The following is a 115,343-nucleotide window of genomic DNA, read 5'->3' as shown; positions in this document are numbered from 1 at the left end:
CTGGAAACCGCCCGGCCATTCGCCGACGACGCGGTAGCCGACGGCGCAGCTCGCGCCGGGGACGGAGGTGCCCTCGTCGGTGGTGACATCGACGGAGGCCGAGCGAGCGGAACGGTTGCCCGCCGCGTCGCGCGCGTAGACGGCGAAGGTGTACGTGGTGTCGGCGGCAAGACCCGTGACGGTGACCCCGGGGGTGGTGGTGGCCGCGACCGGCGTCTCGGTGGCGCCGCTCACCCGGACGACGTCGTAGCCCGTGACCCCGGTGTCGTCGGTGGCCGCCGCCCAGGTCAGGGAGGCGGAGTCGGCGGTGACGTCGGTGGCGGCGAGTGCGCCGGGGGCGGTCGGGGCCTGAGTGTCCTGGGAGCCGCCGCCGAAGACCGTGGCCTCCCGCGAGGTCTGGGCTATGCCGTTCGCGCCGTGGAAGATCCGCTCGCCCCAGCCGCTGAGGCGGCTCGGGTCGAAGTCGACGGCGAGGTCGAGGACGGGATCGGTGTTGCCGCTCCAGGACCAGGCGAGGTAGCCGAGGCGGAGCTCCTCGGCAGCGGCCATCATGGTGTCCTCGTCGGGGTCGCCCCACTGGTCGGCGGGGCCTCCGAACTCCCCGATGAGGATCGGGAGCCGGGCGGCGGTGAACGCCCCCAGGTAGTCCCGGATCTCCTGCGCGGTGTCGAAGACGCTGTACATGTGGATGGAGAAGACCAGGTTGCCGGTGGTGTCGGCGGCGTACACGGACCGCGCTTCGGCCTTCATGACGCCCTGCCAGTCCTGGCCCCAGTTGGGAGCGTCCACCATGAGGGTGTGCGCGAAGCCGGCGGCGCGGAGCTTCTTCACGGCGGCGATGGTGGGGGCGGTCCAGCCGGCCGGGTCGGCGTTGCCCCACGGCTCGTTGCCGATGTTGACGATGACGTAGTCCTCCTGGCCCGCGAGGACGCTCTTCAGGCCGATCCAGTAGTCGGCCGCCTGGTCGAGGGTGCCCGCGGCCGCCTCCTCGCCGTATCCGGTGGTGTCGTGGACCTCCAGGACACAGATGAGGCGGTTGGCCTTGCAGTCGGCCACGACCGCCTGGACGTCGGCGGGGCTGTTCGCGGACCAGCGGTGGCCGTTGGAGAGCACGACCCGGACCGTGTTGGCGCCGAGGGCCTTGATGTCGGCGAGCGACTGCGTCTCGCCCGGGTACCAGGTGTGGGCGTGGTTGACGCCCCGCATCACGAAGTCGTTGCCGTTGGCCTCCAGCAGCCGTCCGTCGCTGACGTGGAGTCCTGTCGCCACGGCGTCGGCGGTCCTGGCCTGCGCGTCGGCCGCCCCGAGGAGGACGTACGCGAGGAGGGTCGCGATTCCGGTCACGAGGGCGAGGACGGCATGAGGCAGGGGCGCTGCTCGGGTGTTCACGGGGCCTCCGGTCGATGGGGGTCGGCAGGGACGTGGGAGCGCTCCCATAAAGGCATCGCGACGTCGGCCAGTCAAGACCCTGGACAGGTAAGTTCTTTGACTTAGAATCTATTTGATGATGCGTCAGGCATTTCTGACGCATGCGCCTCCGGAACGTCCGACGGGCATCCGGCGCACGAGCCGGGCCGTCGCCCCGGGGCCGGGGGCCCGGGGCCCCGGGGGCGAACACTGCGCCCCCTTCCCTCATAGCGGAGCTTGCCCGCCGCCTCCCGTGGTCCGGGGGGAAGGCTCAGCGGAGCAGCAGGCCGCGGATCGCCCCGGTGATCTCGCCGGGTGCCTCCTCGGCCATGAAGTGGCCCGCGCCGGTCAGCCGGTGGCCCAGGTCCGGCGCCCACGCGTGCCAGACCTCGGCGGCGTCGTGGCCCAGTCGCGCGCCCCAGTCCTGCTGGACGACCGTCACGGGCGTGGCCGGCTGAGAACCGGCGTCCTGGTCCGCCCGGTCGTGTGTGACATCGATGCCCGCCGAGGCCCGGTAGTCCGCGACGATCGACGCCACGGCCGCGGCGCTCGCCCGCAGGTACGCGGATCGGACCGGTTCCGGCATGGCGGCCGGGTCCCCGGCCCGGGCTCGCGGCGGCACGGGACGCGATCGGGTCCGAGGTCCTCGACCTGGCCGCCCGGCACGAGCTGCCGAGCTTCACCGTGCTCGGCCGGCTCGTCCGCCTGCAATCCGCCTCCGCCCTCGGCGACCTCGACGCCGCGACCGCGCATGCCGAGCCGCCGAGCAGCTCGCCCTCAGCACCGAGGCCTCTCTCGTCCCCGTGCTCACCGGCTGGTTCCGGGCCCGGGCCACGGCCGCCCGCAGTACCGGACCGGGCGGGCCGACCGCCGCCACGGCCGCGGCGCGCCACCGAGCCGCCGAGGACGCCCTCGCCGCGACAGGGGGCATGCCGGGGCCGCCGTCCCGGACGGTCAGGGCCGGCCCGGTCCGGCGGGGAGCCCCCGGGCCTGGACCGATCCGTCGTCACGTGGGGGTCCGGGCCCCGTCCGTACGGGGCCGTCCTGAGCGGAGTGCCGACCCGGGCGAGTCGCCTCCGATCCGGGCCGGGGAGAGGCCGGACGTGGGAGGGTGGGGGCATGCCGGTTCCCGTGATTCTCGACTGCGATCCCGGTCACGACGACGCGTTCAACATCCTCCTCGCCGCGGCCCACCCCGCGGTCGAGCTGCTCGCCATCACCACCGTCGCGGGCAACCAGACGGTGGAGAAGACCACGCTCAACGCCCGGCGGGTGTGCGCGGCGGCCGGGATCCGGGGCGTGCCGATCGCCGCGGGTCGCGCCCGGCCGCTGCGCGGACCGGGCCGGGTCGCCGAGGACATCCACGGCGCCTCGGGGCTCGACGGCCCCGATTTCGGCACGGCCGAGCCGGACGTGCCGCAGGACCCGCGCGACGCGCTCACCCTGCTGCGGGACGTCCTTCTGGCCCACCCGGAGCCGGTGACGCTCGTGCCGACCGGGCCGCTCACCAACATCGCGGTGCTCCTGCTCGCGCATCCCGAACTCGCCGCCCGCATCGGGGGGATCGTGCTCATGGGCGGATCGACGGAACGGGGGAACACCACGCCCGCGGCCGAGTTCAACGTCCTGTGCGACCCGGAGGCGGCCGACATCGTCTTCCGCAGCGGGCTGCCGGTGACGATGTTCGGCCTCAACGCGACCCACCAGGTGCGGGCCACCCCCGAGGTGATCGCCCGGATCGCCGCCCTCGGCACCCCGCTGAGCCGGCTCTGCGTCGAACTGCTCACCTCCTTCGCCTCCGCCTACCGCGAGGTGTTCGGCTTCGACGCGCCCCCGCTGCACGATCCGCTCACGGTCGCCCACCTGATCGACCCGGCGCTGGCCGGTGTCGTCCGGGCGGCGGTGACGGTGGAGCTGAACGGGACGTACACCCGGGGCGCGACGGTGGTGGACCTGCACGGGGTGACGGGCCTGCCGGCCGGCGTCGACGTCGCGACCGACATCGACGCGGACCGGTTCTGGGACCTGATCGTGGAGGCCGTGCGCACGCTCGGCGGGCCCGCCGGACCCTGAACCCGGCCTACGGCTGGGCGTCGAGCCGGCTCAGCTGGTGCCCGTAGAGCACCCGCTGGCAGTAGTCGGTGCCCACCGGATCGGCGGCGTCCCGGTTCGCGGTGCAGTCGGACGCCGACCCCGGGCGGTGTTCGGAGAGGGACCACAGGCGGCCGGTGCCGCGCTCCAGGTAGAGGTCCTCGGCGCCCCGGGCGGTTTTGACGGCCTGGCCGTCCTGGACCAGCCGACCGTCGTTCCACCGGTACCGCCAGAGGTTGCCGGGCTCGTCCGTGCCCTTGGACTCGTTGACGTACAGCGTGCCGCCGTTCGCCGCCGCTCCCTGCGCGCCGCCGCCGGCCAGGGGCAGGTAGTTGGCCCAGCCCTCCGCGAGCACGTCGGCGGAGCGTCCCTCCAGGGCCGCGACGGGGTACGAGGCGATGCGGCCGGTGGACGGGTAGCCGGTCTGCGGACGGCAGTACTCGCCCATCAGCAGCCGGTCCGGGGTGGTGCTGCGGTCGAGCGAGATGTACGACGCCTTCGGGGCGCCGGTCGAGACGCAGGCGTAGGAGCCCTTGGGGTTGCTCTGGGTCGCCTTGAACTTCCAGGCGGCGACCTGCGGCATCACATAGCGGTAGCCGAAGCTGTACCAGACGTTGTCGTGCCGGCCGACCTTCGTCTTGTCCTGGACGTCGGCGGTCGTCCGCACGCCGTCGGTGTCGGCGCCCATCGCGTCGTGCGTGGCGGGGTCGCCGTCCGGGTCCAGGTCCATGATGGTGCGCATGTCGAAGACGCGCAGGCCGTTGCGGGTGTCGGCGACGTAGAGGTAGTTGCCGTACCAGACGATCCCGCCGGCGTGGACGCCCTTCTGGATCGGGTACTCGGCGGCGTGCAGCCCGTCGAAGGAGACGTGCCCGGCGGAGTTCACGTAGGTCCAGCCCAGCAGGACGTGCCGGTACTTGGTCTCGACGCCGCCGGTGGCGGGATTGGTCCGGGTCTGGACGAAGGTGATCCGGACGCCCTTCTGGTTGCAGGCGTCGTCGGCGGCCAGTTCGGCGGCGGTGCAGTCGCCCGTCGCCGGGTCCGGGTCGGTCTCGCGGCCCGGGTCCCAGCCGTCGTACGAGGCGAAGAGCCGGATGTTCCCGGCCTCCCCCCACAGTTCGTTGTCCTTGGCGTCGGAGACGCCGGTGATGCCCTGGGGCACCCATTCGCGCGAGACGGAGTCGTCGTTCTGGAGGCAGTACTTGACGTCGGGGTCGGGCGCGGTGCCGAACGGGTCGCGGGAGCACCACGGTTCGGCCGTGCGGTTGGCCCCGGCGAGGAGGTTCTGCACGCCCGACTTGGGCAGGACGGCGTCCAGCCGGGCGACCCGGGCGGTGGTCTCGGCGTTGAGCGCGCCGGGCGACAGCGTGAAGTCCCCGGGCGAGGCCGCGCCGCCGGGCGAGGTCCAGGCGGTGGTCGAGAACGGCGCGGGCGCGGCCTCGGCCGTGCGGGGCTCCTGGACCGTGGGATCCGTGCCGGGCGCGTCCTCGGCCTGGGCCGGGGCCACCAGGCCGGTGAACGCGAGCGAGGCCGCGACGGCGGCGGTGAACCAGGCGCGGTGTACTCGCCTTGAGGGCATGTGAGGGTGCCTCCGTACTCATGTGCGGGATAAGTGAGACGGAGGCTTCCAGAACGCCGGAGCAGCTCGCAAGCCTGACCGACACGGCGTCAGGGGCGTTGTGGGGAGGTGGACTTGACGGGGCTTCGGGCGACTTCACGGCCCCGGGCCCAGGGCACGGGCGATCACGGGAGGCCCGGGCCCCCGCGAACCGGCGCAGGACCTTCCCCTGATCCGCACATGATCCACACAGTGGGTGTGCGCCGTCGGCCGCGACGGGAGTGGCAGCCGACGGCCACGGCGGCTGGCTCGCTCCGGTGATCACGAACCGGGCGGCGTGGCCGCCGTCCATGGCGCGCGGACCGTGTCACGGGGCACACCGGCGGAAAGTCCACCGCCCCGCACACCGCGGCCCACCACGGCCTGCGGGCCCAGCACGGCGACGGCGCCGCCCGACAGGCATGCGGCCTCCCGGAGCACCGCGCCGCGGGGTGGCCGGCCAGGCCTGGGCGGGAGGGCGCTCAGCAGCAGTGGCAGTCCTCGACAGCGGGTCGACGGCTTGGAACCGCTTTCGGGCGGGAACGCGGTCGTCGACCGCGAGGGCCGTGACCGGGGACGGTCGGTCCGGAGGACGTGCGGGAGCCGTCCCCGGGCGGAAAGCGGCCGTCACCCGTTTCTCCGGTCGTCCCGCCGGCCGTGCTCGGGCCGGCTGGTCGTCCCGGGAGGGCGACGGCGCGCCTGCCGCCTTTCCTCACCGGTCCGGCGCCTGCGCCTCCCCCAGACTGATCGCCTGGACGGGACAGGCGCGGGCCGCCTCGCGGACCAGGGTCCCGCCCGCTCCGTCCTCGCGGCCGGGCAGGACGGTGCCGAAGCCGTCGTCGTCCTGGGTGAAGACATCGGGAGAGACCAGGGCGCACTGGCCCGCCCCCATGCAGACGTCCGGGTCGATGGAGATGCGCACCGGTGGGCTTTCCTTTCTCGTGGAGCCGGATCCGGGCCCGGCGGGGGCGCTCACCAGGCGACGGGGAGTTCCAGCATCCCCTGGATCGTGTCGCCCGGCTTGAAGGGGATCTCCTCGGCGGGCGCCGCCAGTCGCAGGCCCGGCAGGCGCCGCAGCAGCGTGCCGAGGGCGATCTCCAGTTCCGCGCGCGCCAGGTTCTGGCCCAGGCACTGGTGGATGCCGAAGCCGAAGGCGACGTGATGCCGGGCCGTGCGCTCCCAGTCCAGTGCGTCCGGGTCGGCGTAGACCGCGTCGTCACGGTTGATGAGGGAGGTGGAGAACACCACCCCCTCACCGGCGCGGATGACCGTCCCGTCGATCTCCAGGTCCTCACGGGCCACGCGCAGCATGCCGTCCGCGATCGACAGGAACCGCAGGAGCTCCTCCACGGCCGTCGGCAGCAGGCTCGGATCCGCTCGGAGCTGCGCCGTCCTCTCGGGGTGGCGCAGCAGCGTGTACGTCCCCAGGGAGATCATGTTGGCAGTGGTCTCGTGCCCCGCGACAAGCAGGATGGTCGCCAGCTGCACCAGCTCCTCGCGGTCGGGACCGCCCTCGCGCGCCTGCCGTGCGACCAGGTCGTCCAGGACGCCCTCGCCGGGCTTGGCGCGCTTGCCGTCGATGAGGTCGCCGAGGTAGCCCTCCAGCCGGGCCAGCGCGTCCTCGATGTCCTCTCCCGTCGGGCCGCGGAGCAGCCGTCGGGACTGTTCCTCGAAGAAGTCGTGGTCCTCGTACGGCACGCCCAGCAGGTCACAGATGACGATCGAGGGCACCGGCAGCGCGAACGCGCTCACCAGCTCGGCCGGCGGACCCGCCGCCTCCATGGCGTCGAGCAGCCGGTCCACGGTCGCCTGGATCCGGGGACGCATGCCGTCCGTGCGCTTGAGCGAGAAGCTCGGGATCAGCATCCTGCGCTGGGCGTTGTGCTCGGGGTCGTCCCACCCGAGGAGCGCGGCGCGCCGACGGCTGCGGAGGGCCTGGGCCCGTTCCGTGGGGATCGGGAAGTCCGGGTGGGTGGAATCGGTGGACAGGCGCTGATCGGCCAACAGGGCCCGCGCGGTCCGGTGTCCGGTCACGAACCACACTTCCCGGCCGTCCCACAGGGTGACCCGGGACAGGGGACGGTCCTGGCGCAGGGGGTCGTAGGCGACCGGGGGGTGGTAGGGGCAGGATCGGCTCTGGGGAAAGGCGACGGTTTCTTCCGTTGTCGTCATCGGGAACCTCGCAGACGGCAGATCGTTGGCTCCGGCGTTGGCGCCACCTCCACTACATGCCTCAGGCATCTACTTGGTCTACGCGGAGTTCGGCCAATCCCCCGGAACGGGTGGCACCGTTCCGGCGGGCGGGCGACAGGGCGATGCGCGGCGCCCGGGGACCGTCCCCGTGGGGGCGGGGGCAGGTTTCGAGCCGGGGCGGGCAGCGGTCGGCACCAGCGGCGCGATCGCGCCGATGCCGACCGTCTGCGTCCGGCAGTGACGTCGGGTACTCCGTGGGGTCGTGGAGCGGCAGCGTGCGCGCGAGGCGCGCGGCCTCACGCCCTCTCGTCGGTGGCCGACCGGCAGCGGCCGCGGTCGGCCTGGCGCGGGGGCTCGATCTCCCGCTTGAGGATCTTTCCGGTGGCGCCCTTGGGGAGTTCGTCCAGGAGCCAGACCACGCGCGGGTACTTGTACGCGGCGACCTGGCCGCGTACGAACTCGCGGAGCTCGTCGGGGGTGGCGGTGGCGCCTTCGTGGAGGGCGACGGCCGCGCCGACCTCCTCGCCGAGTTCGTCGTGGGGCAGGCCGATGACGGCCGCCTCGGCGACGTCGGGGTGCTCGTAGAGGACCTCTTCGATCTCGCGCGGGTAGACGTTGTAGCCGCCGCGGATGACGAGGTCCTTCTTGCGGTCGACGACGGAGAGGTAGCCGTCCTCGTCGACGCGGCCGAGGTCGCCGGTGCGGAGCCAGCCGTCCACGAGGGCTTCGGCGGTGGCGCCGGGGTGGTTCCAGTAGCCCTTCATCACGTTGTGGCCGCGTACGCAGATCTCGCCGATGCCGTCCTTCACGGCGTCCAGGCGGATCTCGACGCCCTGGAGCGGGGTGCCGACGGTGCCGGCCTTCCGGGGGCGGTCCGGGTGGTTGAAGGTGGCGACCGGCGAGGTCTCCGACATGCCGTAGCCTTCGAGGACGGGGCTGCCGAAGGCCTTCTCGAAGCCGTGCAGGACCTCTACGGGCAGCGACGATCCGCCGGAGGCGCACAGGCGCAGGGCGGAGACGTCGTGGGCGTCGGGGGCGCGGTGGCGGGCGGCGAGGAGCGCGGCGAACATCGTGGGGACGCCCAGGAACACGGTGACCTCACGGGACGCGAGGGCGTCGAGCGCGGCCTGCGGCTCGAAGCGGGGCAGCAGGGTGAGGCGGGCACCGGCGGAGACGGCCGTGTTCATCCCGCAGGTCTGGCCGAAGGTGTGGAAGAGCGGGAGGCAGCCGAGGACGACGTCCTCCGGTCGCAGGTCGAAGAGGTCGCGGGCGCACAGCTCGGTGTTGCGGGCGATGTTGTCGTGGGAGAGTTCGGCGCCCTTGGGCTTGCCGGTGGTGCCGGAGGTGTAGAGGATCACGGCGGTGTCCTGGCCTCCGCCGGCCGAGACCGTGACCGGGTCGGGGTGGTCGGCGAGCAGACCGGTGAGGGCGCCGGGCGCCACGGGGACGACCACGGTGCCGGAGTGCTCGGCGCCCTTCTCGGCCTCGGCGGCGACCGCGTCGAAGACGAAGAGCAGTTCGGCACCGGAGTCCTGGAGGTGGTGGGCGATCTCGCGGGCCTTCAGGAGCGGGTTCATCGGCACGACGACGGCGCCGGCCCGCAGCGTTCCGTAGTACAGGGCGGGGAACTCGATCAGGTTGGGCAGCATCACGCCGACCCGGTCGCCGGGGCGCACGCCGCGGGCGCCGAGCATGGCGGCGACGCGGCCGACGGTCGCGTCGAGCTCGGTGTAGGAGATCCGGGTGGTACCCAGTTCGACGGCGGTGCGGTGGCCGTGCTCGGCCGCGCCGCGGCTGACGAGGTCGGCGAGGTTCATCGGAGGTCCTCTCGGGAGGGGATGAGGGGTGGTGGGGGCGCCGGCGGGTCAGCCGCGCAGTGCGGACGCGAAGACGCCCGGGAGTTTGGCGAGGGAGGGCGCCGCGGTGAAGGCGGTGACGCGGCGGATCGTGGTGAGGGCCGTCTTGTTGGTGACGTAGAACGGCGGTCGCGGTGAGAGCGAGGGCGATCCGGTGAACAGGCCGCGGGGCGCGGGGGCGAACGGGGCCCGCAGCACGGTCTTCTCCACGTCCCGCAGCATGAAGGCGTTGTGGACGAAGCCGATGCCCGAGCCGATGTCCTGGCGGGTGTGACCGGGGTGGGCGCCCCAGGGGGTGTAGCCGAGCAGGAAGCCGATCGCCGACCAGCAGTTGACGCCGAGGGTCCCGTAACGGAGGGCGTCGATGGCCTGGATCACCTGCTGGGGGTGGCTCTTCTCGGTCCGGGGATGGACGAGGAGGGTGGCGCCCAGGGTGCCGGGGAGGACGTCGTTGGCGAAGGCGACGGCTTCCTTCAGGAAGGCGGCCGGGTCGGCGCCCGGAAGACGGACGACGGCGAGCGCGCTGGCGAAGACCTCTCCGGTGAGCAGCGGGTCGTTCCGGTCGGTGACGTCGGGGACCAGGAGGCGGCAGCCGTCGGCGCCGAGCACTTCGGTCCGCGGGTGCGCGGCGCGGACGGCGGCGAGGCGCTCCGTGGCGCCGGGGTAGTAGTCGGTGCGGGGCGGGAGGGCCCGCAGGACGGCGCGTATCTCGGTGAGGAGCGTGTCCGTGCCGTCCCAGTCGGCGGGCACGACGAGGACCTGGCTGGCGATGCAGTTGTGCCCGGAGTTGTTCATCTTGCTGGTGACGATGTGCTCGGCCTGGTGGCGGAAGTCGGCGGGGGTCCAGGGGCCGGGGGTGACGATGCAGGGGCTGACGCCTCCCAGTTCGCTGGTGAACTCCTTGTCGAGGAGGGGCGTGTCGTCGCGGCGGCGCTCCTCGGCCCGCTCGTCGGTGCCCCACACGAGGGCGTCGTGGGTGCGTTCGCTGCCGGTGACGTGGAGGGTGTCGATCCCGTCGTGGGCCGCGAGGTAGGCGCCCTCGGCGGCGCCGCCGGCGACGAAGCGGACCCAGCCGCGGGCGGTGAACTCGGCGAAGATCTCGGCGAAGTGGGGGCGGAGGTAGTCGTTGACCGGGTTCATCTTGGCGATGACGACCTGGTTCTCCGCGTACAGCTTGTGAAGGATGTCCAGGGCGGTGATCGCGGCGACGTTGCCCGCGCCGAGGACGAGGGAGACCCGGGGCCGGGGCGCCCGGCCCCGGTAGGGGCCGGCCGCGCGGTCGCGTGTCTGGCGCGGGGTGATGCCCGGGCGGATGTGCACCTCGGCGGTGAAGCCGTTGAGCAGGAGGCGGTCCCAGCCGGTGGCGGGGAAGACGTCGACGACCGTACGGCCCCGGCGTTCTCGGACGGCGTGGGCGGGCAGGGGTTCCTGGCCGGCGGCTGTCCGGCGCAGCACGTGCAGCAGCGCGCCGACATTCTGGGTCATGGCCCAGGGGGCGCCGATCCAGTCCTCGGCGGCGACGGGGGAATCGGGGCCGTACCCCTTCGCGCGGGCGCTCGCCTCGACCATGTCGGCGGCCCGGGCGGTGATGCGCGGCAGCATCCGTTCCAGCAGGGCGACGCGTTCGGCGAGCGGGGTGGCGGCCCAGCCGTCCCGGCCGGCGCGCAGGTCGGCGACGGCTCGGTCGAGGGCTTCGGTGTCGACGAGGGGGGTGGTCACAGGGGCTCCAGGGAAGCGGCTCGGGTCACTTGCGGAGGTGGAGACTGTTCGGGTCACGTGCGGAGGTGGAGGCGGGCGGCGTCGCGGGCCGGGTCGACGAGCGTGAGCGAGGCGACGGCGCCGACGGAGAGCAGGGCGCCGGAGAGGAGGACGGCGCTTTGGTAGCCGGCGTTGCCTTGGGTGTCGACGAGTCCGCCGACGACGACCGGTGCGATCAGGCCGGCGGTGGTGACCAGGGCGTTCATCGTGCCGAGGGCGCCCCCGCGACGGCGGGGCGGGGCGAGTTCGGCGATGGTGGTCGCCGCGATGGTGGCGTAGGAGCCGCCGGCACCGAGGCCGAGGGCGAGCAGCGCCGTCTTCGCGGTGGTGGTGTCGACGAGCGGGACGCAGAACAGGCCGACGGCGCCGATCAGGAGCATCACCCCGCCGATTCGGCCCCGGGCCGTACGGCTGCTGACGCCGCGCCGCATCAACCGGCCGGTGAGCACCGCCTGGCCGAGCAGGACGACCGCGCCGACGGCCCAGGGGGCGGCCACGAGGGTGCCGGCGGTGTCGGCCGCGTAGCCGAGCCCGTTGCGCAGGTAGGACGGGAGCCAGGCGACCATCAGGCCGACGATCCAGTAGCTGGTGAAGTAGGCCAGGGTGACGCCGGCCCAGGTTCGGGTGGCGAGGACGCGGCGGTATCCGGGATCGTGTCCGTCGGCGTCGGCCGGGGCCGGTGACGTGCGCGGCGGGGAATCGGGACGGGAAACGGGACGGGAATCCGTAGGAGAGGCGGTCGCGGCGGCGAGGGAGACGTCGGGGGCATCGGAGACGCCGGGGGCGTCGTCGGTCCGGAAGGGGCCGTCGCCGCCGGACAGCAGCCACAGCACCGACCAGGCGGCACCCACGGCGGCGACCGCCCAGAGGGCGGCGCGCCAGCCGTGTTCCTGGATGACCCAGCTCAGGCCCGGTGCGGCGGTGATGACGCCGAGGGTGACGCCGAGGGTGACCAGTGCGCCGGGCAGGTTGCGGCGGCGGTCGGGGAACCAGGACAGGGCGGCCTGCTGGGCGACGGGGAAGGCGGGGCCCTCGGCCGCGCCGAGGACGAGGCGGGAGCCGATCAGGACGGCGAGTCCGCCGCCGATCGCCGGCGGGATCTGGGCCAGCGACCACAGGACCGCCATGGCCAGCAGGAGCCAACGGGCGGTGACGCGGTCGGCGAGCAGCAGGCCGACGAGGGCTCCCGACAGGGAGAACAGCAGGAAGAAGGCGCTGTTGGCCAGGCCGAACTGGGTTGCGGTGAGGCCGAGATCGGCGCGGATCTCGTCGGCGGCGAGGCCCAGTACGGACTTGTCCGCGAAGTTGACCATCATGAAGACGACGAGCAGGCCGGTGACGGTCCAGGCGCGGCGTCCGGGGTTCTTCGTCGTGGAAACGGTACCGCTCGACGGTCGGGGTTCGGTCTCTGCGGCGGTCACGGGGTCCTCCGGGGGTGCCGGGCTGCGGGTGCGCGGGAGGGCTCTCGGCGGCGGGCGCCGCCGAGAACCGCGGGTTCGGCGATGGGGCGTCGTACGGGTCAGGACAGAGGGACGCCGGCGATGGCGATGCGTTCCATGACGCGGCGCTGCGGGTAGTAGTCGTTGACCGCGTAGTGCTGGACCGCGATGTTGTCCCAGATCGCGATCGAGCCGGGCTCCCAGTGGAAGCGGATCTGGAACTCGGGGATGCGCGCCTGGAGGACGAGGACGTCGAGAAGGTCGCGGTTCTCGGCCTCCGACAGGCCCTTGATGTACCGGGTGAAGGGCTCGTTGACGTACAGGGTCTTGCGGCCGCTGCGGGGGTGGCGGACCACTACGGGGTGTTCGACCTGCGGCCAGCTCTCGCGGAAGGCGGCCTTCTGCCCGTCGTTCATCAGCGCGCCCCAGCTGGCCTCCCAGTCGTGGACGGCGGTGAGGTCCTCGATGCGCGCCTTCAGGTCCTCGGGGAGGTTGTCGTAGGCGGCGGCCATGTCGGCCCACAGGGTGTCGCCGCCGGCTTCGGGCACCTCGACGGCGCGCAGCACGGCGCCGAGGGACGGGTTGGCCATGAAGGAGTGGTCGCTGTGCCAGATGTTCTTGTTGCCGGCGGCCTTGGCGTCCTTGGCGAGGCGGGAGATGCCCGCGTCACCGGACTTGGGGAAGAAGGGGTTGGGCTCGGTGGGGCCCCAGACGGCGGCGAGCGCCTGGTGGTGGTCGGCGGTGAAGCCGTGCTGGTCCCGGAAGAAGATCACCTTCCATTCGAGGAGGGCCTGGCGGAGCTCCTCGGCGAGGTCGTCGGTGAGGGGGCGGGTCAGGTCGACATCGGTCAGGACGGCGCCGAAGTGCGGGGTCATCGGCTTGACGCCGAAGAGGGTGTAGGCGGCGGGGGCGGTTCCGGGCGCGGTGCGGTGCAGCTCGCGCCGCCCGTAGTGCATCAGGGGCTTGTCGAGGAGGGGCTTGGGGTCGCTGACGGCGTCGGTGATCATGCGGTTCCTCTTCGGGGGAGGTGGTGGGTGGTGGGCCGGCATGGCGCACGGCGGGACGTTCCCTGGGGACGGCCGGGGTGACGGTTCGCGTGAACAGCGGTTCACCAAATTCGTTACTCGGAGTATCGATATTCGGGTGCGGCTCGGCAAGGGGGTGTCACCGAAAATTTGCCGGACGCGCACGGCGGGGGCTTCACACGCGGGACCGCCGGAGCGATCGCCGGGCCGCCGGGCCGCCGTCAGGCCCGCGCGGCGCGCTCGGCCCGCCCTCGCCGCCGGAACCCCTCACGCCCGGCGGCCGCTCGCCCTTCCCCCTTCGGACTCCCGCCACTGAGGCAGTGGCCGTCAGCCCTCGGCGCCGACGGCCCGGGCCACCATCCAGTCCCCCACCACGGAGACAGCCGCCGTCAGCCCTCGGCTCCGACGGCCCGGGCCACCATGTCGACCACCGCGTCCACCAGCCCCGTGTCCGGCGCGTCCTGCTCGGCCAGCATGCGGAAGAGCAGCGAGCCGGCGACGAGGGTCGCGGCCGCCGCCACGTCGGTGTCGGGGCGTACGTCACCGCGGGCGATGCCCCGCTCCAGAATGCGCCGGGTCTCGCCGGTGACCCGGCTGGTGTAGGCGCCGTAGGCCCTCCGCGCGACGCCGGCCTCGGCCGCGGCGCCGATCACGCCCGCGAGGAGCCGGTCGATGCCCGGCGCGCGGTACTGCCGCAGCCGTGCGGTGAGCAGCTCCCGCAGTTCGTCGCGGAAGTTCCCCAGGTCCGGTACGGCGAGGGCCCCTACCCGGGACTCGGCCGCCGCGATGACCAGGTCCTGCTTGGTGGGCCACCGCCGGTAGATGGCGGGCTTGCTGACCTGGGCCCGGGCGGCGACGGCCGTCATGGTGAGCTCCGCCATGCCGCGCTCCGCGACGAGTTCGACCACCGCGTTCAGCACGGCACCGGCCATCCCCTCGTCCCGTGGCCTGCCCGGCCCCTTGCTCTCCATGTCCGCGCCCGACTGCCTGTTGGTCATGGCCCAACCCTATGAGCCGGGCGGCCGAGCCCGTGACCCGACGCCGGATGTCGGGGGCGACGCGTCCGCCTCCCCCGCCACGGATCCGCGCCTGGGACGTGCTTGTTCGGAACCCCGGAACGGTGACTCGCTCCGTCCCGCAGTCCGCCGCGAGAGCCATGCGGGGCGGCGACGACTCGACGCCGCCCACGCTCCGGCCCGCCACCGCCACCGCCACCGAGCTCGGCCACACGGTCCGAACCGCCCTCGCCATCAGCTTCGTCACGGAGCATGACGTCACTGCTCAAACGGCCGAACGGACATGCGATCACACGGTCACGCGGTCGCATTTCGACGGAACCAGCCGCTGAACGCCTGCTCTCCCGCCTCGGCCGAGCGCCGCTCGGCCCGCTCCAGGACCTTCTCGGCCTGCGCCCGCCACGTTGCCGCGTCCGCGCGCGGCGGCGGCAGGAACGGGCCTCGTTCCGGCGCTTCCGCGGCGGCCCCGAAGAAGTCGCCGCCCTTGCGCTTGAAGTCGTCCGTTCCCCACGCGCGGCCGGAGCCGTGGCGAGGCACCTTCTGCAGGTGCGGAATGTGCTTGGCGCAGTGGATGTACGCCTCCTCCACCGCGACCACCACCCACACCTGTGCCCGGCGGCCGGGCACGGGGTCGAACGCGAGTCCGGCGTACGCGCCGCGCATCTCCTCGTCGGCCACGACCCGGGCCGTGCCGTTGACGTGGAGCCCGATGCGGTCCTGGAGGAAGTCCATCATCAGGAGGCCGACATGGGGGTTCTCCTCGATGTTGCCGAGGCTGGCCTGGACTCCGTTGCCGCGGTACTCGGGGTAGGTCAGCGTCCGGTCGTCGAGGACGTGGAGGAAGCCGGGCGGGCCGGCGCGGAAGGTGTTGTCGCACTCGCCGTGCCTGTCGGCGGTCGCCAGGAAGAACATCTCCTGGCGCGCCACGAACTCCCGCATCCGGATGTTGAGCCGGTCGAGGACCTGCTCGGCGTAGAACTTGTCGGCGCGCTCGGTGGTGCCCGTGCGCTGCTGGACCAGATGCTCCCCGTCGCTCCCCGGGCGGGTGGTGCGCAGGGGCGCCGCCTGCCGGTGCTCGGTCTGTTCGAACGTGCTCAATTCCTTGCCCCGACCAGTTCTTCGATGGAGTCGTGCCGTATGCGGTGGGTGGGGATGCCGATGCCCACCAGGGTGTCGACGCCGCGACGGATCATGCCGGGCGGGCCGGACAGGTACGCGTCGTAGGCGTGCCAGGGGCCGTACTCGCAGACGGCTTCCGGGAGCCGGTCGCCGAGGGCGCCGAGGCGGCCGTCGTCGACGACCGGCCGGACCGAGAGCCACGGGTGCGACTGCTGCATGCGGAGCATGGCCTCGATGTCGTACAGGTCGTGGTCGCGGCGCGCTCCGTAGAACACGTGGACGGAACGGCGGTGGCCGTTCTGGGCCACGTCCTCGACGAGGGCCTTGATGGGCGCGATGCCGGTGCCGCCGCCGAGGCAGAGCAGTCCGTTGTCGGTGTTGTGGTCCACGGTCATGGATCCGACGGGGGCGCCGAGACGGATCACGTCTCCCGGACGGGCGCGGTGCACGAGGGCGTTGGAGACCCAGCCCGCCGGCACGGCCTTGACGTGGAACGAGAGCAGCCCGTCGGCGCGGGGCGCGGAGGCGAAGGAGTAGTGCCGCCAGACGCGCGGCCACCAGGGCGTCTCGAGGGCGGCGTACTGGCCGGCGAGGAAGGGATAGGGCTGGTCGGGACGGACGGTCACGACCGCGATGTCCGGCGTCCGCATCTCGTGCGCCACGACCTCCGCCTGCCACCAGGCGGGGGCGCGCAGCTCGTCCTGGGCCGCCGCGTCGATCATGATCTGGGAGATCGTGGTGTAGGCGCCGACCCAGGCGGCCTCGGTTCGCGGCCCCCAGCTCTGGGGGGCATGGCGGGAGAGCGCGCCGATGAGGCACTCGCCGACGGCGGGGTAGTGCTCGGGGAGGGTGCCGTACTTCCGGTGCCCGCGGCCGAGGTGGGACAGGTACGTCGTCAGGGTCTCGGTGTCCTCCGCATGGGTCGCGGCGGTGAGCAGCGCCCTGAAGAGGCGATCGCGCTGGGCGTCCATCGCCGCGGGGAAGAGGGCCCGCAGGTCGGGGTGGCGGAGGAAGAGCAGGGCGTAGAAGTGCGAGGTGACCTTGTCGGCGATCGGCTCGATCTCGGCCATGGTGCGGCGCAGGAGAGCCGTGGGGGACATGTCCTCGGGGGCGGGCGCCGGGGTCGGGGCGGGCGCGGGTGCCGGCTCGGAAGCCAGGCCCTGGGTCCGGTGCGGCGCGAACCTCTGAGCCTGGGGCGGGACCCGTTCCGACGTCAGGGTCCGGGCCTGTGCCGGTACTTCGCGGTGCGCTGCGGCCTGGGCCGGTGACTCGTGTGCCGTACGCGTCCGGTCGGTACCACCGCCCACCGGACGTATCGGCGTGACGGGGCGGCTGGGTATCCGGCCTTCCGCGTCCCGGGGCGCCTCCCCCTGGTGCTGCCGGGGGCTTCGGCCGAACCAGCCCGCGTCCCGACTGCCGCCGGTGCTGTCGCCGGACCTGTCTTCGCCGGCCGACGTGGTGGTCGGAGCATCCATCGGTTTGCCTCGCCTCGAACATCTTTCGGTTGGTCTTCGTACCGGGTCCGCGTGCGCCCCGTTTTCTTCCCCATCGGAATTCCCGGCGTTTTGCCCCATCTCTTCAAAACCAGTGGCATACACCGCACTTGATGCGCGACGGATGTCCAGGTGTTCGAACGAGATCGACCATACCCCGCTTCCACGCATCCATGAGCGAGACCTTCGATCAAAGCACCGGTATGGAGTTCTGGCTGGTCAGCGCCGTGTATGGACTCAGGATCTCGACCTCCGTCACGAGTTACCGACGAGTTCGAGCGATACGACAAGACGTCCGCCAGCCGATGGCGAGGAATTCATCGACGAAAAAAGGGAGACGCGATCAGAACTCCTCACAGAGGGCGCGCAGATCCTTCACGATTCTCTCACTGGGCCTTTTCAGGCCCCGGCTCGCCGTCGTCAGGCAATGAGCTGAAACACGGTGGTCGACGCGTCGGCAGTCTTGTCGCCACCGGTGAAGCAGTGGGCCGCTGCGGTGCCGGACCGCTCCGGACGCCGCGCACGCCGCTGGTCCGTCGTCAGCGGGCCCCGTAGCGGCGGGCGGGGGCGGGGAAGCCGTCGTGACGGGCGACGGTGGCCACGTGGAGGGCAACGAGGAGGACGAGCGTTCTCCGGATGAGCGCGGCCGAGAACGGCGCCGGCGGCGACGGCCTGCAGGAGCGCTCCCGCACCGCCGCACGGCCCGTCCTCGCGACGCAGCGTGTCGTGGAGCGCCTCGACGCCGGGGCGCGGGAGAAGGATTCGGTCGCCGCACCGGGGTCCGATGGTCCGGGCAGTCGGTGAGTCGACTGTCCGGTGCTCCGCCAGGCGGCGTGGACGCCGGGTGCCACGGCGGTGTCATCGCGCATGCATGACCTTGGCCGGCCTCGGCTTCCCCAGCCGCGTCCCGCCCGCCCGGAGGGCCGACCCGGCTGCCTCCGGACGGGCCGCACCACCGCCCTGCCGCTCCGGAACGCCGAGAGCCGACAACGTCCCGCTACCGGCCACCACGCCCTCGGAACCGACGGCCCCGGCGCACGGGAGGGACGGCGACACGAACATGGGGACGGCGGCGGGCGGCTCGCGCACGGTCCGCATGCCGTGGCAGCGGGCGCCGTCGGGGTCGGTGAGTTCCCTGTCCTCGTTGTCCAGTCCTTCTTGTCGGTCGGTGTCGGCGCCGTCCCATGGTGTTCGTCCTCGTCGGCATCCCACCCCGGAAAGGCTGCCACGGACGAGCGGTCCACGGCCGTGGAGAAGCCGTCGGCCGGTGAGCCGTGTGCGCTGCCCGCCTCCTGCGACGGTGCGACGGTGGAGACGTACGCGAGCCGTTGCTCCTCGTAGGCGGCCGCGGCGCGTGTCCGGCCGAGGGTCCGGCTGCGCGGCGGTCCCGGCCGGGCACCGCCCCTCCACCTCGTCCTCCCGGCGGTCGAGGATGACGTACGCTCGCTCGACCGCCGCCTCCCCCGCGCCGGAGTCGGGTCCGGCCGACGCCGCCGGTGAGCAGCCTCCGGGTGCCGCCGCCGTGCCGTGCGGCGGCCGAACGCTCCCCAGGGCAGTCTCTTGTCCCGTCGTCAGGTCGCGATGGCTCACCCGCTCGGACAACGGCGCGCGGAACACGCGCCGTTCCGCAGGACGCACCGGGGAGGAACCGCTTCACGCCCGAAGCCGGCTTCCTCGTATCCCGTCGGCGGACAGCGGTCGGCGGTCGGCGCACAACGGGATCGGCCCGTCGCAGACCGCCTCGGCTCGCGGTCGACGAGAGCGCCTCGCCGTGCTCATGCCGGCCTGGGCGCCTCCCCGTTCCGGCCCCGTCGAAGCCGTGGCGCCTCTGCGCCGGTACCACGCGGCGGGGTGCCGGACCCTCGGAAGGTCCAGTAATGCCCCAGTAACGCGCTCCTCCTAGCGTGTGGCACCGCCCGGTGCGTGCCGGTGAGAACCACCTGGCCGGCCGGGGTCCCCCCGTTGCGAAGAAGCGAGTTCCCTTTGATGAATGTCTCCCGCACACCCCGGCGCCGGGGCAGCGCGTGGGCGGCGGTCGCCCTCGTGGCCGTGCTCGGCGGCTCGGCCGGCGTGCTCCCCCCGTCCGCCGCCGCCTCCTCCCCCGGTCGGGCGCAGGTCGACGCCGCCGTGCTCGACGCCGTCTCCGCCGGTGAGCGGTCACGGTTCTTCGTCGTCCTGAAGGACCAGGCCGACCTGTCCGCCGCGAAGAAGGCGAAGGGTCACGGCGCCCGCGCGAAGGCCGCCTTCGAGGCGCTCAGGACCGAGGCCGCGGACAGCCAGAGGCCGCTGCGCTCGTTCCTGGACCGCAAGAAGGTCGGGTACGAGCCCTACTGGATCGCGAACGCCCTGCTGGTGACCACCGACGACAAGAACGTCGTCGAGGCGCTCGCCGCCCGCGCGGACGTGGCGCGCCTCGTGAAGGAGCGGACGTACCGGCTCGACGCGGTCGAGGCCGCCACCGCCACCGCGTCCGCCTCCGCCTCCGCCTCCGCCTCCGGGAACACCGTCGCCGCCGACGCGCCCGGTGCCGTCACGCCGGAGTGGGGAATCGCGGACGTCAAGGCCGACCAGGTGTGGGACCAGTACGGCGACCGCGGCGAGGGCGTCGTCATCGCCAACATCGACTCGGGCGTGCAGTACGACCATCCGGCGCTCGTCGGCAACTACCGCGGCAACCTGGGCAACGGCGCCTTCGCCCACGACTACAACTGGTACGACCCGACGGGGCAGTGCGGCGCCTCCGGGACGCCGTGCGACAACAACGGCCACGGCACCCACACCATGGGCACCATGGTCGCCTCCGGCGGCGTCGGCGTCGCGCCCGGCGCGACCTGGATCGCGGCCAAGGGCTGCGAGTCCAGGTCCTGCTCGGACGCGTCGCTGCTCGCCGCCGGGCAGTGGATCCTCGCGCCGACGGACCGCAACGGGCAGAACCCGCGCCCGGACCTCGCCCCCGACATCGTCAACAACTCCTGGGGCGGCGGCAACACCACCTTCTACCAGGACATCGTCGAGGCGTGGAACTCCGCCGGCATCTTCGAGGCCTTCGCGGCCGGCAACGACGGCGACGGCGTGACCTGCTCCACCGCCCACGCCCCCGGCGCGCAGGCTCCGGCCTACGGCGTCGGCGCCTACGACTCCACCGGAAAGATCGCCTCCTTCTCCGGCTTCGGCCCCTCCTCGGTCGACGGCTCGGCGAAGCCGAACATCTCCGCCCCGGGCGTCGACATCCGCTCCACCTGGCCCGGCTCGACGTACAACACCATCAACGGCACGTCGATGGCCACCCCGCACGTCGCGGGCGCCGTCGCGCTGCTCTGGTCCGAGGCTCCCTCGCTGGTCGGGAACATCGACGCCACCCGCGAGCTGCTGAACGACGCCGCCCATGACGTGGACGACACCCACTGCGGCGGCACCGCCGACATGAACAACGTCTGGGGCGAGGGCAGGCTCGACGTCCTGGGCGCCGTCGACGCCGCCCCGCACACCGCGGCCGTCGTCACCGGCCGCGTCACCGACAGGGCCACCGGCACGGGGATCGGCACCATCACCGTCAAGGCGGCCGGCGACGCCGTCACCCGCTCCGTGACGACCACCGCCGACGGTTCGTACCGGCTGACCCTGCCCGCCGGCACCTACTCCCTGACGCTGAGCGGCTACGGCTACGCCACCGCCGGCGAGTCGGGGTACGAGGTCTCCGCGGGGGGCGACACGACGAAGGACTTCGCTCTCGGCGTCGTCCCGCACCACGCCGTCACCGGCACCGTCCTCGACGTCACCGGCAAACCGCTTCCCGGCGCCACCGTGAAGGTCGCGGGCACCCCCGTCCCCTCCGTCACCACCGACGCCACCGGCCGCTTCACCGTCCCGGACGTCGCCGAGGGCTCCTTCACCCTCACCGCCGCCCCCGCCGCCCCGGTGAAGTGCAACGGCTCCTACGCCCGGCCCCTGACGATCGACGGGGACGAGACCGCCACCGTGCGGCTGCCGAACCGCACCGACACGGCCGGCACCTACAGCTGCGCTCCGGTCGCCTCCTCCTGGATCGCGGGCAGCACCAAGATCCCGCTCACCGGTGACGAGGACGCGGCCACCGTGACGCTGCCCTTCCCGGTGCGCTTCCACGACACCACGTACACCAGCGCGTCGGTCACCACCAACGGCCTGGTCAACTTCCTGGCCCCGCGCCTGGGCGACTACAAGAACACCGCTCTGCCCGGCGCCGCGCAGCCCGACGGCGTCGTCGCCGCCTTCTGGGACGACCTGGTCCTGGACCGGAAGTCCAGCGTCCGGACCGCCACCACCGGCTCCCCCGGCGCCCGTCGCTTCGCGATCGTCTGGAACGACGCGGCCTTCGTCGCCGCCCCCACGGTCCGGATCTCCTTCGAGGCCGTCTTCGACGAGGCGAGCGGCGCCGTCACCCTCCAGTACAAGGGGATCGGCTCGAACCCGCTCCAGCGAGGCGCGTCGGCCACCACCGGCATCGAGAACCAGGCCGGCACCGACGGCCTCGGCCACTCCTTCGACTCCGCCGTCCTCAGCGACGCCACCGCAATCCGCTTCACCCCGAAGGGCGCGTGATGAGCAGCATCAACCGACGGGGCCTGCGCCTCGCCTCCGTCCTGGTCGCCGCCGGACTGGCCCTCAGCGCCGCCCCGGTCGCCGCCCAGGCCGACGACTCCGGGCTCCTGACCCTGACCGACACCCAGGCGGAGAAGCTGGCCGGACGCTTCCAGCCCGACGTGTACGGCGACGGGGCCAACGGCCTCGACGCGCTGGACACCGCCCGGGGCGCGCAGGAGACCGCCGAGCAGGAGGCCGCCGAGAGCTCCGACACGGACACGGCCGCCGGCACGGGTACGGGGACGGGGACGGCCGCCGGCACGGGCACGGCCGCCGCATCCGGCGCCCTCAAGATGACCCGCCGCTCGGCCGTCGAGGGCGTCCAGGGCGCCGCCCGCACGATCGCGGTCGGCGGGACCGACGGCGACTACTTCACCGTCCACGCGCTGGGCGTCCTCCAGCGCATGAGCGCCGACGGCAAGCGGCTGTGGAAGCGGGACTCCGCCTCGCTGCACACGGACTGGCAGGTCACCCCGACCCCCCGGGCGGCGAAGGAGCCGTACCCCGCGGCGGTCGTCATGGGCTTCAACGCCGTCAGCCCCTTCGACGCGTCCTCCGACGACGGCTACGCGACCGGGGACCTGACCGGCGACGGCGTCGACGACATCGTCTTCACCGCCAAGGTCGGCGTGCTCCCCTACCGGCCGTTCACCTCGCCGGGATCGACCCTGCCCAACGGCACCTTCGTCACGGTGCTCGACGGCTCCACCGGCAGGACCCTGTGGTCGAAGCTGTACGCCGGCGCGTACAACGTCAAGCTCGTCGGCGAGACCCTCGTGGTCGCGGACTCGCCGTTCTACAACGTCAACTCCCCGGCCGGCTCGAAGACCACGCTCCACGGCATCCGCTTCTCCTACGCCGACGGCCGGCTCACCCCGGCCGACACGTGGACGTACGACGCGGGCACCTACACCGGCGTCGCCTGGGGCTCCCTGGAACCGATCGGCGACGGCCTGCTGGCGGCCTCCTGGAACCAGTCCCGCCGCTACGCCCCCGGCCTCACCCCCAGCGGCCACACCCTGCTGATCGACACGGCGGACGGCAGCGTCCGCTGGGAGAAGTCGGGCCGGAACTACGTCCGCCAGCTGCGCCTCGACGACTCCCGCGGCCGGATCGTCGCCCTGGAACAGTCGGACTACAGCGAGGGCATGACGTACGAGATCGCCGGGTACGCCCTCGCCGACGGCGGCCGCACCGGCCTCGGCACCCGCGTCAACGCCGTGGCCACGGCGATGGAGATCGCCGACGTCCAGGGGGACGACAAGCCGGAGTACACCGTCGCCGAGGCCACGCTCTCCAGCTCGGGACCGTTCCTCGACTCCAGCAGCGTGCGCGCGCTGAACGGCGACGACGCGTCCCCGCTGTGGGCCCGCACGGTCAAGCCGTCCGAGAACAGCGGCGCCGACGCCGGCATCCCGTGGGACCTCCGGGCCGTCGACGGCAGGATCGTCGCCTCGTACCTCGACGACCGGAACTCCACCGTCGCCGCCAACCGCGGCGGCGCCCACCACGCCCGCCTCGCGGTCCTCGCCGGCAACAACGGTGCCGTGAAGTGGGAGAAGCGCGGGATCGTCGGCGCGCAGATCGGCGCGCAGGCGTACGCGAAGGACGGCGGCCGGCGCCTGCGGACCGTCGACACCCACCAGAACATCCACGTCTACAACCTCGCCAACGGCAAGGAGGAGAGCCTCACGCCCCTGCAGGGCCCGGTCTCCTCGGCCGTGGCGCTCGACGTCACCGGCGACCGGAAGCAGGACGTCGTCGTCGGCGGCGTCTCCCGGGGCCTGTTCGCCTACGACGGCCCCTCGACGGTCTCGGGCACGCCGAAGCCGCTGTGGACCGCCACCCTGCCCGGGCAGGTCAACCAGATCGTCAAGGCCGACACCGACGGTGACGGCGACCACGAACTCGTCGTCGCCGCCGACACTGCGGCCGCGATCGTGGACGCCACCACGGGCAAGGTGCTCACCACCATCGACGGCGGTGGCGAGTACGTCCGCAACGTCGTCGCCTCCGACCTCGACGGCGACGGCGCCGCCGAGGTGGCCGTGGCCACCGACAAGGTCCGCGCGTACGAGGGCACCGGCGCCCTGAAGTGGGAGTGGTCCGTCCCGGCGGAGATCGGCACCCCGGCCTTCGCCGACCTGTCGGCCTCCGAGGGCAAGGTCTACGCCCAGTACCAGACCCGCGGCATGGACCCGGCGAGCGCCGGCGTCCCCGTGGGAGGGGTCGGTCTGAACGGCGCGGACGGTTCGGTCGCCTGGTCGTTCGCCCAGAAGGCACCCGCCACCGGCACCACCGGCGCCGTGCTGGGCATCCCGCTGCGCGCCGGCACCTTCGCCGGCCCCGGCATCCCCTACGCCGACGGTCACGCGGTGGTCTTCACCTACGTGGTCCGCGGCGACTCCGCGCAGACCCCGCCGAACCAGCTGGCCATCATGGTCCAGATCCGCGACAGCCGCACCGGCGAGGTGCTGCACGAGTCCAGGGCGGGCGGCTACGCCACCCTCGCCAACTGGTACACGGCCCCCGAGGGCCTGATCGGCAGCAGCCTCGTCTCCCTGCGGACCTACGCGGGCGACCCGACGGCCTGTCAGCAGGTCCTCACGCTCTCCGAGATCCGCAGCAGCGCCCTGGTCACGGGCCCGGAGGGCCGGCGCCTCGTCGTGGCGGGCGGCGAGACCTTCGCCTCGGTCTACGACGCGTCGATCCTCACGTCCGGCGTCCACTACCCGGCCTCCGCCGCCTCCTACGGCGCCCTGGGGGCACGCGAGTTCCTCGCCGCCGACCTCGACGGCGACGGGCGCGAGGAGGTCGTCCTGCTGAACTGGGACGGCTACGGGGCGGACCGCAGCGCCGCCCTCGTCGGCAACGCGGTGATCGGCTCGTACACCGCGCTCCGCTCGATGATCACGCTGACCATCGACAACGCCTGATCCGGCGGGCCGCAGATCCTCTGCGGCCCGCCCGTCCGCCGGCCTCCGCCCACCTGCCCGGGCCTGCCTGCGGCAAGGCCGTGGCCCGCACCTCACCCCTCTCCCCCGCGCCCCGCCCCTCGCCCCTCACCCGTCCGGATCGATGTCGGGCATGCGAGGACGGGCGCCCGGCCCCTCGGACGGCCGCGGCGCGCGCGGATGCCCCGCGGCGCCGCAGCCGCCCCGCCGCCGCCGCGGGCGCCGCGTCGCCGCGGGAACGACGCGTACGCACCCGCGCGCACGGCGGACCGGCTCGCGGCCCGGAGGCCCGCGCACGTCCGCACAGGAGCGGGCGTTAGTCTGTTGCGCCTCATGCACACGGCACACCCATCCAGCACCACCGGCCCGTCCGCCCCGCCCCCGCTGCTCCGTCTGCACCTGCTCGGCGGCTTCCGGGCGACCCGTGACGGCGGTCCGCCGCTCGCCGACCGCTGGCCCCGGCCCAGTGCCCAGGCCCTGGTCAAACTGCTCGCCGTCGCTCCCGACCACCGGCTCCACCGCGACCAGGCGATGGAGGCGTGCTGGCCCGGCGCGGACCGGAAGGCGGCCCTCGGGAGCCTGCGCGTGGCCCTGCACGCCGCCCGCCGCGCGCTGGAGCCGGAGTTGGCGCCGCGCGCCGCCTCCTCGTACCTCACCGGCGACGGCGCCATGCTCCGGCTGGAGCCGTCCACCGTATGGGTCGACGTCGACCACGCCGAGCGGCTCGCCGCCGAGGCCCTGGAGCGGGGGCACGCCGACGGATTCGCCGAGGCCCTCGCCGCGTTCACCGGCGAGCTGCTGCCCGAGGACCGGTACGCCGACTGGGCCGGGGAGCGCCGGCGGCGGATCGGCGAGCTCCGCGACCGGCTGCGGCTGGCGCACGGGACCGCGCTGCTGGAAAGGGGCGCCGCCCAGGAGGCGGCCGACGTGGCCCGGGAGGTCCTCCTCGCCGGCCCCGCCGAGGAACGCGCCCATCAGCTGCTGATCGGCGCCTATCTGCGGCAGGGACTGCGGCGCCAGGCGATCGCGCAGTTCCACGCCTGCCGCGAGGCCCTCGACGCCGAGCTGGGCATCCGGCCCGGCCCGCGGACCGAGCAGCTGCATCTCCTCGCCCTCGACGGGCCGGGCGGCGGGGCACGGCCCGCCGCCCGGCCGTCCGGGACCGCCCTGCCCCCCGCGCTCCGCACGCCTCCGCCCGGTCCGCTGCACGGCCGCGCGAACGCCCTCGCGGAACTCCTCTCCCCCCACGCGCGTCCCGTCCAGCTCCTCGGCGGGGAGGCGGGCCTCGGCAAGACCCGGCTGGTCACGGAGGCCGCGCGGCGCGCCGCGGAGGACGGCGCCGTGGTGCTGTGGGGCGCCGGTCACGACGCCGAGGGGCACACCCCCTACGGGGCGTTCGTCGAGGCGCTCGACGGCTGGCTCGCCGACCGGCCGGTCGCCGAACGCGCCCGTGCCGGGGCCGACTACCCGGAGCTCGCCGCGCTCCTGCCGTCCCTCGGCCACGCCGGCTCGGACGCCGCCCGCAGTCCCGAGGAGGAACGCGACCGCCTCTTCGCCGCCACCGCCGCCCTGCTGCGCGACCTCGCCGCGACGGCGCCGGTGCTCGTCGTCCTGGACGACCTGCACGCCGCCGACACGGGCTCCTTCCAGTTGCTCGGCCACCTGGCCCGCCGCTCGGCCGGCGCGTGGCGCTTCGCGGTGACCTACCGCCCGGAGGAACTTCCCGAGGACGATCCCCGCCGGGCCGTGCTCGCTTCCCTGCGGCGCGCGGGGCTGGCCCGGCACGTCGGCCTCGACCGTCTCGTACGGGACGACTGCCTGGCCCTCGCGGCCGACGTGCTCGGTCTGCCGCCGGGAGCGCCGGTGCCGGAACGGGTCTGGGACCTGTCGCTGGGCAATCCGCTCTTCACGCTGGAGCTGGCCCGCGAGCTGAGGGACGGCGGGGGGAGCGAGGCGCCCCGGGGCGTGCGGGAGCTGGTCGCGGGACGCCTGTCCCGGCTCGCGCCCGTCGCGCGCGGCGTCGTCGAGGTGGTCGCCATCGCCGGGGGGCACGCGGCGATGTCCGAGGTCCTGGACGTCGTCTCCTCCCTCCCCGTCTCCCCCGGGGCCCCCTCCCCCGGCGTCCTCTCCCCCGGGGACGGGCTCACCGCCGCCGCGGCGGCCGCGGGAGCGGAGGCGGCCGTCTCCGCGGCGGTCCTCGCCGAGCGCGACATCGTTGTCGACGGCCGTACCGTCGACGGTCTCGCCTTCCGTCACCCCCTCATCCGGCTGACCTGCTACGAACGGCTCTCCGCCGCCCGCCGCCGGGTGCTGCACGCCGCCTACGCCGAAGCCGTGCGCCGACGCCGCCCCGACGCCGTCGACACGCTCGCCGCGCACCTCTCCCGGGCCGACGACCCGCGCGCCACCGCGTATCTGCGGCGGGCCGCCGAGCGCGCCGCGGCGCTGTACGCCAACGACACCGCGGACCGGTACTACGCGGAGCTGACCGGCCGTCTGGACTCGCTGGCCGCCGAGGCCTCCTGGGCGCGCATCGACCGCGGAGCGGTGCTGCGGCGGATGGGCCGCTTCGAGGAGGCGGCGACCGTGCTGCGCGAGGCCGAGGCGGACCTGCGCCGGCGCGGTGACGAGGACGGCCTGGTGCTGGCCACCGGGCGCCTCGCGGAAGTGCTCGTCGGCATGCGCAAGGCCCGGGAGGGCCTCGACCTGCTCGACGCCCGGCCGCCGGCCGCCGGCGTCAGGGCCGAGTCCGCCGCCGCCCACCACGGCAGCCGCGCCCTGGCCTTTCTGGTGCTGGGCCACTACGAGGAGGCGAGAAGCGCGGCCGAAGCGGCGACCGCGTGCGCGCAGCGGGTCGTGGGGTCAGAGCGCCGGGCCCTGCTGGCCCGCAGCCTCTCCCTGCGGGCGACGGCGCTGGCGCTGGCCGGGCGGTTCGCCGAGGCGGGGCCGGTGGCCGAGGAGGCGCTCCCGCACGCCGAGGCGTACGGCGAACCCTGGCTGCTGGGCTCGGTGCTGTCCGTGCTGCGCGAGCAGGCCCGCCGGTCCGGACGGCTGCGCGAGGCCATCGCCACCGGCCGGCGCGCCCTGGCCCTCTCCGAGCGGATCGGCGACCGGTCGGGCGTCGCCTTCGAGCAGGCCAACCTCGCCGAACTGCACCTCATGCTGGAGGAGACGACCCAGGCCGCCGAGCTGGCCCGGGCCGCCGTGCGCGCTCCGTTCGGCCGGTCGACCCCGTACGCGCGGGTGGCCCTGGCACGCGTCCTGTTGCGCGGCGGGGACGGCGACGCCGGGGAGCTGTGCCGGTCCGCCGTCTCCGCGGCACGGGACAACGCCGACCGGCAGGCCGAGAACGAGGCGCGCACCGCGCAGGCCGAGTGGTTGGTCCGCTCCGGCCGGCCCGACGAGGCGCTGGTGCTGCTCGGTCAGGTCACGGGCCACACGCACGTCACCGCGTGGGCGCATCTGACGGCCGGCCGGCCGGACCGGGCGGTCGCGCTGGCCGCGGCGGAGGCCGAGCGCGCGGCGCGGACGGGAGAGCGGATCGCGGAGACCGAGGCCCGTACCGTCCATGCCGCCGCGCTCGCCGAGCGCGGTGACGCCGGGGAGGCGGAGGAGGCGTTCGCGAAGGCCGCGCACCTGGCCGAGCTGCTTCCCTACCCGGCGGCCGTACGCAGGATCCAGGAGGTCCGCGCTCCCGGCGGGTGATCCCGGCCGCCGGGGGTCCGGGCTCCGCGCGGGAGCCTCCCGCCGCGCCGCGCCGTGGCGCGGTCGCGGCCTCGCGGCGGCACGGGGTCCATGAGCGTGCTCCTGCGGGATCGGGGGCTGCCGGACGGCGCCCTTCGCTCCGGGCGGCCGGCCCGACCGGAGGCTACGGCCCTGGCGTCACCCGCCCGTCACCGGGCTCCGGCGCTCCGGAGTCCTCCGCCGCCCACGGCGGTCGGTGCGCCTCGTGGTCAGAGCGTCAGCCACCCCTTGCGCAGCGCCTGTACGCCCGCGAGGAGGCTGACGCGCCCGTCGACGGCGATCAGCTCGGTCGGCAGCGCCGGCGCCACCCGGATGTCCCTGCGCGGGCGGGAAGCAGGAGGCGGTGACAGTCGTGCCGGTCCGACGGTGCCTCAGCGGGTTTCAGTGGCCTACGGCATGATGCGGAGCACGTGACGGCCGGTCCGGCGGGGACGCCGGGCTTGTGAAGCCGTCCGGACAAGGAGGTGCTCTGTGCACGGGCCGGTCACGGACGACGAACGGGCCGCCGACGAACGGGCCGCCGAGGAACGGCGCCTGCGTGACGAGAGGTGGCAGTGGGGCGGCAGGCTGCCGAGCGAGAGGCTCCGCGCCGTCCGCGGAAGCAACGTCCTCGGCCTGGTCGCCTTCGACAGCGACCTCGTGCACGCCCTCGACGCCGCGGGGGCCGACGTCCAGCGTTCCGTGGCGCTGCCGGCCGCGTGCCGGGCGTGCGAGACGGCCGGCCTGACCACCGTGCCGTGGGTCGCCAGGGCGCTCACCGCACTGGCGGAGGGGCAACCGCTTCCGCCGCCCTTCGACGACACGGCCCGGATGTGGGAGACGCTGCGCTCCACGCCGCTCGCGCCGGGACCGCCGGTGCGAGGGGCGACACCCCCCGGACGGCCGCCCTGCTTCCCCCCGGCGCCCGCCGGGTGGGCATGGGTCCCGGCCTCGGAACCGGGAGACGACGGGGCGAAGCACCACGAACTCGGCCGACTGCCGGAAAGCCGTCCACCGGCGGTGTCCGACGACAAGTTGTCGGCAGTACGCGCGGACGTCGGACACGTCCCCGCCTTCGCCGCCCCCGCGGCGCTGACGCGTCCCGCCCCCGCACCGCAGGTCCGCGGACTGATCTCGCAACCGCACTTCGCCCTGCCCGCCGTACTCGCTGCCGCCGAGCCCTCCCCGCTCGAAGCGGCTCCGGACGCGGTGTCGCATGCGCTGGAGACGTACGGGGAGCACTACCCGGAGCTGCTAAAGGAGATCCGGTCGTTCTGCGCCGACCGGTCGGGCGGGGAGGCGGCCCCCTCGTCCCGGCGCCCCTGATCTCCGGCGGCGGACATCCGTCCCGTGGAGGGACGCACTCACCGGCCCCCGCTCCGCGGACACGGCCCCCGCCGGCGACGAGAAGTCCGCGGGCGCGGCCCGGGATCGTCCTCGCGCGGGCGGGGAGCAGGTCCGCGGCCGTCCGCAGGGGCCTCCCGTACGGGACCGTCCCGCGTACGGGAGGAGCAGACGCCCGTCCTCACCTCGCCGCTCCCTACGCCGAGGTCTTCCGGGGCACCACCTTGATGTTGAAGGTGTGGGCGCCCAGGGCGCCCGCGATGCCCATGAAGAGGAAGGCGAAGTGCTCCTGGCCCCGGGCGGTGGTGATGTCGCCGATGTCCAGCTGGGACGAGGCCGGCCAGCCGAGGTCGGCGAGCAGGCGCCCGGTGGTCCGCTTGGCCCCGGCATCGTCTCCGGAGAGGAAGACGGTGCTCGGGCCGTCGAGCTCGCCCGGCGCGACCATCGCGGTGGCGTCCATGGTGCACAGCGTCTTGACGACGGGGGTTCGGGGGAAGGCCGCCTGGATCTGTTCTCCCAGGCTGCTGTTGGGATGGGCGAGCTGGGTGTAGTCCTCGGAGAGGCCCACCCCGACGTCGACGAGAAGAGTGCCGGCCAGGGCCTCCGCGCCGATGGAACGCAGCAGTTCCACGGAGACGTCGCCAGGGGTCGCGTTGACGAGCACCTCCGCGTGAGCGGCCGTCTCCTCCAAACCCGCCACGGGAAGACCGAGGTCCGCCCGCTCCCCGGGCCGCCGCGACCCGAGAAGGACGTCGTGCCCCGCCCCCTTCCAGCCGTGGGCCAGTGCGCGGGCGACGTTTCCAGTGCCAAGCAGTCCGATACGCATACGGCGAAGTTATCGACGCACGCGTCCCCACGGGATCAGGCCATGGTCCCGTCCGGTCCCCCACCAAAGACTTAGTCCCCTAAGGGCCCCGCGCGAGCGGGGAGTTGACGACGCGGCCCATACCGGGCCGATGCCGGGGCGGTACGCGCGGCGCAGGCCCGGCGGGCCGGTCCTGGGCCCCCGCCCCGGCCGACTCCGGCGGGTGGGGGCGGGAGGGCGGGGGCCGCGGCCGGTCAGACGTCGGCGACCGGGGAGGTTCCCAGCCTGATGTTGTCCACGGCCCAGAACCAGTTGTTGCCCGCGTGGTGGACCCGGAAGCCCACCTTCACCGAGCGCGCGTCGGCCGGCACCGGGAAGGAACAGGTCACGAGTCGGTTCTGCTGGTCACGGCCGTTGTTGGTGTTCCCCGACGGCGCGCTGGAGTAGTGCAGCACCCGAGAGGTGGCGCCGGTGTCGAACACCACGGTCACCTCCGCCTCCTGCGGGCTCTCCTGCCGGTAGTGGGAGTCGAAGCCCAGGTACAGCGTCGGGGTTCCCGCCGGGATCGCGACGGCGGGCGTCGTCAGCGTCGAGTCGAAGGTGCCACGGCTGGACGGGCTGCCCGTGTCGTCCCAGTCGTCCGGGTCGGCGACGGCGACGACGCCCAGGGACCGGCCGAACGCGGCGCGTTCCTGGCCGGCCGGGAACCAGAACTGCCGGGACAGGAACGACCAGCCGTGGAGCTCCTCCGTTCCCTGCGGCATCCCGGCCGCGTTGGTGACCGTCCACCCCTCGGGCGCGGTCCGCGTCCAGCCCCGCAGACCCGGACGGCTCAGGTCGGTGGCCGGGGCGAGCCGGTCGGCGAGGGACTCGAAGTCCTCGGCGAGCAGGTAGCCGGTCATCACCGGCCCCACCCGAGCGGCCAGCGACCCCGTCTGCTCCACCGCCGCGCCGCCCGCGGTGCGCGCGCCGACGGTCGCCTTCAGCGTCGCCGAGGTGCGGGCCGCCGACGCGGGCGCCGTGACCTCCCAGACCACCTTCACCGACGTACGGGCGGGGACCGAGGCCGGGGTGTCGGCGGCCGCCTCGGCACGCCACCCGTCCGGTACCGCCAGCGCCGCCGACAGGTCGGTGAGCGGGGCGTTGCCCGCGTTGGTGACGGTCGCGGTCACGGCCAGCGGCCGCTCCGGGTACAGGGCGCAGCCGTCGGTGCCGGGGGAGCTCGCCGGCGCGGTCAGGGTCAGGGTCACCGCGCGGGCGACCTCGGCCCGGATCCGGGCGTCCGCGACGCGCAGCAGGCCGTCGCCTTCGGCGCGGGCGACGACGGTGAGGGTGGCGGCGGTGGCGTCGGCCCCGGGGGTGACCGTGAAGCGCAGGTCCGCCGAGCCGCCGCCGGGCAGGCTCCGCGGGACCGGCCCGGAGGACTCGACCGTCCAGCCGGCCGGTGCCGGCAGCGCCACCGCGAGGTCCCTCAGCCGGCCCGTCTCCTCGTTGCGTATGCGGACCGTCACCTCGGCGGGGCTGCCCTGGACGAGCGGGGCGGTCAGCGGGGGCAGCGGCTCCGGCAGGACGAGCGCCGCGGTCAGCGCCGGCCCGGTCCCGATCGCCGGGTCGGTGGCGCCCGGTCCGCTGTCCGCGGGCCGGCCGGACATCCGCCGCAGGAAGCGCGGGTCGTCCTCGTCGAGCACCACGATGTCGTACCAGCCGTGGCGGGCGAGCGGTACGGACACGGTCCTCTTCCGGCCGGGCGCCAGCCGGACGGTCCGCACGCGGTCGCCGTGCCGCGGATGGGTGGACTCCCCCACCAGGAGCGTGCGGGTCCGTCCCGACGGGTTGCTGCACTCCACGTCCACGCTGCGGGCGTGGGCGCGCTCGACGGCGTGGGCCTCGGCGCCGATGCCCGCGCCCCGCAGTTCCCACAAGGCCCAGCCGGGGCCGTGCACCTGGAGGTCGTAGCCCTCGGGGCCGTACGGCAGGCTGCCGGTGGTGCTGTCCCGGCCGGCGACGGTCCAGGTCCGCGGAGCGGTCCCGTCCCCCGGGTACGCGGTGATCGCGGCGGCCCGTCGCCCCTCGTTGCCGAGCCCCAGCCGCACCTCGGTGTCGGTGACGGTGGCGCGCAGCGAGAGCCGGTACGGGGAGGGCCGGGTGGGGCGGACGCCGGGCTCCTGGACGGGCCGCTCCTGCGTCGCCGGCGGCACCGGGTTCCAGCGGCCGATCGGCGCCGGGACCGCGGCGGGCTGCTCCACCTCGGGCTGCCGGTAGGCGCGGTCGAAGTCGAACACGGAGGTCAGGTCGCCGAAGACGCTGCGCCGCCAGGCGCTGATGTTGGGTTCCCGGACCCCGGTCCACTTCTCCAGGAACCGGATCACCGAGGTGTGGTCGAAGAGCTCGGAGTTCACGAACCCGCCGACCGTCCAGGGGGACACGACGGTCATCGGGACGCGCGGTCCGGGTCCGACGGGGCGGCCGCCCACCCAGTCGTCGCCGTCGCCGGTCTCCGGCCTGGGCGCGGTGGGGGCGGGTACGTGGTCGAAGTAGCCGTCGTTCTCGTCGAAGTTGATGAACAGCGCGGTCTTCGACCAGGTCGTGGGGTCCGAGGCGATGGCGTCCAGCAGGTCGTAGACGAGGCCGGCGCTGCCGACGGGCGTGGAGGAGCCGGGGTGTTCGGACAGTGCGGCCGTGGGCACCACCCAGCTGACCCTGGGGAGGGTCCCGGCCTTGATGTCGGCCTTGATCCGGGTGAGCAGGGTGCCCGGTTCGGAGCGGTAGGCGCCGCGGAGGAACAGCCGGCGCTCGTCCTCGGGGAGGGCGTCGACCGCGGTGCGGAACCGGGCCAGATCGGCCCGCCGCTCGCTGTCGCTCTTCGCCCACAGCTTGTCGTAGAACTCCTCGGTGGTGGCGTGGGCGAATCCGGCGGCGGTGAGGATCTTCCGGCCGATCCGCTTCCACGGCTTGAAGTACTCCACCGCGTTGTCGGTGAAGTTGTCCCATTCCTGGTAGATCTGCCAGGACACCCCGGCGGCTTCCAGACGCTCCGGGTAGGTGGTCCAGTCGTAGCCGGCGTGGCCGTAGGAGTACGCGGCGTTGGTGATGGCCCGGCCCCCGCCACCGGGTTCGAACCCGGTGGTGCCGGTCCACAGGTAGTTGCGGTTGGGGTTCGTGGAGCCGAAGACGGAGCAGTGGTAGGCGTCGCAGATGGTGAAGCGGTCCGCGAGTTCGTACTGGAGGGGGATGTCGTGGCGGTCGTAGTGGGCCATGGTGCTCTGGCCCTTGGCCGCGATCCAGTCGTTCCACCATCCGTTCGCGCGGGCCTGTACCCCGTCGGTGAAGCCGTGCGGCAGCGAGCCGAGGTACTGGATGTCGCTCTCGGGCCGCCCGGCGTCGACGGCCGCCCGCCGCGCGGAGAACGGCAGGACGGCGGGCCCTCCGGAGCGGGGCTGCTCGAACACGCTCGTGCCGTCGGGCAGTCGCAGCGCCCTGCTGTCGCCGAAGCCGCGGACGCCCCTGAGGGTGCCGAAGTAGTTGTCGAAGGAGCGGTTCTCCTGCATCAGCACGATGACGTGCTCGACGGCCCGGAGGCCGCCGCGCGGCAGGGGGGCGGCCATGGCCGTCAGGAGGGAGGGCGGCAGGACGGAGAGCGCGGATCCCGCGGCGAGGGTGCCGAGGACCTTACGGCGTGAGAAGTCGGACATGGCGGGGAGGCTAGGACGTGGCACGGCACCTCCAAAACCCGTCACGCCAGGGATTCGCCCACTGTTCACACCGGGGACTCATACGAAATCCGCAGGTCAAAGCCATGATCGCGAGGTACTGGTGGATGCGGTGGGAGCGCGGGGACCACGCCGCGGACCGATCACCCGCGGTACGCGGGCGGCAAGACGGGCCCGGAACACTCAGCCGCCGGGAAGCAGCCGGTCAAGGCCGGCGCCGCCACGGCCGCGCCGAGGTGGGCATCCCGCGAGTCGAGCGGCGCGGCCTTGCGTGTCGCTCCAGATGCGGCCGAGGCCGCCCGCGCGCAGAACCTCGCCCTGGTCGACGTCGTCGAGCGCGGCCGGCTCGTCCCCAAGGGCCCCGACGCCGACATGCGGACCTTCAAGGTCCGCACTCTCGCCGTCTACAAGGGCACCTTGCCCACCGAGGCGCAGGTCGGTCTCCCGGAGGCCTCGGCTGCCAAGCTGCAGCCCGGCAGCCGCTACGAGGTGTCCGTCCTCGGGCCCGAAGACGGTACGTGGATCGCCCGCTTCACCCGCCCGGTCCCGGCCGGAAAGACGACCGACGCGCTCGCCGCGCACTGGAGGACGGAGATCGGCAAACAGTTCGTGGAGCCGCCGTGCTCCGACACGTCCACGGCGCCGTGAGCACGATCGACCGGGAAGACAGGTGGTCTCCGGCGCGCGTCAAAGACAACCTCGGGCTTGTCCCGCAAACCTTCTCCGAGTCGGCATGTACGAGCTGGTCGCTGTTCGGGACGACCGCTTAGGGGCCGGAGCGCAGAAAGAGGCCCGAGGTGGTCGACGATGCGGCCGGCCGTGGGCCTCGAGACGCCGAAGAGCGGGGCGAGCCGGCGCGGGGTCAGGTGGGTACGCCAGTACGCGGCCACCAGGAGCACCGGTCTTCCAGCGGAATTCCCGCGGCCGGCCTCGTCGCGCGGTGTCGGCGCCTTCGCGCCGCAGCGCACGTACCACCCGGTCGAACCGGCGTGGGGCCACTCCGGTGGACGGGGCCGTCCAGGACGGCTCTGAAGCCGTGTTCGCACCGGGCCCAGCAGAGTTCATCGACGAACGGCACCAGCCGGGGCGATCTCAGCCGAGGAAGTCCTTCCAGAACGGCACGGAAGCCCGCGGATCCCAGGGCGCGTTCTCGTCGACCTCGCCGAACTCGCGGTCGATGCAGTCGGCCAGGTCGTGGCCGTAGGAGATGATGTCGGTTCCCCACACCGACAGGACCGGGTGTCCCGGAGTGCCGTGACCTGCGGGTATGAAGCGGTGCGCGTAGACGGGAACGAGTCGCGGCGCTCGTGCGAGTACCGCTCGGGCCACCTCCACGGCCTCTTCACCGGAGGTCGGACGTGCCCCCAGGGCCGGATGCCAGCTGCCGTGGGCGACGTCGCCCAACACTTCTCGTACCGGCCACTCCAGCCGATGGCGCAGGTCGTCTTCATCGGCGTGACGCCAGTCGGGCCAGGGCTGCTGCCACGTCGCACCTTCCTCGGGAGGCGAGGCGACCGGCAGCCCGGCCGCCAGGAAAGCGCGATGCTCCAGGGAGAACTCGAACCCGTAGGTCGCCTCGATCCGGCTGAACTCTTCCTCCATGAGCCCAGGAGCCATCTCGCAGCAGTCCGCCTCCGCCAACCGTCGCGCTGCCTCCTCACCCAACCGAGCGCCATCAGTGTCGATCACTCCGGCACCGTACACACACCGCTCGCACGGCATCACAAGTTCTCGAGTCCTGGCGTGGGCCTCCAGACCATTGCGGAACGGCCCTTGGCTTGATCTTCGACCCGTGCGGCGAGGTCGTGGGGCGGCCGACTCCTGTTCCGGGGCGCCGCACACGGCGACGACGGCACGGGGCCGCGCGCCGGCTCACCGACGGGGGCCGCCGCCCGGGCCATCTCCCGGTCGAACGGGCCGCACCCTGTCGGCACTCGGCCACGCCGAACGCCGCGGACGCCGGCGCGCGAGCGGCTGTGGGGCGGCACAGAGCGCCGCCGACCTCTCCACCGCCCACGAGGCACCCCCCTGGGCCGAGGCCACCGCGGAAAACCTCGGCCGGTTGGAGCTCCCCCACCTCGCCACCACGCCGACGACGGCGGCCACCAGGGAGTCCTCCGGCGGCAAGACGCAAGCGCACCGCCGTGGTCGCCGTCCCGATGCCGGCGACACGGCGCCGGGATGTGCCGGCGGGTCAGGACGGCGCAACCGGCCGCGCCGGGAGGCTTTCGGCACACTGGCGGGCAAGACCGATCGCGGAGCCCGATCCGCCCGTCTGCCGCTGCCCGCTCCGGCTCCCCGGGCGGGACGGCCCCGGACGGCGCGCCGCCGGCTGCCGGCCCCCACGTGAGGGAAGGGACCATCGCCCCGTCACCCCTCACCACGCGGGACGCCCCCATCGGCGAGGCACGCCCTCGCGAGCACGCCCGACCTCGGCGACCGCCCGGGCACGTCGTCAGCGGACCCGCCCGGGGGGCGCCGAGGTCGGGCCGGAGCGGGGCCACGCCCCACGGGCGCGGAAGGGGCCGAGCCGCGGGGTGGGCACCACGGACGTGTCGGAGCCGGGACCCGCCCCGGCCGGCCGGTCGTCGTAGCGCCGTCAACCGATCGGTTGACCCCGGGTCGAGCGGAACGGCCGATACCGGGCGGGGCCCGCCGGGGCGATCGTGGGGGACATGCCGATGATCGAAGTGCGGGACCTGCACAAGGCGTACGGGAAGCGGAAGGCCGTCGACGGCGTCTCCTTCTCCGTGGACGAGGGAGAGATCTTCGGGATCCTCGGACCCAATGGCGCCGGCAAGACCACCACCGTCGAATGCGTGGCCGGACTCCGGACCGCCGACTCCGGCGCGGTACGGGTGGCGGGCCTCGACCCCGTCGCCGACCACGACCGGATCACCCGGCTGCTCGGCGTCCAGCTCCAGCAGAGCGAGCTCCAGGCCAAACTCGTCGTCCGGGAGGCGCTGGAGCTGTACGCCTCCTTCTACGAGCGGCCCGCCGACTGGCGCGCGCTCGCCGAGCGGCTCGGGCTCGACGCCCATCTGGACGTGCGGTTCGCGAAGTTGTCCGGCGGCCAGAAGCAGCGGCTGTTCATCGCCCTCGCGCTCGTCGGCGGCCCCCGTGCCGTCGTCCTCGACGAACTCACCACCGGGCTCGACCCCCGTGCCCGCCGCGACACCTGGGCGCTCGTCGAGTCCCTCCGCGCGGACGGCGTCACCGTCCTCCTCGTCACCCACGTCATGGAGGAGGCCCAGCGGCTCTGCGACCGGATCGCGGTGATCGACCGCGGCCGGGTCACGGCCCTCGACACCCCCGCAGGCCTCGTCGGCCGCTCCGCCACCGCCCGGATGATCTCCTTCGCCGCCGACAGCCCTCTGGAGACGGCCGAACTCGCCGCCCTGCCCGGCGCCGCCGGCGTGACCATCCGCGACGGCCGCACCGTGGTGACCGGTACGGACGCCACCGTCGACGCCTTCGTGTCGCTGCTCGCCCGCCGCGCGGTCACCGCCCGCGGACTGCGCATCACCGACACCACCCTCGACGACGCCTACCTCGACCTCACCTCCTGAACGCCCCCACCGACCGCCGTCAGCCGTCCCGCCGTCACCGACCACCGACCCCGACCCCGACCACCGTCCCGTTGAAGGCCGATGGCAGTCCTCCACAGCCGCCCCTGTCGCCCTCGACCGCCGCCCCTCCACCGAGCGCCGTCCTCGCCCCGCCGCCATGTCCGCCCGCCCCGTTCCCGACCGCCCGACCGCCCCACAGGAGCAGCTCCATGGCCAGTACCACCGCACCGGTCTCCGCCACCCGCGCGGTCCTCAGGACCGAGGCCCGCCTCTTCGCCCGCGAACCCGCCTCCCTGTTCTGGGTGATGGTCTCCCCCACCGTCCTCCTGGTGGTCCTCGGGCTCATCCCGTCCTTCCGGGAAGCCTCCCCGGACCTCGACGGCCGCCGCGTGATCGACCTCTACGTGCCCGTCTCCCTCCTCTTCGCCCTGATCATGGCCGGTCTCCAGGCCATGCCACCGGTCCTCGCCGGCTACCGGGAGCGCGGCATCCTGCGCCGCATGTCCGCCACCCCGGTCCGGCCGGCCGCGCTGCTCACCGCCCAGCTCGTGCTGCACGCCGCCGCCGCGCTGGTCTCCGCGCTGCTGGTGATCGCGGTCGGCAGGGCCGCCTTCGGCGTCGCCCTCCCACGGAACCCCACCGGATACCTCGCCGCGCTGCTCCTCGCCGTCGCGGGCGCCCTGGCCCTCGGCGCGGCGGTCTGCGCGCTCTGCCGCACCCAGAAGATCGCCACCGCGGTCGGCACGGCCGTCTTCTTCCCGACCATGTTCACGGCGGGCGTCTGGGTGCCCGTCCAGGCCATGCCGGATACGCTGCGCCGGATCGTGGAGTTCGCGCCGTACGGCGCCGCCTCGCGGGCCCTCGACGAGGCGGCGCGCGGCGGTTGGCCGAGCCTGCTCGCGGTCGGCGTGATGGCCTTCTGGGCGGTCGTGCTGACGGCGGCGGCGATCCGCCGCTTCCGCTGGGAGTGACGGACGGGCGGGACGGGGCAGCGGAGGGGGTACGGCGCATGGCGGCGACGGTCGAGGAACGGTGGCTGCAGTTCTACCGCTGGGGGCCCTACGTGCTCCTCGGCGTCGCCACGGCGCTCTCCGGGGCCACCGCGGGCGAGCTGATGACCGGCGCCGAGACGGCCGCCGCCGGGTGCCTGGTCGTCGCCGTCCTCGTCCTCCAGGTGTGCCGGCAGACGCGGCGGACGCCCGTACCGCCTCCCGTGAACGAGGACGGCCCCGACGCGCCCGGGCTCGCTCCGGGCGTCCCCGGGCCCGCCTCCGTCGGCTACTTCGCGCTGCGCACGGCGCTCGCCTTCGCGCTCACCTGGCTCAACCCGTTCTTCGCCGTCTTCGCGTGCGTCGGCTACTTCGACGCCGTCCACCTGCTGCCGGCCCGCCCGCTCCACGTCCGGTCCGGACTGCTCGTCGTCGCCCTCACCATGGCCGGCTCCCAGGCCGGCGGCCTCCCCCCGTCCTCCGCCCTCCAATGGGTCGCGTTCGTCGGGCTGTTCCTCCTCAACGCCGGCCTCGCCACCGGCCTCGCGCACCTCGGCGCCAAGGAGACCGAGAAGGCAGCCGAACGCGCCGCGACCATCGCCCAGCTCGCCCGGGCCAACGCCCGTCTGGAGCAGGCGCTCGCCGAGAACGCCGTCCTCCAGGCCCAACTCGTCCTCCAGGCCCGGGAGGCCGGCGTCGCCGACGAACGACGCAGGCTCGCCGCCGAGATCCACGACACCCTCGCGCAGGGACTCATCGGCATCATCGCCCAGCTCCAGGCCGCCGACACCGCCGACGCGGGGCAGGCCCGCGTCCACCACCAGCGGGCCGCCGTCCTCGCCCGGCAGAGCCTCGGCGAGGCCCGCCGCTCCGTGCGGAACCTCTCTCCGGTCGCCCTGGAGCACGACACCCTGCCCGGCGCGCTGGGGAAGACCGTCGCGACGTGGGCCGAACGCACGGGCATCGACGCCCGGTTCACCGCGACCGGCACCGCCCGCCCGCTCCACGACGAGGTCGCCGCCACCCTGCTCCGCATCGCCCAGGAGGCGTTGGCCAACGCCGAACGCCACTCCGGGGCGGGACGGGCCGGAGTCACCCTCTCGTACATGGGCGACGAGGTCGTCCTCGACATCCGCGACGACGGCCGGGGCTTCGACCCGGTCGCGCCCCGCGCCCCCGGCTCCCGCGGCGGCTTCGGGCTCGACGGGATGCGGGCCCGCGCCGCCCGCCTCGCCGGGGTGGTCGAGGTCGAGTCCGCGGTGGGCGAGGGCACGGCGGTCTCCGTTCGCGTACCGTTGGCCCGCCATGACTGAGATCACCGTGCTCCTCGTCGACGACCACCCCGTCGTCCGGGACGGCCTGCGCGGCATGTTCGACGCCGACCCCGGTTTCCGCGTCCTCGGCGAGGCGTCCGGAGGCGTCGAGGCCGTCGAAGTCGCCCTCCGCCTCGACCCGGACGTCGTCCTCATGGACCTGCGGATGCCCGCCGGCGGCGGCGTCGACGCCATCGCCGCCCTCGCCCGGCACGGTGCCCGCGCCCGGGTCCTGGTGCTCACCACGTACGACACCGACGCCGACACCCTCCCGGCCATCGAGGCCGGCGCGACCGGCTACCTCCTCAAGGACGCGCCCCGCGAGGAGCTGTTCGCCGCGGTACGGGCCGCCGCCGAGGGCCGTACCGTCCTCTCCCCGGCCGTCGCCACCCGGCTCGTCAGCGCCGTGCGGCGACCCGTCGAACCCGTCGTCGACACCCTCTCGGCCCGCGAGCGGGAGATCCTGGTCCTGGTCGCACGGGGCACCTCCAACCGCGCGATCGCCGCCGAACTCTTCATCAGCGAGGCGACGGTGAAGACCCACCTCACGCACATCTACGCCAAGCTCGCCGTCAAGGACCGGGCGGCGGCCGTCGCCGCCGGCTACGACCGCGGGATCCTCGGCCGCGGCTGATCCGCCCCGGGAGCGCGGGAAGCGGCGTCCCTCACGCGGCCGGCGCGGCGGCTCGGACGGCGGCGGCGCCGGAAAGGGCAAGGGGCACAGGGACGGCGGTCGTGACGGTGGAGGCGGGCCGCGCAGGGGGGCGGGGGCGGCTGCGTTCCGCGGGGGCCCCTCCCGGGGGGCGGCTCAGCGCACCAGCTCCGCCGCCAGCAGGTCCATCAGCAGGCCGTCGTGCCAGCTGCCGTCCGCGCCCCGTTCGTACTGGCGCATCACCCCGACGGGGCGGAACCCGGCCTTCTCGTAGCAGCGGATCGCCGCCGCGTTGTCGGCGGCGGGGTCGATGACCAGCCGGTGGAAGCCGTGGTCGTCGACGAGGTGCCCGGCGAGGACGCGGACGGCGTCCGTGCCCAGGCCCCGGCCGTGCACCGACGGGTCGAGGAACAGGTCGATCCCGGCGTGCCGGTAGTCCGGCTCGTCCTCGGCGTACCACTGGATCATGCCCACGATCCGGTCGTGGAACCGGATCGTCAGACAGCGCGTGTCGGGGTCCTCCAGGTCGGAGGCGACCTCCGCGGCCAGGTCGTCCTCACCCCGCCAGCGGGCCCGTACCTCGGGCGTGGCCCGGATGGCGGCCAGGGCGGGGACGTCCTCCGGGGCCGAGGGGCGCAGGACGACGGCGGCACCGTGCAAGTCGCTCATGCCCCCAGCTTGCCGCACGCCCCGCCGGTGTGTACGGGCCTCCGGCGCGTTCGCGGTCCCCGGTGCGTCCGCGGGTCCCGTTACGTTTGCGGAGGTTGGTACGTTCGTGGGCATTAGTTCCTTTATGGACCTCGGTACGTTTGTGGGCGCCGGTACGGGAGAGACGCGCCCTGTGTCCCGTCGCGCGGGCCCGTCCGAGAGGTCCGTCGCGCGCGCCCGTCCCGACCGGAAGGCGCCCATGAGCAGCGCAACCCTGTACACAGCCGCATCCCCGCTCGCCTCGGCGGGCTCGAACGCCCTGACCTTCGGCCTCGTCATCGGCCTGATCGTCGTCGCCCTCCTGCTCGGCGCCTTCTGGTGGGGCTCCCGTCGCGTGGCGCGCCGGCGCCGCGCCGTCGGCGACCCCACGGCCTCGCAGCCGGGAGCACCCCGCGACGACTCCTGGTCCACGCCCGACGAGCGGCGGGAGGACGGCGGCCGGCGCGGCTGAGCGCCTCAGTCCAGTGACGGAGGGCCGTCCTCACCGTGCGGGGGCGGCCCCGTGACGATCTTCGGCAAGCCGACCGGGTGCTCCCTGGCGAGCCAGCGGACCAGCTCCTCGCGGACCCCGCAGCGCAGCGTCCACAGCTCGTCCGGGTCCTTCGCAGTGACCAGCGCGCGGACGGTGATGCCGGTGGGCGAGGTCTCCGTGACCGCGAGGTCCCAGCCTCGCCCGTCCCAGCTCGGGCACTCGTCGAGGAAGCTGCGCAGATGCGCCCGGAGCGCCGGGACCGGGGTGGCGTGGTCGCAGTGGAGGAAGACCGTGCCGGTCATCTCGGCGCCGCCGCGGGACCAGTTCTCGAAGGGGCGCGAGGTGAAGTACGAGACCGGCAGCGTCACCCGCCGCTCGTCCCAGGTGCGGACGGTGAGGAAGGTCAGGGTGATCTCCTCGACGAGGCCCCACTCCCCGTCGACGACGACCGTGTCGCCGATCCGGACCATGTCGCCGAAGGCTATCTGGAAGCCGGCGAAGAGGTTGCCGAGGGTCGACTGGGCGGCCACGCCGGCCACGATGCCGATGATCCCGGCCGAGGCCAGCAGCGACGTGCCCAGGGTCCGGAACGAGGGGAAGGTCACGAGCGCCACCGCGCCGGCGATCACCCCGACGGCCACCGACACCACGCGGGTGATCAGCGTGATCTGGGTGCGTACCCGCCGCACCCGTGCCCGGTCCAGGGTGCGCCCGGCGTAGCGCGCGTAGGAGGACTCCACCAGGGCGGTGGCGACGCGGACCGTGAGCCAGGCGCCGCTGGCGATCAGGCAGAGCACCCGGAGCCGGTCGACGAGCCCGGCGTGGTCCTGCGCGGGCGTCCATCCGGTGGTGTGCATCGCCCAGCCGAGCAGGGCGGTGAACAGGACGACGAACAGGGGCGTGCGGCAGCGGCGCAGCAACCCCCACAGGGGCGTGCCGGGACGGCGCACGTCCGCGCGGCGGGCCGCGAGGTCCGCCGCGTGCACGGCGGCGTACGCGACCAGCGCGGAGCCGCACAGGGCGATCAACAGCCTCAGTGAGTTCTCCATGTCCCCCGCCTGACCACCGACGCCCCGGCCAAACAATCCGGTGGGGGCCGGGCCCGGTCGGCCCGCCGGGACGCGCCGCCGACCGCCCCGCCCGTGGTGGAGCGGCGACCGGGCCCCTGGCGGGAAGGCCGCCTCCCGTGAGAAAGCGGTGCCCGGGTCCGCGGCGAGGAAGTCCCCCCGGGGGAAACGCCGTCGGTCCCGGGACGGGAAAGCGGTCCGGTGCGTTCGCCTCCCGAAGGACCATTTCGCCGGGCCCGTCTCCTTCCGGAGGCGTAGACGATCCGCTCCTCGCGCGGGATTCCGTACCGCCGCGATCCGCGAAAGGGTGCTGCGGACCGATCCCTCGGCAACCACGAGGAACTGACGCCCTGTGCGCTCCCGGATAGCCTCCGTCGTGGCGGTCACCGCCGCCGCGGCGCTCCTGCCCGCCCTGCCCCCGGCCGTCGCCGCCGCCCCGCCGCGGGCCGCTGCCACCGCCACCACCACCGACGCGTTGGCGTCGTACACCCGGCAGAAGCCGCGCTGGGCGGCCTGCGACCCGCAGGCACCCGCCGGCCTCGAATGCTCGACCGTCAAGGTCCCCCTCGACTACGGCGCCCCGGCCGGCCGGAAGCTCGACCTCGCGATCTCGCGGGTGAAGGCCACCAGCCCCCGGGACCGGTACGGGGTCCTCCTCCTCAACCCCGGCGGCCCCGGCGGACCGGGCCTCGACATGCCGCTGTGGATGGCGCCCCAACTGCCCGACGCCGTGAAGGAGCGGTACGACCTCATCGGTTTCGACCCGCGCGGCGTCGGCCGCAGCGCGCCGGTGGGCTGCGGTCTCACCGGCGACGAGCTGGTCTGGCAACGCCCTTACAAGGCCGCCTCGTTCGACCGGGACGTGCGCTGGGCGGGGACCGTGGCCGAGAAGTGCCGCGCGCGGAACGGCGCCGTCCTGCCCCACCTCACCACCCGCAACACCGCCCGCGACACGGACGTCGTCCGTGCCGTGCTCGGCGAGAGGAAGATCTCGTACCTGGGCTACTCCTACGGCACCTATCTCGGCGCCGTCTACGCCCAGATGTTCCCGCGCCGTGCCGACCGGTTCGTGCTGGACAGCGCCGTCGACCCGGCGCGGGTCTGGCGCGGCATGATCCAGTCCTGGGCCGAGGGCGCCGAGCCGGCGTTCACCCGCTGGGCCGGGTGGACCGCGCGGCGGGACGCCACGCACCGGCTCGGCGACACCCCCGGCGAGGTCCGCGCGGCCTTCTGGAAGCTGGTCGCGGACGCCGACCGCATCCCGGTCGCACTCGACGGCATGCGGCTGACCGGTGACGACATCAGGACCGGCGCCCGCGCCTCCTTCTTCGACCCGCAGGCCGCCGCCGAACTGGTGGTCCGGCTGAGGACCGCCGCGGAGGGCGGCACCCCGCCGCCGGCGCCGTCCCGGCGGACCGGGCCGGAGGGCGGCACCCCGCCGCCGGCGCCGTCCCGGCGGACCGGGCCGGAGCGCCCCGCCCCGCCGTCGTTCGCCGGGGGAGCCGCGACGCGGTCCGGCGCCGACGTCCCCGACGACAACATGGACGCGAGCTTCTGGTCCGTCGTCTGCGCCGACACCCGCGCCTGGCCCCGCGACCCGGAGCGGTACCGCCACGACGCGATCCGCGACAAGGCGGCCTACCCGCTCTACGGCGACATCGCCTCGCACATCAAGCCGTGCGCGTTCTGGCCCGCCGGCTCCGAGCCCGCCACCCGGGTGGACAATTCCTCCGGCGCGCTGATCCTGCAGAACGAGTGGGACTCCCAGACGCCGCTGGCCAGCGGCCAGGGCCTGCGCCGGGCCCTGAAGGGCGCCCGCCTGGCCACCGTCCTCGGCGGCCAGGGCCACGGCGTGTACGGCTCCGGCTCCTGCGCCGACGCGACCGCCACCGCGTACCTGACGACGGGCCGGCTGCCCGCCGCCGACGTGACCTGCCGGGCGACACCGCGGCAGGGTCGCCGGGACCTACGGCTCCCGCTGCCGTCCCCGCAGGGCTTCTGACCGGCCGGGGCCTTCCCCGAGGGAAGCTCCGGCCACCGGAACGAAGGTCTTCCGGGCGGGTGCCCGCGCCCGGAAACCTTGCCTCCGCGGACCGTCGTGCATCCGCGGGCGCGGGGGTGCGGCCGGATTCGCCGGAGCGCGTGCCCGGCCCCGTGGTCGCCGAGGGCGTGCGCCGCGCCGAGCACCACGTGAACAGCCGAGGATTCACCGTGCCCCCGGCGTCCCGCTTCAGGCCGCTCAAGCTGCGCGACACCCGGTCCGCCGCGGGCCGTCCCGCGCGGGCGCGTCTTGATCGCCGGCATCCGCGCCGGGGCCGAAGGCCGGCACGACGGCGAAGCCCGGGTCGCGGACCTGGCCACGGGGTCTCCCCGGGGAACGGCTCACCGGCGTGTGCGCCGCCCGGGCAGGCGCCCGTGGCGAGGGCGGTGAAGCACGAAGCCCCTGCTCCTCCTCGGGGTGAACCTGAAGGAACAGGGGTCTCGGGGCAGGCTCGGCTGCCGATGGGGCGGGAAGGATCAGGCAGGCGTGATGTTCTCGGCCTGGGGGCCCTTCTGGCCCTGGGTGACGTCGAACGTCACGGTCTGACCCTCCTGGAGCTCACGGAAGCCCGAGGCGTTGATGGCGGAGTAGTGGGCGAAGACGTCCGGGCCGCCGCCGTCCTGGGCGATGAAGCCGAAGCCCTTCTCCGCGTTGAACCACTTCACAGTTCCCGTAGCCATGTCTCATGCCTTCCAGTCGATGAACGCCGCCCGCGTCGTACGGGAGGCGGAGGTGATCGCCCTGGTTCCTGCGGCACAGCACAGCAAAACGCCCACACCTTCGGCGTGGGCAAAGGGGGACTTCCGAACCACGACAGCTAACGCAGACGTTACACGCCCGCACGCGCCGTCACCAGAGGAAACCGCTGACGACTCCAGGGCGCGGTCCGCGTGCGGGCGAGCAGACGGCCGGGCCGGCCGGGGAGGGCGGCGGGCACCCCGGGTCAATCCTCGGCCGCCGGATCCGCCGACCGGGCGGCGCTGCGGTACTCGGCGTTGATGCGCCGGGCCTCTTCGAGCTGGTCCTCGAGGATGATGATCCGGCAGGCGGCCTCGATGGGGGTGCCCTGGTCGACGAGCTCGCGGGCGCGGGCGGCGATGCGCAGCTGATAGCGGGAGTAGCGCCGGTGGCCGCCCTCGGAACGGAGCGGGGTGATCAGCCGGGCCTCACCGAGGGCACGGAGGAACGCGGGCTTCGTACCGATCATCTCGGCGGCCCGGCCCATGGTGTAGGCGGGGTAGTCGTCGTCGTCGAGACGGCCGAGCGGATCGTCTGCTGTCATTCTCACCTCTCTTGTCGGAACGCGTCGAGGGGCCCGGGTGCCGTACTGACACCCGGGCCCCGAAGGAACTGCTACACCATCCGCCGGCCCTGATTCCGCGCCGGCCTTCTGTGTCCGCGGACCCGGCCTTGCCGCTGCCGGGTGTGCGGGGATCGCGGTTGCTTGACCGGAGACCACCTCACTATCGATGTCCTGCGGTACCCGGGCTCCGAGCTTCCCGCCCGGGCGATCCTGATGGCGCTCGGCTCCTCCGTTCTTCCCTCTGGATCAACCACTGTCGTACTGCTGGGTGGAGCGAACTGCGTGCGGGTACCGCATCTGCCATGACAGCGGTCCCTCTTCGGCAGCCCCTGATCACTGCGGGCCACCCGGTCCGGCGGCCAGTCCCGTCGCCGTCCTGCAACCAACCTGGCTTCGAAACTCCGCCGCCGGACCGTCCTGCAACTGCTGGTGCTGGTGCTGGTGCTGCGGTTTCGCTCCCGGCAGTTCGTCTCTGCCGGGCCTTCGATCTCTTTGGGCTACGAGAGAAACTATAGCCAGGCCACAGCGCGATGTCTACTCTGGCCGATGTAGATTTTCGATCCTTCGAAGGCGAAGAATTCGACCTCGAACAGCACCCTCGCCGACCCCCGCACCTGGGGACCGGCCCCCGCCCGGGCGCCACCGCGTCCATGCCACGGCGGCCATCGACCCCGGCGCACCCGGGGTCCGCACGGCGTCCATCGAGGACCGCCCGGTCCTGCGCCTCCTCTTCGCCGCGACCCGCCACACCGAAACGGCCGACCCGACCACCACCACCGCCGTCATCGCAGCCCTGCGCACGGCAGCGCGACAGAGCCCCGTCACGGGCCCCCGCCGCCGAAACGCCGCGCGACGTGACCGCCGGGCAGCGGGCGTACGAGGGCCGGGCCGGGGCGACTCCGCACACCGGCACGGCCGTCTCGGCCCGTGATCCCCGGAACAGAGCAGGTTCTCCAGCGCGACGCGGTCGGCGGTGGCGAGTCGCCGGGCATTCCCGCGATCGGTGAGGTGGCCGAGGATGGCCAGGCCCGGGGAGTGCCGGCCGTCGCGGTAGAAGAGGACCAGGCCGCCCAGGGGGTGTACCGGGCGAGATCGCCGGCCTTGGGGTCGGAGGCGTCCGGCGCGCCGGTGGTGTCGAGTTCGCGGGGCGGGCAGGCGATGCGTCCGGTTTGGCGGAAGTCCTCCGTCTCCAGCGTGAGCGGGAGCAGGACGACCAGATCACGGGCGGCGCCGTCGTTCAAGGTGGCTTCGAAGCTGCCGGTTTCGGTGGCCAGGCGGATGATCACGGCGTTCTCGCTTTCGGAGGCGGAAGCAGCTGCCTCCGGGCCGTGGAGGCCGACGGCACCGGAGCGGCCGCCGGTCCGCCGGCGCCGGCCCGCGGTGGAGCCGTCGCCGGTGACCTGCGCCGGACGGAAGCCGTCGGCTCCGACCGGTCCCTCGCCGCGCGTCACGCACCGGCCCGCACGTACCTCACACCCGTACCCGCGCCCCGTGCCCCGTGCCCCGTGCCCCGACCACCGCGTAGCGCGCGCTCGGCCCGGCGGGAGAAACGCCCTCGATTTCGCGACCCGGTCGTAGCGAGGGACCGCGGCGTCGGAGCTCAGGGAAGGGTCAGCACGATCTTGCCGGTCGTCCGGCCCGTCTCGCCCAGGGCGTGGGCCTTGGCCGCGTCGGCGAGGGGGAAGACGGCCTCGATGTGGGCGCGCAGGGCGCCGGAGGCGGCGAGGTCGGCGACCGCGTTCATGCCGGCGTGGTCGGCCTCGACGAGCAGGACCTCGACGCGGACCCCTCGGGCCGCGGCCTTGGCCGCCTCGTCGGGGTCCGTCCCCGGCAGCAGGGAGACGAGGACGCCTCCGGGGCGCAGGACGTCGAGGGAGCGGGCGCGGGTGTCTCCGGAGAGCGGGTCGAGGACCATGTCGACGTCCTGGACGACGTCGCGGAAGTCGGCGGTGCGGTAGTCGACGACCTCGTCGGCGCCCAGGGAGCGGATGAAGTCGTGCTTGGGAGCGCTTGCGGTACCGATGACGTACGCGCCGCGGGACTTGGCGATCTGGACGGCCAGGTGGCCGACCCCGCCGGCGGCCGCGTGGACCAGGACGCGCTGTCCGGCGCGGACCCCGGCGGTGTCGACGATCGCCTGGTGGGCGGTGAGGGCGGCGAGCGGCAGCGCGCCGGCCTGGACGTGGTCGATACCGGCGGGCTTGTGCGCGAAGGCGCGGGCGGGGCCCGTCACGTACTCGGCGTGGGAGCCGACGCCCTGCGGGTAGGGCAGCATCCCGAAGACCTCGTCGCCGGGCTTGAAGAGGGTGACGCCGAAGCCGACGGCCTCGACGACGCCGGAGACGTCCCAGCCGAGGACCAGCGGCAGGCGGTTCAGGAAGAGGCCGGCGGCGCGGTGCTTCCAGTCGGTCGGGTTCACCCCGGCGGCTCGCACGGCGACGAGTACCTGGCCCGGAGCGGGCGCCGGCCTCGGTACGACGGACTCCTTCAGCACCTCGGGAGTGCCGTGGGTGTCCTGGCTGATGGCGCGCATGGTGGTGTGGTTCGTCATGGGGACCAGCCTCGCCAAAGGCGCTTCCCCGTACCATGGCATGAATGCCAACTTACAACGGGATCGTGCCATGACCGCTGTCCATCGTGTCGTCGTCCTCGCCCTGGACGGGGTGTACCCCTTCGAGCTCGGCATCCCGAGCCGGATCTTCGGCGCGCTCCAGGACCGCTACGAGGTCCGGACCTGCTCCGTCGACGGTGGGCCCGTCGCCACGAACGCGGACTTCTCGGTGACGGTGGGGTACGGTCCCGAGATCCTCGCGGCGGCGGACACGGTGGTCCTGCCGCCCTTCGAGCTCTCCCGGATCTCGCGCGAGCTGCCGCCGGGGGCGGCGGAGGCGCTCGCGACGGTCCGGCCGGGGACCCGGATCGTGTCGATCTGCACCGGGGCGTTCGTGCTGGCGGCGGCCGGGCTGCTCGACGGCCGGCCCGCCACCACCCACTGGGCCGTCGCCGGTGTCTTCCGGTCCTGGTACCCGACGGTCGAGCTCGACCCCGACGTGCTGTTCGTGGACGACGGCGATGTGCTGACCTCGGCGGGCGCCGCCTCCGGTGTCGACGTCTGCCTCCACCTCGTACGGCGGGATCACGGCGCGGCCGTCGCCAACCACGTGGCACGGGTCTGTGTCGTGCCGCCGTGGCGGGACGGCGGCCAGGCCCAGTACATCGAGCACCCCGTGCCGCCGCCGTCGGTGAACGGCACGTCGGCCACCCGCCAGTGGGCGATGGAGAACCTGCACGAGCCGCTGACGCTGGCGCAGCTCGCCGGGCACGCCCGGATGAGTCTGCGCACCTTCATCCGCCGGTTCAACGAGGAGGTCGGGACGAGTCCGGGGCGCTGGCTGATCCAGCAGCGGGTGTCCCGGGCCCAGCATCTCCTGGAGACCACCGACCTGCCCGTCGACGACATCGCCGGACGGGTCGGGTTCGCCACCGGCACCTCTCTGCGCGAGCACCTGCACGCGGCGATCGGCGTCTCGCCGATGGCCTACCGGCGCACCTTCCGGGGCGCCGCCGCTCCGGCGGGGTGAGTCCCGCCCGGCCCCCGCCCCGTGCGCTTCGACGGTGCGGTGACGGACCGACAGGAAGTCGACCGGGGCGTCGGCCACAGCCAGGGGCGTCGGCCCGGTCCGGTCGGGTGCGTGCCGGTGACGCCCATGACCACCGAGTACAGGCTGGTCTCCGCGGTGGTGAAGAGGCGGTTGCGCTTGGCGCCTCCCCAGGAGATGTTGGCGACCGTCTCGGGGATGTTCAGGCGGCCGATCAGGGTGCCGTCGGGGTCGTAGCAGTGCACGCCGTCGTCCATCGCGGCGACCCAGAGCCGTCCGCCGTCGTCGAAGCGGAGGTTGTCGAAGCGGGCCTTCCCGCGCGGTCCCGCCTCGGCGAAGACCCTGCCCTCGGACAGGGTGCCGTCGTCGCGCACGTCGAAGACCCGGATGAAGCCCGCGCGGGTGTCGGAGACGAACAACCGCCGCTCGTCGGGCGAGAAGACCAGTCCGTTCGGCGCGCCGAAGCAGTCCGCCACCAGGCGGACCTCGCCGGTGCCCGGGTCGATCCGGTAGACGTTGTTGGAGCCGATCTCGCTCTCGGCGCGGTATCCCTCGTAGTCGCTGGTGATGCCGAAGTCCGGGTCGGAGAACCAGACGGAGCCGTCGGACTTCACGGTCGCGTCGTTCGGGCTGTTCAGGCGCCTGCCCTGCCGGCGGTCGGCGAGCACGGTGAGGGTTCCGTCGTGCTCGGTCCTGGTCACCCTGCGGTTGCCCTGCTCACACGTGATCAGCCGCCCCTCGCGGTCGAGGGTGTTGCCGTTGGTGTGCCCCGCGGAGCGGCGGAAGACGCCGACCGCGCCGGTCTCCTCGTCCCACCGCAGCATCCTGTCGTTGGGGATGTCGCTCCACACCACCTGGTGCCAGGCGGGCACGTAGATCGGCCCCTCGGCCCAACGGCAGCCGGTGTACAGGATCTCCAACGCCTCATCGCCGTTCATGCACCTCCCGGTACGGAACCGGTCGTCGAACATCTCGTACAGCCCGGGGCGTTCGCCGCGCTCGGCCAGGCCGTCGGACTTTCCGCCGGTGCCGCCCACGAACGCGTACGCAAGCTGCGCGAGCGCGGCGTCATCAGGCGCACCACGGCCGAGGTCGACCCGGCCGCCGTGGGCAGCTCCGTACTGGCCTGCGTGATGGTCGTCTCGACGTCCTGGATGGGGGATTCGGCGGAGGACTTCGCCGCACTCCCCGAGATCCTGGAGGCGCACGTCATCGCGGGGAGCGCCTCGGTGCCGCTGAAGGTCAGGACCGCGACCACCGAGCAACTGCAAGACGTCCTGCGCCGCCTCTACGCCATCGACGGGGTCAGCGGAACGCAGGCCACGGTGGTTCTGGAGACCTTCTTCGAACGGCCGCTCTCCCCGCGTTCGGGTGACCAGCCGCGATCCCCGCGCGGGCCGGCGTCCACCCCGGAGACGCCGTCAGGCCGACAGAGCCGGTGATCTTCGACCGCGACGGCGTCCCGGTCGACACCGAACGCCTCGCCGTACGCCCGCAGACCGCACTCGGGTGGAGCCGGGCCGGTCGCTCACCGCCGACGACGGGGTCGAGCGCTTCACCGGGCGCTCCAGGGAATCGATCGTCGAGCGGCTCACCGAGCGGCTCGACGCGCGGACGGCCGCTCCCTGGTGGACCCGGCTCGTCCGGCGCCACCGTGACGCGGTGGCTCGCGGCAAGCCCGCGCCCGATCTCTTCCTGTACCCCGCCCGGCGGACGGGTGTCGACCCGGCGGCCGGGGACAGCGGTCCCCGGACCCTCCAGCCGCTCACCGGGCGGTGACGCGCGATCGGGGTGCCCGGCCGGGTACGTACGGGACCTGAGCGCGAAGGGGCGGGAGCGCGCGGTCGCTTCACCGGGGCAACGCCCAGGATCGCGCGCATGCCGCGCAGTGCCCACTCCTCCGTCTCGTCGTCGCCGTGGAGGAGGCGGGCCGGGGTGATGCCGCCGGCCAGGGACTCCGGCCCGTGGACGACCTGGGGCGCGTCCGTGCCGGGCGGGAGGTCGCCGGCGGCGACGGCGGCGTCGATGTCCCGGCGGAGGACGTCCCGCCGGCGGGCGCGGCCCTCGGCGATCCGGTCGTGGACGAGGCCGCTGCGGGCGTCGTGGTCGTAGGTGTCCTGGGTTCGAGGGACAGACCGCGCGGCTGCGCGGGCGTCCCGCGCCGGGCCCCGGGCGGGTCGGAGGCTCGTAGGCTACCGGAGCGGGGATCCCGGCCGGGGCCCCGGAACCCGGGGAAGGGGCTCGGTGGTGGCAACGCTTTCGGAGGCCGAGGCCCTGTTGGGCGCGCCCCGGTCCGACTGATCGGATCCGGCGCCCTGGGCCGAGATGGAGCGGGAGTTCGGCATCGGGTTCCCTGCGGACTTCCGTGAGATCGTGAACGCCTATGGCTCGATCCAGATCAACGGGCAGTTGTACCTGGAGCACCCCGCCGGGCATCTGCTGCACAACCTGGGAGAGACCGTCAGGGGGGATCTGGAGATGTGGCGGGAGGAGGACATGGCGGGGTTCCTGCCCGGTCCGGCCGGCACCGACGAGGCCGCCCTCACCGGCTGCGCGCCGGTCCTGCCCGCCACCGGCTCCGGATCCGGATCCCGGCCCGCGGCCTCACGGACCCGGTCGGTCCGCGGGCGGCGCTCTCCGGGTCGTACCGCCGGCGCCCAGGTGGCGCACCGGGTCCACCATCTGCCGAGGACGTACGTGCCGCGGAGCCCCGACCGCGCCGGCTGAAGACGTACCCTCCCGGATGACGCGTTCACCGTGCCGTCGCGGCGCGCCGCGGGCTCGCCGCGGGCCGCCCCGCACCCTCGTACGCGTCTCCGTACGCACCTTCGCGGTGCGGAACGAACGGGAGCGGCGGTGCGCGTTCGGGAGCGTGTCAGACGGTCTAAGGGGGGTTTCGGCAGGTGGGGCTCAGGTCACAGGTGTAGGGCCCAAAGGCTCCCCCTGTTGCGTCTGGAGATGTGATGCCCGAGAAGAATCCGGCGAAGGCCGTCGTCGACAAGATCGCCGGTGTCGTGCGCGGTGATCCGGCAGAAGGGCCCGAGGAGGGGGTCCCCGGCAAACCGGGCTCCGTCTCCCCGCAGCTCGTCGAGCCGACGGCGCCGGCCGAGCCGCTGCCGCCGAAGTCCGACCAGAGCGGTCCCGAGACGGTCAGCCCGACGGGGCAGCCCACCGGTGCGGACCAGGCCCGCAGGGCGCAGAGCGGCGCTTACCTGACGACCGCCCAGGGCGTCCGGCTGGCCGACACCGACCACTCGCTGAAGGCCGGGCCGCGGGGGCCGGTGCTGCTGCAGGACCACCACCTGCGCGAGAAGCTCATGCATTTCGACCACGAGCGGATCCCGGAACGCGTGGTCCACGCCCGCGGCGCGGCCGCGCACGGCGTCTTCCAGTCCTACGGGACCGCGGAGTCGGTCACCAAGGCCGCCTTCCTCGCCCGGGACGTCGAGACGCCCGTGTTCGTACGGTTCTCCACCGTTCTGGGTTCGCGCGGGTCGGCCGACACGGTGCGTGACACCCGTGGCTTCGCGACGAAGTTCTACACCGAGGAGGGCGTCTACGACCTGGTCGGAAACAACATTCCGGTGTTCTTCATCCAGGACGCGATCAAGTTCCCGGACATCATCCACGCCGGCAAGCCCCACCCCGACCGGGAGATTCCCCAGGCCCAGTCCGCGCACGACACGTTCTGGGACTTCGTCTCCCTGCACACCGAAGCCACCCACCACACCCTGTGGAACATGTCCGACCGGGGCATCCCCCGCTCCTACCGGATGATGGAGGGCTTCGGCGTCCACACGTTCCGTCTCGTCAACGCCGAAGGCCTCACGACGCTGGTGAAGTTCCACTGGAAGCCCAGGCTGGGCGTCCACTCGCTGGTCTGGGAGGAGGCGCAGATCCTGGCCGGGGTGGATCCCGACTTCCACCGCCGCGATCTCTTCGACGCCATCGAGTCGGGTGCGTTCCCCCAGTGGGAGCTCGGCATCCAGGCCTTCCCCGACACCGACGACCAGACGTTCGAGGGCATCGACCTCCTCGACCCGACGAAGATCGTGCCGGAGGAGCTCGCGCCGGTGCAACCGATCGGCCTGCTGACGCTCAACGCGAATCCGTCGAACTTCTTCGCGGAGGTGGAACAGGTCGCCTTCCACACCGGCCACCTGGTCCCGGGCATCGACGCGACCGACGACCCGCTGCTGGCGGGGCGGAACTTCTCGTACCTGGACACGCAACTCACCCGGCTCGGTGGTCCCAACTTCCCGCAGATCCCGATCAACCGCACGCACGCCCCCGTCAACGACATGCTCCGCGACGGTTTCCACCAGGCGGCCGTGCATCGGGGGGTCGCCCCGTACAAGCCCAACAGCCTCGACGGCGGCTGCCCGTTCTTCGCCGGCGCCGACAGCGGCGCGTTCATCGATGTGCCGGTGGAGGTTCCGTCCGGGCGCAAGGTCCGCGAGGCCCCCGCCTCCTTCGGTGACCACTTCTCCCAGCCGCGCCTGTTCTGGCTGAGCATGACGCCGCCCGAGCGCGAACACATCATCGCCGCCTACACCTTCGAGCTGGGCAAGTGCTACGAGCAGGCGGTCAAGGAACGCAACCTGGCCGTGCTCGCCAACATCGACGGTGAGCTGTGCGCCCAGGTCGCCGCCGGACTCGGCCTGTCGGCGCCCGCCCCCACCGAACCTCTCGCGGACGTCTCTCCCAGCCCGGCCCTGTCGCAGATCGGCAGGACCTGGCCCGTGGACGGCCGCGTCATCGGCATCGTCACGGACCCCGCGGGAGACGTGTCCGGTGTCCGCGAAGTCCGTCAGGCGGTACTCGACGCCGGCATGGTGCCCCTGGTCGTCGCCCCGGCCGGTGGCGTACTGAGCACGGACGGGGACCCGATCACCGTCCAGCGCACCTTCGCCACCGCCCGCTCGGTCGAATTCGACGCCCTGGTGTTCATCGGCGTGCCCGGAGCGGGCGCGGACGCCTACGGCGCCCGCGACGCCAAGGCAGCGGACCCGCGGCCCGCCCCCAGCGACCCACGCGTCCTCGCCCTGCTCACCGAGGGGTACCGGCACGGCAAGGCACTCGTCGGCCTGGGCGACGCCGGGGCGCTCTTCGAGGCCGCCGGCATCTCCGCCGGCGAACCGGGCGTCGTCCTCGCGGACCCCGCGCCTGGCCTGCCCCAGCTGATGGAACTGCTCTCGGCCCACCGCGTCTGGGAACGCTTCCCCGCCGCGACCTGACCGCCCGTCGCCCACCCCAGCCGGAGGGCGGGCGACGAGGGCGGGGGACGAGGAGGAGCCTCGGACCCCCCGGGGTCCGAGGCTCGCTCGCTCCACGGCTCCAAGCGGCGGCGCCCCGGCGCTCGACACCGGTGCGACGGGGGCAGCGCTCGAATCCCGCAGTACGGCCTCGGCGGGGAGGGCGTGTATCGGAAAGTATTTCCGGAGCGGCTGCTCGGTCGCTTCGCTATGGTGCGGCCATGGCGAACTACGTGCTGGTTGCAGGTGCACGGCTCGGATCGTGGGCGTGGGACGAGGTGGTGCCGCATCTGGCAGCGGCCGGCCACGGCGTCCATCCGCTGACGCTGTCCGGTCTCGCCGAGAAGCGAGGCGTGCCGGCGGGGCAGCAGACCCACGTCCAGGACATCGTCGACGAGGTCGAGCGTCAGGATCTTCGCGAGGTCGTCCTGGTAGGTCACAGCTACTCGGGCATCCCAGTCGGCCAGGCCGCCGAGCGAATCGGCGACCGGCTGGCGGGCGTGGTCTTCGTCGACTCCAGCGTTCCGGCCGATGGCGCATCGTTCGTCGCCTCCTGGCCGGACGGCGGGGTGACGGTGAGGGCGTCGATCGCCGAGAACGAGGGATTCTGGCCGGTCGCGCCTGCGGCCCACTTCGAGGACCACGGCCTCAGCGATGAGCAGATCGCGCGGATCGTTCGCGGCTCGACGCCGCACCCGGGCGCCACGCTGACCGAACCCGCCGTGCTGGAACGGCCGCTCGGCGACTTCCCGGCGACGTACGTCAAGTGCACGCTCGGCGACCCCGAGCCGAGCGACGACGTGGCAGAACTACTGGCCGGCGAACACTGGCGGCTGATCGAGATGGACACCGGCCACTGGCCGATGTTCTCCCGGCCGCGCGAACTGGCGCAGGTCCTCCTCGACACGGTCGGGCAGTGACCACAGTTCCACTGCCGCATCGTCCGGATCGATCTCCTCCCATCTGCGCCGCGGGCTCCCCCGGGGCTGTGGCTCCACGGCGAATGTGCCCGGCTCCATGAGAACCGGGAGCTGGATCCCGCTCCCGTACTTCCGATCGGCTGCGGACGGAAGCACTCGAGTCCGCGCGCGAGCCGCGCGACCGGCGAGGACAGGTCCACAGCCTCGACCACCTCGGGGCGGTGCGGCAGCGGACCGGACGTCGGGCGGAAGCCGCCGCGCAGGTGCTGGAGGGCCGCGTGGAAGTGGCGGCCCGGTACCCGGCCGCCGCGCGAGAGCTCTGTGAGGAGATCGGTCACCGGCAGGGCTGTGCGGCGCTCCTCAACGACCTGGGGGAGGCCCGCTCCGCCCTGGCGGACACCGCCGCCGAGTGCCTGCACCAGGAGGCGGCCGCCCTGGCGCGCGACCTCGGCAGTCACCTGGAGGGGGCCCGGGCCCTGGCGGGCCTGGGGCGGTACCGGCGTTCACGCGGCGAGACCGGCCTCGCCGCCGGGCTGCTCCAGCGGGCGCCGGCCCTCTTCGCCCGGATCGGCGCCGCCGAGCAGGAGCGACCGGCAGCGGAACTGAACGACCTTCGACCTGCCGGGCGGCGGCCGGCGGACCGGTCGGCGCCCGGGGGGATCCGGGCCACCCGGCCGCCGCCGTCAAGCGGCGTCAAGCGCCGCACAGGATTCGGCAGAGCCACGCCGCCCGCGGCATGCCGGGCCAGGGCACCGGCGTCGAGGGCGCGGGCGGGGTCGGCACGGGGTGTGCGGGGCCGCCGGCGCTTCGCGGGTCCGTCGGCCGAACCGCTCGCGGTTCGTGCTTCCCGGTCTTCACGTCGGGGGAGGCCTCGTGCCGTCCACGTCCCACGTGTTCGTGTCCGGGAGGGACAGAATGGCCTATGTGGTGATCTATCAGCATGCGAAGGGTCGTCTTGAAGCGGTGAGCCGCCGGGTGTTCGCCGCGGCGGTCCTGGGCGGGACGGCGGCGGTGGCGCTCGGCGGCTGTTCGTCGGGCGCGGCGGGACCGCCGGGTCCCTCGGCGAAGGAGACGGGGGACGGCGGAGTGGACGAGGAGGAGGCGCTGGCGCGCGCCTACACGTTTCTGGACCGGCGGGTCGACGAGGCGGCGGGCGGCGCCCGGCAGGGGCTGCCGCGCAGCTACACCGGCGGCTGGATGGAGCGCCACCATTCCACCGTGGCCTTCACCTACGACGTCGCGCTCACCGTCATCGCGTACTGCGCGCGCGGGAACGAGACCGACCTGAGGCGGGCCGGTGCCCTCGCCGGGACCCTGTTGGCCCTCCAGGAGGGCGACGCCGCCGGCGACGGCCGGATCCGCCAGTCGTACGCCTCGGGGAGGGTCACCGCGGCGGGCGGACTGCCGGCCGTCGCGGCCGCCGGTTCCTTCACCGGCGCGCAGGCGTGGACCGGGCTCGCCCTGCTCCACGTCCATCGGGCGGCCGGCGGCACCCCGTATCTGGCGGGGGCGCGGCGGCTCGCCGCGTGGATCCAGGACCACACCGCCTCCGCCACCGGCACACCCGGGTACACCGGCGGTCTTCCCGCCTCGGGTCCGCCCCTCACCTGGAAGTCCACCGAGCACAACATCGATGTCGCCGCCTTCTTCCGCCGGCTCGCGGACGTCGGTGGTGACCGGGCGTGGGCCGACCGGTCGGCCGTCGCGACCGGTTTCCTCGACGCCCTGTGGGACGCGGAGGGGCCCGCCTTCTGGACCGGCACCGGCACGGACGGCGCCACCGTCAACCGCTCGCCGGTCCCGGAGGATCCGCAGAGCTGGTCCTTCCTGGCGACCGGCGAGGCCCGGCACGCCGGCTCGCTGGACTGGGCGCTCGATCATCTGGCCGCCGAGGACGGCGGGTTCAGCGGGGTGTCGGTGAGCGACGCCGACACGTCCAAGGTCTGGTTCGAGGGCACCGCCCACATGGCGGCGGCCCTCCGCCGACGGGGCGGAGACGGCGACGGGGAGCGGGCCGACCGGCTCCTCGCCACCCTCCGCGCGGCCCAGGCCGACGCGCCGAACGCCGACGGTTACGGCATCGTCGCCGCGTCCTCGGACGGGCTCCGCACCGGCGACGGCGACACCCTGTACGCCAGCCTCCACACCGGCACGACGGCCTGGTTCGCGCTCGCCGGGCTGGGCGCCGACCCCTTCCTGCTGGACGCCTGAGACCGCCGGGCGGCCCCGCACGGGCTCAGATCAGCCAGAGTTCGCGGGCGGCGAGGGCGGCGGCCACGATCAGGACCACCAGCAGTTCGGTCCAGAACAGGCGCCGGTCCCGGCGCCGGTCGTCGGCGGTCAGCCTCTCGACGTGCCCGCGCAGCTCCTCGTCGGGGCCGGCCTTCCGGGCGGGGTCCACCGGTGTCATCGTCCTGCCGCCACCTTCCCGGTCTTCTCGGTCTTGTCCCACTTCAGCTCCTTCTTCCGGCGCTCCTGGACCCAGGCCGCCACCAGGCACGCGGCGAGCAGCGAGCCGTAGCCGACGAGGTGCAGCAGCACGGGGGCGAGGAAGCGGAGCCGGGTGCCGGTGAGGAGCTTCGCGAGCCAGGCGAGCGGGAGGGAGAGGGCCAGCCAGGCGTAGACCACGATCATCAGGAGGTGCGGGGTGCCGTCCTCGGCGAGCCGCCCGTGCCGTTCGAGAAGCGGCAGGAAGTGGCCGGGGAACGCGGTGATCACGAGGATCAGGGTGGAGACGACCCCGGGGTAGATCAGCGCCTCGCGCCAGCAGCGGCGGAAGGTGCTCCCGTCCACGGCCGCCGCCATCAGGATGATGAGGAGGTAGCAGACGAGGTTGGTCACCCAGAGCCGGTGGAAGAGGTCCCAGGAGCGGTCGGAGTCGGTGAAGCAGAGGTAGAGCAGCGAGGCCGAGCAGGCCGCGAGCAGTACCGGGGTCGCCAGGAGCGAGTACCAGATCAGGCCGAAGAACACCGATCCGAGCCGGTGTCCCTCGCGCCGCTTCCAGGGGCGGAACCACAGGTGCGCGTAGCGGCGGCTGACCTGGAGGTTGCCGCGCGCCCAGCGCAGCCGCTGCTTCCACAGCCCGGCCAGGTCGCCGGGCTCCTCGGCGAGCACGGTGGCGTACCCGTCGAAGACGACCCGGCGGCCGGCCAGCTGGGTCTCGAAGGTGGTGACGGTGTCCTCGGCCAGGGTGGTGGTGTCGATCCGGCCGCCGATCGCCTCCAGGCTCGCCCGGGTGTGCAGTTGTGCCCCGCCGGCCAGGCAGGCGACGACGCCGAGGACGTTCTGCGCGCGCCGGGCGGCGGCCTGGGCGGTGACGTACTCGAAGGCGATGTAGCGGGTGAGGTAGTTGCCCTGCTTCCCGCTGCCCTCCTTGATGTACGCGGTGACGGCGCCGACCTCCGGGTCGGCGAGGTGCCTGGTCATCCGCAGCAGGGCGTCGGGGTCGAAGACCACGTCGGCGTCCATCACGAGTACGGCCTCGGCCCAGTCGTCGCCGAGGACGTGCGCCAGACCGTGGTTGAGGGTGTGGGCCTTGCCCTGGCCGCCGTCCTCCCTGCGCAGGTGCACGACCCGGCCGGGGTGGCGGGCCGTCAGCCGCCGCATCACCTCGGGCGTCTCGTCGGTGCTGGCGTCGTCCACGACGACCACCCGGAGCCGGTCCCCGGGGTAGCGCATGGCGAGGAGGCCCTCGACGGAGGAGGTGAGGACCGGCGCCTCGTTCCAGGCGGGGATGAGGACGGCGGTCCTCGGCACGTGCGGCGGGCGGTGCTCGTACAGGTGCCGGAAGCGCTGGAGGCCGACCAGCAGGAACTGGAGCACGGCGACCACCAGCGGCACGGCGCCGAGGAAGACGGCGACGGTGGCCAGGATGTGCAGGATCCCGTTCAGCACGCGCTCCGTTCCTCGGCCGTCGCGTCGGAGAGCGCCGCCGCGACCCAGGGGAAGCGGCCGACGTCCCGCGCCCGGTGGGCGTCGCTGCCGGCCGCGAGCCGCACTCCGGCGCGGTGCAGCAGGCGGGCGGTGCGGACGGAGGGGCACCGCCACTTCTCGTTCAGCTCGACGGCGGTGTCCCGCTCCCGGCAGGCCCGCGCCAGGGGTTCCAGGAGCGCCGCGTCCACGCCGTCCTCGTCGAGTCCGGTCTTGGGCAGCACGCTGAACAGGTGCGCCACATGGGCGGTCCGGCCCTCGGGGACGCGCTCCACGGCCCGTGCCGTCGCGAGGACGAGCAGCCGCAGGGCCTCGTCCGGCGCCAGCCGCCCCTCGTGGAGCAGGGCCCGTACGGAGTCGGGGTGGGCGGGCCCGTCGGGCAGCGGGAAGCGGTGATCGGCGAGTGCCACGTGCTCGATCCCGGTCAGGTCCCCCGGGAGGTCGATCCGGCCGTCGGTGTCGAGGATCTTCGCCTCCACCCCGCACACCAGCCGCACGGGCGTCGAGGCCCGGGCGTCCCGGACGGCGGCGACGTACTCCGGCAGGTAGGCGGTGTCGGCGCGGACGTGGTCGGTGACCACGAGCGTGCCGAGCCCGGCCGCCTCGGCCGCCGCCACGACGGCGCCGAGGGGATCGTGGCCGTCGGAGAAGCCGGTGTGGGTGTGGAGATCGGTGCGCGGCGGGTCGGGCGCCGCCGGAGCCTTCCCGGCCTCCGCCGCCCCGCCGGTCACGCCGCCGCCTCGCGGTCCCCTTCGGGGGGCGGCGGGGTGGCCTCGGTGGTGTCGCCCATGTCGCCGAGCTCGCGCGGGGCGAGGACGACGTCCTGCCAGTGGCGGACGACCGCGGTCTCGCGCTGGAGGATCCGGTCCGGCAGGTCCATGCCGAGGAGCGAGGCGACCGCCCACTTCGGCATGTCCACCCCGGCCGCCACCGTCAGCGACATGCCGCCGGGCGGACGGGGGTTGACCTCCAGGAGGGCGGCCTTCCCGGCCCGGTCCTCGCGGACCTGGACGTTGAGGACGCCGCGCAGTCCGAGGGTGCGGACGGTGTCCTCGGCGATCCCGGACAGCTCGGGCAGGTCGAGCACCCGGCCGGCGACGACGATGCCGGAGTCCGTCTTGTCGCGGGCCCGGGGCACGGCGGCCACGACCCGCCCCCCGGCGTCGGTCAGCACGTCGACGGAGTACTCGGTTCCGGGCAGGAACTCCTGGAGCAGGTAGGAGCCGTCCTGCGGCAGTCCGGCCAGTTCCTCCGCGGAGCGGACGAGGACGATGCCCCGGGAGCCGGAGCCGGTGCGCGGCTTCGCGATCGCCGGGAAGCCTCCCCCGGGCCCGGCCGGTCCCGGGGCGCCGACGAGCCGCGTGTCCGGCAGCCGTCGTACCGCGCCCTGGCAGGCCTCGGCGAGCCGCCACTTGTCCAGGCAGGTCTCCAGGGCCTCGGCGGGAGAGGTCAGCACGCGGACGCCCGCGGCGGCGAAGGCGTCGGCCGTGCGGGCGAGCGCCACCAGTTCGGCGTCGACGGTGGGCACCAGGACGTCGATCGCGTGCCGCCGGCACAGCCGCAGCACGGCCTCGGCGTAGCCGGGGGCGGCGCCGGGCGGCAGCAGCACGCGGTAGGCGCGCGGGACGAGGTACAGGCCGGCGCCGTTGGGGTCGAGGTCCGCCGCGTACCGCTCCGCCGCGCCGTCCAGGGCCCGCAGGAAGCACACGCCCGAGGGGCCGCCCGCGCCCGTGACGAGGACCCGGGGCGGCCGGCCGAGGGGCAGCGAGAGGTCGGGTTCAGAAGAGGAGGGGGTTGCGCTCATGGACGAGCTCCAGGGGTTCGGCGAAGCGGGTCTGGGAGAAGCGGCCCCAGTAGCGGGCGGTGGAGCGCAGCAGGTCCTCGTCGAGGTACCAGCGGCTCGCGGCCTGCGAGTGGTGCGCGGCGATGGCGGCGAGCTTGGCCTCCACGTCGACCTCGCTCAGCTCGATGAAGCGGTTCGGCCGGTAGGCCACGGTGGCGGAGGGGGACTGGTAGCAGGCGAGCCGGGCGACCTTGCGGCAGGCCACCAGCGTGGCGCGGTGCACGGCCCGGTGGTCCTGGTGGGTGTCGCTCTCGGAGTGGACGACGACGACGTCCGGCGTGGTCTCGGCGACCGCCCGTTCGACGGCCTCGACGGTGGTCCGGTCGTCGGCCATGGACCCGTCCGGCAGGTCCTCCATGAGGAGCCGGGCGCCCAGCACCTCGGCGGCGCGGTGCGCCTCCTTCCGGCGCAGGGCGGGGTCGCCGCCGTTTCCGCCGCCGGACATGGTGAGGACGGTGACGTCCCAGCCGCTGTGCGCGCGCCGGTGGATGGTCCCGCCCAGGCCGATCTCGACGTCGTCCGGGTGGGCGCCGACCACCAGCATGCGCAGGGAGCCCTGTCCGGAGCCCTCGACGCCGAGCGGGTCCGCCCGTTCCGCGACGGCCCGGGCGACGGCCACCGCCAGCCCCTCCGGGTCGGAGCGTTCGACCAGGTCGGCGGCCCGGCCGCGGAGGGCGGTGACCGCCAGCCGGGCGCTGGGCGCGTCGTCGGTGACGACCACGGGGATCCCGGGGTGCCGGGCCCGCCATTCCTCCAGGAACCGGCCGAGCGAGCCGTCGTCCCCGCCGAGTCCGGTGTGCCACACGGCCGCGTCCCAGAACCGCACGGGGGCGGGCGGGTCGGCGCCGGCGCGGCGGAACGCCTCCGGCGTGGCGACGGTGTGCACCGAGCCGGCGCCGTGCTCGCGCAGGGTCCGGGTGAAGCGCTCGGCGGTCTCCGCGTCCCGTTCGCCGAGGAGGATGTGCGTTCCGGCGAGGGGGGAGGGTCCGGCACCGCCAGGGGCGGCTGCGTCCGCACTATCGAACATTTCGGACATATAGTGCACATTACAGGGTGATGTCGATCTCTCCACCGGGGCCGAGGACCTGTCCGCGGCGGGCCCCCGGCGCCGGGGCGAGGAGAGGGCGCCGTGCCCCGAGTCCGCTTCCCCGGAAAGGCCCCGCCCCCATGGAGCACGCCCCCACCGGACAGGATCCCCGAGCCGCGTCGGGCCCCCGGACCGCTGCGGACCACGGAACCGCCGGGGACGCCCGGACCGCTGCGGACCGCGGAACCGCCGAAGACCCCCGAGCCGCTTTGGACCGCCAGGCCCTCCGGGAACTCCTCGCCGCCCAGCGCGACCGCATCGGGGCCTACGCGCGGGCCCGCAGCTCCACGCCGCGTCCCCCGGCCGATCCGGCCGCCGCCCCGCCCGTCCCCGACCCCGTCCCCGCCCCCGTGCAGGAACTGCTCGACGCCTTCCCCGCGGCCGCGCTCCTCGTCCAGCCCGTCGTCGACGCCGACGGCAGGATCACCGACTTCCTCTACCTCACCCAGAACACCCGCGCCGTCGCCTACTCCCGCGCCCACGTCCCGACCGCTTCGGTGCCGCGCTGGTCCGGCCCGGTCCGCCTCTTCGACCGCTTCCCCCTCCTGGAGGACACCGGCCTGCCCCGCATGCTCGCCGACGCCCACCACGAGCGCGCGCCCCAGGGCCCCGAGATCGTGGAGTGGTTCATCCCCCGGGCCGAAGGGCCCCTGGCCCGGCTCAGCAACGACGTGGTCGTGGCCCCCTGCGGCGACCACCTGCTCGTCACGTGGGAACCCGGCCATCGCGTCAGAATGGCCGTCGCCGCGCAGAAGCTCGTCCGCACGTGCTGGGCGGAGTGGAACGTGGCCGACGGCACCGTCGCCCCCTCCCTCGGCTTCGGCCACGTCCTCGGCCTCGCCCCCGGTACCCCCGCCCCCGCCGACCTCCTCGGCCTCGCCGACCTCGTGGTCCCCGACAGCCTCCCCGAGCTCTACCGCCTCCTCTACGACATCTTCCTGCGCAAGCGCCGCTCGGAGTGCGCCCTGCGCCTGAAAGGGGCCTACGAGCACGTCATCCGGGTCGTCGCCGAACCGGCCCGCCCCCGCGGCGGACCGGTCTGGGCCGTCCGCGCCGTCCTCGTCGACATCACCGACGACACCCGCCGCCGCGCCCTGGCCGAGGCCGCCGGCGCGGAGGCCCGTCGCCAGCGCGTCCGCGCGGAGGCCGTCGGCGAGGTCGCCGAGGGCCTCCGCGAGGCCGTCCTCCCCCGCTCGCCGGGCGGGCTCGCCTCCTACGGCATCGACACCGCCGTCGTCTACCGGCCCGACTCCACCCGCTCCGGCGTCGGCGGCGACTGGTACAAGGCCCGCGGGCTCCCCGCCGGACGGCTCCTGCTCGCCCTCGGGGACGCCCGCGGCCACGGACTGGACGCCGTCACCCTCATGGCCAAACTCCGCTACGCCCTCGCCGGCCTCGCCTACACCGACGCCCCCGTCGAACAACTCACCCACTGGCTCAACGACCTGGCCTGCGACGACGGCATCGAGTCGACCGCCACCGCCATCATCGCCCGCTACCACCCCGAGCGCCGCGTGCTCCGCTGGACCTGCGCGGGCCACCCCCTGCCCGTTCTCCTCCGCGACGGCCGCGCCACCACCCTGCCCGCCCCGCCCGGAGGCCCCGGACTCACTCTCGGCGTCCTCTCCGACCAGCCCTACGCGGCCTCGGAGACCCCGCTGGCCGAGGACGACATCGTCCTCCTCTACTCCGACGGCCTGACCGAACGCCGCGACTCCGACCCCGACCGGGACACCGCCCGCCTGCTCGACGCCGCCGGAGACCTCCTGCGCGCCCGCTCCCCCCTCCGCGACCACGCCGGCCTCCAGGAGTACGCCGACGCCCTGGTCGCGAGACTCGACGGCCCGCACCGCTCCGACGACGTCACCCTCCTCGCCCTGCGCCGCACCACCCCCTGACCCGGTGCCGTCGGTCCTCCGGACGCGTGCCTCCTCCCCTCCGCGTCCTCCGCGGAGGAGACCGGCTCAGCAGGTCTCCACGAAGCACATGGCGACGGCGGAGCCGCCCAGGACGAAGAGCGGCGTCACCCGGAGAGCCGGCGCCGGAGGGCCGGGAGCGGTCCGGCGTCACCAGGGTCGGTGGAGCGGTCCCGGCACCGGTGGGAGCGGTCGGCGGCGACTGGCGGTGGTGAGCGTGTCGAGCGCGGCGAACGCCGACCAGGCGGGTACCGCGGTCAAGGTCATGGCGAGCACGGCGACACGCAGCCCGCCGGCGTCGGGAAGCGGACCGCACGGCGTGCCGCCGGGCAGGCAGGACGTCAGCGCCTTCACCAGGGTGATCCACACGAGCGCGCCCGGCAGACCGCAGCCGAGAACGGCCGCCAGGCCGCGCACCAGGCGGAGCGGGGCGTCGTCACGGGTCGCCCACACGGCCGCACCCGCCTCCGCGACGGGCACGCCGACGGACGAGCGTCCGGCCGCCCCGCCGGGGGCCGCGACCGCGTCGCCCGGCGGACCGGAACGCGCCGTCGTGGCGGTGTCCTGGGGAGCCGCGCCCGCGAAGGTGGTGGTGGCAGACCTATGTTCGTCCCACACTGCCGATGCTCCGACCGGCAGCGGAGGATCGCCCGCATGAAGCGATTCACCCATCACACGGTCCTGATCACCGGCGGCACCTCGGGCATGGGCCTCGCCACCGCGCGCCGCCTCCTCGACGAGGGCGCCCACGTCGCCATCACCGGACGCGACGAGGGCCGGCTGGCCGAGGCCGCCGTCGAACTCGACGCAGGAGAACGCCTGCTGACCGTCCGTGCCGACGCCGCGGACCTGGCCGACCTGGATGCTCTGATGCGTCGCGTCGAGGCCTGGCGGGGCAGCCTGGACGTCGTCTTCGCCAACGCCGGCACCGGCGTCTTCAAGCCCAGCGCCGACATCACCGAAGCCGACTTCGACCACTCCACCGACGTCAACTTCAAGGGCGTCTTCTTCACCGTCCAGAAGGCGCTACCGCTGCTGAAGGACGGCGGCGCGATCGTCCTCAACGCCTCCTGGACCCTCTACCGCGGCCTGCCCGTCGCCTCCGTCTACGCGGCGACCAAGGCCGCCGTCCACAACCTGGCCCGCACGCTCGGCTCCGACCTGGCCCCTCGCGGCATCCGCGTCAACTCCGTCAGCCCCGGATACATCGACACCGGCATGTACCGCGGCGCCGACCCCGACCCCGAGGCCGATGCCCGCAACGCGGCGCAGGTGCCGCTCGGCGCCGTCGGCCGTGCCGACCAGGTCGCCGCCGCCGTGGCCTTCCTCGCCTCCGGCGACGCGTCGTACATCACCGGTCAGGACCTGGTGATCGACGGCGGCCTGGTCGGCTCCGTGCCCCACCACTGACGCCGGGGCCGCCCTGTGCCGCGGGACGGCGCAGGCCCGTCCGGCTCGCCGTCAGCGCCACGAGCCCGCGAAGGCTCAGTCGGCCGGGCGCCGCGGGGCGCTCGCCACCCCTGAATCCCGGCCGCTCAGCGTGGCGTCCAGCGTCTCCTGGGCCCGGCGCATCGCCTCCGCGTACTTCGGCTCGGACATGCGCTCCCAGGCTCGGTCCGGTGCGACGTCCTCGACGCGGCTCGTCACCCACCAGATGTTGCCGAACGGGTCCCGCACCCGGCCGCCACGGTCCCCCCACGCACTGTCGGCGACCTCGGTGACCACCTGCGCCCCGTTCGCCACGGCAGCGGCCATGGCGGCGTCCGCGTCCGGGACGTAGACCCGCAGCAGCGAGGGCATCACCGGCCAGTCGGGCCGCCGGTCGAAGGCCAGCACCACCGTGTCGCCGACACGGATCTCACCATGGCCGATGGTGCCGTCCTCGACCGGAACCCTCGCGATCTCCTCGCCGTCGAACGCGGCGGTGACGAAGTCGAGCAGCGCACCGGTGTCATCGGTGACCACCCACGGTGCGACGCTGGTGTAACCCTCGGGTGCGGTGTGCTTCATCGGTCTCTTCCCCTCATGCGTTCCTTCGCGACGCGCCGACCCTAGGGCCCCACGAGGACAGGAGATGACCTATATCGAGCGCGGAATCACGGAGCTGCGGGCGGCCCGGCGGCATCGTGCGGACCGGCGGTGCCGCGCGGACCGGCCCGGTCCGGGTCGACGAGCACGATGACGGCGGACGTGCCTGTCGCGGGTCAGGCCTCGGGGCGCGTGGCCGTGACCACGTAGTAGTCCAGAGCGCCCTCCTGGTAGGCCTTCAGGAAATTGCGGGGCCACGTGCCCGGCTTCCACTGGTCCGACAGCCAGCGGTCCCAGCCCTCCCACACCTCCGGCCCGATGGAGGCGGCCCGCGCGTCGGTCAGACCCGCCCGGGTGAACGCCTCCGTCAGCAGGGTGACGGGTCGGGCGATGTCCAGGCCGTCGGCGTACGTGTCGAGGAGGTCGGCGAGCCGGGCGCCGTGGGCCGGGTCGTCGTCCGGGGTGAAGAAGCTCGCGACGGCCACCCGACCGCCGGGCGCCAGCACCCGGGCCGTCTCCCGGGCGAAGGCGACCAGGTCGTCGAAGTGCTGGGCGGCCTCGACGCTGTGGACACGGTCGAACCCGCCGTCCCCGAAGGGCATGCTCTCCGCCGCGCCACGGACGAACCGGAGCTTCGGCGGAGAGGCGTCCAGCAGAGCCGCGTTGGCCCGGCGGGCGCGGTCCAGCTGCTGCGGGTGGATGTCCATGCCGGTGATGTGCGCCGGGTCGTACTCACGCAGCGCCAGGGCACATCCGACGCCGAGACCGCAGCCGACCTCGAGCAGCCTCCGGCCGGCGAGCGGCCCGGCGGAATCGAGCACGTGCCGGTACAGGTCCTGCTGACTGCGGACCCGGTCGTCGACCGAGATCGGGTCGGCGAGTTCGATCGACCTCCAGTACCCGAAGTTGATGAATCCTCCGGCGAACACCGGGACCGAACTGAGGTCGGCCGGCCCGTACGTCTCGCGGACCGCGGCCCGCATTTCCACCGATTTCGCCACAGGGCGTCACCTCCACGGCAAGTGTGGCGGCCGGGAACCCCCGTGTCGACGGTGCCCCCGGCCACGTCGGCGCTCGGCGGGGAGAGAGGTGGCGGGGGGGCGTCGGCGACGCGGGAGGCCGGGCGGCGGACAGGGCGCCGAGGAGCCGTCCCATGACGCCGGGGGCGCGACGTCCGCGGCCGACGACCTCTCCGGCAACCTCTCCGGCGGACACGGCCGTTCGGACGACGTCGGGGAGGCGGGCGAGGTCGCACCCGTCTCCGCACACGTGCGGGCTGCCGTGGCGGGACGGTGGCGCACGGCCGTCCGGGTGACGGCCGAGCGGGCGGGGCGCGGGCGGTACCGCCTTCTTGGGGGGGAGGCGACGTCGCGCTCGCGGGGCGTGTCCGGGGCCGGGCCTCCGTGAACCGCGGCCGACTCGGCCGGTCCCGCGCCGCACGACCCCGTCGACCGTCCGCGCCATAGGGGAAGGGTGCGGTTCAGGACGAGCGATCCGGACCGGCGGCGGGTCCGCCGCGGCCGGGGCTTCCGCCATCTCGACGCCGACGGTGCTCCCCCGGGCGCGGAGGACCGGGCCGGGGCCGTGGCGCTCGCCCTCCCTCCCGCCTGGCGGGACGCGTGGATCCGCCCCTGGCCCCATGGGCACATCCAGGCCGCCGTCGCGCTCGCCGTCGCGCAGCCGGTGGCGCGGGAGTCCCGGACGGCGCGTGCGAAGGCGGTCCGCCGGGCCGTCCACGAGGTCAGCGAGTACCTCGGCAACACGCCGGCGGTCTGCCGGGCCTCGTACATCGAGCCGCTCGTCATCGAACGCTTCGAGGAGGACGTCGCCGTGGCGCCCGCCCCGCGCCGCCCGGGCGAGGACGGCGGCTACGGGCGCCCGGCGACCCGGGGGCCGGTGGAGCGGGCGGTTCTGCGCCTCCTGGCCTGAACAGCCGGGTCACCGCCCGTCCGTGAGGCGCGCGGTCACGGGCCCTCCGCACCCGTCCGCGGGGCGGAGGCCGGGTTCCCGCGCGCGGTCCTGTCGGGTGAACGGGGCGGCGGCGTCCCCCTCGGGGGCCTCGCCCAGCCGCCGTCGTAGGCCCCTCCGGGGGCGGGAGGTCCGGCCGCTGCGTCCGCTGCGACGGGGGCGGGGTCCGGCGCCGCGCGGCGTGCGCCGTTTCTCAGCGGGTGAGGTGGCGCTGGATCCAGTCGGCCGCCGATCGCCGGAACAGGCGGCGGCTGTCGGCGCGACGGAAGTCGTGGCCCTCACCGCGCAGCAGCAGGAGCTCCGCCTCCAGGCCGCGTGCCCGGGCGGCGCGGACGATCTGCTCGGACTCGCGGGGCGGCACGTTCGTGTCGTGTTCGCCGTGGACCGCGAGGAGGGGGACGCGCAGGGCGTCGACGCGGCTCATCGGCGACAGCGCGCGCAGCAGGGCCAGGTCCCGGTCGGGGTGGCCGTACTTGTGCGCCGCCGACTCCGCCAACCACGGTTCCGTGCCGGCGAAGAAGGTGGCGAAGTCGGACATCCCGCACACCGTGACGCCCGTGCGGAACAGCTCCGGGTGCCAGACGAGGGAGGCGAGGGTGAGGTAACCCCCGTACGAGTGCCCCATGACGGCCAGTCGGCGGGCGTCGGCCAGGCCCCTGCCGATGATGTGGGCCACGCACTCGGCCACGTCGTCGATGGCCGAGAACCGCCCCTCCCCCAGGTCGGCGTCGCGGAAGGTGCGGCCCCAGCCGGAGGAGCCCCTGACGTCGGGCGCGAAGACGTCGAGTCCCCGGCCGGTCAGCTCGTGGTACAGCGGCTCGAAGACCGGGCGCTCCTGCTCCTCCGGGCCGCCGTGCAGATGGACGACGCAGGGCGCCGGTTCGCCGGGGGCGCGGCCCGGGGCCCGGTGGTACCAGCCGGCCAGGCGGAGCCCGTCCCGGCCCGTCGGGCGCAGCCGCACCGGTCGGACGGGGGCCGGCCCGGGGGGCACGGTGTCGGTGTCGCGCGCCGACCAGGGCGTGCGGGTCGGCGGCGCGGTGCCGGGCACGTGCCAGACGCCCGGCCGGCGCTGCGAACCGGACTGGGCGGCGAGCATGCCGTACGGGCCCGCCGGCGCCAGCCGGGTCACCACCTCGTGGGGCAGCTCCACCGCCCGGGGCGGCGCGTGCGGGACGGCGGAGGGCGCCGGTGGCGCGGTTCCGTCCCCCGTCGGCGCGGGGGGCGGTCGGTCGGGGAGGACGACGGTCTCGACCTCGCTGGTGCCCTCGACGTTCCAGGCCAGGGCGGCGCGGCCGGCGTCCAGGAAGGTGAGGAGTTCCAGGTCGTGGGCGTCCCGGTCGAGCACGACCTGGAGGTCGGTGCGCCGGCCCCGGGCGTCCAGGCGCAGGGCAAGAAGGGCGGCGAACTCCCGGTCGTGGTCGCTGCGCAGCCACACCGTCCGGGCGTCGTCGGAGAAACGGCCGATCCACGGGTCTCCGTCGGCGACCGGGAGGACGCACAGGGGGGTGCGGTCCGGGACGCGGACCACCACGGCCTCGCGCCGACCGCGCGGTCCGCGCCGCAGCAGGGCGAGGGTGCCGTCGTGGCTGAGGTCGCAGGTCCGCAGGGTCGCCGCCTCGTCCTCCTCGGCCAGGAGGGCGGGTGCGCGCACCCCGTCGGGGTCGACGAGGTAGGCGCTGAGCCGGTCGCGGACGCGGGCCGGGCCGAGCGTCCGTCCGAGGGCAGGGCCGGGGCCGAGAACAGGGTCAGAGCCAGGGCCGGGGCCGGAACCGAGGCCGGGGCCGGGGCCGGAACCGGGACCGGGGCCGGCGTCGAGCAGAGTCGCGTGCCCGTCGCGCTCGGTCCAGCCCGGGGGGCGCTCGCCCGGCGGCTCGACGACCGCGCCCACGGGCTGGGCGATCGTCACCGCGAGGGCCGAGCCGTCCCGGGCCCAGCAGCCCAGGTAGGCCGAGGAGCCGGGCTCGGCGCCCGCGATGACGCGGCGGCCGGTGCCGTCGGGGCGTACGCACAGGACCCGGGTGTGGCCGCTGCCGCCGGGGGCGGTGGTGTACGCGATCCAGCGGCCGTCCGGCGACCAGGCCACCTCGGTGACGTGGTCCGGTCCGGCGTCCAGGAGCCGTGCCTCCGGGCTGTCCACCGACGCGGTCCACAACTGCGGGCTGCCGCCCCGGTCGCAGATGAAGGCGACGTGCTCGCCACCGGGATCCGCCGTGGGGTACCAGCAGGCGTGGGCCGTCAGACCCGGTGCCGATTCGACCGGGCCCGCGAGGTCGGCCAGCGGCTGGGCGGCCGGGGCCGAGGAGGGGTGGCCGCCGGCCCAGGGGTGCCGGTCGGCACCCCCGGGGCGGTCCCCTTCCGGCCGGAGGCGGTCCTCCCCCGACGGCCCGGGGCGGTCGTCCCTCCCGGGGCGGCCGGCCCCCGGTCGGGCGGCTTCGTCCGCCGCCCTCCGATGGCCTTCCGCCGCCGGGAGGTGGTCTTCCATCAGTCGATTCCGTGCGTCTGCAGCCATATCTCCAGCAAAGCTACTTGCCACAGGGCGTTCGCGCCCCGGTTGGTCCGGTGCTCCTCCGGCGCCTCCAGCAGCGCGGCGACGTAGTCGTCCCGGAAGACGCCCCGGGCGCGGGCCGAGGGCGAGGACAGGGCGTCCCGTACGCGGTCACGGACCGGGGCGGCCATCTGGCGGATGGCCGGAACGGGGAAGTATCCCTTGGGCCGGTCGACGATGTCCCGCGGCAGGACCGTGCGGCCGGCGTCCTTGAGGACGCCCTTGCCTCCCCCGGCCAGCTTGAGGTCCGGGGGGCAGGCGGCGGCGAGTTCGACGAGTTCGTGGTCGAGGAAGGGGACGCGCGCTTCCAGGCCCCAGTCCATCGTCATGTTGTCCACCCTCTTGACCGGGTCGTCGACCAGCATGACGTGCGTCTCCGTGCGGAGCGCGGCGTCCAGCGCCGTCTCGGCGCCGGGGGCCGCCATGTGGGCCTCGACGTACTCCCGGGAGGCGTCGTGGCCGACGAGGACGTGCGGCTGGAGGATGCGGGCGAGTTCCGCGTGCGGCCGGTCGAAGTACACCTCGGCGTACCGGTCGGGTTCGCCGGCGCGGTCGGTCGCGGCGAGGGCGGGGTACCAGTGGTAGCCGGCGAACACCTCGTCGGCGCCCTGCCCGCTCTGCACGACGCTGACCTCCTTCGCCACCAGTTCGGACAGGAGGTGGAAGGCGACGACGTCGTGGCTGGTCATCGGCTCGCTCATGGCGCGCACCGCGCCGTCCAGCGCGGTGGACACGCGGTCGGAGGGCACCATGAGCTGGTGGTGGTCGGTCTCGAAGTGCCGGGCGACCCGGTCGGAGTAGCGGAACTCGTCGCCCTCCTCGCCCGCTTCCGACTCGAATCCCACGCTGAACGTGGCGAGGTCCCGCTGTCCCTCCTCGGCGAGCAGGGCGACGATGAGGCTGGAGTCGAGGCCGCCGGAGAGCAGGACGCCCACCGGGACGTCGGCGACCATCCGGCGGCGTACGGCGGTCCGGAGCGCGGCGAGGACGGCGTCGCGCCAGTCGTCCGCGCCCATGCCGGAGAACTCGGGGCGGCGGGTGTAGGCGGGCTGCCAGTACACGGCGTCGCGGTGGGTGCCGTCGGGTTCCACGACGCGGACGGTGGCGGGCGGCAGTTTGCGCACGCCGGCGAGGACGGTCCGCGGTGCGGGCACCGTCGACTGCAGGCTCATGTAGTGGTGCAGGGCGACGGGGTCCAGGGACGTGTCGACGTCACCGCCGGCGAGGAGCGCCGGGAGGGTCGAGGCGAAGCGCAGCCGTCGGGGCGAGGCCGCCAGGTAGAGGGGCTTGATGCCGAGGCGGTCGCGGGCGAGGACGAGCCGGCCGGTACGGTGCTCCGCCAGCGCGATGGCGAACATGCCGACGAAGTGGGTGACGAAGTCGGTGCCCCACTGCCGGTAGGCCTTGAGGACGACCTCGGTGTCCGAGGTGGTGGCGAAGCGGTGGCCGAGGCCGCCGAGTTCCTCGCGGAGCTGCTGGTAGTTGTAGATGCACCCGTTGAAGACGCAGGTCAGGCCGGCCTCGCTGTCGGTCATGGGCTGGGCGGCGCGCTCGGACAGGTCGATGATCTTCAGTCGCCGGTGTCCGAAGGCGATGGCTCCGAGCGACCACAGTCCGTGGCCGTCGGGGCCCCGGGCCGCCAGGCGGTCGCTCATGCGCTCGACCGCCGCGACGTCCGGCCGCCCGCCGTCGAAGCGGATCTCCCCGCTCAGGCCGCACACGGGCGACCTCCCGGGGCCGGGCGGGCGCCGTCGACGGCGCGGGAAGGGGCGGTATCTCGCATGGTGGCTCCTCGGGTTTCTCGGGTCGGGGCGCGCCGGGGCGCGCCTCGGCGTGGTGAGGGTCGGGTTCGGTCTCAGGGGATGCCCGCGGTCCTCCGCTCCTCGGGCAGGGCCGGCGCCGTGCCGGTGCGGGTGCCGGTGTCCCGGGGTGCGGGGCGGCCGGAAGGCCTCCGGCCGGCACCCCGTGTCTCCGCGGCGAGGTGGTCCACGCCGGCGAGGAGGTCCCCGCCGTACGTCAGCTCGCGCAGCCGCCGGGCGGCGGTGCCGCGGGCGAGCGTCTCCTCCGTCAGGGAGCTGACCGTGTCCCAGTCGCCGCAGTGCTCCAGAGCGGGCCGGAGCCGCCGGAGCAGGCCCCGGACGACGGTCGGGGCGGGCGCGGGGATGCGGGTGGCCGGGTCGACCAGTTCGCCTTCCAGGCCGGACCGGGCGGCGCGCCAGGTGGCGGCCCGCAGCCACTCGTGGTGGCCGTCGCATCCGGAGCGCCCGTGCCGCTCGACGCGGGAACAGGCGTCCACGACGAGGGCCCGGAAGAGCGCCGCGATCAGCACCACGGTCTCGACGCGCGGGCAGGCGTCCGCGATGCGCAGTTCCAGCGTGGGCAGGTGGGCGGAGGGGCGGACGTCGTAGTAGATCATGCCGGGGTCGCTGATGACTCCGGAGGTGACGAGGCCGTCGACGGCGCGGTCGTAGTCGTCCGCGCCGGTGAAGCATCCGGGCGGCCCGGCGGTGGGCCAGCGCTGCCAGACCATGGTGCGCCAGCTCGCGTATCCGGTGTCCTCCCCGAGCCAGTACGGCGAGCTCGCCGACAGCGCGAGGAGGGGCGGCAGCCAGGGGGCGACGACGCACATCGCGCGGACCGCGGTGTCGCGGTCGGGGATGTCGGCGTGGACGTGGGCGCCGCAGATCAGCTGTTCGTCCGCGAGGCGGCGGTACTCCGCCGTCATGCGCCGGTACCGCGGGGTGAGGCCCGTCGGGACCGCCTCGGGCCGTGCGATCGGCACCGTGCCCGCCGCGGCGACGGCGAGGCCCAGGCCCGCCGCGGCCCCGTCGAGCTGTCCACGGGTGGTCCGCAGGTCCGCGAGCAGGCCGTCGAGGGTGGAGTGCACGCCACTGTTGGACTCCACGGCGGACTGGGACAGCTCGGTGGCGAAGGCGTCGCCGTGCCGTGCCAGTCGGCGCAGGACGGCGGCGGCGCGTGGGACGAGTTCCCCGCTCTCGATGTCGAGCACGTGAAACTCTTCCTCGACCCCGATTCTGACGGTCACGGTGGCTCCCTGTGGTCGGGGATGTCGGTGCGGCGGCCCCGGCGGGATCCGCCGGGGAGCCTTGATGCTGGAGCGCCTGCCCTCCCCCGCCGAAACCATGCCCGCCTGCACGTTTGTCGGGTGTCACGCTCAGGGGAGCGCACTGTCGCGTCGGCGGGACGGCGCCGCGCGGCGGGCCCCGGGGCGGTGGGCCCGTGCCCCGGTCCGGCGGGAACGCGCCGGCCGTGGACCGCACGCGGAACCCGGCCCGGACGCTCCGGCCACGTACCACGCTGGCGGCACGGCCGCCTTCACGCCACCCGGCACAAGCCGGGCGGGCGGAAGCCCTCTGTCAGGGCCGCGACACTCTCCGGGGTCGGACGGCGCCCGGAACGGCCCGGCCACCCGGGCGTCGCGCGGAACGGGGGCGGGCGCGCGGCGGGACCCCGAGCCGTCCGTGGCGCAGCTGTCGGCGGGTGCCGGGAGGGAAGGCGTCCGGTGCGCGTCGGCGCCGGGGCGCCCTCTCGTGGTCCCGTGGTCCCGTGGTCCCGTGGTCCCGGCAGCCCTCCACGGCGAGCGCTTCGCCGAGGCGGTGCCGGGCTCTCCACGCGGCGGCGTGGAGACCGTCGGCATGGCCGTGGCGCGCGGCGTCGGTCCCCGCGGGCACCGTACGGGTCGGGGACCGGCACCGTACGTGCCGGGGAGGGGCGACGATCGGCTGTCCTACCGGGACGGCGAGCGGTGACCGACCCGCGTCGCCTCACAGGCCGCGTCCGGTCACCGGCCCGCCTCCTCCTCGGCGCGCCCGTACGCCCGGGCGTCGTCGGACACGCCGGGGCGCAGCAGTACGTCAGCCGCCGTGCAGGCCAGCGCCTCGGCCGCGGCGACCATCACCTCGCGGGCGCGGGGGCCGGCGGCCGCCTCCGCGAACTCCGGCGTGTGATCGGACCCCTCGGGGCCCATGACGGCGACGAAGGGGTGGATGGCGGGAACGCGCGTGCTGACGTTGCCGATGTCCGAGGACCCGAGGTACACGCCCGCCTCCGGTTCGGTGAGCGGGATGCCCGCGCGCCCGAGGTGGTCGGCGAACAGCTCCGACAGCACCTTGTTGTCCCGGAAGTGCTCGTAGCGCCCTCCGACGTCGGCGACCTCGACGCGGGTACGGGTGGCGAGCGCGACGCCCTCGGCGGCGGAGCGCAACTCCCCGACCAGGGCCTCCAGGGCGGTCGTGGTCGCTCCGCGGACCCCGAACATCCCCTCCGCGTAGGCCGGAACGACGTTCGTGGCGCGGCCTCCGTCCGTGATGATCCCCTGGACGTGGCTTCCCGGGGGAAGCCTGCGGTCCAGCACGCCCAGGACGTTGAACAGCTGGATCAGCGCCCCGAGCGCGTCGATCCCCTCCGTGGGGTTGCCGGTGGGGTGCGCCGACCGGCCGTGGAACCCCACCCGTACCTGCGCGCTGGCCGTGAGCGGCGCCCACCTCCAGTCGCGCACCCCGGGATGGAACATCAGAGCCGCGTCGACCCCGTCGAACAGCCCGGCCCGCACTTCCGTGACCTTGCCCCCTCCCCGCTCCTCGGCGGGCGTGCCGACGGCGAGCAGCGTCCCGTCCACGGGGCCGAGCGCGGCCCGCGTCGCGAGGGCCGCCCCGAGCCCCGCGGCGGCGATCAGGTGATGGCCGCAGGCATGGCCGAGCAGCGGCAGGGCGTCGTACTCCATCAGGAGCGCCACGGTGGGTCCGCCCGTGGAGGCGCCGGGCGCCCTTCCGGCGCGCGCGACGAACGCCGTGGGGAGTCCGGCGGCCCCGCGCTCGACCGCGAAGCCCGCCTGTTCGAGTTCGCCGGAGAGGAGGTGGGCGGCCCGGTGTTCCTCGTACGCCGTCTCCGGGTCCTCCCAGAGCGTGCGGGCGACCTCCCACAGGCGGTCGGCACGGGCGGCGACCTCCTGCCTGATGCGGGCGTACGGGGGCGAGACGGTGGATGGCATGCGGGCTCCTCCTCTTCCGCGATGGCGATCGCGTGCTCGCGCGTGCGCTGCGCCTGCCCGCGCGCGGCTCGGTGTAACGGCGTCGACGCGACGGCCTGTGAGCCGCTCCAGGGGTCACGCCTGCCCGACCGGGCCGGGCGCCGGAGGCCACGGAGGGCGAACCGCGCCGGCCGCACGGCGTGCCCGGGAGCGGGCGCCACGCGGGACGGGCGACGGTGCGGCCGGCACCGTCGGGCGCCGACGTCCCACGGCCTCGGCCGAGGCCCTCCCGCGACCGGCGGCCGGCGGCCGGCGACATACTGGAGGTGTGCCCCTTTCGCCCCTTGGTGTGCCGGGACCGCGGCGACGAGCCGGTGAGGCGCTGCTGCGCCGGGTCGCGGGTCCTTCCGCACACGAGAAGCGCACCCGCATCCACGGCACGCCCGGGCCCCGCTGGTTCGCGCCCGAGCGGCCCGTACGGGTCGTGCACGGCGACGCGTCCATGTACATCGGCGGGCTCGCCGCGCTGCTGCTCCAGTCGCTCCACCCCGTGGCCATGGCGGCCGTCTCGGCCCACTCCGGCTTCCAGGGAGACCCCTGGGGCCGGCTCCAGCGCACCAGCACCTTCCTCGCCGTGACCACCTTCGGCACGAGCGAGGACGCCGAACGCGCGGTGCTGCGGGTGCGCCGGGTGCACGAACGCGTCGTCGGGACCTCGCCGGACGGCGTGCCTTACCGGGCCTCCGACCCCCACCTGCTCACCTGGGTGCACGCCGCCGAGGCGTACTGCTTCCTCCGCGCCCACCAGCGGTACGGCCGGCACCCGCTGGGTCCGGACGGACTCGACGGCTACGTGGCCGACATGGCGCACGTCGCGCGGCGGCTCGGTGTGCCACGTCCGCCGGAGACCCGGGACGAACTGGTGAAGTGCCTCGCCGGCTACCGGCCGGAGCTGCGTGCCACGGCGGAGTCGCGTGCCACGGCGCGCTTCCTGCTGGTCCACCCTCCGCTGCCTCGCCCCGTGCTGCTTCCCTACTCCCTGCTCGCCGCCGCGGCGGCGGAGCTGCTGCCGCCGTGGGCCAGGTCCGCGGTCGACCTGCCCGTGGCCACCCGCCTCCTGCTGCCGGTGGCCCGCCCGGGCGGCCGGGCGATCACCGCCGCGATCCGCTGGGCGTCGTCCGCGGTGCCGGTGGTGGAGGCACCACCGTACGGGTCGCCGCCGCCATGAGCGGGGCGGGGCGGTCCGCGGGGCCCTGCCACGACTCGGTCCCCACGCCGTGGGCGGACACCGGGGCGGTCCGCGCGCGCTCGTGACGCTGGTCCGGATCCCGGGCTTCACGGGTCTCCGGCGGAGAACACGTCGCCGGAACCGTGCGTCGTCAGGTGCCGCCCCGATCAACCGCCCGGGCGCAGGTCGGCCAGGACTTCCCGGGCGGCTCTCGCTCCGGAGGCGAGGGCGCCCTGGAGCGAGCCCGTCGCCCGATGGTCGCCGCAGACGTAACGGCCCGGCGCGAAGCGGGTGGTGCGTGAGAGGGCCAGCGGCGGTGGCATCGCGGGCAGGGCGTCGTGGACCGTGACGCGGTGCAGGGGTTGCCAGGTGCTCGTGTCCGTGTCGTACGCCTCGCCGAGGGCGGCGGTGACGGCCGCCTCCTCGGCGGGCCCGGGGTCGCCGAGGACCGAGGTCGACACCAGCGCCCGGCCGTCGCCGGAGTAGAGGGGGTGGACCTCGGTGAGGACGCAGGTGTTCAGGAACCGCCGCCGCGCGTCGACCACGAGGGTCGGTTCGGGCAGCGGCGAGCGCTCGGCGGCGTGGTAAAGCGTCGTCACCGTCCGGCCGCTCGGCACGGCCAGGCCCGGCAGCAGCGCGCCCGCGGCGCTGTGCCCGGTGGCGACCACGACGGCTCGGGCCGGCAGTTCGGCGCCGTCGGCGAGGGCCACGCCGTCGGGGGTCAGCGTGACGACCGGTGTCCCCGTGCGCAGGACACCGGCGGGGAGGGCGGAGGCGAGTTGGGCCGGTACGGCACCGATTCCACCGGCCGGCAGGCAGAGGGTCCCCCGCAGCATGCTCCGCCAGACCAGGTGGAAGAAGCGCGCGGAGGTCTCCAGTTCGTCCTCCAGGAAGATCCCGGAGAGGAAGGGCCTCAGGACGCTCTCCACGATCTCGGTGGAGAGCCCGGCGTCGGCGAGGGCGGTCAGGGTCGTGGCGTCCGGGCGGGAGCGCAGCCACGAGGCGGGCATCAGCACGTCCCGCGCGGAGAGCACCCCGAGGGCGAGGAGGTCACGGGCGGAGACGCCCCTGACCGGCAGCGGGCCGTCGCCCGTGCGGGGACCGCGTGTGGGGTCGGTGAACCGGCGCGGCCCCCGGGGCGTGTGCGCCAGCACGCCCGGTGTGAACGGCCGCAGGCGCAGCGACCGGAGGTCCACGCGCCTCTTGACCTGCGGATAGGAGGTGTTGAAGACCTGGAAGCCCCGGTCGAGGGTGAACCCCTCGATCCGGTCGGTCCGCATCCGGCCGCCCACGGTCTCCTCGGCCTCCAGCAGACGCACGCTCACACCCGCGGCCACCAGGTCGGCCGCACAGGCGAGGCCGGACGCCCCCGCCCCGACGATCACCACGTCCGCGGCCCCACGGTCGGTCTGGCGCATGCCGTTCCCGCCTCCTGTTCCTCTTCCGCTTCCACCGCCCCGCCCCGCGTACCCGTCCCCAGCCGTGACGTTACGCGCAGGAGCCTCCGACACCACGGAGGACACGGCCTCGCGGAGGACACGGCCCTGCGGGGGCGACCCCCGCGGCGGAAGCGGCCGACGGCGAGCCCGGCGTTTGAGGAGCGCGTTCACGGACATCCGGCATTCCGACGGCAGGAGACCCGCTCCTCCTCTTCCGAGGGGGGCGCCACAGCCCCGTGCGGGTCGCGCAGCGGTACGGGGGAAGCCGTCGACGCACGAGGGAGGGGCCGGATGAGGACCACGGGAGCGGACGGGGACGTGCGGCGGCGGGGGCGCGGGAGGCTCGGGCGCGACCTGCTGCTGGCGCTCGGACTCGTGGGGACGGGCGTCGGCGGCCTGGCCCTCCTCGTCAAGACGGCGCACGCGGCGGTCGCCGTCGTCGTGGGGCTCGGCCTCCTCGGCGCGCTCGCCGTCGGGCTGGCCGCGGCCAGGAGGCGGGCGGCGCCCGCCCGGAGCCCCGGGGGCACGCCGGACGTTCCCGCCCCCGTCGCCGAGGTGCCCGACATCGGCTCGGAGGCCCTGGACCACGCGGCGGTCGACGCCGACGGCTTCGAACACACGGTCGCCGCGCTCTGCGCGCGGGACGGCTGCACCGCCGTGGAAGTCGTCGGAGGCGCGGGCGACCTGGGCGCCGACGTGGTCGCGGTCACGGTCGACGGCCGGCGCGTCGTCCTCCAGTGCAAGCACTACGCGCCGGACAACCGCGTGGGCTCGCAGGACCTCCAGCGGTTCGGGGGCACCTGCTTCACCGTCCACGAGGCCGACGTGGCCGTCGTCGTGACCACCAGCTCCTTCACCGCGCCCGCCGTCGAGTACGCCGCCCTGTGCGGGATCGTCTGTCTCGACGGGGAGGCACTGGCCGCCTGGACGGACCAGACCGCGCCACCCCCGTGGGACGCACCGGCCGCGGGGGCGGCCGCCGCCGTGCCGACCGCACGCAGGCCGGCGGCGCCACGTCAGACGTCGGTCACGGGGACGACCTCGGAGGCGTAGGCCTAGGCGTCGACGGCGGCGTCCGTGCCCGCCGGACCACCGGCACCGGTGCCGGGCGTGAGCCGGGCCCTCGGACGGGTCGTCGGCCGTGACGCAGGCAGGGGGCGGCGACGCGGATCGCCGGGGCGTCGGCATCGCGGCCGGCGTCGGTGACGGCCCGCCCCGCGGAGTCGCCACGACCGACGACGACGCGGACGGTCCCGTCGCCGAAGCCCTCGTCTCCCCCGTACGCGCCTCCGGACTCGTCCCCGTCGGATCCTCCGGTCCCCCTGGTCACCGGAACGCCGGCTCGGACTCCGACGTCGCCCGGGACTCGGACGAACCACTGCCGACCGCCGCCGGCAACGTGTCGATGAGCACGGTTCCCCTGACCCGCGCCTTTGGCCATACTGTCCAGTAACTTGCCGTGTCCCCGTACGGAACGGCTCCTGACGAGGGACGAGAGATGCCCGCTTCCACGACGTCCGCCCGGCTCCTCAGCGGCCTGCTGATCGGTGCCGGGGTCGCCCACTTCGCCGCTCCCCGGCAGTTCGACGCCCTCGTGCCCCGCAGCCTGCCCGGCTCGCCCCGGACGTGGACCCACCTGAGCGGCGTCGCGGAGATCGCCGTCGGCGCCGCGATCGCCGCGCCGTCCACACGGCGCGCGGGCGCGCTGGCCGCGGCCGGGCTGTTCACCGCCGTGTTCCCGGCGAACGTGAAGATGGCGTACGACTGGCGCCACCGCCCCGCCCCGCTCCGGGCGGCGGCGCTGGCCCGACTGCCCCTCCAGGTACCGCTCGTGCTCTGGGCACTGCGCGTTCGCCGGGCCGGGACGCCCGGCGGCTGAAGGTCCACAGAGCCTTCCGCCTGCGGAGGTTTCCCCCGGCTCACCTGCTTCCCCGAGGCTTCGGGTGGGCCGGGTCTCCTTGGTGCGCTTGCCGATGGAGCCGTGTCCGGGTGGCGGGCGCCCGTCGCGCGGAGGTGGTCTTCGATCCAAAAGCGAGGCGTTCGCCGCTCGGCGACGGGCGTGGCACAGGGCGGTTCGGAGGGCAGCGGTCCGCGCGGGGCCGGTGATTGTGCCGATGACGGGGTCGCGTGTCGCCCCCACAGTGGCGGGGCCGTCCCACGGCAGCGGCCCTCCCTTCCCCGGGGGGCCGTACCACGACACGAGAGGACGACTTCGTCGTGAAGCGATACCTTGCCGCGGCCTGTTCCGTCGCCGCCGGTCTCACGCTGCTCCTCGCCCCGGGTGCGGGAGCGGCGGCCGGCAATCCGTACGAGCGCGGTCCCGCGCCCACCGTGGCGAGCATCGAGGCGCTGCGCGGCCCGTACGCGGTCGCGCAGACCTCGGTCTCCTCGCTCTCCGCCGTCGGCTTCGGCGGCGGCACCATCTACTACCCGACGAGCACCGCCGACGGGAAGTTCGGCGCGGTGGCGATCTCGCCCGGCTTCACCGCCACGCAGTCGTCGGTCGCCTGGCTCGGGCCGCGGCTCGCCTCGCAGGGCTTCGTCGTCTTCGTCATCGACACGCTCACCACGCTCGACCAGCCCGACAGCCGGGGCCGCCAGCTCCTCGCCGCCCTCGACCACCTCACCCAGCGCAGCGCGGTCCGCGACCGGGTCGACGCCTCGCGGCTCGGCGTGATGGGCCACTCGATGGGCGGTGGCGGCACCCTCGAAGCGGCGAAGAGCCGGCCGAGCCTCAAGGCCGCCGTGCCGCTGACCGGCTGGAACACGGACAAGACCTGGCCCGAGATCAGCACCCCGACCCTCGTCATCGGCGCGGACGGCGACACGATCGCGCCCGTGGCCACCCACTCGGAGCCGTTCTACGAGAACCTGCCCGCCAGTCTGGACAAGGCGTACCTGGAGCTGAACGGCGCCACGCACTTCACGCCCAACACCTCGGACACGACGATCGCGAAGTACAGCATCTCGTGGCTGAAGCGCTTCATCGACGACGACACCCGCTACGACCAGTTCCTCTGCCCGCTGCCGCGGCCGAGCCTGACGATCGAGGAGTACCGGGGCACGTGCCCGCTGGGCTCCTGATCCCCGGCTCCCGTGCGCCCGTTTCCTGTGCGCGGGCACAGTCGCGGGCACGGGGGTCTGGGCGTCGGCCCAGACCCCCGTACGGCTCGGTTCCGGCCGCCCGCCGGGCCCGCTAGCGTCACGGGCGTGACCGCCGGAACCGGACCCGTCCTCCACGGACGGGACGTCGAACTCGCCCTCGTGCGAAGGATGTCGGACCCTTCGGAGAGCCGCGGCGGGGTCGAGCCGGTGGTCCTCGTGGCCGGCGGGCCCGGCGAGGGCCGGTCCGTCCTGCTCGCCCGGGCCGCCCGGGACTTCCCCGGCGCGGCGCACGTGGTCGGGGCGCCGCGCCGGCAGGTGCCGTGGAGCGCCGCGCGGGCACTGCTCGACGCGCTGGCGCCGTCCGGGGCGGCGGCCGGGCGGGCGGCCCGGCTCGCCCGGGGCCCGGGCGGCATCGCGGCGGCGCTCGCCGCCCTCTGTCCGCCGGGGCGGGGGCCGGTCCTGCTCTGCCTCGACGACTTCCCGCTGTGGGACGCGCACTCACGGGCCGCGTTCACGGCGCACTGGCGGACGCGGGGCCCGCGCGGGACGGGCCGGATCGGCTGGCTCGTGGCGTCCGCGCCCGGCCGGCCCCTGCCCGCCGCCGACGCGCCGGTCGTCCGGCTGCCGCGGCTCGACCGCACGAGTGCCCGGGCACTGCTCGCCGACGCGCGCGGGGGGCGCGTCGGACCGTCCGTGGCCGAGCGGCTCCTGGACGAGGCGGACGGGCACCCGGGCGTCCTGGTCGAGACGGCCCGCCGGCTCGCGCCCGGCGTGCTCGCCGGAACCGTCCCCCGGCCGCCGGGGCCACTCGTGGACGACGGCGCCCTGGAGACGGTGTACGGGGGCCTGCTCGGCGCCCTTCCGGCGGACGGGCGCCGGCTGCTGGGCGTGGTGGCGCGCGCCTGCGGCACCCCGGACGCGGCCGGGGGCGCGGGCGGGGACCGGAACCGTACGGACGCGGGCACGGCGCTCGCCCGCGCACGGGCCCTGCGGGTGCCGACCGAGGCCCTCGACGGGCTCGTCGCCGCCGGGCTGCTGCACCGCCACGGCGACGCGCTCGTCTTTCCCGACCCGTTCCTGCGCCGGGCGGCGGCCTGCCACGGGGACCGGCGCGCCGAGCCGGACCGGCGCCGGGACGGGGAGCCTGTGTCCGGGCGTGAACCGCGTCAAGAGGGCGACCCTGTGCCCGGACGCGACCCGCGCCGGGGTGAGGACCCGATGCCCTGGCGCGGCCCGCGTCGGGACGGCAGCCCTCGCCGGGACCCGGGCCTGCCCGACCCGCACGACCGGCACCGCGCCGATCGTCTCGGGCCTCCCCCGGCCGTCCGCGCGCGTTCCGCCGCGGCGCGGGGGCGGGCGCTCCTGACGCGCGGCTTCGCGGCGCTCGCGCGCGGCCCTGTCATGGACGCGCACGAGGCGTTCCTCCAGGCCGCGAAGGCGCTGCGGGACCGGGAGCCCGCCGAGGCGGCGGACGCCCGGTTCCTCGCGATGGAGGCCGCGTGGGCGGCGGGGGACGTCACCGCCTGTCTCGCCGCCCTCGATCTGACCCCGGCCGCCCCGGGGACGGAGCGGGCCTTCGCCGAGGGACTGCGGGCGGCGCTCCTGGTCCGCCCGGACCGGGCGCGCGCCCCGCTCGCCTCGGTCGTCGCCTCCGGCTCGGTCCGGGACGAGCCGAGGCTGCTGCTGCGGGCGGGGTCGGCCGCGCTGGTCCTCGGGGACGTGACGGCGGCGACCCGGCTGCACGGCAGGGCGCTGGCCCGGGCCCGGGCCGAGGAGCGGGCCTCGCTGCTGCCCCGGATCCTCGAACACCTCGCGTACGCCGAGCTGCGCGCCGGCCGGTACGCCCGCGCCGCGCACGCCGCCGGGGACGGGCTGCGTGCGGCGCGCGCGACCGGCCAGCTCAATTCCGCGGCCCACCAGCACGCCGTACTGGCCCTGGTGGCCTCGGTGACGGGGGACGAACCGTCGGTCGGAGAACACGCGCAGCGGGCGCTCGCCATCGGACGCCCGCACGGCCTCGCCCAGGCGGTGACGCTGGCCGAATGGGCGCTGGCCCGGGCGGAACTGGGCGGCGGACTCCCCGCCCAGGCCGCCGCGCGCCTCGCACCGCTGGTCCGGCCCGGCCCGAGCGGCGGTCACTTCGCGCTCCGCATGCTGGCCGTGCCCTGCTTCGTGGAGGCGGCGGTGGCCTCGGGCCGGACGGCGGAGGCGCGGGAGGCGACGGAGCAGTACGCGCTGTGGGCGGCGTTCGGGCTCGACCGGCCCGCGCCGGCGCAACTGGCCCGCTGCCGCGCCCTGCTGGCGCGGCACGGCGAGGAGACGTCCCGCTGGTTCGGCGAGGCGCTGCGCCGCCACGACGACGCCGGCAACGAGTTCGAGCGGGCCCGCACCCTGTTCGCGTACGGGACCTGGCTGCGTCGGCGGCGACGGCCGGGCGAGGCCCGCGGCCCGCTGCGCGACGCCCTGGTCACCTTCGAGCGGGCCGCCGCCGACGGCTGGGCCCGGCAGGCACGCGCGGAGCTCCGGGCGACGGGGGCCCCGGGCACGCGGCGGCCGGAACCCTCCGCCCTGGCCGGGCTGACCCCGCAGCAGCGGCGGATCGCCCGGCTGGTCGCGGACGGCGCCACGAACGAGGAGGTCGCCACCCGCCTCTCCCTGAGCCCCAGGACCGTCGACCATCACCTGCGCGGGGTGTACGCCCGGCTCCAGTTGCGTTCCCGGGTCGAGCTGTCCGCTCTGATGGCGGCGGCCGAGCGGTGAGCGGGCCCGGGCCGTCCGCCCGCGCCGCCCTCGTGCGTCACGCGCCGTCGGTCTCGACGATCCAGCCCCGACGGACCGTCCACGTCCTGCCGTCCGCGGTCGCTCCGCGCATGCCGTCCAGGACGCCCGGGCCCACCGCGGCCGGCAGGCGCGAGTCGCCCACGGACGCGAAGCCGAAGGTGCGGCCCGGGTCCCAGTCGGTGCTGTGCCGCAGTCGGCGGCTCATCTGGGCCCAGCCGACCGGGCGCGCGGCCACCACCCAGGCGTCCGGCTCGGGGTGGGTCAGCCGCTGGGCCTGGCGCAGCCAGGACGCGGCGTCCTCCGGCCAGTCGACGACGGCGGCCAGGGTCCCGCCGCTCGCCTGCCAGGCGTCGGCGAACGCCGCGGCGGCGGCCTGCGACGCGGGGTCCCGGCTGTGCCCCAGGGCGACGCCGCCGCCGCGGTGCCCGCCGGCTTCCAGGAGTGCGAGGAGCCGGTCGAGTTCGGGGCCGGTGTGGGGGCGGGGTTCGGGCCAGGGGGCGTAGTCGGAGAGGGCGGACGGGCGCAGTCGGGGGGAGGGTTCGTTCATGCGGGGATCCCGGTGCGCCATGCCGTGTGGCGGTCGGGGAGGCACACCGCGCACGGCCGGTATCCCGCGGCGACGGCGGTCGCCTCGTCCGCGAAGAAGACGCGGTGGCGCACGTAGTGGCCGCGGGCGATGTGCCGCAGGGCGGAGGGGCAGTCCAGCCGTCCGTAGATCCGGCCGCGCCGGTGGCCTCCGAACCGGCCGGCGGTGTCGCTGCGGCAGGGCCGCCCGTCGCCGCCGATCAGCGTGTAGGTGCGCGGCGGCGCCGCAGGATCCGTGCCGTCCGTCCGTCGTTCTTCCACACCCGTACTGTGCCTCGTCCCGGGGCGTTCGTACCGGCGGTTTCCGGACGTCGACGTCGTGGCCGCCGGCGGGTGGCCTCGACCGGCGCTTCAGCGGCGGGCGGCAGGCTTGCGCTCAGGGCGTCCCCGCGCTGCGGGGCCCGGCCCCGGCGTCCCGCGCGACCCGGCCGCCGCCGGGCACCGGGCCGCTCCCATCGACCCCGGGTTCAAGGAGTGACCGTCGTGCGAATCGCCGTGACCGGCTCGATAGCCACCGACCATCTGATGTCCTTCCCCGGTCGGTTCACCGACCAGCTGATCGCCGACCGGCTGGAGCAGGTGTCCCTCTCCTTCCTCGCCGACCGTCTCGACGTGCGGCGCGGCGGTGTCGCCGCCAACATCGCGTTCGGACTCGGGCGGCTCGGACTGACCCCCTGCCTGATCGGGGCGGCGGGCGTCGACTTCGCCGAGTACGGGGCCTGGCTGCGGGCGGCCGGCGTGGACACGGACTCCGTCAGGATCAGCGAGACCCTGCACACCGCCCGGTTCGTCTGCACGACGGACGAGGCGCAGAACCAGATCGCCACCTTCTACGCCGGCGCCATGGCCGAGGCCGGGAAGATCGACCTGGCCGCGGCGGCGGACCGCCGCGGCGGCTTCGACCTCGTGCTCGTCGGCGCCGACGCCCCGGAGGCGATGCTGCGCCACACCGCGACCGCCCGGCGCACCGGCATCCGGCTGGCCGCGGATCCCTCGCAGCAGCTCGCCCGCCTGGACGGCGCCCAGGCCCGTGAGCTGGTGGACGGCGCGCACCTGTTGTTCACCAACGCGTACGAGTCCGCCCTGCTGCGCGAGCGGACCGGCTGGGACGAGCGGGACGTCCTGCGGCGCGTCGGCACGTGGATCACCACGCGGGGGGCGGACGGCGTCTCCCTGGAGCGGGAGGGACGGCCCCGGCTGGACGTGCCCGCCGTCCCCACCGCGGAGATCGCGGACCCGACGGGGGTGGGGGACGCGTTCCGCTCCGGATTCCTCGCCGGTCTCGGCTGGGGCTGGCCCGAGGAGCGGGCGGCGCAGCTCGGCTGCGCGCTGGCGTCGACCGTGCTGGAGTCGGTCGGCACCCAGGAGTACAAGCTGGTCGCGGCGGACCTGATCGCGCGCGTGGAGCGCGCCTACGGGGCCGGTGCGGCCCGTGGGATGGAGCCGCGCCTGGCGGTCCTGTCGTGAGCGCGGTGCGCGAGGCGCTGGCGAGCGGCGCCCCGACGTTCTCGTTCGAGTTCTTCCCGCCCAGGACCGGCCAGGGCGAGCGTGCCCTGTGGAGCGCGGTCCGCCGCGTCGAGTCCCTCGCGCCCACGTTCGTGTCCGTCACCTACGGTGCCGGCGGCTCGTCGCGCGAGCGGACCGTCGAGGTCACCCGGCGCATCGCCGCCGAGACGACCCTGCGGCCGGTCGCGCACCTGACGGCCGTCGGCCATTCGGTGGCCGAACTGCGGTACGTCATCGGGCAGTACGCCGACGCGGGGATCAGGGACGTCCTGGTGCTGCGGGGTGATCCGCCCGGCGATCCGAACGGGCCCTGGACGCCTCACCCGGCGGGTTTCACGTACGCCAGGGAACTGGTCGAACTGGTGCGTTCGCTCGGGGACTTCACGATCGGCGTGGCGGCCTTCCCCGAGAGGCACCCGCGCTCGCCGGACTGGGAGAGCGACATCCGGCACTTCGTCGCCAAGTGCCGGGCGGGTGCCGACTACGCCGTCACCCAGATGTTCTTCCGGGTCGAGGACTACCTGCGGCTGCGGGACCGGGTGGCCGCGGCCGGCTGCGACATCCCGATCATCCCGGAGATCATGCCCGCCACAGACGTCCGGCAGATCCGCCGCTTCGCCGAACTGTCCCACGCCGCCTTCCCCGAGGACCTCGCCCACCGCCTGGAGAGCGCCCGCGGCGACGCGGCCGAGGGCCGTCGGATCGGGGTGGAACACGCCACCGCGATGGCCGGGCGCCTCCTCGCCGAGGGCGCGCCCGGCCTGCACTACATCACGCTCAACAAGTCCGACGCGGCCCTCGACATCCACCGCGCGGTGCTCCCGGCGGGGAGCACGCGGCGGCTCCGGGTCCGCTGAGCACGCCGGGGACCCCGTCTAGTCCGCTGAGCACGCCGGGGACCCCGTCTAGGCGGGGTCCCCGAACCAGCAGCCCAACGCCCCGGTCAGCGCGTCCGCGTCCCCGGCGCCGCCCAGGGCCGACCAGGCGATGTATCCGTCGGGGCGGACCAGCAGGGCGTCCGTGCCGATCGGCTCGGACGCCGTCGCCGTCACCACGTTCACCCGGGGGCGCCACGGCTCGGCGGCGCCGCGCAGCTCCTCCGAGTCGGTCAGCAGCAGGAGCAGCGGCCGTGCGTCGTGGAGGAGTTCGGCGAGGCCGGTGAGCGTGTCGCCGGTCTTCAGCAGGAGGTCGGGGGCGAAGCGGCCGGCGAGGGGGTCGCCGCGGCCGCCGGTGTCGTACGTCACGTCGACTCCGCTGATCATGCCGCCGAGGTACTGGTTGACGTCGTCGAAGTGCATCATCCGGGCGAAGAGGGTGCGCAGCGCGTCCATGCGGGGGTCGGGGTCCATCAGGGCCACCTGGGCGCGCACGTTCTCCAGGACCGCCTCGGCGACGGGCGCGCGCTCGGTCTCGTACGTGTCGAGCAGTCCGGGCGGCGCCCAGCCGTGCACCTCGGCGGCGAGTTTCCAGCCCAGGTTGACGGCGTCCTGCAGGCCCAGGTTGACGCCCTGGCCGCCGGCCGGGAAGTGGACGTGTGCCGCGTCGCCGGCGAGCAGGACCCGGCCGACGCGGTAGTACTCGGCCTGGAGGGCGGCGTCGCTGAAGCGGGTGAGGCCGCTCGGGGAGTCCATCGGCACCGGGTGGCCCGCGATCCGCTCGACCTCCGTCCGGAACTCCTCCAGGGTGACGGGCGCCCGCCGGTCCGCGTGCGGGCCGCGGAAGTCGTAGGTGCACACCCGGCTGCGTCCGAAGAGATTGAGCCACACCAGGGTCCAGCCGCGCGGGTTGCGCTGCCAGCCCTGCGGCGCCCGCGCCGGGTCGAGGAGGCGGACCTCCCCGATCAGGGCGCCGACGCGGGCGGGCGTGCCGGTGAACTCGATGCCGGTGAGCCGGCGGACGGCGCTGCGGGCGCCGTCCGCGCCGACCACCCAGGACGCGCGCAGGGTCTCCGTGGCGCCCCCGGGGCCGCGCACGGTCAGCCGCATCGCGTCCGGTTCCTCGTCGAGGCGGACGAGTTCGCGGCCGCGCCGGATGCGCGCGCCGAGCCGTTCGGCCTCGGCGGCGAACACCTCCTGTGCCCATGCCTGTGGGCTGCCCACCATCACGGGGCCCTCGGTGACGACCCGGCCGAGGTCGAGGTCGAACATGCCGGAGAAGTGGAAGGGCACGCGGCCGGTGCCCACCGGTGGGGCGGGCGGGCCGGGCTGCACGGCTTCGAGGAGTCCGCGCCGGTGCAGGGTCTGCGCGGTGCGGGCGTGCAGGGTGCCCGCCTTGGAGAAGCCGTCCGGCGAGGACAGCTTCTCCAGGACGGTGACGTCCACGCCCAGCAGGGCCAGTTCCCGGGCGAGCAGCGTGCCGACGGGCCCGCCGCCGACGACGGCGACCTGGGTGTCCACGGCTGGGCTGTTCGGCATGGGGGCTCCTGCGGGGTAGTCGGCACGGTCGGCACGCGCGCGGATGCTGTACGGGAGGAGGAACACCGGCCCGCTCCGGCGGGTTGCACCGGCGGGGCGGGCCGGCGGCGCCGGGTCAGGCGCCGGGCAGCCGCACCGACTGGCGGTGCCGGAAGACGTTGCCGGGGTCGTACGCCTGCTTGACGCGCTGCAGGCGGCGGTAGTTGCCCTTGTAGTACAGGGCGTGCCAGGGCGTGCCCGAGCGGTTGTGCTCCGGCAGGCCGAGGTCGGCGTCGGGGTAGTTGACGTAGCAGCCGTCGGTGACCGCGCCGGGGACCGGGACGCCTCCGGTGTCGGCGTACATGTCGGCGTAGAACTCGCGCAGCCAGCGCACGCAGTCCGCCTCTTCGGCGGGGTCGTCCCACCAGATCATCCAGGCCAGCTTGTACGCGGCGTCCCGGTGGGCGCTGGCCGTGGCGTCCTGGGGGACGGCCGAGACCTGGCCGGCGAAGGAGCTGAGCATGACCGAGCCGGTGGGGTTGCCGAGGTCCGTACGGGTCAGGTGGCGGTACAGCGCGGCCAGCTGGCGCTCGGGGAAACCGGCCTTCATGTACGCCGACTTGAAGTCGCTCTTCTGGGTCGGGTCGTTGGTGGTGGGGTTGGCCGTGCCGAGGTAGCGGGCGGCCTGGAGCCAGGGGAGGCGGCGCGGGGTGGCCAGGTCCGGCAGCGCGGTGAGCTCGCCCATCCGCGTGGTGACCGGCCCGTAGGAGGCGGTGACGCCGTCGGTGACCGCCGCGAGGAACTCGTCGTGCAGCCGGGCGGCGCCGGGCACGCTCGCGTCGACGTGGGTGATGAGGCCCACGGCTCCGTTGGAGACGTGGTTGAGGGAGAGCAGGCTGCACACGGCGGTCGTCGGGTCGTCGGGGGCGGCGTGCCGCACGTGCCAGTCCGCGTAGTTGCGGACGAGCCGGGTGAAGGACCGCTGGTCCAGGTCGGACCACTGCCAGGAGACGGCGCTGACGAGGACCTCCGGGGGCGGGGCCGGGAGCAGCCCGGTCGGGTCCGTGCCGGTCGCTCCGGGGCTGCGGAACCAGTAGCGGGTCACGACGCCGAAGTTGCCGCCGCCCCCGCCGGTGTGGGCCCACCACAGGTCGCGGTGCGGATCGTCGTCGTCGCGGGTGGCGACGACGGTGCGGACGGTGCCGTCGGCGTCCACCACCACGACCTCGACCGCGTACAGGTGGTCCACCACCAGACCGAGCTGTCGGCACAGCAGTCCCCAGCCGCCGCCGCTGACGTGGCCGCCCGCGCCGACCTGGAAGCACATGCCGGCCGGCACGATGACGCCCCAGGTGCGGTACAGGCGCTCGTAGACGTCGAGGAGCTGGGCGCCGGGCTGCACCACGAAGGCGTTCATGGCCGGGTCGAAGTCCACGTCCCGCATCGCCGACAGGTCGACGACCACCTGGACGTCGGGGGTGAAGACGAAGTCCTCCCAGCAGTGTCCGCCGCTGCGCACCGTGAGCCGCTTGCCGGTCCGGACCGCCTGCCGGACGGCGGTGGCGACCTGGGCGGTCGTCCGGGGGACGTGGACCGCCTCGGGCCGGCCGACGTAGCGCTGGTTCCAGCCCCGGACGAGGTCCGGGTAGCGCGCGTCGCCCGGGGTGACGGTCACCAGCGCGTCCGGCCGGGCCGCCTCCGGCAGGGCCGTCTCCGGACGGGCCACCGCCTGTCCGGCGGGCAGCAGCACTCCGCCGCCTATCGCGGCGCTCGCCGCGAGCACCCCCCGCCTGCTCATCTTGTCTCCGCCGTACGTCATCGGGCATCCCCTCCCACGGCCGCGTGCGGATCACGCGCGGATGCCGCCGACGCTAGGCATCCGGCGGACGGCTCCGCACTCCGCATCTTGCGGTCTGCCCGGCCCGGGGCACCTGGCTCGATTCTTCAGAGGCCACTGCGACAGTTCAGCCCGGGACCCACAGCGGAATCCCATCCGAACCCTGTGCCCAGGAACGAGGAGGGGTGTCATGTCGAGCATGCCGCTCACCGGTAAAGCGGTGCGCCTCGCGCGATTGTCCCGGCCGGGAGACGGCCGGTTCCTGTTCGTGCCGCTGGACCACTCCGTGTCCGACGGCCCCGTCGCGACCGCCGCCGATTTCGGCGACCTGGTCCGCTCCATCGCGGACGGCGGCGCCGACGGTGTCGTCGTCCACAAGGGCAGGGCCCGCATGATCGCGCCGGCGCTGCTCACCCGGTGCTCCCTCGTGGTGCACCTGAGCGCGAGCACCGCGCACGCCCCGGACGTCGACGCCAAGGTGCTGGTCGGGGACGTGGAGGACGCGGTCCGGCTGGGCGCGGAGGCGGTCAGCGTGCACGTGAACATCGGCTCCGACACCGAGGCGGAGCAGCTCGCCGACCTCGGCGCCGTGGCCGGGGCCTGCGACCGCTTCGGCATGCCGCTCATGGCGATGATCTATCCGCGGGGTCCCCGTGTGACCGATCCGACCGACCCGACGCTCATCGCCCACGTGGTGAACATCGCCGCGGACCTGGGCGTCGACATCGTCAAGACGGTGCTCGCCGCCCCGGACGAGCGGATGGCGGAGGTGATCGCCTCCTCGCCGCTGCCGGTGGTGGTGGCGGGCGGCGGCTCCACCGACCGTGACCTGTTCGAGTTCGCGGTCACCGCCATGGACCTGGGATGTTCCGGACTCGCCGTCGGGCGACGGGTGTTCACCGACCCGGAGCCCGAGAAGACGGTCCGGGAACTGGCCTCAATCATTCACCGCGGCGAGCTGGCGTCCGAGCCCGCGCCGCAGACCGAGATGGCAGGTGTGTTGTGAAGTTCGCCTGGATCGACCTCCGGACCGTGCCCGCCGAACACCGCGAGGCAGTCGTCGACGCCGCGATCCACGCGCGGGTCGACGGCATCGTGGACAGCGACCCGGAGCGCCTCGCCCTGCTGCCGAACACCGTCAAGCGCGTCCTCGCGCCGGGCGCGCGGGTCGGCGAGGAGCAGCCGGACGACCTGATCGTGCTGCGCGAGGTCGTCGACGCCGACGGTCTCGGCGCGCTGGAGAGCCGGCACCGCGGCGGTGACAAGGAGACGGCCGCCTGGGTCGACGTCGTCGACGACCCCACGCTGAAGCTCGCCTGCGACGCCGCGCGCGCCCTTCCCTACACCGTGGTGGAGTTCAAGGACCCGACGAAGATCCCGCTGGAGATCGTCATCGCCGCGGCGGACGCCTCGCCGGGGCAGCTGATCTGCCAGGCCGCCGACATCGAGGAGGCGCGGATCATCGTCGACGTCCTGGAGAAGGGCTCCGAGGGCGTCCTGGTGGCCCCGCGTTCCGCCAACGACGTGTTCGCGCTGGTGGAGATGTTGCGCGAGAAGACGCCCGACCTCCAGCTGCAGACGCTCACGGTGGAGTCGATCGAGCACCTCGGGCTCGGCGACCGGGTCTGCATCGACACGTGCACGCACTTCGAGAAGGACGAGGGCATGCTGGTCGGCTCCTACGCGCACGGCTTCGTGCTGTGCGTGAGCGAGACGCACCCGCTGCCGTACATGCCGACCCGTCCGTTCCGCATCAACGCGGGCGCGCTGCACAGCTACGTGTTCGGGGCGGACAACCGCACGAACTACCTGAGCGAGCTCAAGGCCGGCAGTCCGGTGCTCGCCGTCGGCGCCGACGGCCGCACCCGCCGCATCGTGGTGGGCCGGATCAAGCTGGAGTCCCGCCCGCTGCTCGGCATCAAGGCGGTCTCCCCGGAGGGCGTCGAGGTCAACCTGATCGTGCAGGACGACTGGCACGTGCGGGTGCTCGGCCCGGGTGCCGCGGTGCTCAACGTGACGGAGCTGAAGAAGGGCGACCAGGTGCTGGGTCACGTGGCCACCGACAAGCGCCACGTGGGCTGGCCGGTCGGCGAGTTCTGCGTCGAGAAGTAGGCGACAGGCGTCCGGGGCCGCCCTGGCGGCGGCCCCGGCGCCGCGGCGAGGGAGCCGGTGGAGGCGATGACACGACGGTCCTGGTGGGGCGCCGAACTGCTCGGCCGCCACGCCGACGACATGGTGTGGGCGCGTGCCGCGGACCGCGAGGTCACGTACGGCAGGCTGCGCCGCGAGACCGCCTGGCAGGCCGAGGTGCTGGCGCGGCACGGCATCCGGGCGGGGAGCACGGTCGCGCTGTACGGCAACGCGAGCTTCACGAAGCTGTGGACGCTGTTCGCGCTGTGGTCGCTCGGCGCCCAGGTGGTGCTGGTGGAGCCTCCGTCCGACCCGCGGCCGCGGGGACTCCCGCCCGGGGCGGGGCGGGTGCGGTTCTCGGTGTCGCTGGGCGAGAGCCGCGGGCGGCCCCACGACTTCGTCGACGAGTGCGAGGTGCTGGTGCGCCGCCACCCCGGCGGCGGTCCGGGCGTGGGCGGGCACTGCCTCGTGCAGTTCTCGTCGGGGACCACCGGGCGCCCCAAGGCGGTCGGCAGGAGCCCGCGGTCGCTGCTCGACGAGCTGGGGCGGCTCGCCGCCCTGGAGGGCATGCCGCGCCGGGGCGAGCGGGTGGCCGTGCTGACGCCGCTCACCCATTCCTTCGGGCTGATCGCCGGGGTGCTGCACTCCCTCGCGGTGGGCGCGACCCTGGTGATGCCGGTCGCCCGCACGGCGCGGGCGACCGTGCGGGCGGCGGCCGACGCGCACGTGGTGCTCGGCGGTCCGCACCACTTCCGTCCGCTGACGCGGTCCGAGCCCGGGGGGCTGCCGCTCCTTCGGCTGGCCGTGTCGAGCGGTGACGCCCTGCCGCCCGAGATCGCCGCGCTGTTCCGGGGCCGGCACGGGGTGCGCGTCGGCCAGGCCTACGGCACGACCGAGACGGGCATCGTCGCCGCCGACCTCACCGGCCGCTTCGGCCCGGCGAGCATCGGCACGCCGGTGCCCCGCACCCGGGTCCGCGTGGTCGGCGGCGTGCTGGAGGTGCACGTCCAGGAGTCCCCGTACCTGTACGACGACACTCCCTGGGCGGGCGGCTGGATGTCCACCCGCGACCTGGTCACGCGCGATCCCGGCACCGGCGCGCTGCGGCTGCGCGGCAGGGTCCAGGGCGTCGGGGACGCCTCGGTCGACCTGCTGCGCATCGAGTCGGTGCTGCGGGCCCACCGGCACATCACGGACGCCGTCGTCCTCGGGGTCGGCCCGATCGAGGCGCACGTGGCGAGCAGCGCGGAGCTGGACCGGGACGAGCTGCGCTCCTGGTGCCGGCGGTTCCTCGGCGGGGCGCCGGTGCCGGACCGCTACCACCTGGTGCGGGAACTGCCCCGCACCTCCGGCGGCAAGGCCGTGCGGGACCGCGGCGTGCTCCGCCGGCACCGGGCGCACCCGCCCGGCGCGTGCCGCTGCGTCAGCTGGTGAGCCGCTCCGGCGGCCGAGGGTCGCGGCCGCCGGAGCGACGCGGGAGACGACCTCACGAACGAGTGGAGAGAGACGAGGCATGACGGTGACGACGACCGCCGCGACGCGGTACACCGGTGACGAGGCGCGCTGGCAGGCGGTGCGGGACCGGGACGCCGGAGCCGACGGCCACTTCCTCTACGTGGTCACCACGACCGGCGTGTACAGCCGTCCGTCGTGCACGGTGCGGCTGGCCCTGCGGGAGAACGTCCGGTTCTTCCCGTCCCCGGAGGCCGCCCGGGCCGAGGGCTACCGTCCGTGCCGCCGCTGCCGTCCCGACGACTCCGACCGGCACGCCGTGGCGGCCGAGGCGGTGGCCCGGGCCTGCCGGATCATCGACGAGGCGCCGCTGCCGCCGAGCCTCGACGAACTGGCCCGCCAGGTGGGCTACAGCCGCTTCCACTTCCACCGGCTGTTCAAGTCGTTCACCGGGATCACGCCGCACGCCTACCTGGCGGCGGCGCGGGCCCGCCGGGTGCGCGAGGCTCTGCCGCTGGCGGGGACGATCGCCGACGCGGTGTACAGCTCGGGGTTCAACTCCGGCGGTCACTTCTACGCGGCGGCGCCGGAGATCCTGGGCATGACCCCGAAGGCGTACCGGGCGGGCGGCGACGGCACGGACATCCGGTACACGGTGGTGGGTTCGTCGCTGGGACCGGTGCTCGTCGCGGCGACGGACAAGGGCGTGTGCGGGGTGCTGACGGGGGACGACGCGCCGGCGCTGCTGCACCGGCTCCGCACCATGTTCCGGCAGGCCCGGCTCGTGCCCGCGGACGCCGCCGTCGCCGCCGCCGTCGCCGCGGCCGTGCGCGAGGCGGAGCCCCCGCAGCTGGGACGTGAGCTGCCGCTGGCCGTACGGCGGTCCGCGCTCGCCGTGCGGATACGGCGCACGGTGCCGGCGCCCGCCGCCCCGGTCGGGTAGCGCCGGGCCGGGGCGACGCGGTCCGGCCCCGTCCGGCTCGCCCGCGGGAGCCCCCGGCCCGGGGCGCTCCAGGTCAGCCCGGGGAGCGGGACTCCGCGTCGGCGGCGGCCGGCTTCCGGGCCGCCCCCGCCGGGCGCAACCGCCCCGACGCCCAGGTCGCCGGCAGCGCCACCGCGCACACCAGGAGTCCGGTGAGCACCGCGTCCCTCGCACCGCCGTGCGCGACGGCGGCGCCGCCGGCCACCGCGCCGGCCGCGATGCCGGCGTTGACCGCGGACGCCGGGAGCGTCGAGGCGAGGTCACGCCCGGGGCCGGCCAGCAGCCCGACCCGGTACTGCAGGGCGGGGACCAGTCCGAACCCGACCACCCCCCACAGCACGAGGGCGAGGGCCACCGCCGCCCAGGACGCCCCGGCGGCCCAGAGCACCGCCAGCGCCGCGACCAGGACGAGGTTCGCCGCCACGAGGGTGCGGGCGGCGTCCCGGTCCGCGGCCCAGCCGCCCGCGAAGGTGCCGGCCGCCGTCGCGGCCCCGTACGCGAAGAGGAAGACGGTCAGCCAGGTGCCGGACACGCCCGTGACGTCCTCCAGGAAGGGCGTGATGTAGGTGAACGCGGCGAACTGGCCCCCCATCAGCAGGAGTCCGACGCCGAGCACCGCGAGGACCCGGGGCGCCAGCGCGTGCCGGGACTGCGACCACAGGCCGCCCGTGCCCGCGCCGTCGACCGGCGGGACGCACACGGCCGTGGTCAGCAGCGCCAGGGCGCCGAGGACCACGATGGCCGTGAACGCCGCGCGCCAGCCGAGGTGCTGGGCGGCGAGGGTGCCGAGCGGGACGCCGAGCGCGGTGGAGACGGCGATGCCGCCGAAGACCGCGGAGATCGCGCGTCCGGTCCGCTCGGGCGGCACCAGGGCGGCCGCCACCGTGAACGCCGCGCCGAGGAACAGGCCCTGGAGCGCCCCGGTGAGGGCCCGGGCCGCGAGCAGCGTGCCGAAGTCCTGGGCCACGGCGGCCAGCAGGTTGCCGGCGACGTAGCCGGCCAGGGACGCCCACGCCAGGGTGCGGCGCCGGAACCGGATGGTGAGCGCCGTCAGCAGCGGGCCGCCGGCGCAGATGCCCAGCGCGTACGCGGTGACCAGCGCGCCCGCCGTGTCCACGGACACGCCGAGGTCCCCGGCGACGAGCCTCAGCAGGCCGACGACGACGAGCTCGGCGCTGCCCATGACGAAGGTGGCCAGGAAGAGGGCGGCGAGGGCCGGGCCCGGTCGCCGCCGCGCCGGGGAGGGGACGGAGGTCATGTCAGTGCCAGAAGTTCTTCCTGGCGCCGCGCAGGTCCTGGAAGGACTCCAGGTCGGGCACCGTCCATCCGTCGAGGTCGTACTCCTGGAGGCACTGCTCGGCGAATCCCTTGTACGCGTCGAGCTGACCGGTCTCCATCTGGGTCGTGTAGATGTCGCTGCGCACCGCCTCGTGGTTGCCGGAGTAGTTGCGCTCGTACAGCTCGTGCCGGCCGCCGAACTCGGTGCCGACCGCGTCCCACAGCAGCTTCATCAGCTTGACGCGGCTGACGGCGTCGTAGCCGTTGGAGCCGCGCACGTACTTGTCGAGGTACGGGCGCACCTCGGGGTTCTTGAAGTCCTCGGCGCTGGAGTTCACGTAGATGAGGCCGCTGGCGACGTCCTGCTCGATGATCTCCTTGATGCGCGGGTATCCGATGGTCATGAACCAGCGGTAGGCCATGCCGTACTCCAGGCGGGGCAGCAGGGCCCCGTCCTTCCACTCCTCGGGGTTGCGGGCGGCGGCGTCGGTCAGGGCCCAGAACATGTTGCGCCAGGCGAGCACCTCGCCGATCCGGGCCTGGATGCCGCGGAAGTCCTTGGTGCCGGTCATCTCGACGGCCTTGGCGAGCAGCCCGGCGATGAAGTCGATCTTCACGGCGAGGCGGATGCAGCCGTGGAAGGTCAGGCGCGGGATGAAGCCGGACTTCGGGGCGAAGCCGTTGACCTGGTCGACGTCTCCGTAGAGGAAGACGTTCTCCCAGGGGATGAGGACCTTGTCGAGGACGAAGATGGTGTCGTTCTCGTCCAGGCGCGAGGAGAGGGGGTAGTCGAAGGGGCTGCCCATGACGGCGGCCGTCGCCGCGTAGGAGGGGCGGCAGATCAGCTTGAGGCCGGGCGCGCCCATCGGGATGGTCGCGACGAGCGCGAACTGCTTCTCCTTGAGCGGCAGTCCGTAGTGCGAGATGAAGTTGTAGTGGGTGATGGCCGAGCCGGTGGCGACGACCTTGGCGCCGCTGACGACGAGGCCGGCGTCGGTCTCCTTCTCCACGTGCACGAAGACGTCCTTGACCTCTTCGGACGGACGGTGCCGGTCGACCGGGGGGTGGATGATCGCGTGGTTCCAGAACAGCACCTTCTCCTGGGACTCGCGGTACCAGCGCAGCGCGTTGTCCTGGAAGGGCGCGTAGTAGTCGGAGTTGGCGCCGAGCGTGCCGAGGAAGGCCGCCTTGTAGTCGGGGCTGCGGCCCATCCAGCCGTAGGTGAGGCGGGCCCACTCGGCGATCGCCTCGCGGTCCTCGACGACGTCCTGGACGCTGCGCGGGGTGCGGAAGAACTTGTGGGTGTACCCGTCGCTGCCGGTGTCGGTGCGGGTGGTCAGCACGTCGCGGCGGGCCGGGTCGTGCAGGGCGTCGTACAGGCGGGCGGTCATCCGGGCGGGGTTGGCGAACGCCGGGTGCTTGGTGACGTCGTCGACGCGTTCGCCGTAGATGTACACCTCGCGGTCGTCGCGCAGGCTCTCCAGGTACTCGTCGCCGGTGAGGGGGCGGGTGGTGCGGGGAGCCGGTGCGGAGGCGGAGGCGGAGTCCTCGCCCTGCTGCAGCGTCATGGTGTGTCCTTGTCCGGTCGTGACGGTCAGTGGCCCAGGGGGATGTGGAGCGCCGCGGTTCCCGACGACCACGCGCCGTCCGCCGGCCCGTCGAGGGTGCCCGCCCACACGTGGTGGCCCGGTGCGGTGTCGAGGAGGCGGAAGGCGCCGCCGTGGAAGACCAGCGGCTCCGCGTCCCGGGTCGAGAAGCCCCGCACCCGCCCGACGTGCAGCACGTGGTCGCCGCCGTCGTACGCGGCCCAGGGCACGCAGTCGAGGTGGGCGGCGGCGCCGGCCAGGCGCGGCCCCGCCGCGTCGTGCTCCCAGGACACGGGGGCGTCCGCCGGCCGGGGTCGGCCCGCGAAGCGCAGGGCCAGGTCCTCCTGGTGCGCGGCGAGGATGTTCACCCCGAACGACGGCGCGCCCGTGAGCAGGTCGCACATCCGGCTGCGCCGGTCCAGGGACACCATCACCAGCGGCGGGTCGAGCGAGACGGAGGTGAACGAGCCCACCGTGGCGCCGTGCACGCCGGCGTCGTGTGCGACGGTGACCACCGTGACGCCCGTGGCGAAGCGGCCGAGGCAGTCGCGGAAGCGGCGTTGCGGGTCGCCCATCGGCTCTCCTCGGAAGAAGGGAAATGAACCCTCGAATTCGGCGCTCTGTCAGGCGCATTGTGCCGGTGGCCGCTAAAGGATCGATCGAGGAGGGCGGCGGAAATTTCCGCGCAATATCCAGGAGACCGGAAATGATTGACATCGGTGCGCGCGGACGCCTGTAATTCCTTCTCGGATTCGAGTACCCGACACGAGGTGGCCATCATGAGACTCCAGGTCGAGTTGACCGACGCACTCCAGGACTACGTCGCCGAGGTCTCGCTGCGCGAGCCCGACCTGCTGCGCGCGCTGCGCGAGGAGACCTCGCAGCTCCCCCTGCACCTGATGCAGATCTCGCCCGAGCAGGGTCAGTTCATGCGGACCCTGCTGAAGGCGACCGGCGCCCGGCGCGCGCTGGAGGTCGGCGTCTTCACCGGCTACAGCCTGCTGTCGACGGCGCTCGCGCTGCCCGCCGACGGCCGGGTGGTGGGTCTCGACATCAACGAGGAGTGGAGCGCCATGGCGCTCGACTACTGCAAGCGGGCCGGGGTCGCGGACAAGGTCGACCTGCGCGTCGGCGACGCCCGGGCCTCCCTGGAGCGGCTGCTGAAGGAGGAGGACGCCGCCGGCACCTTCGACTTCGTGTTCATCGACGCGGACAAGGAGAACTACACGGCGTACTACGAGTACGCGCTGGAGCTGCTGCGCCCCGGCGGCCTGGTCGTCGTCGACAACGTGCTGTGGCACGGCGCGCTGCTCGACGAGTCCGCCCAGGACTCCGAGACGCGGGCGCTGCGCGCCTTCAACCCGCGGCTGCGCGACGACGAGCGGGTGGAGCTGAGCGTGATCCCGTACGCGGACGGGCTGACGTTCGCCGTCAAGCGCTGAGTTCCGCACCGCGCGCGTGAAGGCCGCCCCGGGAGCGCCCGGGGCGGCCTTCACGCGTGGGTCAGGGCAGGCGGACGGACTGGGCGTGGCGGAAGAAGTCGGTCGGGTCGTACTTCTTCTTCACCTGCTGAAGCCGGGGGTAGTTGTCCTTGTAGTAGAGCTTGTACCAGGGCGCCGACGACGTGTTGTACGCCGGGTCGTTCAGGTCGTTGTCGGGGTAGTTGACGTAGCAGCCGTCGGTGACGGCGTTGGGCACGGGCACGCCGCCGGTGTCGGCGTAGACCTCCGCGTAGCACTGCCGGTTCCAGGCGATGTAGGCGGCGTCCTCGGCCGGGTCGTTCCAGAGGGACATCCACATCATCTTGAAGAACGACTCGCGGTGCGGGTAGCCGGTGGCCGACGGCGCGGGCCGGTTGACCTCGCCGCCGTAGGAGCTGAGCGTGATGGAGGCGCCGGGCAGCGTGACGTCCGTGCGCGTCAGGTGCTTGTACAGCGCCGCGAGCTGCCGGTCGGGGAAGGCCGCGCGCATGTACGAGGACTTGTACTCCTGCCGGTAGGTCGGGTCGGTGAGGTTGGTGTTGGTGAGCGCGAGGTACCGGGTGGCCTCCAGCCACGGCAGCCTGCGGGGCTCGGCGTAGGCGGCCATCGGGCCGAACTCGGCGAACGGGCGGGTGACGGCCTCCGTCGGCACGTCGACGCCTTCGCCGATCGCGGCACGGTAGTCGTCGAGCAGCCGGCGGGCGTCGGGGACGGTGGCGTCGACCTGGGTGACCATGGCGATCTGACCGGCGGACCTGTGGGTCAGCACGAGGAAGCTGGCGAGCGCCAGTTCGGGGGCGCCCGGGGCGCTGTGCGCGGTGAACCAGCGCGCGTAGTTCTGGGCCAGCCGGGAGACCTTGGCCTCCGTCATGCTCTCCCACGGCCAGGCCTGCGCGACCAGGTACACCTCGCGGGGCGGCTTGGGCAGCAGCTTCCTGGGGTCGGTGCCGGTGGCCCCGGGGGTGCGGAACCAGTAGCGGGTGACGACGCCGAAGTTGCCGCCGCCGCCGCCCGCGTGGGCCCACCACAGCTCGCGGTGGGGGTCGTTCGGGTCGTTGGTCGCGACGACGGTGCGGACCCTGCCGTCGGCGCCGACGACGACCACCTCGACGGCGCACAGGTAGTCGATGATCAGGCCGAGCTGGCGGCAGAGCAGGCCCCAGCCGCCGCCGCTGACGTGCCCGCCGGCCGCGACGGAGTGGCAGATGCCGCCGGGAACGGTGACGCCGTACACCTGGTACAGCAGGGCGTAGACGTCGAGGAGCTGGGCGCCGGTCTCGACGGCGAACGCGCGCCGGCCGGAGTCGTAGTAGACCTTGTCGAGCAGCGACAGGTCGAGCACCACCTGGACCTCGGGGTTGAAGACCCAGTCCTCCAGGCAGTGCCCGCCGGAGCGCACCGTCAGCCGCTTGCCGGCCGTGACGGCCGCCTGCACCACGCCGGCCACCTGGGAGACGTCGTCCACGATCTGGACGGCCTCGGGGTTGCCGACGTAGCGCCGGTTCATTCCGTGGACGAGTTCGCCGTACTGGGCGTCCGCCGGCGTCACCCTCACCGGGGCGAACGTCCTGACGCCCGCGGCGTCCTCGGCCGCCGCCGGCCGGGCGAGGACCCCGCCCACGGCGGCCGTGCCGCCGAGTGCCGCCGCGGTGGTGAAAAGCCGCCTGCGGCCTATCCCTTTACTGTCGTGCACGTGAAGTTCTCCCGTTCTCGCCATTTTCGGCGCACTTCAACACCCGCTCTTCTGCGCCGCGACAGTACGAATCAGTCATCGCCGAAAACACTCCGGATCTTGCGGTCGCATCCCTGAACGGCAGATTCCGGGATACGACCGCAAGATGGGGAGTGTCGGAAGGACCTCGGATCGCCACCATCGGAGTCCAGGCCGAATTCGCATGGTGGAAGGGGGCGCGCCGGTGACGGTCAGCGTCGGTGAGGTGTACGAGAACCCGCGGTGCCGGGAGCGGGTCGTGATCAGAACGCCGTCCTCGCACACGGGCGGGGCGCGCACCGTGATGGACGTGTACTCCGAGCCCGGTGGCGCGGTGTCGGGCGAGCACCTGCACCCGGTGAGCGAGGAGCGCTTCACCCTGGTGCGCGGCAAGGTCGCCTTCCTGATCGGGGGGCGCCAGGTGACCCTCGAGGAGCCGGGGCAGAGCGTGCTCATCCAGCCCGGCATCAAGCACCGGTGGTGGAACTGCAGCGGCGAGCCGGCCTTCCACATCTGCGAGGTGCGCAAGAACAGCGACCGGTTCGAGCAGTTGGTGCTGCGCCAGCTGTTCGGGCTCGCGCAGGACGGCAAGACGACGCCCGAGGGCATGCCGCGGCTGCTGCAGCAGGCGGTGACCACGCTGGAGTTCGGTGACGTGGTGCGGTTCACCTCGCCCCCGTGGGCGCTGCAGCGCGTCCTGTTCACCGCGCTGGCGCCGATCGCCCGGCTGCTGGGGCACCAGGGGTGCGACCCCCGCTACATGGACCGCAAGCCGTCCGAGATCGCGGAGCTGGAGGAGCTCCCGGAGGAGGTCATGCGCTGGCACCGCTGACCCCGCGGGCCCGGCGGACACCGCCTGCAACACCTTGGGGCAGGGCGGTGTTTCCGTAGACGAGAGCACATCGCACCACGCTCCTCCCCTGCCAGGGCGGGGCCGACCATCGAGAAGGAACCTTATGGATCTGCAGCTTTCCGGCCGGGTCGCCGTCGTGACCGGCGCCTCCAAGGGCATCGGCCTGGCCATCGTCCGCACGCTCCTCGAAGAGGGCGCCAAGGTCGTGGCCACCTCCCGCAAGAGCACCCCGGAGCTGGACGCGCTGGCCGGCCCGAACCTCGCGCACGTCCCGGCCGACTTCATGGACGACGACGCGCCGGCCCAGGTCGTCGCCAGCGCTGTGGAGAAGTTCGGCGGGCTCGACATCCTGGTCAACAACGCGGGCGGCCCGCCGCCCGGTGTGACCCTGCCGCGCGGTTCGTTCCTGCACGCCTCCGACGAGGAGTGGCGTGCCATGTTCGAGTTCAACCTGTTCTCGGCCGTGCGCGCCATCCGTGCCGCCGTTCCGCACCTGCTGGAGCGCGGTGGCGGTTCGATCGTGAACATCTCTTCCGGCAACGCCCGGCAGCCCTCGCCGATCAACGTCGACTACGGCGCGGCGAAGGCCGCTCTGAGCAACATCACCAAGGTGCTCTCGGGCGAGTTCGCGCCCCAGGGCATCCGCGTGAACACGGTCTCCCCCGGTGTGGTGCGCACGCCGTGGTGGACCGACGAGGGCGGCGTCGCCGACATGATCGCCTCGCAGGCCGGCACCGACAAGGACAGCGTCCTGAACAACGTCGTCCCGGAGATGCTGAACCTGGCCACGGGCCGTTTCGTCGAGCCGCAGGAGGTGGCCGACGCCGTCGTCCTGCTGGCGTCGCCGCGTTCCGGCAGCACCACGGGCGCCGAGTTCGTCGTGGACGGCGGACTCCTCAAGGAGCTCTGAGCGGCACCGTCCTCACGGAGCCCTGAGCAGCATCGTGTCCTCGGAGCTCCGAGCCTCTCGGAGCCCTGAGCAGCATCGTGCGGGAGGGCCGGCGCGTCCCGGCTCCTCCCGCTCGTGCCCGGCCGGTCGGACCGCGGCCGGGCGCGCGACGTGGCACGGTCCGCCGTCGGCCCGTCGGGGCCCCCGTCTTCCCAGGAAGCGGGGCCCCGGCGGCGTCGCCGGACCCTGACGTGCCGCCCACGGTGGCGCCGCTGACTTCTCGCGGGCCGCCGCGGCGCCCCGCCGTCGCGGGCGCCCTGACGCGGGCACCGGCCCGCTTCCCGTCTTCCCGCCCCCGCCGTGCCGTCGCACGGCCCCTGGGCCATGCGTCCGGACCACCGGACCCGCCTGCGGCGCCGACTCCCGGGAGTTGTCATGCCCTTGCCAGTCGCTGCCCGTGCGCGAAGCGGCGCGGCGCCCCCGCCGGACCGCCGGCTGCTCGCCCTGGCCGTCCTCGCCCCCCTGCTCGCCAACGCCGACATGGGGATCGTGACCCTCGCCCTCAGCGACATCCGGCACGACCTGTCGATGTCCCTCGACGCCGTGCAATGGGTCACGAACGTCTACGTGCTGCTGATGGGCGGGCTCCAGCTGCTCGGCGGCCGGCTCGCGGACCTGGCCGGGGCCCGGCGTCTCTTCCTGCACGGCCTGGGCGCCTTCGCCGCCGCCTCGGCCCTGTGCGGCGCCGCGCCCAGCGGCCCCCTCCTCGTCACCGCCCGCGCCGGGCAGGCGCTGGCGGCCGCCGTGCTCGTGCCCGCCGCGATGTCGCTGCTGGTGACGGCGGCCGCGCCGCAGTGGCGGGCCCGCGCCCTGGCGCTGTGGGCGGGCGCGGGCGGCGTCGGCTCGGTGGCCGGGGTGCTGTGCGGCGGTCTCGTGGTCGGCGGCCTCGACTGGCGCTGGGCGTTCTGGATCAACGTCCCGGTGATCGCCGTCGCCCTGGCGGTGGCCCGCCGCACCCCCCTGCCCGACCCGCCCCGGGCCCGTGGCCTCCGCCTCGACCTGGCCGGAGCCGCCGCCCTGACCGGGGCCCTGCTCGCGGCCGCGTACGCCCTGGTGCGGCTGGCCGAGCACGGCACCGACCGGTACGCGGTGTGCGCGGCGCTCGCCGCTCCCGCGCTGGCGGCCGTCTTCGCGTACCGCCAGCGCAGGTGCCCGCACGCGCTGCTGCCCGCCTCCCTGCTCCGCGACCGGAACCTGGTGTGCGGTGCGGCCGGCATCCTGCTCGTGTCGGCGGCCGCCGCGCCCGTCGTCTTCCTCGGCGGCCTGCGGCTGCGGGAGACCTACGGGTTCGGTGCGCCGGCCGCCGGCCTCGCCCTGCTGCCGATGGTCGGGGGGATCTTCGTCGTGGGCCGGGCCTGCAGCGTCCTGCTCACCCGGTACGGCGCCCGCCTGCCGTGCGCCCTCGGCTGTCTGCTCGTGGGGGCCGGGCTGTGGACGCTGGCCGCCCGCTCGGACGCCCCGGGGTACGTCTCGGGCGTGCTGCCCGGGCTGGTCCTGGCCGGTGCCGGCCTTCCGCTGATCTGGATGTCGTGCGAGGTCGTGGCCCTGGCCCGGTTCCGGGACTCCGGCGCGGGCCTCGCGGCGGGTCTGGTGCAGTGCGCCGGGCAGTTCGGGACCGCGCTGGGCACGGTGCTGGCGGTGGCGGTGTGCGGCCGTGGCGCCGGCGTGGCCGGCGGGGCCGGGCAGGCGTTCGGGGTGGCGGCCCTGCTGATGGTGCCGGCGCTGTGGGGCGCCCTGATCTGGCTGCCCGGCCGCCGGCCGGACGGGCCGGCACCCCGCACGCCCCCGGCCGGCCCCGCGCCAACCGCGTGGACGTCAGGCCCTGACGAGCCCGTCGTCACGGACCGGACCGCGCGGGACGGACAGGGTGCGCTGGGCCAGCAGGTCGAGCGACTGCCGGCCGCGCGCGCTTGAGGGCGGCTCCAGCCGCGGGTGGCCGGAGAGCATGTGGGTGTGCAGGAGTTGCAGCCGCGCCGACGGCTTGGTGTCGAGTTCCTCCCGCAGCCGGGCCCGCAGCCGGTGGTAGGCCATCAGCGCGTCGGCCTGTCGCCCCGACTGGTACAGGGCGAGCATGAGGTGCGCGACGAGGCCCTCGTGCGTCCCGTACTGGTGCACCAGCGCGGTGAGTTCGCCGAGGATCTCGTGGTGCCGGCCGAGCCGCAGCTCGGCGCCCAGGCGCTGGGGGACGGCGTCGAGCCGGTCACGCTCGACGACCTCGATGGCGGCCCTGAGGAGCGGACCGGTGGGCACGTCGACGAGCATCGGCCCCGTCCACATCGTCTCGGCGGCGCGCAGCTGCTCGACGGCCTCGGCGTACTCGCCCGCCATCAGCGTGGCGCGCGCGGCGCGCACCTGCTGCTCGTAGCGGTGCAGGTCCAGTTCGCCGGGCTCCAGCTTCAGCACGTATCCCTGGTCGCGGGTCTGCAGCCGGCCGGGGCCGCGCCCCGGGCCGCGCCGGGCCCCGTCCAGGGAGCGGCGTAACTGCATGACGTAGGTGTGCACCGCCGCGACCGCGCTCGACGGCGGCCGGTACTCCCAGATCTCCTCGACGATCTGCGCCACGGACACCACGTGGTTCGCGTTGAACGCCAGGAGCGACACCAGTTGCCGTTGTTTCGGGGCGGTCGGGGTCCGGTGCCGGCCCCCGTCGTCGCACACACTCAAAGGGCCTAGAACGCGAAAATCCATGTGAATTCCCCCATCGTCGCTTAGGTCGTCCCGGGCAGCCCGGAGAGGGTCGGTCCCCGACGTGCCCCGTCGTGATGCGCAATGCGTGCGGATGCTATCGCCGTTCAGGCTCCGGGACTCCCCGCCGCGTCGAGCGGTCCTCCGGTGATCAGCTCCAGGAGCGCCCCGGGGTCGCCGGGCTCCCGGTCGGCCCGCCAGGCGACGTGCTGATCGGGGCGGACCAGCACCAGATCGCGCCCGTACAGATCGCGCGCGAGCGGGTCGTCGAGCGTCAGGGTCCGCAGCGGCACGCCGCGGGACCGGGCCGCGGCCTCGATCCCTCCGGTCGCCGGCGGACGCGGGCCGAGTCGCAGCAGGGTGAAGCCGGCGCCGAACCGGTCGAACAGCGAACTGCCTTCCGTGCGGCGGTCGTCGAGCCACAGATGGGGTGCGCGGCCACCCGGCACCGCCGAGGGGGTGTACGCGGCGAAGGAGTCGGGCACCGGCCCGGAGCCGTCCCCGGCGACGATCGGGGAGCCGTCGTAGCGGGCGCCCAGCTGCACCCCCAGGGTGTCCAGGGTGCGCATCCCGTACTCGGCCAGCTCCGCACCGGTCTTGGCCCGGGCCGCTTCGCCGGCGGCGGAGTCCGCCTCCAGCCAGGCGGGCCGGTCGACGGCGCCCAGCCCCTGTCCGAGCGTCCGGGCCGCCGAGGTGTTCCGGAGCGCGATCGGCCGGCGCTCGGTGCCGTACGAGTCCAGGAGGCCCGGGCCCGCCCATCCCCGCACCGCCGCCGCGAGCTTCCAGGCGAGGTTGGCGGCGTCGTCGACCCCGGTGTTCATGCCGAAGCCGCCGTTGGGCGTGAACAGGTGCGCGGCGTCCCCGACGAGCCGGACGCGGCCCGTGCCGAACGACTCGGCGACCAGCGCCGCGCCCGCGGTCCAGGGCCGGTGGCTGAGCACCTCGACCGGCAGGGGCTCTCCCGCCGCCCGCCGCACCAGCTCCACCAGATCGGCCTCCGTCGCCCGGTCCGGGTCCACGGAGCTGGTGAGCAGGAAGAACTCGTCCGCGCCGTCGAGCGCGATGAGGTTCAGCGCGAGGTCCGCGTTGACGACCCAGTTGCTCCACGCGCCGCGGTCGCGCAGGAAGTCCCGGTACAGCGTGGGCACCCGGAGGTGGGCGGCGGTGGAACGGCGTCCGAGGATGTCCTGGTCGAGGGCGCCCTCCCCCTCGTAGCGGATGCCGAGGTGGCGCCGGACCGTGCTGTGCCCGCCGTCGCACCCCGCGACGTACGCCGCCCGGAACACGCGCCGTCCGCCCTCGCGTTCCGCCACGACGTCGACGTGCCCCGCGCTCTCGCGCAGGGCGGTGACGGTCCAGCCGTAGCACAGGGTGATGTTCCGCCGGCCGCGGGCGTGGTCGAGCAGCAGCCGCTCCACGTACATCTGGTTCGCGCGGTGCATCGGTTCGGGGGCCGGGTCCGCGCGGTCGGCCGCGGCCCGCGCGCTCAGCACCTCGGCGGTGCCCGGCCAGGGCAGCAGGGCCAGTTCGTGCGCGTTGTAGCGGGTGAAGAAGGAGATGCCGGCCGAGTGGCCGGCGGGCAGTCCGAGGGCACGGATCCGCTCGGCCAGTCCGAGCGTGCGGTAGTGCTCCATGGTCCGGGCGTTGTGGGTGCTGCCGCGCGGCTGATCGGGCACGTCCGCTTGGGAGTTGAGGACGACGCAGGGCACTCCCTGCCGGTCGAGCAGCAGCGCGAGCATCAATCCGACCGGTCCGCCGCCGACGACGGCGACCGGGGTTGTCAGCGGGTCGTCCATCCGACGCGGCCTCCAGCCTTCCTCGAGATCGAACCGGTGCGATCGTTGCAACCCCCTCTGAAGAACGGAGCAAGATCGGCCACGGGGGCGGTTTTCCATCGGCCCTTTAGCAGCCGGCTGGAGACTCCGCCACGAGCCTTTGCCGAACCGCTGGGGTGTCACGGGCCGCGATGTCTCACCGGTGACCGGAGCAAATCGACGTATCACTGCGGAGTGTGAGGTATTCCTATGTTCCTGCTCGGCACACACAGGTCCGCCGCGCAACGCCTGCGCCTCCATGCCGACCGGGACCTGGGGGCGGGGAACTTCTTCTGGCACGCCTGGCGCATCGCCCGCGACCGGGACCGCCCGCTCCTCTTCCACCCCGACACGTCCTCCCCCACCTGGGCGACGGAGGAGCCGCGGGGCGTGTCCCTGGACGACCTGCGGGTGGCCGTCATCCGCTACGCCCACTGGTACCGCGGCCGCGGGGTGGGGCCCGGGTCGCACGTGGGCCTGCACACCCGTGACGGACTGCTCGGCCTGATCCACCACATCGCCATCACGTCGCTCGGCGCCGCCGCCGTGCACTGCAACCCCAAGATGGCCCCGGCGACGGCCGCCGAGTACTTCCTGCGCACCCGGACCACGGTGCTCGTGGGCGACGACGACCTGCTCAAGGGGCTCGCGGACGCCTGGCGTTCGGACGCGCCGGGGAAGACCACGCCCGAGGTCGCGGACATCGCCGCGCTCGCCGTCACCGCTCCCCTGCCGCCCCGGCCGATGCCCGGCTTCCCGCACCGGCACGCCGACGAAGACCTGATCATGATCTCGCACTCGTCGGGCACCACCGGCCGGCCCAAGGCCCCGGTGTTCCACCACGGTTCATTCTTCGCGGGCAAGCGGGAACGGCTGTGGTCCTTCCCCTCGCTGCGCTCCGACCGGCTGCTCACGGCGCTGCCGCACAGCCACTCCGCCGGCATCAGCTACCTCAGCCTGGCGATCCTGCTCGGCATCCCGACGCTGATCCTGGACGACGCGAGCGGCCCGGCCGTGGCGCGGGCGGTGAACCTGTTCCACCCCACCACCGTGCTGGCCTTCCCCCTCACCCTCGCCGAGATACCCGCCGAGGAGATCGGCCCGGAGGCCGCGCGGTACATCCACACCTGGCACGGCATGGGCGACGCCTCCCACGAGCGGCACATCCGCCCGCTGATCGCCCTCGGCCGGCGCACCGAGAACGGCCGGGTCCTGAACGGCTCGCGCTACCTCGACGGGCTCGGGTCGTCGGAGATGGGCATGGTGCTGTTCAAGCAGGCCTACACGCCCGAGACGACCCGGTACGCCCGCCACATCGGCCTCCCCGTCAAGGTGGTGCGCAAGGCGGCGGTGCTCGACGACCAGGGCCGTGAACTGCCCGACGGGCAGGCCGGCCGGCTCGGCGTGCAGACCCCCAGCGTCACCGCCGGCTACCTGGACGAGCCGGACCTGACCGCGGACTCGACGGTCAACGGGTACTTCCTCACGGGAGACATCATGCGCCGCGAGAGCGACGGCACCTGGTACCACCTCGACCGCACCCCCGACGTGATCCACACCGTCGACGGACCGGTGTACAGCCTCCCGGCGGAGGAGGTCGTCCTGCTCGCGACGCGGGCGCTGGACACCGCGGTCGTCGCGGTCGACGACCCCGACGCACAGGGACGCTCCCGCCCCCTGGCGGTCGTCCTCTTCGCCGACGGCGCCCGGCGCGACGCGGCCCCGCTCCTGGAGACGTGCAACGAGGCCCTGGCCCGCGAGGGCCTGGCACCGCTCGGCGGGCTGCTGGTGGCGCGCGACCGCTCCGAACTCCCCGTCGGCGTCACGGGCAAGGTCCTCAAGCGCCTGCTGCGCGAACGCCTGCGCACCGCGCTGTCCAGCACCGGCGACCCGGCGCTCGCCGTGTCCGCCCCTGTACGGAAGGCCTGACGATGCCCGGTACCGAGACGACGGCGGCGCGTCAGGTGGTGGACCTGATCACCGGCACCTGGCGGGCCCAGGCCCTGCACGCGGCGGCCGCCCTGTCCCTGCCCGACCACATCGCCGCGGGCACCGGCACCGTGCCGGAGCTGGCCGAACGCACGGGTGCCAGCGAGGACGGCCTCGCACGGCTGCTGCGGCTGCTCGCGGCGCTCGGCGTGTTCACCGGCGACGAGGAGCGGGGCTACGGCCTCACCGACGTGGGCGCGCTCCTCGTCGCCGACGGCGAGCGGTCCATGCGCGACATGGTGCTGCTGTACGGGGAGGAGTTCCACCGCGCCTGGGGCGCGGTGGTGCCCGCGGTCCGCACCGGGACCTCCGGCTTCGAGCACGCCTTCGGCACCTCGCTGCACGCCTATCTGCGCGACGAGCCCGACGCGGGGCCGCGGTTCCTGCGTGCCATGAACGCCGGCAACGTCTTCTTCCCCGAGGTCGCGGCGGCCTTCGACTTCACGGGGGCGCGCACCGTGGTCGACGTGGCGGGCGGCAGCGGCCTGCTGCTGTCGGCCGTGCTCCAGGCCCACCCGCATCTGACGGGGACCGTCTTCGACCTGCCGCACATGCTTCCGGTGGCTGAGCGGCATCTGGGCGCCACCGTCGAGGCCCACCGCTACGAGACGGTCGCGGGCGACGTCTTCGACAAGGTCCCCGCGGGCAACGACGTGTACCTGCTGTCCCGGGTGCTGCAGGACTGGGACGACGAACGGTGTGCCACGCTCCTCGCCAACATCCGGGAGGCCATGGCGGACACCGGACGGCTGCTGGTCCTCGAACGGGTGGTCGCCACCGACGGGACGGCGCCCGTGCTGCCCCTGCTGTGGGACCTCCATCTGCTGATGGCCGCGGGCGGCCGCGAGCGCACCCTCGACGGATACCGATCCGTCCTGGGCGCCGCGGGCCTGCGTCTGGAGAGCGTGCACCCCCTCGCCCTCGAGACGAGTCTGCTGGTCGCCGCGCCGGCATGAGGCGGCCCCTCCGACCCAGCCCTCCTCCGACCCCATGGAGTACCCCTATGTCCAGCGGTGACCTCGTCCTGTGCCTCGTCGGCGCGGGACCGCGCGGTCTGTCGGTTCTCGAGCGGCTGTGCGCCAACGAACGCGCGACGGCCGCTCACCGGGCGGTCACCGTGCACGTCGTCGACCCCTACCGGCCCGGAGCCGGGCGGGTGTGGCAGTCCGGACAGTCGCGTGTGCTGCTGATGAACACCGTCGCCTCACAGGTGACCGTGTTCACCGACGACAGCGTGGAGATGGACGGCCCCGTCGAACCGGGACCCAGTCTGTACGCGTGGGCGCGCACGCTGGATGCCGGGCACGACGAGGCCGTGCTCGCCGAGGCGCGCCGGCTCGGCCCGGACGACTACCCGTCCCGTGCCTTCTACGGCCGCTACCTGGAGGACGTCTTCGCCCGGGTGGTGGCCGGCGCCCCGTCGCACGTGCGCGTGGAGGTGCACCGGGCCCGGGCCGTCGGCCTGCGGGAGCGGGCCGGGGACGGCGCGCAGCAGGTGGTCCTGTCCGACGGGAGGGTCCTCGACGGCCTCGACGCGGTCGTCCTCTCCCAGGGCCACGTGCCGACCGAGGTCTCCGCGGCCGAGCGGCAGCTCTCGCTGCGCGCCCGGGACCACGGGCTGCTGCACGTCCTGCCGGCCAACCCGGCCGACCTGGACCTGTCGGACGTACGGTCCGGCGAGACCGTGCTGGTGCGCGGGCTCGGCCTGAACTTCTTCGACCACATGGCGCTGCTCACGGTGGCGCGCGGCGGCCGCTTCGACCGCGTCGGCGAGCGTCTCGTCTACCGTCCCTCCGGCCGGGAGCCGCGCATCGTCGCGGGCTCCCGGCGGGGCATCCCGTACCACGCCCGCGGCGCCAACGAGAAGGGCGCGCACGGCCGTCACGAGCCGCGCGTGCTGACGGAGAAGGTGGTCGCGGCGCTGCGGGAACGCGCGGTGGACGGCGAGCGCGTGTACTTCGGCACCGATCTGTGGCCGCTGATCTCCCGGGAGGTCGAGAGCGTCTACTACGGGGCGCTGCTGGCCGCCCGGGGCCGGGAGGCCGAACGGGAGGGGTTCGTACGGCGGTTCGTGTCGCTGCCCGAGGGTCCCGGCACGGCCGGGACGGTGGACGGGCTGCTCGACGCGTACGGCATCGCGCCCGACGAGCGGTGGGACTGGGACCGGATCCTGCGGCCTTACGGCGACGGGGAGTTCGCCGACCGGGCGGAGTTCCGCCGCTGGATGCTCGGGCACCTGCGCCAGGACGTGCGCGAGGCCCGGGCGGGCAATGTGAGCGGGCCGCTCAAGGCGGCCCTCGACGTGCTGCGCGATCTGCGCAACGAGGTCCGGCTCGCCCTCGACCACGGCGGCCTGGACGGCCACTCCTACCGGGACCAGGTGGAGGGCTGGTACACCCCGCTCAACGCCTTCCTGTCGATCGGCCCGCCCTTCTCCCGCGTCGAGGAGCTGATCGCGCTGATCGAGGCGGGGGTCCTGGACCTGATCGGTCCGGGCATGCGGGTGCGCGTCGACGGCGCGGCGGGAGCGTTCGTCGCCGAGTCGGACGGCGTGGCGGGCGATCCCGTGCGCGCCCGGGTGCTGGTCGAGGCACGGCTGCCGGAACCGGACCTGCGCCGGACCCGTGATCCGCTGCTGCGCGGGCTGCTGTCCACCGGGCAGTGCCGTCCGTTCCGCATCCCCGGTGCGTGCGGCACGAGTTACGAGACGGGCGGTCTGGAGGTCACCGAGCGCCCGTACCACCTGGTCGACGCGTACGGCCGCAGTCATCCGCGGCGCTTCGCGTACGGGGTGCCGACGGAGGCGGTGCACTGGGTGACGGCGGCCGGCATCCGGCCCGGGGTGAACTCGGTGACCCTGGGCGACTCCGACGCCATCGCGCGCGCCGTCCTCGCCCTCTCCCCCGCCGCGGCGGGCGGCTCCCGGCGCCGTTCCGGCAGGACGCTGACGGAGGCGCCGGCATGACCGCGGACGGAGCGGGACTGGATTCCGGGCTGCTCTCCCCGGTGCGGGCGGGCACCCCGGTCGAGCGGGCGGTCGGCGACGAGGCCTGGCTCCAGGCGATGCTGGACGCGGAGGCGGCGCTGGCACGCGCCCAGGCCGGGCTCGGCACCGTGCCGGCGCGGGCCGCCGCCGCGATCACCCGGGCCGCGCACGCGGACCGGCTCGATCTGCGCCGGCTCGCCGTCGCCGCGCGGGAGAGCGCCAACCCCGTGGTGGGCCTGGTCCGTGCCTTCGCCGCGGTCGTCGCCGAGGAGGACCCGGAGGCCGCCGAGTACGTGCACCGCGGCTCGACCAGCCAGGACGTCTTCGACACCGGCGCCATGCTGGTCTGCGACCGGGCGCTGCGCCTGGTGCGCGCCGATCTGCTGCGCACCGCGGAGGCCCTGGACCGGCTGGCGGTACGGCACCGGGACACCCTGATGGCGGGGCGGACGCTGACCCTGCACGCCGTACCGACCACCTTCGGGCTCAAGGCGGCCGGCTGGGGACTGCTGGTGCGCGGGGCGGCGGACCGCGTGGACCGGCTGCTCGCCGGCGGGCTGCCCGTCTCGCTCGGCGGCGCGGCGGGCACCCTGGCCGGGTACCTCCAGTACGCGGCGGTGGACGGCGCGTCGGCCGGCGCCGCCCACACGGCCGCGTACGCGGTCGCGCTGACCGAGGCGTTCGCGGCCGAGACCGGACTCGCGACGGCTCCGCTGCCCTGGCACGCGCTGCGTTCCCCCGTCGCCGACGTGGCCGCGGCGCTGGCCTTCGTCACCGGCGCGCTGGGGAAGATCGCCGTGGACGTGCAGTCGATGGGCCGCACCGAGGTCGGTGAGGTCGCCGAACCGCCCGTGGCCGGGCGTGGCGCCTCCTCGGCCATGCCGCACAAGCGCAATCCGGTGCTGGCCACGCTGATCCGTTCCGCCGCGCTCCAGGTTCCCGCGCTCGCGGGTGCGCTGACGCAGTGCCTGGTGACCGAGGACGAGCGCTCGGGCGGTGTCTGGCACGCCGAGTGGCTGCTGCTGCGGGAGTGCCTGCGGCTGGCGGGCGGCGCCTCGCACACCGCGGTCGAACTGTGCGAGGGGCTCGTCGTCCACGAGGGGCGGATGCGGGCCAACGCGGCCGCGACCGGCGCGCTGATGTCGTCCGAGCGGATCGCCGCGGTGCTCGCGCCCCTGCTCGGCAAGGCCACGGCGAAGCGGCTGCTGTCCGAGGCGGCCGGCACGGCCGAGCGCACCGGACGGCCCCTGGCCGACGTCCTCGCCGAGGACCCCCGGACCGGGTCCGCGCTGGATCCCGGGGAACTGGCGGAGCTGCTCGACCCCGCCGCCTACACCGGCGCGGCCGCCTCCCTGGTGGACCACGCCCTGGAACGCCACCGCACGACCTGACCCACCTCTGTCGTCCCGACCCCAGGAGTTGTGATGTCTGCCCGGCTCTTCACCTCTGAATCGGTCACCGAAGGCCATCCCGACAAGATCGCCGACCGTATCAGCGACACGATCCTCGACGCCCTCCTCGCCCAGGACCCCGCGGCCCGCGTCGCGGTGGAGACCCTGATCACCACCGGCCAGGTCCACGTCGCGGGCGAGGTCACGACCAGCGCGTACGTCGACATCCCCGCCCTCGTCCGCGAAACCGTCCTGGGGATCGGCTACGACTCCTCCGCCAAGGGCTTCGACGGTGCCTCCTGCGGCGTGTCCGTCTCCATCGGGGCCCAGTCCCCCGACATCGCCCGAGGGGTCGACACCGCGCACGAACAGCGGGTCGGCGGCGCCTCGCCGGCCGCGGAGGACCGGCTCGCCCTCCAGGGCGCCGGCGACCAGGGCCTGATGTTCGGATACGCCTGCGACGAGACGCCCAGCCTCATGCCGCTGCCCCTCCATCTGGCCCACCGCCTGTCGCGGCGTCTGGCGGAGGTGCGGCGCGACGGGAGCGTGCCGTACCTGCGCCCGGACGGCAAGACGCAGGTCACCCTCGAGTACCTGGGCAGCAGGCCCAAGCGCCTCGACACCGTCGTCGTCTCCTCCCAGCACGCCGGCGACATCGATCTGGACTCCCTGCTCACCCCCGACGTGCGCGAGCACGTCGTCGAGCACGTCCTGGACGAGCTGGCCCAGGAGGGCATCAAGCTGGAGACCGAGGGCCACCGCCTGCTGGTCAACCCGACCGGCCGCTTCGAGATCGGCGGCCCGATGGGCGACGCCGGCCTCACCGGCCGCAAG

Annotated in this window: 88 protein-coding genes and 3 pseudogenes (1 of these 91 running past the window's edge); 44 read left to right on the top strand and 47 right to left on the bottom strand. The window is 74.4% G+C overall.

Going from position 1 to position 115,343, the window contains the following annotated elements:
- Both IE245_RS18415 and IE245_RS18410 read right to left on the bottom strand, forming a co-directional pair.
- Nucleotides 1-1,437, bottom strand: the 5' portion of a protein-coding gene (locus IE245_RS18415; protein ID WP_189948863.1) for a cellulase family glycosylhydrolase. 267 nt of this gene lie to the left of the window's left edge; 1,437 of the gene's 1,704 nt are visible here — the first part of the coding sequence; it begins with the start codon at nt 1,435-1,437; its stop codon lies off the left edge, out of view.
- A gap of 241 nt (nt 1,438-1,678) precedes the next feature.
- Nucleotides 1,679-2,011 (bottom strand): annotated as a pseudogene (locus IE245_RS18410) (alpha/beta hydrolase); the annotation flags it as partial.
- Between the two features lie 515 nt (nt 2,012-2,526).
- On the opposite strand from IE245_RS18410, the gene IE245_RS18405 reads away from it, so the two are divergent.
- Nucleotides 2,527-3,480 (top strand): nucleoside hydrolase, encoded by a 954-nt coding sequence (locus IE245_RS18405; RefSeq protein WP_189948861.1) that lies wholly within the window; start codon nt 2,527-2,529, stop codon nt 3,478-3,480.
- Between the two features lie 7 nt (nt 3,481-3,487).
- On the opposite strand, the gene IE245_RS18400 is transcribed toward IE245_RS18405, so the two are convergent.
- From IE245_RS18400 to IE245_RS18355, 10 genes are all read right to left on the bottom strand, one after another.
- Nucleotides 3,488-5,077: a hypothetical protein gene (locus IE245_RS18400; RefSeq protein ID WP_189948859.1), complete on the bottom strand. Its 1,590-nt coding sequence runs from the start codon at nt 5,075-5,077 to the stop codon at nt 3,488-3,490.
- A 730-nt stretch (nt 5,078-5,807) separates the two neighbouring features.
- A complete protein-coding gene (locus tag IE245_RS18395; RefSeq protein ID WP_189948857.1) occupies nt 5,808-6,017 on the bottom strand; it encodes a ferredoxin in 210 nt (69 codons plus the stop codon).
- A gap of 50 nt (nt 6,018-6,067) precedes the next feature.
- On the bottom strand, nt 6,068-7,267 hold the full coding sequence (locus IE245_RS18390) for a cytochrome P450 (RefSeq protein ID WP_189948855.1): 1,200 nt from the start codon (nt 7,265-7,267) through the stop codon (nt 6,068-6,070).
- A gap of 317 nt (nt 7,268-7,584) precedes the next feature.
- Nucleotides 7,585-9,105 carry a long-chain-fatty-acid--CoA ligase gene (locus tag IE245_RS18385; RefSeq protein ID WP_189948853.1) on the bottom strand — a complete coding sequence of 507 codons (1,521 nt, stop codon included), beginning with the start codon at nt 9,103-9,105 and terminating at the stop codon, nt 7,585-7,587.
- A 48-nt stretch (nt 9,106-9,153) separates the two neighbouring features.
- Nucleotides 9,154-10,863, bottom strand: coding sequence for an aldehyde dehydrogenase family protein (locus IE245_RS18380; protein WP_189948851.1), 1,710 nt, complete (start codon nt 10,861-10,863; stop codon nt 9,154-9,156).
- A 53-nt stretch (nt 10,864-10,916) separates the two neighbouring features.
- Complete coding sequence (locus tag IE245_RS18375; RefSeq protein WP_229851365.1) at nt 10,917-12,323, bottom strand: MFS transporter; 1,407 nt, start codon at nt 12,321-12,323, stop codon at nt 10,917-10,919.
- A gap of 98 nt (nt 12,324-12,421) precedes the next feature.
- Complete coding sequence (locus IE245_RS18370) at nt 12,422-13,348, bottom strand: TauD/TfdA dioxygenase family protein (protein ID WP_189948849.1); 927 nt, start codon at nt 13,346-13,348, stop codon at nt 12,422-12,424.
- A 407-nt stretch (nt 13,349-13,755) separates the two neighbouring features.
- The gene (locus IE245_RS18365) at nt 13,756-14,364 is read right to left on the bottom strand and encodes a TetR/AcrR family transcriptional regulator (RefSeq protein ID WP_229851364.1); all 609 of its coding nucleotides are present in this window, start codon (nt 14,362-14,364) and stop codon (nt 13,756-13,758) included.
- A 315-nt stretch (nt 14,365-14,679) separates the two neighbouring features.
- Entirely contained in the window at nt 14,680-15,480 is an 801-nt protein-coding gene (locus tag IE245_RS18360; RefSeq protein ID WP_229851363.1) for a pyridoxamine 5'-phosphate oxidase family protein, read from the bottom strand.
- Nucleotides 15,477-16,976: a globin domain-containing protein gene (locus IE245_RS18355; RefSeq protein ID WP_189948842.1), complete on the bottom strand. Its 1,500-nt coding sequence runs from the start codon at nt 16,974-16,976 to the stop codon at nt 15,477-15,479. Before IE245_RS18355 ends, IE245_RS18360 begins: the two co-directional genes overlap by 4 nt.
- A 654-nt stretch (nt 16,977-17,630) precedes the next feature.
- On the opposite strand from IE245_RS18355, the gene IE245_RS18350 reads away from it, so the two are divergent.
- The 5 genes from IE245_RS18350 (at nt 17,631) to IE245_RS37035 (ending at nt 29,620) form a co-directional block, all read left to right on the top strand.
- Nucleotides 17,631-17,798, top strand: coding sequence for a hypothetical protein (locus IE245_RS18350; protein WP_189948840.1), 168 nt, complete (start codon nt 17,631-17,633; stop codon nt 17,796-17,798).
- A 1,182-nt stretch (nt 17,799-18,980) separates the two neighbouring features.
- Complete coding sequence (locus IE245_RS18345) at nt 18,981-21,575, top strand: S8 family serine peptidase (RefSeq protein WP_189948838.1); 2,595 nt, start codon at nt 18,981-18,983, stop codon at nt 21,573-21,575.
- On the top strand, nt 21,575-24,553 hold the full coding sequence (locus IE245_RS18340; RefSeq protein WP_189948836.1) for a PQQ-binding-like beta-propeller repeat protein: 2,979 nt from the start codon (nt 21,575-21,577) through the stop codon (nt 24,551-24,553). Before IE245_RS18345 ends, IE245_RS18340 begins: the two co-directional genes overlap by 1 nt.
- Before the next feature lie 351 nt (nt 24,554-24,904).
- Nucleotides 24,905-28,276, top strand: coding sequence for an ATP-binding protein (locus tag IE245_RS18335; RefSeq protein WP_189948834.1), 3,372 nt, complete (start codon nt 24,905-24,907; stop codon nt 28,274-28,276).
- A 510-nt stretch (nt 28,277-28,786) separates the two neighbouring features.
- Nucleotides 28,787-29,620 carry a hypothetical protein gene (locus tag IE245_RS37035; protein ID WP_229851362.1) on the top strand — a complete coding sequence of 278 codons (834 nt, stop codon included), beginning with the start codon at nt 28,787-28,789 and terminating at the stop codon, nt 29,618-29,620.
- A gap of 214 nt (nt 29,621-29,834) precedes the next feature.
- Here IE245_RS37035 and IE245_RS18325 read toward each other — a convergent pair whose 3' ends face one another.
- Nucleotides 29,835-30,464 carry an NADPH-dependent F420 reductase gene (locus tag IE245_RS18325; RefSeq protein WP_189948832.1) on the bottom strand — a complete coding sequence of 210 codons (630 nt, stop codon included), beginning with the start codon at nt 30,462-30,464 and terminating at the stop codon, nt 29,835-29,837.
- Nucleotides 30,465-30,697: 233 nt separating this feature from the next.
- Nucleotides 30,698-34,135 (bottom strand): phosphocholine-specific phospholipase C, encoded by a 3,438-nt coding sequence (locus IE245_RS18320; RefSeq protein ID WP_189948829.1) that lies wholly within the window; start codon nt 34,133-34,135, stop codon nt 30,698-30,700.
- Between the two features lie 285 nt (nt 34,136-34,420).
- On the opposite strand from IE245_RS18320, the gene IE245_RS18315 reads away from it, so the two are divergent.
- Nucleotides 34,421-34,801 (top strand): hypothetical protein, encoded by a 381-nt coding sequence (locus tag IE245_RS18315; protein ID WP_189948999.1) that lies wholly within the window; start codon nt 34,421-34,423, stop codon nt 34,799-34,801.
- A 122-nt stretch (nt 34,802-34,923) separates the two neighbouring features.
- Here the strand turns inward: IE245_RS18315 and IE245_RS18310 are convergent.
- Together IE245_RS18310 and IE245_RS18305 are read right to left on the bottom strand one after the other, a co-directional pair.
- Nucleotides 34,924-35,218, bottom strand: a pseudogene (locus tag IE245_RS18310) (helix-turn-helix domain-containing protein); the annotation flags it as partial.
- A 27-nt stretch (nt 35,219-35,245) separates the two neighbouring features.
- Complete coding sequence (locus IE245_RS18305; protein ID WP_189948819.1) at nt 35,246-35,842, bottom strand: hypothetical protein; 597 nt, start codon at nt 35,840-35,842, stop codon at nt 35,246-35,248.
- A 986-nt stretch (nt 35,843-36,828) separates the two neighbouring features.
- On the opposite strand from IE245_RS18305, the gene IE245_RS18300 reads away from it, so the two are divergent.
- The 4 genes from IE245_RS18300 (at nt 36,829) to IE245_RS18285 (ending at nt 40,658) form a co-directional block, all read left to right on the top strand.
- A complete protein-coding gene (locus IE245_RS18300; protein ID WP_189948816.1) occupies nt 36,829-37,722 on the top strand; it encodes an ABC transporter ATP-binding protein in 894 nt (297 codons plus the stop codon).
- 209 nt (nt 37,723-37,931) lie between these two features.
- On the top strand, nt 37,932-38,693 hold the full coding sequence (locus IE245_RS18295; RefSeq protein WP_189948814.1) for an ABC transporter permease: 762 nt from the start codon (nt 37,932-37,934) through the stop codon (nt 38,691-38,693).
- Between the two features lie 38 nt (nt 38,694-38,731).
- Nucleotides 38,732-40,024: a sensor histidine kinase gene (locus IE245_RS18290; RefSeq protein ID WP_189948812.1), complete on the top strand. Its 1,293-nt coding sequence runs from the start codon at nt 38,732-38,734 to the stop codon at nt 40,022-40,024.
- On the top strand, nt 40,017-40,658 hold the full coding sequence (locus IE245_RS18285; RefSeq protein WP_189948810.1) for a response regulator: 642 nt from the start codon (nt 40,017-40,019) through the stop codon (nt 40,656-40,658). The genes IE245_RS18290 and IE245_RS18285 overlap by 8 nt, the downstream gene beginning before the upstream one ends.
- Nucleotides 40,659-40,832: 174 nt before the next feature.
- Here IE245_RS18285 and IE245_RS18280 read toward each other — a convergent pair whose 3' ends face one another.
- Entirely contained in the window at nt 40,833-41,345 is a 513-nt protein-coding gene (locus IE245_RS18280; RefSeq protein ID WP_189948808.1) for a GNAT family N-acetyltransferase, read from the bottom strand.
- A 238-nt stretch (nt 41,346-41,583) separates the two neighbouring features.
- Here IE245_RS18280 and IE245_RS18275 point away from each other — a divergent pair, with 238 nt between their 5' ends.
- Nucleotides 41,584-41,835: a DUF6479 family protein gene (locus IE245_RS18275; RefSeq protein WP_189948805.1), complete on the top strand. Its 252-nt coding sequence runs from the start codon at nt 41,584-41,586 to the stop codon at nt 41,833-41,835.
- A 5-nt stretch (nt 41,836-41,840) separates the two neighbouring features.
- Here IE245_RS18275 and IE245_RS18270 read toward each other — a convergent pair whose 3' ends face one another.
- The gene (locus IE245_RS18270) at nt 41,841-42,905 is read right to left on the bottom strand and encodes a mechanosensitive ion channel family protein (protein WP_189948803.1); all 1,065 of its coding nucleotides are present in this window, start codon (nt 42,903-42,905) and stop codon (nt 41,841-41,843) included.
- Between the two features lie 370 nt (nt 42,906-43,275).
- Between IE245_RS18270 and IE245_RS18265 the strand changes: the two genes are divergently transcribed.
- Entirely contained in the window at nt 43,276-44,925 is a 1,650-nt protein-coding gene (locus IE245_RS18265) for an alpha/beta hydrolase (protein ID WP_189948795.1), read from the top strand.
- Between the two features lie 515 nt (nt 44,926-45,440).
- Here the strand turns inward: IE245_RS18265 and IE245_RS18260 are convergent.
- The 4 genes from IE245_RS18260 to IE245_RS18245 all read right to left on the bottom strand — a co-directional run bounded on the left by IE245_RS18260 (nt 45,441) and on the right by IE245_RS18245 (nt 48,800).
- Nucleotides 45,441-45,644 carry a cold-shock protein gene (locus IE245_RS18260; protein ID WP_189948793.1) on the bottom strand — a complete coding sequence of 68 codons (204 nt, stop codon included), beginning with the start codon at nt 45,642-45,644 and terminating at the stop codon, nt 45,441-45,443.
- 263 nt (nt 45,645-45,907) lie between these two features.
- On the bottom strand, nt 45,908-46,246 hold the full coding sequence (locus IE245_RS18255; RefSeq protein WP_189948791.1) for a MerR family transcriptional regulator: 339 nt from the start codon (nt 46,244-46,246) through the stop codon (nt 45,908-45,910).
- Nucleotides 46,247-47,088: 842 nt separating this feature from the next.
- Nucleotides 47,089-47,718, bottom strand: a complete 630-nt coding sequence (locus IE245_RS37030; protein WP_229851361.1) for a cyclophilin-like fold protein — start codon at nt 47,716-47,718, stop codon at nt 47,089-47,091.
- Nucleotides 47,719-47,867: 149 nt separating this feature from the next.
- A complete protein-coding gene (locus IE245_RS18245) occupies nt 47,868-48,800 on the bottom strand; it encodes an NADP-dependent oxidoreductase (protein ID WP_189948973.1) in 933 nt (310 codons plus the stop codon).
- An 88-nt stretch (nt 48,801-48,888) separates the two neighbouring features.
- Between IE245_RS18245 and IE245_RS18240 the strand changes: the two genes are divergently transcribed.
- Complete coding sequence (locus IE245_RS18240) at nt 48,889-49,848, top strand: GlxA family transcriptional regulator (protein WP_189948789.1); 960 nt, start codon at nt 48,889-48,891, stop codon at nt 49,846-49,848.
- Here IE245_RS18240 and IE245_RS18235 read toward each other — a convergent pair.
- Nucleotides 49,806-50,837, bottom strand: a complete 1,032-nt coding sequence (locus IE245_RS18235) for an SMP-30/gluconolactonase/LRE family protein (RefSeq protein ID WP_229851359.1) — start codon at nt 50,835-50,837, stop codon at nt 49,806-49,808. The genes IE245_RS18240 and IE245_RS18235 overlap by 43 nt on opposite strands.
- On the opposite strand from IE245_RS18235, the gene IE245_RS18230 reads away from it, so the two are divergent.
- Both IE245_RS18230 and IE245_RS37025 read left to right on the top strand, forming a co-directional pair.
- Complete coding sequence (locus IE245_RS18230) at nt 50,793-51,308, top strand: Lrp/AsnC family transcriptional regulator (protein WP_189948971.1); 516 nt, start codon at nt 50,793-50,795, stop codon at nt 51,306-51,308. The genes IE245_RS18235 and IE245_RS18230 overlap by 45 nt on opposite strands.
- A 67-nt stretch (nt 51,309-51,375) precedes the next feature.
- The gene (locus IE245_RS37025; RefSeq protein WP_229851358.1) at nt 51,376-51,645 is read left to right on the top strand and encodes an HAD family hydrolase; all 270 of its coding nucleotides are present in this window, start codon (nt 51,376-51,378) and stop codon (nt 51,643-51,645) included.
- A 113-nt stretch (nt 51,646-51,758) separates the two neighbouring features.
- Here the strand turns inward: IE245_RS37025 and IE245_RS38075 are convergent.
- Nucleotides 51,759-51,968, bottom strand: a pseudogene (locus IE245_RS38075) (TetR family transcriptional regulator C-terminal domain-containing protein); the annotation flags it as partial.
- 271 nt (nt 51,969-52,239) lie between these two features.
- Here IE245_RS38075 and IE245_RS37020 point away from each other — a divergent pair.
- The 4 genes from IE245_RS37020 to IE245_RS18205 all read left to right on the top strand — a co-directional run bounded on the left by IE245_RS37020 (nt 52,240) and on the right by IE245_RS18205 (nt 58,252).
- Complete coding sequence (locus IE245_RS37020) at nt 52,240-52,593, top strand: hypothetical protein (protein ID WP_229851357.1); 354 nt, start codon at nt 52,240-52,242, stop codon at nt 52,591-52,593.
- Nucleotides 52,594-52,829: 236 nt separating this feature from the next.
- Nucleotides 52,830-55,103 (top strand): catalase, encoded by a 2,274-nt coding sequence (locus IE245_RS18215; RefSeq protein ID WP_189948787.1) that lies wholly within the window; start codon nt 52,830-52,832, stop codon nt 55,101-55,103.
- Between the two features lie 239 nt (nt 55,104-55,342).
- Nucleotides 55,343-56,041, top strand: a complete 699-nt coding sequence (locus IE245_RS18210; RefSeq protein WP_189948785.1) for an alpha/beta fold hydrolase — start codon at nt 55,343-55,345, stop codon at nt 56,039-56,041.
- Between the two features lie 963 nt (nt 56,042-57,004).
- Nucleotides 57,005-58,252 (top strand): hypothetical protein, encoded by a 1,248-nt coding sequence (locus IE245_RS18205; RefSeq protein ID WP_189948783.1) that lies wholly within the window; start codon nt 57,005-57,007, stop codon nt 58,250-58,252.
- A gap of 25 nt (nt 58,253-58,277) precedes the next feature.
- Here IE245_RS18205 and IE245_RS18200 read toward each other — a convergent pair whose 3' ends face one another.
- The 5 genes from IE245_RS18200 to IE245_RS18180 are packed head-to-tail and all read right to left on the bottom strand — an operon-like array spanning nt 58,278 to nt 62,850.
- The gene (locus IE245_RS18200) at nt 58,278-58,442 is read right to left on the bottom strand and encodes a hypothetical protein (protein ID WP_189948781.1); all 165 of its coding nucleotides are present in this window, start codon (nt 58,440-58,442) and stop codon (nt 58,278-58,280) included.
- 5 nt (nt 58,443-58,447) lie between these two features.
- Nucleotides 58,448-59,935 (bottom strand): glycosyltransferase family 2 protein, encoded by a 1,488-nt coding sequence (locus tag IE245_RS18195; RefSeq protein ID WP_229851356.1) that lies wholly within the window; start codon nt 59,933-59,935, stop codon nt 58,448-58,450.
- On the bottom strand, nt 59,929-60,702 hold the full coding sequence (locus IE245_RS18190; protein ID WP_189948778.1) for a PHP domain-containing protein: 774 nt from the start codon (nt 60,700-60,702) through the stop codon (nt 59,929-59,931). Before IE245_RS18190 ends, IE245_RS18195 begins: the two co-directional genes overlap by 7 nt.
- Complete coding sequence (locus IE245_RS18185; RefSeq protein WP_189948776.1) at nt 60,699-61,775, bottom strand: ATP-grasp domain-containing protein; 1,077 nt, start codon at nt 61,773-61,775, stop codon at nt 60,699-60,701. Before IE245_RS18185 ends, IE245_RS18190 begins: the two co-directional genes overlap by 4 nt.
- Nucleotides 61,750-62,850 carry a PIG-L deacetylase family protein gene (locus IE245_RS18180; RefSeq protein WP_189948774.1) on the bottom strand — a complete coding sequence of 367 codons (1,101 nt, stop codon included), beginning with the start codon at nt 62,848-62,850 and terminating at the stop codon, nt 61,750-61,752. Before IE245_RS18180 ends, IE245_RS18185 begins: the two co-directional genes overlap by 26 nt.
- A 260-nt stretch (nt 62,851-63,110) precedes the next feature.
- Here IE245_RS18180 and IE245_RS18175 point away from each other — a divergent pair, with 260 nt between their 5' ends.
- A complete protein-coding gene (locus IE245_RS18175) occupies nt 63,111-64,799 on the top strand; it encodes a PP2C family protein-serine/threonine phosphatase (RefSeq protein ID WP_229851355.1) in 1,689 nt (562 codons plus the stop codon).
- Nucleotides 64,800-64,967: 168 nt separating this feature from the next.
- On the opposite strand, the gene IE245_RS18170 is transcribed toward IE245_RS18175, so the two are convergent.
- A complete protein-coding gene (locus tag IE245_RS18170; RefSeq protein WP_189948769.1) occupies nt 64,968-65,435 on the bottom strand; it encodes a hypothetical protein in 468 nt (155 codons plus the stop codon).
- A gap of 36 nt (nt 65,436-65,471) precedes the next feature.
- On the opposite strand from IE245_RS18170, the gene IE245_RS18165 reads away from it, so the two are divergent.
- Nucleotides 65,472-66,227: an SDR family oxidoreductase gene (locus tag IE245_RS18165; protein ID WP_189948767.1), complete on the top strand. Its 756-nt coding sequence runs from the start codon at nt 65,472-65,474 to the stop codon at nt 66,225-66,227.
- A gap of 75 nt (nt 66,228-66,302) precedes the next feature.
- On the opposite strand, the gene IE245_RS18160 is transcribed toward IE245_RS18165, so the two are convergent.
- Together IE245_RS18160 and IE245_RS18155 are read right to left on the bottom strand one after the other, a co-directional pair.
- Nucleotides 66,303-66,827: a VOC family protein gene (locus IE245_RS18160; RefSeq protein ID WP_189948765.1), complete on the bottom strand. Its 525-nt coding sequence runs from the start codon at nt 66,825-66,827 to the stop codon at nt 66,303-66,305.
- Between the two features lie 194 nt (nt 66,828-67,021).
- Nucleotides 67,022-67,846: a class I SAM-dependent methyltransferase gene (locus IE245_RS18155; RefSeq protein ID WP_308436618.1), complete on the bottom strand. Its 825-nt coding sequence runs from the start codon at nt 67,844-67,846 to the stop codon at nt 67,022-67,024.
- 472 nt (nt 67,847-68,318) lie between these two features.
- Between IE245_RS18155 and IE245_RS37945 the strand changes: the two genes are divergently transcribed.
- Nucleotides 68,319-68,774, top strand: a complete 456-nt coding sequence (locus tag IE245_RS37945) for a DNA topoisomerase IB-related protein (protein WP_189948763.1) — start codon at nt 68,319-68,321, stop codon at nt 68,772-68,774.
- Between the two features lie 232 nt (nt 68,775-69,006).
- Here IE245_RS37945 and IE245_RS18145 read toward each other — a convergent pair whose 3' ends face one another.
- The 4 genes from IE245_RS18145 to IE245_RS18130 all read right to left on the bottom strand — a co-directional run bounded on the left by IE245_RS18145 (nt 69,007) and on the right by IE245_RS18130 (nt 76,369).
- A complete protein-coding gene (locus IE245_RS18145) occupies nt 69,007-71,295 on the bottom strand; it encodes an alpha/beta fold hydrolase (protein WP_189948761.1) in 2,289 nt (762 codons plus the stop codon).
- Entirely contained in the window at nt 71,295-73,079 is a 1,785-nt protein-coding gene (locus tag IE245_RS18140; protein WP_189948754.1) for an N-acetylglutaminylglutamine amidotransferase, read from the bottom strand. The genes IE245_RS18145 and IE245_RS18140 overlap by 1 nt, the downstream gene beginning before the upstream one ends.
- Nucleotides 73,080-73,213: 134 nt before the next feature.
- Complete coding sequence (locus tag IE245_RS18135; protein WP_229851354.1) at nt 73,214-74,404, bottom strand: carboxylate-amine ligase; 1,191 nt, start codon at nt 74,402-74,404, stop codon at nt 73,214-73,216.
- 756 nt (nt 74,405-75,160) lie between these two features.
- Nucleotides 75,161-76,369, bottom strand: coding sequence for an amidohydrolase (locus IE245_RS18130; protein ID WP_189948748.1), 1,209 nt, complete (start codon nt 76,367-76,369; stop codon nt 75,161-75,163).
- Between the two features lie 307 nt (nt 76,370-76,676).
- On the opposite strand from IE245_RS18130, the gene IE245_RS18125 reads away from it, so the two are divergent.
- Nucleotides 76,677-77,576 (top strand): oxygenase MpaB family protein, encoded by a 900-nt coding sequence (locus tag IE245_RS18125; protein WP_229851353.1) that lies wholly within the window; start codon nt 76,677-76,679, stop codon nt 77,574-77,576.
- Nucleotides 77,577-77,743: 167 nt separating this feature from the next.
- On the opposite strand, the gene IE245_RS18120 is transcribed toward IE245_RS18125, so the two are convergent.
- Nucleotides 77,744-78,994 carry an NAD(P)/FAD-dependent oxidoreductase gene (locus tag IE245_RS18120; protein ID WP_189948744.1) on the bottom strand — a complete coding sequence of 417 codons (1,251 nt, stop codon included), beginning with the start codon at nt 78,992-78,994 and terminating at the stop codon, nt 77,744-77,746.
- A gap of 312 nt (nt 78,995-79,306) precedes the next feature.
- On the opposite strand from IE245_RS18120, the gene IE245_RS18115 reads away from it, so the two are divergent.
- The 5 genes from IE245_RS18115 (at nt 79,307) to IE245_RS18095 (ending at nt 84,880) form a co-directional block, all read left to right on the top strand.
- On the top strand, nt 79,307-80,068 hold the full coding sequence (locus tag IE245_RS18115; RefSeq protein ID WP_189948742.1) for a restriction endonuclease: 762 nt from the start codon (nt 79,307-79,309) through the stop codon (nt 80,066-80,068).
- An 88-nt stretch (nt 80,069-80,156) separates the two neighbouring features.
- Complete coding sequence (locus IE245_RS18110) at nt 80,157-80,468, top strand: hypothetical protein (RefSeq protein ID WP_189948740.1); 312 nt, start codon at nt 80,157-80,159, stop codon at nt 80,466-80,468.
- A 45-nt stretch (nt 80,469-80,513) separates the two neighbouring features.
- A complete protein-coding gene (locus IE245_RS18105) occupies nt 80,514-80,894 on the top strand; it encodes a DoxX family protein (protein WP_189948738.1) in 381 nt (126 codons plus the stop codon).
- Nucleotides 80,895-81,232: 338 nt separating this feature from the next.
- Nucleotides 81,233-82,099: a bis(hydroxyethyl) terephthalate hydrolase gene (gene bdeA, locus IE245_RS18100; RefSeq protein ID WP_189948736.1), complete on the top strand. Its 867-nt coding sequence runs from the start codon at nt 81,233-81,235 to the stop codon at nt 82,097-82,099.
- Between the two features lie 126 nt (nt 82,100-82,225).
- Nucleotides 82,226-84,880, top strand: coding sequence for a helix-turn-helix transcriptional regulator (locus tag IE245_RS18095; RefSeq protein WP_189948733.1), 2,655 nt, complete (start codon nt 82,226-82,228; stop codon nt 84,878-84,880).
- A gap of 37 nt (nt 84,881-84,917) precedes the next feature.
- On the opposite strand, the gene IE245_RS18090 is transcribed toward IE245_RS18095, so the two are convergent.
- Nucleotides 84,918-85,448, bottom strand: coding sequence for a type 1 periplasmic-binding domain-containing protein (locus tag IE245_RS18090; protein ID WP_229851352.1), 531 nt, complete (start codon nt 85,446-85,448; stop codon nt 84,918-84,920).
- Complete coding sequence (locus tag IE245_RS18085; RefSeq protein WP_189948729.1) at nt 85,445-85,747, bottom strand: Ada metal-binding domain-containing protein; 303 nt, start codon at nt 85,745-85,747, stop codon at nt 85,445-85,447. The genes IE245_RS18090 and IE245_RS18085 overlap by 4 nt, the downstream gene beginning before the upstream one ends.
- Nucleotides 85,748-85,969: 222 nt before the next feature.
- On the opposite strand from IE245_RS18085, the gene IE245_RS18080 reads away from it, so the two are divergent.
- Nucleotides 85,970-86,953, top strand: coding sequence for a carbohydrate kinase family protein (locus IE245_RS18080; RefSeq protein ID WP_189948727.1), 984 nt, complete (start codon nt 85,970-85,972; stop codon nt 86,951-86,953).
- Nucleotides 86,950-87,849, top strand: coding sequence for a methylenetetrahydrofolate reductase [NAD(P)H] (gene metF, locus IE245_RS18075; protein WP_189948725.1), 900 nt, complete (start codon nt 86,950-86,952; stop codon nt 87,847-87,849). Before IE245_RS18080 ends, metF begins: the two co-directional genes overlap by 4 nt.
- 48 nt (nt 87,850-87,897) lie before the next feature.
- Here metF and IE245_RS18070 read toward each other — a convergent pair whose 3' ends face one another.
- Both IE245_RS18070 and IE245_RS18065 read right to left on the bottom strand, forming a co-directional pair.
- Nucleotides 87,898-89,406: an FAD-dependent monooxygenase gene (locus IE245_RS18070; RefSeq protein ID WP_189948723.1), complete on the bottom strand. Its 1,509-nt coding sequence runs from the start codon at nt 89,404-89,406 to the stop codon at nt 87,898-87,900.
- A gap of 115 nt (nt 89,407-89,521) precedes the next feature.
- A complete protein-coding gene (locus tag IE245_RS18065; protein ID WP_229851351.1) occupies nt 89,522-91,204 on the bottom strand; it encodes an FAD-binding oxidoreductase in 1,683 nt (560 codons plus the stop codon).
- Nucleotides 91,205-91,421: 217 nt separating this feature from the next.
- On the opposite strand from IE245_RS18065, the gene IE245_RS18060 reads away from it, so the two are divergent.
- The 4 genes from IE245_RS18060 to IE245_RS18045 all read left to right on the top strand — a co-directional run bounded on the left by IE245_RS18060 (nt 91,422) and on the right by IE245_RS18045 (nt 95,747).
- On the top strand, nt 91,422-92,228 hold the full coding sequence (locus tag IE245_RS18060; protein ID WP_189948963.1) for a 2-amino-3,7-dideoxy-D-threo-hept-6-ulosonate synthase: 807 nt from the start codon (nt 91,422-91,424) through the stop codon (nt 92,226-92,228).
- Nucleotides 92,225-93,334 (top strand): 3-dehydroquinate synthase II family protein, encoded by a 1,110-nt coding sequence (locus tag IE245_RS18055; protein WP_189948720.1) that lies wholly within the window; start codon nt 92,225-92,227, stop codon nt 93,332-93,334. The genes IE245_RS18060 and IE245_RS18055 overlap by 4 nt, the downstream gene beginning before the upstream one ends.
- A 66-nt stretch (nt 93,335-93,400) precedes the next feature.
- On the top strand, nt 93,401-94,786 hold the full coding sequence (locus tag IE245_RS18050) for a class I adenylate-forming enzyme family protein (RefSeq protein WP_189948717.1): 1,386 nt from the start codon (nt 93,401-93,403) through the stop codon (nt 94,784-94,786).
- Between the two features lie 79 nt (nt 94,787-94,865).
- Nucleotides 94,866-95,747, top strand: a complete 882-nt coding sequence (locus IE245_RS18045; RefSeq protein WP_189948715.1) for a bifunctional transcriptional activator/DNA repair enzyme AdaA — start codon at nt 94,866-94,868, stop codon at nt 95,745-95,747.
- Nucleotides 95,748-95,820: 73 nt separating this feature from the next.
- Here IE245_RS18045 and IE245_RS18040 read toward each other — a convergent pair whose 3' ends face one another.
- The 3 genes from IE245_RS18040 to IE245_RS18030 are packed head-to-tail and all read right to left on the bottom strand — an operon-like array spanning nt 95,821 to nt 99,225.
- Nucleotides 95,821-97,044, bottom strand: a complete 1,224-nt coding sequence (locus tag IE245_RS18040; protein ID WP_189948712.1) for an MFS transporter — start codon at nt 97,042-97,044, stop codon at nt 95,821-95,823.
- Nucleotide 97,045: 1 nt separating this feature from the next.
- The gene (locus tag IE245_RS18035) at nt 97,046-98,632 is read right to left on the bottom strand and encodes a 4-hydroxyphenylacetate 3-hydroxylase family protein (protein WP_189948710.1); all 1,587 of its coding nucleotides are present in this window, start codon (nt 98,630-98,632) and stop codon (nt 97,046-97,048) included.
- 26 nt (nt 98,633-98,658) lie between these two features.
- Nucleotides 98,659-99,225, bottom strand: coding sequence for a flavin reductase family protein (locus IE245_RS18030; protein WP_189948708.1), 567 nt, complete (start codon nt 99,223-99,225; stop codon nt 98,659-98,661).
- Between the two features lie 204 nt (nt 99,226-99,429).
- Here IE245_RS18030 and IE245_RS18025 point away from each other — a divergent pair, with 204 nt between their 5' ends.
- Complete coding sequence (locus tag IE245_RS18025; protein WP_189948706.1) at nt 99,430-100,092, top strand: class I SAM-dependent methyltransferase; 663 nt, start codon at nt 99,430-99,432, stop codon at nt 100,090-100,092.
- Between the two features lie 61 nt (nt 100,093-100,153).
- Here the strand turns inward: IE245_RS18025 and IE245_RS18020 are convergent, their stop codons facing one another.
- Nucleotides 100,154-101,824, bottom strand: a complete 1,671-nt coding sequence (locus IE245_RS18020; RefSeq protein ID WP_229851350.1) for an FAD-binding oxidoreductase — start codon at nt 101,822-101,824, stop codon at nt 100,154-100,156.
- Between the two features lie 277 nt (nt 101,825-102,101).
- On the opposite strand from IE245_RS18020, the gene IE245_RS18015 reads away from it, so the two are divergent.
- The 3 genes from IE245_RS18015 (at nt 102,102) to IE245_RS18005 (ending at nt 105,558) form a co-directional block, all read left to right on the top strand.
- Nucleotides 102,102-102,674, top strand: coding sequence for a cupin domain-containing protein (locus IE245_RS18015; RefSeq protein WP_229851349.1), 573 nt, complete (start codon nt 102,102-102,104; stop codon nt 102,672-102,674).
- Between the two features lie 124 nt (nt 102,675-102,798).
- Complete coding sequence (locus IE245_RS18010; protein ID WP_189948700.1) at nt 102,799-103,605, top strand: SDR family NAD(P)-dependent oxidoreductase; 807 nt, start codon at nt 102,799-102,801, stop codon at nt 103,603-103,605.
- Nucleotides 103,606-104,019: 414 nt separating this feature from the next.
- Entirely contained in the window at nt 104,020-105,558 is a 1,539-nt protein-coding gene (locus IE245_RS18005; RefSeq protein WP_189948698.1) for an MFS transporter, read from the top strand.
- On the opposite strand, the gene IE245_RS18000 is transcribed toward IE245_RS18005, so the two are convergent.
- Together IE245_RS18000 and IE245_RS17995 are read right to left on the bottom strand one after the other, a co-directional pair.
- Nucleotides 105,460-106,332 (bottom strand): AfsR/SARP family transcriptional regulator, encoded by an 873-nt coding sequence (locus IE245_RS18000; RefSeq protein WP_189948696.1) that lies wholly within the window; start codon nt 106,330-106,332, stop codon nt 105,460-105,462. The two genes, IE245_RS18005 and IE245_RS18000, sit on opposite strands and share 99 nt — an antisense overlap.
- A gap of 104 nt (nt 106,333-106,436) precedes the next feature.
- Nucleotides 106,437-108,125, bottom strand: a complete 1,689-nt coding sequence (locus IE245_RS17995) for an FAD-dependent monooxygenase (RefSeq protein WP_189948694.1) — start codon at nt 108,123-108,125, stop codon at nt 106,437-106,439.
- Nucleotides 108,126-108,353: 228 nt separating this feature from the next.
- Here IE245_RS17995 and IE245_RS17990 point away from each other — a divergent pair, with 228 nt between their 5' ends.
- The 5 genes from IE245_RS17990 to metK all read left to right on the top strand — a co-directional run.
- Nucleotides 108,354-110,072, top strand: a complete 1,719-nt coding sequence (locus IE245_RS17990) for a class I adenylate-forming enzyme family protein (RefSeq protein ID WP_189948692.1) — start codon at nt 108,354-108,356, stop codon at nt 110,070-110,072.
- Nucleotides 110,073-110,074: 2 nt separating this feature from the next.
- Nucleotides 110,075-111,088: a methyltransferase gene (locus tag IE245_RS17985; RefSeq protein ID WP_189948689.1), complete on the top strand. Its 1,014-nt coding sequence runs from the start codon at nt 110,075-110,077 to the stop codon at nt 111,086-111,088.
- Between the two features lie 47 nt (nt 111,089-111,135).
- The gene (locus tag IE245_RS17980) at nt 111,136-113,097 is read left to right on the top strand and encodes an FAD/NAD(P)-binding protein (RefSeq protein ID WP_189948687.1); all 1,962 of its coding nucleotides are present in this window, start codon (nt 111,136-111,138) and stop codon (nt 113,095-113,097) included.
- Nucleotides 113,094-114,509: a nitrosuccinate lyase gene (locus tag IE245_RS17975; protein ID WP_189948686.1), complete on the top strand. Its 1,416-nt coding sequence runs from the start codon at nt 113,094-113,096 to the stop codon at nt 114,507-114,509. The genes IE245_RS17980 and IE245_RS17975 overlap by 4 nt, the downstream gene beginning before the upstream one ends.
- A gap of 33 nt (nt 114,510-114,542) precedes the next feature.
- Nucleotides 114,543-115,343: methionine adenosyltransferase (gene metK / locus IE245_RS17970; protein WP_189948684.1), on the top strand; the 801-nt coding region annotated here is incomplete at its 3' end.

The organism is Streptomyces roseolus (assembly GCF_014649855.1).
Lineage (GTDB): Bacteria > Actinomycetota > Actinomycetes > Streptomycetales > Streptomycetaceae > Streptomyces > Streptomyces roseolus.
Note: the sequence above shows the minus strand (reverse complement) of the source record. Positions and strands in the feature narration are given on the sequence as shown.

What these genes read in the sequence shown, in the direction of transcription:
- IE245_RS18405 (WP_189948861.1), top strand. Translation starts at nt 2,527, where the DNA reads ATGCCGGTTCCCGTGATTCTCGACTGCGATCCCGGTCACGACGACGCG.
- IE245_RS18400 (WP_189948859.1), bottom strand. Translation starts at nt 5,077, where the DNA reads ATGCCCTCAAGGCGAGTACACCGCGCCTGGTTCACCGCCGCCGTCGCG.
- IE245_RS18390 (WP_189948855.1), bottom strand. Translation starts at nt 7,267, where the DNA reads ATGACGACAACGGAAGAAACCGTCGCCTTTCCCCAGAGCCGATCCTGC.
- IE245_RS18385 (WP_189948853.1), bottom strand. Translation starts at nt 9,105, where the DNA reads ATGAACCTCGCCGACCTCGTCAGCCGCGGCGCGGCCGAGCACGGCCAC.
- IE245_RS18370 (WP_189948849.1), bottom strand. Translation starts at nt 13,348, where the DNA reads ATGATCACCGACGCCGTCAGCGACCCCAAGCCCCTCCTCGACAAGCCC.
- IE245_RS18365 (WP_229851364.1), bottom strand. Translation starts at nt 14,364, where the DNA reads ATGACCAACAGGCAGTCGGGCGCGGACATGGAGAGCAAGGGGCCGGGC.
- IE245_RS18355 (WP_189948842.1), bottom strand. Translation starts at nt 16,976, where the DNA reads ATGGATGCTCCGACCACCACGTCGGCCGGCGAAGACAGGTCCGGCGAC.
- IE245_RS18350 (WP_189948840.1), top strand. Translation starts at nt 17,631, where the DNA reads ATGAGCGCGGCCGAGAACGGCGCCGGCGGCGACGGCCTGCAGGAGCGC.
- IE245_RS18345 (WP_189948838.1), top strand. Translation starts at nt 18,981, where the DNA reads ATGAATGTCTCCCGCACACCCCGGCGCCGGGGCAGCGCGTGGGCGGCG.
- IE245_RS18340 (WP_189948836.1), top strand. Translation starts at nt 21,575, where the DNA reads ATGAGCAGCATCAACCGACGGGGCCTGCGCCTCGCCTCCGTCCTGGTC.
- IE245_RS18335 (WP_189948834.1), top strand. Translation starts at nt 24,905, where the DNA reads ATGCACACGGCACACCCATCCAGCACCACCGGCCCGTCCGCCCCGCCC.
- IE245_RS18325 (WP_189948832.1), bottom strand. Translation starts at nt 30,464, where the DNA reads ATGCGTATCGGACTGCTTGGCACTGGAAACGTCGCCCGCGCACTGGCC.
- IE245_RS18320 (WP_189948829.1), bottom strand. Translation starts at nt 34,135, where the DNA reads ATGTCCGACTTCTCACGCCGTAAGGTCCTCGGCACCCTCGCCGCGGGA.
- IE245_RS18300 (WP_189948816.1), top strand. Translation starts at nt 36,829, where the DNA reads ATGCCGATGATCGAAGTGCGGGACCTGCACAAGGCGTACGGGAAGCGG.
- IE245_RS18295 (WP_189948814.1), top strand. Translation starts at nt 37,932, where the DNA reads ATGGCCAGTACCACCGCACCGGTCTCCGCCACCCGCGCGGTCCTCAGG.
- IE245_RS18290 (WP_189948812.1), top strand. Translation starts at nt 38,732, where the DNA reads ATGGCGGCGACGGTCGAGGAACGGTGGCTGCAGTTCTACCGCTGGGGG.
- IE245_RS18285 (WP_189948810.1), top strand. Translation starts at nt 40,017, where the DNA reads ATGACTGAGATCACCGTGCTCCTCGTCGACGACCACCCCGTCGTCCGG.
- IE245_RS18280 (WP_189948808.1), bottom strand. Translation starts at nt 41,345, where the DNA reads ATGAGCGACTTGCACGGTGCCGCCGTCGTCCTGCGCCCCTCGGCCCCG.
- IE245_RS18275 (WP_189948805.1), top strand. Translation starts at nt 41,584, where the DNA reads ATGAGCAGCGCAACCCTGTACACAGCCGCATCCCCGCTCGCCTCGGCG.
- IE245_RS18270 (WP_189948803.1), bottom strand. Translation starts at nt 42,905, where the DNA reads ATGGAGAACTCACTGAGGCTGTTGATCGCCCTGTGCGGCTCCGCGCTG.
- IE245_RS18260 (WP_189948793.1), bottom strand. Translation starts at nt 45,644, where the DNA reads ATGGCTACGGGAACTGTGAAGTGGTTCAACGCGGAGAAGGGCTTCGGC.
- IE245_RS18255 (WP_189948791.1), bottom strand. Translation starts at nt 46,246, where the DNA reads ATGACAGCAGACGATCCGCTCGGCCGTCTCGACGACGACGACTACCCC.
- IE245_RS18245 (WP_189948973.1), bottom strand. Translation starts at nt 48,800, where the DNA reads ATGCGCGCCATCAGCCAGGACACCCACGGCACTCCCGAGGTGCTGAAG.
- IE245_RS18240 (WP_189948789.1), top strand. Translation starts at nt 48,889, where the DNA reads ATGACCGCTGTCCATCGTGTCGTCGTCCTCGCCCTGGACGGGGTGTAC.
- IE245_RS18235 (WP_229851359.1), bottom strand. Translation starts at nt 50,837, where the DNA reads ATGTTCGACGACCGGTTCCGTACCGGGAGGTGCATGAACGGCGATGAG.
- IE245_RS18215 (WP_189948787.1), top strand. Translation starts at nt 52,830, where the DNA reads ATGCCCGAGAAGAATCCGGCGAAGGCCGTCGTCGACAAGATCGCCGGT.
- IE245_RS18210 (WP_189948785.1), top strand. Translation starts at nt 55,343, where the DNA reads ATGGCGAACTACGTGCTGGTTGCAGGTGCACGGCTCGGATCGTGGGCG.
- IE245_RS18185 (WP_189948776.1), bottom strand. Translation starts at nt 61,775, where the DNA reads ATGAGCGCAACCCCCTCCTCTTCTGAACCCGACCTCTCGCTGCCCCTC.
- IE245_RS18180 (WP_189948774.1), bottom strand. Translation starts at nt 62,850, where the DNA reads ATGTCCGAAATGTTCGATAGTGCGGACGCAGCCGCCCCTGGCGGTGCC.
- IE245_RS18165 (WP_189948767.1), top strand. Translation starts at nt 65,472, where the DNA reads ATGAAGCGATTCACCCATCACACGGTCCTGATCACCGGCGGCACCTCG.
- IE245_RS18160 (WP_189948765.1), bottom strand. Translation starts at nt 66,827, where the DNA reads ATGAAGCACACCGCACCCGAGGGTTACACCAGCGTCGCACCGTGGGTG.
- IE245_RS18145 (WP_189948761.1), bottom strand. Translation starts at nt 71,295, where the DNA reads ATGGAAGACCACCTCCCGGCGGCGGAAGGCCATCGGAGGGCGGCGGAC.
- IE245_RS18130 (WP_189948748.1), bottom strand. Translation starts at nt 76,369, where the DNA reads ATGCCATCCACCGTCTCGCCCCCGTACGCCCGCATCAGGCAGGAGGTC.
- IE245_RS18120 (WP_189948744.1), bottom strand. Translation starts at nt 78,994, where the DNA reads ATGCGCCAGACCGACCGTGGGGCCGCGGACGTGGTGATCGTCGGGGCG.
- IE245_RS18115 (WP_189948742.1), top strand. Translation starts at nt 79,307, where the DNA reads ATGAGGACCACGGGAGCGGACGGGGACGTGCGGCGGCGGGGGCGCGGG.
- IE245_RS18105 (WP_189948738.1), top strand. Translation starts at nt 80,514, where the DNA reads ATGCCCGCTTCCACGACGTCCGCCCGGCTCCTCAGCGGCCTGCTGATC.
- IE245_RS18090 (WP_229851352.1), bottom strand. Translation starts at nt 85,448, where the DNA reads ATGAACGAACCCTCCCCCCGACTGCGCCCGTCCGCCCTCTCCGACTAC.
- IE245_RS18070 (WP_189948723.1), bottom strand. Translation starts at nt 89,406, where the DNA reads ATGCCGAACAGCCCAGCCGTGGACACCCAGGTCGCCGTCGTCGGCGGC.
- IE245_RS18065 (WP_229851351.1), bottom strand. Translation starts at nt 91,204, where the DNA reads ATGACGTACGGCGGAGACAAGATGAGCAGGCGGGGGGTGCTCGCGGCG.
- IE245_RS18060 (WP_189948963.1), top strand. Translation starts at nt 91,422, where the DNA reads ATGCCGCTCACCGGTAAAGCGGTGCGCCTCGCGCGATTGTCCCGGCCG.
- IE245_RS18050 (WP_189948717.1), top strand. Translation starts at nt 93,401, where the DNA reads ATGACACGACGGTCCTGGTGGGGCGCCGAACTGCTCGGCCGCCACGCC.
- IE245_RS18045 (WP_189948715.1), top strand. Translation starts at nt 94,866, where the DNA reads ATGACGGTGACGACGACCGCCGCGACGCGGTACACCGGTGACGAGGCG.
- IE245_RS18040 (WP_189948712.1), bottom strand. Translation starts at nt 97,044, where the DNA reads ATGACCTCCGTCCCCTCCCCGGCGCGGCGGCGACCGGGCCCGGCCCTC.
- IE245_RS18035 (WP_189948710.1), bottom strand. Translation starts at nt 98,632, where the DNA reads ATGACGCTGCAGCAGGGCGAGGACTCCGCCTCCGCCTCCGCACCGGCT.
- IE245_RS18030 (WP_189948708.1), bottom strand. Translation starts at nt 99,225, where the DNA reads ATGGGCGACCCGCAACGCCGCTTCCGCGACTGCCTCGGCCGCTTCGCC.
- IE245_RS18025 (WP_189948706.1), top strand. Translation starts at nt 99,430, where the DNA reads ATGAGACTCCAGGTCGAGTTGACCGACGCACTCCAGGACTACGTCGCC.
- IE245_RS18010 (WP_189948700.1), top strand. Translation starts at nt 102,799, where the DNA reads ATGGATCTGCAGCTTTCCGGCCGGGTCGCCGTCGTGACCGGCGCCTCC.
- IE245_RS18005 (WP_189948698.1), top strand. Translation starts at nt 104,020, where the DNA reads ATGCCCTTGCCAGTCGCTGCCCGTGCGCGAAGCGGCGCGGCGCCCCCG.
- IE245_RS18000 (WP_189948696.1), bottom strand. Translation starts at nt 106,332, where the DNA reads ATGGATTTTCGCGTTCTAGGCCCTTTGAGTGTGTGCGACGACGGGGGC.
- IE245_RS17995 (WP_189948694.1), bottom strand. Translation starts at nt 108,125, where the DNA reads ATGGACGACCCGCTGACAACCCCGGTCGCCGTCGTCGGCGGCGGACCG.
- IE245_RS17990 (WP_189948692.1), top strand. Translation starts at nt 108,354, where the DNA reads ATGTTCCTGCTCGGCACACACAGGTCCGCCGCGCAACGCCTGCGCCTC.
- IE245_RS17985 (WP_189948689.1), top strand. Translation starts at nt 110,075, where the DNA reads ATGCCCGGTACCGAGACGACGGCGGCGCGTCAGGTGGTGGACCTGATC.
- IE245_RS17980 (WP_189948687.1), top strand. Translation starts at nt 111,136, where the DNA reads ATGTCCAGCGGTGACCTCGTCCTGTGCCTCGTCGGCGCGGGACCGCGC.
- IE245_RS17975 (WP_189948686.1), top strand. Translation starts at nt 113,094, where the DNA reads ATGACCGCGGACGGAGCGGGACTGGATTCCGGGCTGCTCTCCCCGGTG.